Source organism: Streptomyces sp. A5-4 (assembly GCF_051131715.1).
Classification (GTDB): domain Bacteria; phylum Actinomycetota; class Actinomycetes; order Streptomycetales; family Streptomycetaceae; genus Streptomyces.
Genome location: NZ_CP178591.1, coordinates 113956 through 225572, shown reverse-complemented (window position 1 = coordinate 225572; position 111617 = coordinate 113956). Strand labels below are relative to the sequence as shown.

Genomic DNA, 111617 nt, shown 5'->3' with positions numbered 1-111617 from the left:
TGTATCCACGGCTGTTCTCCCACCCGCTCGGCAGACGCCTGGCCGGTACGCTCGCCGCTTCGCTACTGGCTCTGGGGCTGGCGTCCCCCGTAGCTTCCGGCGCCCCGGAAGCCGCTCCCCTTCCCCCGCAGGAGCCCGGCGTCACCCTGCGCGTCTTCGACGTGCAGATGCCGCTCGACACGATCTGCGACCTGAAGCCCGGACAGACGCCGAACGTCGACAAGTTGATGCCGGTGATCGACTGGTCCACGGACGGCGACTTCGGGCTGGCCTCCAACTTCGTCTCGCAGGCCATCGGCAACCTCAACGCCTCCGCCGCCGGGAGCTACACCTTCCGGCTCACCAGCGACGACGGCTCCCGGCTGTGGATCGACGACAAACTCGTCATCAGCCACGACGGCCTCCACGGGCCCGAGCCCAAGGACGGCACGATCGACCTGACGGCTGGTCACCATGGACTGCGCATCGAGCACTTCGAGCGTGCCGGCGGACAGCAGGTCACCTTGGCCTGGCAACCGCCTGGCACCTCCGGCTTCACCGTCGTGCCCAACACCGCCCTGAGTACGGACGCCGATGTCGTGCGGGTCACCTCACCCGGCCGCAAGGAGTGCGAAGGCATCGCCGACTCGCCGGGCGACGGGCTGCCGCTGACCGGAGTCCACCCGAACTACACCCTGACCGACCTCAGGCCCAGCGGCTTCGAGCCGCAGGTCTCCGCCATGGACTGGCTGCCCGACGGCCGCCTCGCCGTGACCACCTGGGGCGGGACCGACAACAGCACGGGCGAGGTGTACCTGCTGAGCAACGTCACGGGGGCCACCGGGCCCGACAAGGTGACGTATAAGAAGATCGCGAGCGGCCTGAAGGAGCCGATGGGTGTCAAGTACGTGGACGGCAAGCTCTACGTGTCGCAGAAGCACGAGTTGACCGAACTCAACGACACCAACGGCGACGGGGTCACCGACCAGTACAAGCGGATCGCGACGTGGCCCTTCGGTAACAACTTCCATGAGTTCGCCTTCGGCCTGCTGTACAAGGACGGGTTCTTCTACTTGAATCTGTCGGTCTCGATCAACTACGGCGGCGCGACGACGGACCCGCAGCCCGCCGCGAACCGTGGCAGCACCATCAAGGTGAACAAGGAGACCGGCGCGGTCAGTTACGTGGCCGGTGGGCTGCGCACCCCCAACGGAATCGGGTGGGGTCCGGACGGCGACATGTTCGTCACCGACAATCAGGGTGGCTGGCTGCCCTCCTCGAAGTTGGTGCACATCAAGCAGGATCGATTTTTCAACCACTACACCAACCCGGACGGGCCGTTCGACTCCAAGCCGGTGACCAAACCGGTGCTGTGGCTGCCGCAGAACGAGATAGCCAACTCGCCGAGCACCCCTCTCCAGCTGAAGGACGGCCCCTTCGCCGGCCAGATGCTGTTCGGCGACGTGACCTATGGCGGCATCCAGCGCGGGTTCCTGGAGAAGGTCGGCGGTGAGTACCAAGGAGCGGTCTTCCGCCTCACCCAAGGGCTGGAGGCCGGAATCACCCGGATCAGCGTCGGCCCCGACGGTGCCCTCTACGCCGGCGGACTGGGCGCGGGCGGCAACTGGGGCCAGGAAGGGAAACTCAAGCACGGGTTGCAGAAGCTGACGCCGAACGGCACCAACGCCTTCGACATCCGCACCATGCGCGCCGTGCCGGGCGGATTCGCGCTGGAGTACACCCAGCCGGTGTCGACGGACACCGCGGCCAACCTGGCCGCACGCTACAAGATCAAGCAGTGGCGCTACGCGCCGACCGCCGCGTACGGCGGCCCCAAGGTCGATGAGGAGACGCTCACGGCCCAGTCGGCCACCCTCTCCGCCGACCGCAAGACGGTCACGCTGGCCATCCCCGGGCTCAAGGCCGACCGGGTGATCCACATACGCTCGGCCCGCCCGTTCAGCGCGACCGACGGTAAGCAGCTGTGGAGCACCGAGGCCTGGTACACGATGAACCAGCTGCCCGGAACGACGTCCCGCACCGGTGAGGTGAAGGGGGTCAACGGCAAGTGCCTGGACGTGGACAACAGCGGCACCGCCAACGGTACGAAGATCCAGGTGTGGACCTGCAACAGCACCGGCGCCCAGACCTGGACGCTGCCCGGCGACGGAACCGTGCGCGCCCTGAACAAGTGCCTGGACATCGACAACGCCGGCACTGCCGACGGCACGAAGATCCAGCTGTACGGCTGTAACGGCACCGCGGCCCAGACCTGGCAGCCGCAGCCCGACGGCACCGTACGCAACCCGCAGTCCGGCAAGTGCCTCGAAGCGTCCGGGAGCGTCTGGAACGACGGCGCCCCCGTTCATCTGTGGGCCTGCCACAACGGTGCCAACCAGAAATGGGCCATGCCGTGAAACGTCGGGTGACACGCGGGACATGACGCGCCACATCTGAGGGGCGAGGGCCGGGAGGTGCGCTCCCGGTCCTCGCACGGCAGGTGGCCGGCGCTGTCGTGGTTCGGTTTTGATGGGCGAACAGCAGGGCCCCCCGACCAGGGCTGACGGTGCGGTGCGTGGGACACCGTCCTCGGCTTCCACCGGCCGGCCCAGGGCTGCCAGATCGGCACCACAGGTCAAGTCGTTTCGGTAACTGCGGCATGATCGCAGGTATGTTGATTGAACACGAAGGCTGCTCCCCGACCGTGCACCCCACGGCCTACGTCGCACCGACCGCGACACTGAGTGGGGACGTACGGGTAGGAGCAGGGTGTCGGGTGCTGTTCGGCGCCGTCCTCACTGCCGAAGGCGGCCCAGTAGAACTGGGCGAGGGCTGCAGCGTGATGGAAAACGCCGTCCTGCGCGCCACACGCCGCGATCCCCTGACCTTGGGGCGGCAAGTCCTGGTCGGCCCCACCTCCTACCTGACCGGGTGCTCAGTGGAGGACGAGGTGTTCCTGGCCACCGGCAGCCGGGTATTCAACGGCGCGCACATCGGCACGCGCTCGGAGGTGCGGATCAACGCGATCGTGCACCTGCGTACCGTGCTGCCCGCCGACTCCTTGGTGCCGATCGGCTGGGTAGCCGTGGGCAACCCGGCACGCATCCTTCCGGCACAGGAACACGAGGCGATCTGGGCAGTGCAAAAGGAATTGGACTTCCCCGGCTACGTCTTCGGCCTCGACCGGCCCGCTGACGGTGAGAGCCTGATGCCCAAGATCTCAGCGCGTTTCGGCCGAGCCCTCGGCCGTCACCGGGACGACCGTCAGATCTGAGCCCCGTCCTTGACCCGGTGCCTGACGCGGTGAGACGTGTACGCGGCAGGTCCAGGAAGACGGTGGCCGCAGGCGTAGAGGGTCCGTCCGTCCGCCAGGTCAGGGCGACCCGGCCGCGTAGCTGCGGGTAAGCGATCTCCAGTGTCCGCAGTCCGATGGCGGCCGCCACCTCGTGCAACATGGCTCAAACCAGTTCGAGTTGTGGTTGTGGTCGCTGCACTGGCACGGCTTTCGGATCCGACAGCTCGGCAGTCCGCGCGTAGCCGTAGATCACTGAGGCCATCGCCAGAAGGAGAAGAGGTCCGGACACCCACGGATATTGGGCCATCTCCATCGGCAGATAGCGATATGACACCAGGAGCCCAGCGAAGACCGTTGCGCCGTAGGTGACCAGCCGGATTCCTGGCCAGTCCCAGCCACGGTCGAGCAAACGCAGGCCCGCCTCGATCGTCAGCGCGAACACCACACCGGCAACGAGATCCACGCCGTAGTGGTAGCCGAAACCCAGCGTCGCGCCGAGCGTGGCGATCAGCCAGAGGGTGCCCGCGAAGCGCAGAAGCCGCGGGCCGTTGCGGGAATGAATGAAGATCGCGGTGGCCCACGCTGTGTGCAGGCTGGGCATGCAGTTGCGCGGGGTGATCTCGTCGTACGGCATCACGTGCGGAGTGTTGATCGGCAGCGGCACGTCCGGCCACAAATCGGCCGCTGCCCAGTACTCGCCGCCGGTGCCGAAGGCACCGTTGCCGTAGGCGAAGACCGGCCCGACGACCGGGTAGATCATGTAGATGGCCGGCCCGAGGAGACCGATGACCAGAAAGGTGCGCACCAGATGATGGCCCGGGAAGCGCCGCTCGACCGCCACGTTACGCAGCTGGTACAGCGCGACAACGACCGCGGCCACCGCGAGCTGGGCGTAGATGAAGCCGAGAACGTGGTCGCCGATCGTGCCGGTGGCCGCGACGATCCGGCCTGCCAGCCACGACGGATTGCCGAGCGCGTGATCGGCGGTCGCCACGTACTGGTCGAGCACCATCGGGCGGGTCTTCGAGGTGATGAGTAGCCAGGTGTCGCCAGTCTTACGGCCGGCCACCAGCAGCAGGCCCAGGCCGACGCCCTTCAGGAGCAGGACACGTTCCCGGCCGGTACGGCGCGTGACTGCTATGACCCCGTAGCCCAGAATCACCCACAACGCGCCGCTGCCGTAAGGGTGGCCTTCGGTCACGTTGGCGTCGACCGCCGACCGCACCAGCCAGAAGGCGACGTCGATGCCGATCGCGGCACCAGCCGCGATGAACCGTTGCCGCCAGGTCAGAACCACCGTCATCAAGGCCATGCAGGCGTACAACAGGGGCCCCGATGTGGGGGCGGCTATCAGCTCTTGCGCCTGATTGGTGATCGGCCCCGGCAGGCCGTAACGACGCGCGGCAATCTCCAGCGTGATGAGGAAGCCAAGGGCCGCCACACCAGCCATGCCCCACAGGATCGCCCGCGGTTGACGCCACGCTGCGAACGAAAATCTCTGGTTTATGCGCGAAATCAACCGCGATGCTATAGGTATCAATTGTTTGGCCGATTTCTTAGATATTCGCTAATATAAGTTAGTTTTCATGCTGAATGGCATGGGTTGCCGGTGAAAGGCGGGCGGTCAGGGCATACGTCGTGAGGTCGAACATGCTAGCGGAGCGGTGCGGGTGGGTTCCGTTGGTCACGGGTGGTGCGAGAACGCCGCCGGGTTCTGCGCTCGATGATCCACCGTCTCGGGAATGAACATGAAACTGGCGACGGCGCCTCGGGTCGTTGTGGTCCCGTTTCCAGCCAGACCGTTCCAGCCGCGTGTGGGCCCACCCGGAAGCGGGACGTGGCGCCGGGACGGCCCGCGCGGGTGACCGCTCAACGGGCCGCTCGCGCAGGCCGGTTCATGAGCCCGTCTGCAGACAACCGACGTCAACCGCCCAGCACGACGCTTCTGTACCGCACTTGGTCGGCGGGTTCTCGGCCCACGCCCCTGGCAGCTCCGGCGGACGGCCGCGAATCGTCATGATTTCGTAGCCGCCACCGGCTGACGTCGATGCGGGCCACGACCTCGAACTGGGCGCTGTCGCCGACGTTTCGTGCGGTGGCCGTGAAGACCGGCGCTCGACCCTGCCCGTCACAGCCCCGATGGATCTTCGGTGTCGGCCCGCCGCGGGGCGTCCTTGAGGCGGCCCGTCATCACCAGGTCGCCGTCCGGGGCGCGTCGCGCGAGGTCGCCGGTGCGGAAGTAGCCGTCGGTGGTGAAGGAACATGCGTTGTGGTCGGGCGCCCGGTAATATCCCCGCGGGGTGTACGGACCGCGGGCGATGAGCTCGCCGGCCTCGCCGCCGTGCACGTCCTTGCCGTCGACGTCGACCATGCGGATCTCATCGTCGGGCGAGAGCGGGCGGCCCTGCCCGGCGAGCACGGTCTCATCCGAACCGGTGGGCCGGCTGAAGGTGAGCAGCCCCTCGGCCATGCCGAAGACCTGCTGCAGGTGACAGCCCAATTCGGGGCCAATACGTGCGGCGCTCGCCCGGTGCAGGGGCGTGTCGCCGATCTGCACGAGCCGCAGACTGCTCAAATCGGTCTGGACGGTGGGAAGTGCGTCGAGCCAGCGCTGCGCGATGCCCGGCAGCACCGACGTGATGGTGACCCGCTCCCGCCCGATGACCGGAATGCATTCGGCGGGTCCCGAGGTCTCGACCAGGACGACGGTGCCGCCGACGGAGAGGGTGCCGACGATGCCGGGGCAGCCGAAGGTGAAGTTGAACTCGGCGGGCAGCGCGGCGAGATACACGTCGTTCTCGGTGAGCGACACGAGCTCGGCGGCGGCCCGCGCCTGGTAGGCGTAGTCGTTGTGAGTGCGCGGGACGAGCTGCGGCGCCGCGGTGGTACGGGCGGAGAGCAGGAAGAAAGCCACTTGGTCGGCGTTCTGCGCAAGCGCCGGCTGGGGCGGGGCGTCGACGGAGCCCAGCGGGCTGTAGTGGCAGCCCGATGGGTCTGTCGTCAGGCCGCCGCACGGGGACGAGCCGCCCGGCGCCTCCAGGGTGAACACCTGCCGCAGGAAGGGCTGTCGGGCCGCGATGTCCGCGGCCATCGCCGTGTGGTCGAAGCCCTGGTAGGTCGAGGGGCCAGCGTAACCGACGGCCCGGGCGACTCGCACGAGATGGGACACTTCGGACGCGCGGTGCGAGACCGGGCAGAATACGGGGATCGCGCCGGCGCGCATCAGCGCGAATACGGTGATGACGAACTCGGGAACGTTCGGCAGCTGCACGACGACTCGTTGCCCGGGGCGGAGGCCGCGCAGCCGGAAGCCGGCCGCCATGCGGTCCACCCGCCGGTTCAGCGCCGCGTACGTGATACGAGTGTCCCCGTGCACCAGCGCGGTCCGTGGCCCGTACTGCAGGGCCCAGCCGCGCAGCAAGTTGTCCAGCGTAACGCCACGCCAGTGCCCGGCCGCCCAATAGCGGTCGACGAACTCCTCGGGCCAGGGCGTGCATCCGTCGAGCATGGATGTCATTGGCTTCCTTCTGTACCAGTTGAGGGCCGGTCGAGCACGACGGCGACCCCCAGGAGGAGCCGTCCTCCCGCCGACAGTCCGGCCGGCCGGTGTTCAGCCAGGCCCATGTGCAACGCGCCCCATACCGCCCCTTCTCGGCACCGGAAAGCAACCCTGCTGCCATGACTTTGGCAATCCAATGGGGCAGCGCCTCTTTGGGCAATGTGCTGTCCAGACCATGGTTGTTGAACTCCGTCGGCAGAAAGACCAAGAAGCGCCGCTGACCAGGAGGAACGGCCGGATGGCCCCGCTGTGGCTGTGTTCCTCCGAGATCGGCGCCGGCCACGACACCGGCAAGGCCGTGGAACGCGCGCGCCATTCGTCGCTCTACGTGACGGCCCAAGATGAAGAGCAAGCTCAACTCGATCAGACGGGCCGCGCATTCACACTCACAGGCACTTGAGCGAGGCCAACGGCTGCCCGGGTGGGCGCCGGTGGTCGTGGGCTGGAAGAGGCCGCCCCGGATGTGGTGCGTGAGGTTTTCGAAGATCTCGCGCAACCAGGGGCTTCGGACGGCCGGCAGCCGGGCCAGAGTGTGCTGGAGTGCTCCCTTGTCGGCCCGGAACAGGTAACGGGGGCGCGGCGAGGGCGGGTCGTCGCGTAAGACGCCGTCGGGCATGCTGCCCGACGCGGGGACGGGCAGGTACGGCTCGGGGGAGGCCAGCCACAGCCACACCCCGAACGGCAGTGGCACCAGGTGCGCCGAAGCGGTTGGCCCGGCCGGGGCCCAGACCTCCCCCGTCTGCGGATGGACCGGCACGAGGAGGATGTCGGCGCTCGCCTCGGGGACGGGCCGCCCCGGCCCGCCCATGACAGCGCGCCGCGCCGGTGGGCCCGCGGGCGGCAGCGCGTCGAGGGCGCGTTGGAGCACTTCCGCGCTCAAGCCGTCCGGGACCGTCACCGACCCACCCTCCGAGGCGGCCAGCAGGTGGGCGAGGGCCCGGCCGGCCGCGGCCTCCCACCGCGGGCTCCAGGACCACCAGCGGTTCGACCCCCGCGGCGATCCCCACGCGGTTATCGGCTCGAACGGGGGCGTGCCCTTTCCTTCGGCCATCAGCTCCGTCCACGAGAGCGGTGCGGTGTCGGCGCCGTCGACGGGGACGCGGCGCACCGCGTCAGGGGCGAACCACACCGCCTGCCAGAGTGGGCAGTCGTCGATCCGGCTCGCCACGGGCAGGCCGCATGCCGCGCAGGCCATGTTGGGGCCGTCGGCCCCGTCGAGGCCGCAGCAGTAACCGCCGCCCTTCTCCGGGATCGGCAACGTGCCGCGGGGGTCGCCGGGTGCGATGACGATCGCGCCGGGCGCGCCGTCGGACAGGGCGTAGACCGGCGCGTAGACACCGCGGACGGCTGCCTCGTCCGGATGGATCTCCGCCCACGTCCGCCACGGCGGTCCCCCGGGCTCCGGGTCCACTGCGAACGTGCCCGGTTCCATGAGTACCGGGAGCTGAAGTCCGTTCCCCGTACTTCTGATGGGCCTGGGCCGGCAGGACGACTTGGGACAGCGGGGCGGTCAACTCTGCACCTCACCCCGCACACATGAAAACGAACAAATGTCCTCCGCCTGGGGAAAGAGAGGCATCATCGCAGCTCGGCAGAGGGCCGGCCAATCAGTTTCGGGCAGGTTCCCACAGGGCGTTCATGCATCACTCGGCGTGGATGTCCAGAAGTTCAGACGGCCCCCTCCTCACACGGACAGCAACGGATGCGTACCACGAGCACCGGGCATCACACGGGTTGCATCGGGTACGCATCGCCCGGTTCGCAGACATGGACGTCGGCGATGCAGCCCGTGCCCGGACGCGAAGTCGGCCATGCCCTCGGTCGGCCCGAGCCGCTTCCCCACTCGTGGGGGGATTGCTGCGGCTTACGGCTACGCGGACTCTCGTTCACACAGCCAGAACACCGTCTGTTCTTCGGATAAACCTGATGCGGACCAAGATCGCTGCATCGAGGTAACTACGCGGCTCTCACGGGCGAGTCGGGTGCGTCGGCCGTTAGCGTTCTTCTGGATCTCGACGGATTCCCTGTAGATATCCGCGCCCTACCTCTCGACCCTTTCCTTTTAGCCCTCTTGTCCCCACCTCGCTCTCATCGGTTGGCACGCGTACGCCGATCGCTGTTGCCACATCTGATCACTGCCGTCACAAGGAGAGCTCTCCCGATGACCGTCGACAACAGCGCGGAAGCACAACTGGAGTTGCCTCCGCAGTCCAGTCTGGGCACCGCGGCTGCCCGCAAGCTCGCCACCACGACCAAGTCCGCCCCACAGATGCAGGAGATCACCTCTCGGTGGCTGCTGCGGATGCTGCCCTGGGTGGAGGCTCAGGGCGGGACCTACCGGGTGAACCGTCGACTGGGCTACACCGTCGGCGATGGATGCATCGAGTTCGTCCAGGACGGTGCCGCTGTCCGGGTGGTTCCTCGCGAGCTCGGCGAACTGGCTCTGCTGCGCGGCTTCGAAGACGTCGAGGTACTGACGGCGCTCGCCGACCGCTGCGTCCAGCGCGACTTCCGCGCCGGTGAGGTGCTGGCCGAGCGTGGCAGCCGCGCCGAGCAGATCAACCTGATCGCCCACGGTCGCATCAGCCAGGTGTCCGTCGGCAAGTACGGCGACGAGGCCGCCGTCGCCGTACTCGCCGACGGAGGCCAGTTCGGTGAGAACGCCCTCCTGGACCCCGACGCGAGATGGGACTGCACTGCGACCGCCGAGACCGCCGGCACCCTGCTCACGCTGTCGCGCGCCGACTTCTCCGCCGTGCTGTCCGCCGCACCCGGGCTCCAGGCCCACCTTGAGGAGTTCAGTTCGCTTTCCCGCCGCCGGCAGAACCGCCACGGCGAGGCCGAGATCGCGATGTCGGCCGGCCACACCGGCGAAGCCGAGCTGCCGGGTGCCTTCGTCGACTACGAACTCCGCCCGCGTGAATACGAACTCTCCGTCGCTCAGACGGTTCTGCGGGTCCACACGAGGGTCACTGACCTCTACAACGGGCCCATGAATCAGACCGATGAGCAACTCAGGCTCACCATTGAGGCGTTGCGGGAGCGCCAGGAGCACGAGCTCATCAACAACCGCGAGTTCGGGCTACTCCACAACGTCGACTACAAGCAGCGGGTCCAGACCCACTCCGGCGCGCCCACACCGGAAGACCTGGACGAACTGCTGTGCCGCCGTCGCGGCACCAAGTTCTTCCTCGCCCACCCCACGATGATCGCGGCCATCGGACGCGGGCTCAACGCCTACGGGCTTTACCCGGACCCCGTCGACCTCGACGGCCAGCAGGTCGCGGCCTGGCGTGGCGTCCCGATCCTGCCCTGCGACAAGATCCCGATCAGCAAGGAGCACACCAGCTCGATCCTCGCCATGCGAACCGGCGAGGACAACCAGGGCGTCATTGGCCTGCGTCAAACCGGCCTGCCGGAGGAGTACGAGCCGGGCCTGTCGGTGCGTTTCATGGGCATCGGCGAGCAGGCGATCATCTCCTACCTGGTCACCACCTACTTCTCCGCCGCCGTCCTCGTGCCCAACGCACTGGGCATGCTGGAGAACGTGCCGATCGCCCGCAGCCACGGCTAGAAGCCCCGACGGCCCGCACGCCGTCGCGGTGTGAGGCACCCGGCCCGGACCGCTCGCAGGTGCGGTGAGCCGCCCCGTACAACAGCCCTGGCAGTTCAGCCTCGTCCCTTCCTGCCCCGGACAGGGCGTGTCCGTGCCCAGGACCGGCTGCCCGTGCCCCGTCGCAGCCGGGCCACCTACTTCACCATGGAGCTAAGGAGTTACGGATGTCTGACCCCGTGCCTTCACCTCTGCCGTCGAGCCCGCCGCCCAGCCCGGCTGCCTCTTCGGCCGTCTTGGGGGTGGACACCCACGCCGTCGGCTTTGTGCCCGGGAGCAGACCGGGTGGCGACCTGGCCGTTCCGCATCTGCGGGAGAAGGCCGCCGAGGTGCGGCAGCCGAGCCCCGACCTGGAACGGATCCTGGGCGGCCCCACCGGACTGGGCACGGCGAGCCTGCGCCTGGGCCGCCGCGCGGAACCACCGGTTCCTTCGGAGTCCGCGCTGCCGCCGGAGACACCGGTGGAGGGCACACCGGTTCCGGGCCTCTACCACCACCCGGTGGCGCCGCCCGACCCGGCGCGGGTGGCGGAGGTGAGCCAGAGGATCAAGTCATGGGCGGTGGACGAGGTCCAGGCGTTCCCGCCGGAGTGGGATGACCAGTTCGACGGTTTCTCCGTCGGCCGCTACATGGTGGCCTGCCATCCGGACGCCCCCACCGTCGACCACCTGATGATCGCCACTCGCCTGATGGTCGCGGAGAACGTGCTCGACGACTGCTACTGCGAGGACCACGGCGGCTCGCCCATCGGACTGGGCAGCCGCCTCCTGCTGGCGCACACCGCTCTCGACCCGCTCCACACGACGAAGGAGTACGAGCCGCACTGGGCGGAATCGCTCCAGTCGGACGGGCCCCGACGCGCCTACAGCTCCGCCATGTCGTACTTCTCCCAGCAGGCCAGCGCCTCCCAGTCCGATCGGTACCGGCATGACATGGCCCGTCTGCACCTGGGCTATCTCGCCGAGGCCGCGTGGGCCGAGACGGACTACGTGCCCGAGGTGTGGGAGTACCTGGCGATGCGCCAGTTCAACAACTTCCGCCCGTGCCCCACGATCACCGACACCGTCGGCGGTTATGAGGTGCCTGCCGACCTGCACGCCCAGCCGGCCATGCAGCGGGTCATCGCGCTCGCGGGGAACGCCACCACCCTCGTGAACGACCTGTACTCCTACACCAAGGAGCTCAACAGCCCCGGGCGGCACCTGAATCTGCCCGTGGTGATCGCTGAACGGGAGGGCGTCTCCGACCGGGACGCCTATCTGAAGGCGGTCGAGGTCCACAACGACCTCATGCACGACTTCGAAACCGAGGCAGCCGCCCTGGCGGCCGCCTGCCCTGTGCCTGCCGTGCAGCGCTTCCTGAGGGGAGTGGCCATGTGGGTCGACGGCAACCACTACTGGCACCGGACCAATACCTATCGATACAGCCTGCCCGACTTCTGGTAAGGAGCACACTTCACAGTGACCAGTACCGAACTCGCCAACGAAACTTCCGTAACCATCCCCTCCCCGGCGTCCCCGTATCAAGGCGACATCGCCCGCTACTGGGACCAGGAAGCCAGGCCCGTAAACCTGCGTCTCGGCGATGTCGACGGGCTCTACCACCACCACTACGGCATCGGTGACGTCGACCGCGCAGCTCTTGGGCCCGCGGACGACATCGCGTACGAGAAGAAGCTGGTCGCCGAGCTCCACCGCCTGGAGTCGGCGCAAACCGGAGTCCTCCTGGATCAGCTCGGCTCCATCGGGCGTGACGACACGCTCGTGGACGCGGGCTGCGGGCGGGGCGGTTCGATGGTCATGGCCCACCAGCGGTTCGGCTGCAAAACCGAGGGTGTCACCCTGTCGGCCAAGCAGGCCGACTTCGCCAACCGCCGTGCTCGAGAACTCGGCATCGACGAACACGTCCACGCCCGCGTGTGCAACATGCTCGATACGCCCTTCGAGACCGGCCGGGCGGCGGCCTCGTGGAACAACGAGTCCAGCATGTACGTCGACCTGGGCGACCTCTTCGCCGAGCACTCCCGCATCCTCGGGCGCGGTGGCCGCTACGTGACCATCACCGGTTGCTGGAACCCGCGCTACGGGCAGCCCTCGAAGTGGGTCTCCCAGATCAACGCGCACTTCGAATGCAACATCCACTCTCGCCGCGAGTACCTGAAAGCCATGGCGGACAACCGACTGGTACCGCAGGCCATCGTCGACCTGACGCCCGCGACCCTGCCCTACTGGGAGCTGCGGGCCACGTCGTCCTTGGTCACCGGCATCGAAGAGGCGTTCATCAACTCTTATAAGGACGGCTCCTTCCAGTACCTCATGATCGCAGCCGACCGCGTCTGACCTGCGGAAGACGGAACGGTCCGGGGCCTGTCATCCGACAGACCCCGGACATCCCGAATGGGCCCTGTTGGGGAGAGAGACTCCGAGACTGCGGGAGGCGGAGCCTTCGCGGGCGCGCACACGTTGCCGGCCCTCATTCGGGAGGCGCACAAGCCCACACCCCGCTGCGAACGACTCAGACCAGTTCGGGCTGCGGCTCAGGCTGCCGCTCGCGTCGCGGTTCCGGCAGATGCGCCAACGCGGCCTTCCGTTCCCACCCCTTGGTGGTGCGCACGTATCCGTAGAGCACTGAGGCCATCGCCAGAATGAGCAGCGGCCCGAACACCCACGGATGTTCGGCCATCTCCATCGAAAGATAGCGATACGACGCCAAGAGCGCCCCGAAGACCACTGTGCCGTAGCCGACCAGCTGGATTCCCGACCGGTCCCAGCCGCGGTCGAGCGACCGCAGCGCCGCCTCGATCGTGAGCGTGAACACCACACCGGCGATGATGTCCGCACCGTAGTGGTAGCCGAAGCCCAGCGTCGCGCCGAGCGTGGCGATCAGCCAGAACGCGCCCGCGAAGCGCAGAGCCAGTGGGCCCTTGAGGGAATGAATGAAGATCGCGGTAGCCCACGCCGTGTGCAGACTGGGCATGCAATTGCGCGGGGTGACCCCGTCGAAGGGCATCGGGTGCGGAGTGCTGAGCGTCGGCGGCGTGTCCGGCCACAGGTTGGCCACCGCCCAGTGCCCCCCGTCGGCGCCGTAGGCGAAGATCGGCCCGACCACCGGGAAGAGCATGTAGAAGGCGGGCCCGAGCAGGCCGATGACCAGGAAAGTGCGCACCAGATGGTGGCCAGGGAAGCGGCGCTCGACCGCCACGTGGCGCAGCTGGTACAGCGCGACGGCGACCGCGGCCACTGGGAGCTGAATGTAGACATATTCGAGAACGTGGGCGCCGACCGTGCCGGTGGCCTCCACGATCCGGCCCACCAGCCACGACGGGTTGCCCAACGCGTGATCGGCGGTCGCCACGTACTGGTCGAGCACCATGGGCCGGGTCTGTGACGTGATCTGCAGCCAGGTGTAGCCGGTCTTGCGGCCGGCCACCAGCAGCAGGGCCAGTCCGACGCCCTTCAGCAGCAGGACGCGCTCCGCGCCGGTGCGGCGCGTGACGGCGATGACGGCACAGCTCAAAGTCACCCACAACGCGCCGTTGCCGAACATCGACTCGGCGCCGACAGTCCACCGTACGAGCCAGAAGATGACGTCGATGCCGATCGCGGCGCCGACCGCGATGAACCGCTGCCGCCAGGTGAGCACCACCATCATCAACGCCATGCTGACGTACAGCACCGTCCCCGACTTGGGGGCGAATATTACCTCTCGCGCCTGGTCGGTGATCGGCCCCGGCTCGCCGAACCGACGCGCGGCGATCTCCAGCGCAATGAGGAACCCGAGGCCCACCACACCGACCGCGGCCCACAGCAAGGCGCGTGGTTGACGCCAGGCAGCCAACCGAAGGCTGCCGTCTTTACGCGAAAAACCTCGCGTTACCCTAGATGTCAATTTTTCAGCCGATGTGTCATATTTCAACATGATCGTTGCGAGCCTGAACATTTTAGCGGAGCGGATGGGTTTCGCCGATCACGGGTACGTCGCAAACAGCGATCGGCTCCCAGCTTCGGGCGGCGCGGGCTGCTCAGTGGTCGAACATCCCCACTCGCGCGGGGCACCCCGCCGATCGCTGTGACATCGCCGGACGCCGCTTTCGGCAGCACGAACAGGGTCGCCGCCCACGTCGTGGGCGGGCCGTACGTCAGTAGGCGCCGAACGACCAGAAGACGCCCACCTCGTCGTCCGTCACCGCGATCAGGCCCAGGTCCTCAAGTAGGTCGAGGCCGTTGATGTACGCGGAGGTGAGGAACGAATGCGAGCCGGTGCCCGCCAGGCCAGCCGCGAGGAAGTCCGGGGCCGGATCCGAGGCGGCGGCCGTCGCATTGGTCCAGTAGCCGGCGGTAGGTCCGTACCGGTCGAGCAAGGTTCGGGCGTCGGCCACCATGGCGTCCCGGTCCGGACGTGAGCGAACGGGGGCGGGCTCCGACTGCCATTCCTCGCTCATGACGGCGACCGCGCCAACCGCCGCCGCAGCCTCCACGGGGTACAAGCGGTCCGGGAACCGAGATATGGGCGGCGGGTCGAACGGGTACGCGGGCACGCTGTCACGGGCACTGTTCCTACGGTACCCGTCCAGCCTGAGCCAACCGCGCGGGTCGCCAACCGAGCGGTGCAGCACGGCGAGGACATCGTGCCCCCAGTCCTCATGTCGGCGGGGACCGGCGGCTACGAAGGGGGAGGCATCGTCGAACAGCCGCAGCGCCGCCGCATTCCAAGGACATCTACGGCTGCGGAACTCTTCCAGCAGGCTCCCGACTTGGCGGACGAAAGCGTCCTTCGGTTCCCGGGGGATACTCCGGAGCCGGTCAAGAGCCCAGCAGGCAAGCCTGCCCGCTTCGCGCGCGGACGGCCCGACGAGTCCCTCCGGGAGTGGCAGGTCCGCCCCGTCGCACAGGGCCTCCAGATGCGCGTCGAGCAGGTCGAGGGCGAGCCGGTCGGCGGGGAGGGGCATCCAGCCACTCTAGGTCGTCTGCTGGGATTGCATGGGGCAGCGCAGTGATCCGAAAAGCTCCCCCTGGGCGAGCGACCTGGAGAAACGAAGAGCACCGTGCCCCCGGCAGCCCGGCCTGGTCCGCCGTCGCTCCTGCGGCGCGCTGTTGTCGAGACGTACGTCGAGGGCTCCGGGCGGGGAGGTGCCGGCTCGTCGCCCGGCGGGCAGCCGCGCGCCGGGCGGGGCGTCGCGCCGGGCGATCAGCCGGCCCGGAGGTCGGAAGCCAAGGGCGCACCCGGTAGGCGAACCGTGCTGCCGACCCCGTTGCCGCCGAGGGGCACCAGGATGCGAAGATCAGGAGGGTGAACAGCGATGTCGACGTGCTTGAGAATCCCGTGGCCCAGTCGCTGCTCGGACACCACGCACATCTGGCCCGACGGCTCGGGCAGGCAGTCACGTACCTGCCGGATGTCGCGACCTTCTGTGCGGTGCCGGCCGAGCCCGACGCGGTGGACTGGTCCGAGCTGGCGAGGCTGCTCGGCCCCGGCGGTTTCGCCGACATGTTCAGCAGCCCGGCGCTCCCGCCGCCCGACTGGGAGCCGGTCTTCGAACTCGAGGGACGGCTCATGCTCTGGCCTGGCAAGGACCGGCTCGGTGAACCGCTTCCAGGGGCCGACGTCTCGATCGTGGAGTTGGGCCCGAACAACGTGCCGGAGATGCTCGACCTCGTCACGCGAGCCGAACCAGGTCCGTTCTGGCCCCGTACCTGTGAGCTCGGCACCTATCTCGGAATCCGCGCGCGGGGCCGCCTGGTAGCGATGGCGGGCGAGCGGCTACGCCCGCCGGGCTGGACCGAGATCAGTGCCGTGTGCACGGCCCCCGAAGCACGCGGCCAGGGCCACGCCGGCCGCCTGGTGCGCGCTCTGGTCGAGCGCATTCTGTCGCGGGGCGAGCAACCGTTCCTGTACGTGGCCGAGGCGAACTCCGGCGCAATCGCCCTGTACGAACGGCTTGGGTTCGAGAGCCGCAAGCCCGTGACCTTCCGCGGCTTCCGCACCCCCGGCTGACCAACCCCCTCCACCGGGGCGCACCGGACGCCTCGCCGGCGGCAACAGCTCTGGAAAAACCACGGAGGCGGCCAAGGCCCGAGGCGCACCGATGTCGCACGAGAAGCCGTGAGTTTCCACGGAGGTTGCTTCAGACCCCCGTCGACACCGACCTCTCGAAGAACGTTTCCAGGACCACCGTCGCGTGGGTACCGCTGACCCCCTCGATCCCGTACAACCGGCGCAGTACATCCTGCAGTTGCTCGGTTGTCCCGGCCCTGACCTTGACCAGGACCGATGCGCTGCCCGCGATGACGTGGGCCTCCTGCAGCTCGGGGATCGCGGCGAAGCGCTCGGCGGAGTCGCCCATCCAGGTCGACGAGTCGACCATGATGAAGGCCAGCACCCCGCCGCCGACTGTCGCGGGATCCACCTCGACCGTCGTGCGGCGGATCACCCCCGACTCCCGCAGCTTGCGCACCCGTTCGTGGGCCGCGCCCGCGGAGAGCCCGACCGCCTTGCCCAGAACGGCGTACGCCTGCGTGGCGTCCTCCTGCAGCAGGTTCAGCAACTTCCGGTCCACGTCGTCCATGGCGCTCTCCTCGAACCAGATCCATTCAATGCTTGCGCTCACCATACGGTGCCCTGCGATACTCGCCTTCAGCAGGATGGTGTTCACATCTTGGAATCCAGAACGACTGAAGGAGAACGGACATGGCCACCGGCCGCCCCGCTCTGTACGAAGTGCTCGACGACAGGTTCCGTACGGAGAAGTGCACCGCGGGTGATCTGCAACTGGAGACGCTCCACGTGGGCTCCCGCTGGGCAGAGGGGCCGCTGTACATACCGGCCTGGCGCCAGCTGATCTGGAGTGACATCCCGAACGACCGGATGCTGCGCTGGGACGAGACGACCGGGGCGGTCAGCGTCTTCCGCTCGCCCGCTGGGCACTCCAACGGCAACACCTTGGATCGTGAGGGTCGTCTGATCACGTGTGAGCAGGGCAATCGCCGGGTCACCCGCACCGAGCACGACGGCTCGATCACTGTGCTCGCCGACCGGTACCGGGGCAAGCGGCTCAACAGCCCGAACGACGCGGCCGTGAAGTCCGACGGTTCGATCTGGTTCTCGGACCCGGACTTCGGGATCACCAGCGACTACGAGGGGCACCGCGCCGAGGGCGAGATCGGCGCCAACAACGTCTACCGAATCGCCCCGGACACCCACGAGGTGCGGCTCGTGGCCGACGGCTTCGGCGCCCCAAACGGCCTGGTCTTCGCAGCCGACGAGAGCGAGCTGTACGTCTCCGACACGCGGGCCAACCGGATCCGCGTCTTCGAGGTGCGCGCGGACGGCACCCTCTCCGAGGGCAAGGTCTTCGCCGAAGGGACCAAGGAGGGCCGCTTCGACAACATCCGCTTTGACGACCGTGGCCACCTCTGGGCCGCGGCCATGGACGACGGAGTGCACTGTTACGCCCCGGACGGGACCCTGCTCGGCCGCATCCTGATACCCGGCACGGTTTCCAACATCCGCTTCGGCGGCCCGAAGAGGAACCGCCTCTTCATCACGGCGAACGACACGCTCTATTCGCTGGTCACGGGGGTCACGGCGGCACCGATCGCGGTGTGAACCCCTTCCCCGGGCCCCTTCCGAGAGCGAGAGGATCACCGTACGGAGCAGCGCGTATTGGGCAAGGCGGGCTGCCAGGTGTCCGTTGTCGGACTTGGGGCCTGGCAGTTGGGAGGGGGTAGGGCGATGTGCGCGAGGAGGACGCCGCCGGTCAACGGTGTACGAGCACGCGTCGGAGATCCAGGAGCGGTTCAAGTACCGGGACTTCACTGACCGGCGGTGGGGCCGGGAGTTCCGCGGCTTCCTGTACGGGCGGGCGTGGACGCACGCCGAGGGGCCGGTGGCGCTGCTCAACCACGCGGTGACGTGGCTGCGGAAGAGCCGGGTGCTGCTGCCGGGTGTCTCGGTACTGGCCCGGCAGGTGTCGGAGGCTCGCGCCGTGGCCGAGCGCGGCTTGTACGAGGCGGTGACCCGCGCCGCGCATAGGGCCGATCCCGCGCTCGCGCCGGCGCTGGCTGAGCTGCTGGTGGTGCCGTAGGGCAAACGGGTCTCGGAGCTGGAGCGGCTGCGTACGCCGCCGACGAAGTCGACGGGGACCGCGATGGTGCGGGCCATGGAGCGGGTGGAGGGGATCTCCGCGTTCGCGCTGGGGCGGGTGAACCTGTCGCGGGTGCCGGTGAACCGGCTGTCCACACTGGCCCGGTACGGGCAGCTGAGCAAGGCGCAGACGATTCTGCGGGCGCCGGAGCCGCCGCGGACCAAGTCATGCGGGCGGGCCTCCGAATAGGGTGCTCAACGAGTCCGGGTTGTAGCCGGGCGCGAACGGAGCGGGCTGGGGATCCGCGCGGCGTCGGGCCTGGCGGGCGTGGTGGGCGAGCGCGCTCTCGATCACCTCGTCGGCGCTGGGGGTGGTGTAGATCTGCGTGGTCGTCAGCCGGGCGTGAGCGAGGATCCACTGCACGTGGGTCAGCGGCATCTCGGGGTCCTCGGCCATGCGGAAGGCAGCGGTGTGCCGCAGGTCGTGGAGGGTCCAGTTGGAGCCCAGCAGCTGGTTGGCCCGGTTGAACATCTGCCGGGCCGCGGGGTAGTTCAACGGGCGCCAGGGTCGCCGCAGCGTCCACCACAGCGGCTCATCGCGCCCGTGCGGTGCCCCCTTGGCCCAGATCTCATGCTGGTAGATCCGCAGCCAGACGAACGAGTCGGTGGAGGCGGGCAGCATCTGAACGTCCTCGGTGCCCCTGCGTGTCACCGAGATCAGCTGCTGCCCCGGCAGGACGTCGCGCTCCACCGAGTCGAGCAGTTCGTCTGCCCGGGCGCCGGTGGAGACCCGGGATGCGAGCAGGGCCCGGTCGCGGTTCGAGCGCAGGCCGGCGAAGATCTCGTTGAACTTGTCGTCCGGGATCCGCTTCGGGACCCGTCTGGGCACCTTGGGACGGTAGCGGCCGGTGTGGGTGGGCGCGAAGGCGTCCATCGGGTTGTGGTGCTGGCGGGCACGGCTGCCCCGGCGTGAGCGGTCCAGCGGGAACGGGTTGACCAGCACGGTGTCCGTGCCGCGGTCGAGGTGGAAGGCGTAGAAGCCGCGCAGGACCGTCTCGCTGTGCGCGCGGGTGGTGGCCGCGTACTTCCGTCCGGGTGTCGGCTTGCCGGTCACCGGGTTCGGTGTGCCGGGCGCCGGGCGCGGCGGGAGTGGCCGCTCGGGCTCCCGGCCCGCCTGTCGGTGGCGCCAGTGCACCCGCACCGGCTGCAGACAACGCTTCGTACTCCGACATGGCGTTCGGCCTGTACAAGATGCTCGGCTTCCGCTTCGCCCCGCGCTTCCGCGACCTGAACGATCAGCGGTTCTGGCGGGCCGACCTGCCCGACGACGGCGGGGAGCCGGCCGACGGGTACGGGCCGCTGGAGGCAGTGGCCTGCAACAAGGTCAACCTGAAGAAGATCGCCACGCACTGGCCGGACATGCTCCGCGTGACCGGGTCACTCATCACCAACCAGGTCCGGGTCTACGACCTGCTGCGGATGTTCGGCCGCGAGGGCCCCCCACCCCGCTCGGTGCCGCGTTCGCCGAGTACGGACGTATCGACAAGACCATGCACCTGCTCGCCCTGGTCGACCCGACGGACGACACCTACCGCCGTCTGATGAACCGGCAGCTCACCGTCCAGGAATCCCGCCACCGGCTCGCCCGTGCGATCTGCCACGGCGGCCGGGGCCAGATCCGCCAGGCGTACCGCGAGGGCCAGGAGGACCAGCCCGCGGCCCTCGGCCTGGTCCTCAACGCCGTCGTGCTCTGGAACACCCGCTACCTGGACGCCGCCGTGACCCGACTCCGGGCCGAGGGCCACGACATCAAGGACGAGGACATCGCCCGTCTCTCCCGCTCAAGGACCGGCACATCAACTTCCTGGGCCGCTACTTGTTCAACATCAAAGCCAGCGGCCCCGGTCAGGGCCAGCGGCCCTTCCGCGACCCGGACGCGTCCGAGGACGCCGACGAGGAGGAGTAGCCGGGTCAGTCCGTCTCGAAGGCGTCTCCCGCAGGTGCGTGGTGAGGACTTCCGCGATGATGTCGAGGGCGTTCTTGATGGCGACGTGGTCGGCGCCGCAGCACCGCGACCTGCCGCTACAGCTTCACCGTCTCCACCCCGGCTGCAGGCGCCCTGCGTCTGCTGCGCGACCCGGACGGGCCGGAGCTGGACGAGGACGACGACGGGAGCGGGCAGGACTGAAGGAGGCCGACCGAGGCGGGGGGAGGCGCGCGCCCGGGCATACCGTAGGTTACTTGGATTCGAGGTGTCCCAGCGGGTGCCCGTCTGTGAGAACCATCTGCGCATTGTTCCAGTCGCTGTGGTCGATGCCGGTGACATGGCGCAGGTAAGCGAGGGTGACCTGCTGGACGAGAGCGACGCGGTCGGGGTCCTCATCTGTGGTCTCCGCCGCCTGATAGCCGGAGATGCCGCCGAGGAAGTGCTCGGCGCCGTGGACACTGAGAAGGCTCTTGTTGCCGCGACTGAGAGTGTAGGGGTCGGTCGTCCAGGCCGGGCCTCGGGTGGAGAGCGGGAGGTCGTCCTTGTCTCCGGCGACGACGAGGCCGGGGGCAGCGATGTGGGAGAAGTCCTGATCGCGCAGCCAGGGAAGGTTTTCGTGGGCGAAGGGGGTCAGCTCGTCGCCGCCCTTGCCGGCGGTGGCCAACTGGATGCTGGCCATGACCCGCGAGTCGGACAGGTCCTCGGCGATCCCAGACTGCGGGTCCCTGACGCGCAGGCCCACCAGGATACCTGCGGTCTGGCCACCGAAGGAGTGCCCGACCGCGACGACGCGGCGGTGGTCCACCCGGCCTGCCAGTCCCGGCACGGCGGCCTCCAGCGTTGCGAGTTCGTCCAGGATGCGCTGCATGTCCTGGACCCGGTGGCGCCACATCTGGGTCCTGCGGGGATCACCTGCAGCGATGTTGAGCCGCTTGGAGTCCAGGTGGGTGGCCTGGACGACGACAAAGCCGCCGGATGCCCAGTGGTCGACCAGTGGTGCGTAGCCGTCCAAGTTGGAGCCGAACCCATGGGCGAACAGCACGACGGGCAGGCCCGCGCCGGTGATGGGGGCGGTGACGCGTACGTGCAGGTCCTCCCCGCGCTGCGGTGCGCTCAGCACGAGTGGCTTGATCGACACGGTCGGGGTGGGGGTGGGGCCTGTGAGGCCGGTCGTCCGGTAAGTGGTCATGCGTGTGTCTGCCTTTCAATGGCGGCGGGCGTTGAGGTGGCCGAGCTTGTCCTGTCCCGACCCCCAGTCCGTTCGTTCGATTCACGCCTATACGTGACCCAACTGGATGGATCACCCAGCACCGAGTGCATCGACTACGCTAAAACTTGACGTTGACGTGAAGGGCAAGAACTTGTGACTCAGGTCACAAGAAGTGGAGCCGAGCATGCGCATCGGGGAACTCGCCCGCCGCACGGGCGTCACCACCCGGGCTCTGCGGTACTACGAGGAGCAGGACCTACTCACCTCTGAGCGCAGCAGCAGCGGCCAGCGCCACTATGCGGAAGCCGCCGTCGACCGGATCCGTGTGATCCGTCAGCTATACGCCGCCGGCCTGTCCAGCAAGGCCATCGCCGAGCTCACGCCCTGCGTCATCGACGGTAAGGCCACACCCGAGCTGCTCCAGCGTCTGGCCGTGGAACGCGACCACCTCGACCGGCACATCGCGGACCTCGCCCACACCCGGGACCGACTCGAATCCGTCATCGCCGGCGCCTCTTCCAACATGCACACCGGCACCCCCTGCCGACGGGATACGACCACCTAGATCGGCACGGGGTGTCTGTCGGCAAACGGTCGTTTGCCGACGGGCGGCCGAGGCGTCCAATGAACCCGTGCAATCCGGGGGTTCGCGGCGGCTTGAACCCAATCAGATCCGATGGCGATTACTGACAGCGTTTGACGACAGATAGGGTGCATCCTCCGTACGGAAGGCGCCCTTCGGTGGCGAACCTGGTCTACAAGCGGGTCTCGACCGACCAGCAGTCCACCGCCCGGCAGACTCTGCGCGTCAGCGCCGTCACCGCCGTGCACCGCCAGCTCCTCGCCCGCTGCCAGCCGCTCGACGGCGACCACGGCGTTCCCGCGGTCCCGGCCCGGCGCAAGGCCCGCCGCGAGTACGAGAACCGCGTCAGCGCTCTCACAACGCCCGGACCATGATCGTTCTCACCGGGATTTCCTGCACCTCAACTACTCACACCCGGTCTCGGAGGGAGTGACGTTCTTCGATACGGTGGATGGGTACGGCGACGGTCGCAGTGAGCGGTTGATCGGCGGCCACCTGCGGGAACGTCCGGACGCCGGGGCGTTCATGGCGACGAAGATGGGTCGGTCGCAGAGGGGCGGATCTCGGCGTGCGCAGTCGCAGGCCGTGCACGACCTGTACGACCGGCGGATCCGGAGGTAGGTCCACCACCGCCGGTGGCCGGGGTGAAGCCGACCCTCGGAAGCCCGGCCAGGGCGGGCCGCGCGGCCGATTTGGATCTGTGCGGATCGGGGCCGAGGACCCCGATCCGCACGTGGAAAAGCCGGAGGTCTCCACTGATGTGCCTCGATGGTTGCCCATCACCTCGCGGGCAGCCGCAGGTCCGGCCACGCACGGGCGGCCCGGTGCGGAGCGCCGGATGTCGCGGGTGCCGCGCCGTGGCCCACTCCTAGTCGATCCACTGGCGGGTCGCACGCGCGAGCACTGTTGGGAGGCATCGCGGGGGAGCGGGCGCACCGGCCATGGGGTGGGTTCAAGCGCAGGGCGTGCAGGCCGGTTCGCAGCTGACCCGGATGCGTGATCAGCGACCCACGACGAGTCAGCGTTGTCAGTCGAAGAATCCGTAGACCTTGCTGATCTGGCCGCGCGTCAGGACGACGGCGTCCCAGCCGCTGGCCACTGGCGATCCAATCGACGGACCAAAGCTCCAGCGGAAGTGGGCGAGGTCGTGGTGACTGCGTACCTCCGTGAGGTTGAACACCATGCCTGGCGCCTGGTTCTGCCATCCTTCGACGTGGGTGTCGATGGCGGTCCGGCCCTCAGCGGCGATGGTGGGATCTATGTACACGGCGTCCGGAGTGAACACCTCGGCAAGGATCGCGCGCCGGGCTTGTTGGTCCCGCTCATTCCAGATCGAGATGTACGCGGCCAGTAGTTGGCTGACGGCGTCGGCATTGGCATTGGCATTGCTCATGGGGATGTGTGCTCCTTGCTGAGTTTGACGACCGCTCGGCTCGCCGCGAGGCGCTGGCGACGGCACAGCGAACAGTAAAGCCCGTGGGGGCCGGGGCCGGGCAGCCCTCCGTGGTTGACCAGTTGATCAGCCACGGTCAGCACCGTGGGCCTTGCTGAACTCCTCGATCAGCGCCGCGTAGCTCTCCCCGCCGTGTCCGGCCGCGATCGACCGATCGGCCAGTGCTTTGATCAATTTCGGAAGCTCCGCGCTGACACCGTGGGTTTCTGACTCCTCGATGAGGTGGCTCATCGCAGCGGTGTGAATATCGAGGGTCGCGTCGTCCGCCGGATAGGAGCCACGGTCGAGCTGCTCGGCGTACCCGGGCAGCCACTGGGCCACACTCGTGACCATCTGCTGTGCGAACGGCGTATATACCGCCGCGTCGATATCGGCGGCTCTCAGCAGAGCGGCGCCCTGGAGCCAGGCGTTCAGGACGCTCCACATGATGCCGAGGCCGGCGGCGTCGTACAGCGACGCGAGACCAAGATCAGCACCTAGGTGGGTGACGGTGCCGAGCGCGTCGAGCGTTGTCCGGTGAGACTCGAAGTCCGACTGCGGCCCGCTGTGCAGCAGGACCGCTTCGGCGGTGCCTATCGCCGGCGGGATGGCCATGATGGCGCCATCGAGGTAGTGGGCGCCTTGCCGGCGGGCCCAACTGCCGGCTTCCCGCGCCTGGGCCGAGGTGCCCGAGGTCAGATTGATCAGTGTCCGACCGTGCAGTTCTGCGCTGATGGGATCGAGCAGATGGTGCATGGCCTGGTAGTCCGTGACGCAGATGATGGCGAGCGGGCCGGCCCGGAGCGCGTCTGCGACTGTCGGTGCGAGTTGCGCACCCTGCGCCACCAGTTGGTCGGCCCTGGCCGGCGTACGGTTGAAGACCGTGGTCGGATGCCCGGCTCGCAGGAACGCGGCGGCCAGTGCCCGCCCCATGAGGCCGAGTCCGATGACCGTGACGGGAGCCGCTTGAGAGGTGAAGTCGTTGTCCATGGCACGATGGTGAGGGTTCATACCGGTGTGAAGGTCAAGCGTGTTGGGTCAGGAGTCTGCATGCTCATTGGTGAGCTGAGCCGCCGAACTGGTGTCGGTAGCCACCAGTTGCGCTACTACGAAGCGCAGGGACTGCTTGAACCGGTGCGTGGCGCGAACGGATATCGCGAGTACGCCTCCGACGCCGTGGTGAAGGTGCGACAGATCAGGAACCTTCTGGGCGCCGGTCTGTCGACCCAGGAGATCGCCTACCTGATGCCCTGCGTGCTCGGTGAAGCCCCCGACTTCGTCGAATGCCCGGAGATGGTGACGATGATGAAGGCACGCGAGCAGCGGTTGGATGCCCAGATCGAGACGCTCGCACACTCCCGTGAGGTGCTGCGCGACTACATGGACCGGGCCAGGAGTCAGGGGCCGAGCGGCCGGCCCTGGGACGAAGCCGGCGTGCCGCAGCCCAGCTGCTGAAACCCGGACGGCGTCTGCACGAGCCACTCGCCGCGAAGAGGCGGGCGGGGCGGGGCGGCGCAAGTACTGGGCTTGAGGACTCCGACGGACCAGCCGACCCCGCGCGGGGCCCTCGTACGGGTTGATCACGTTGCTGTCGGCGAGAACCATCGGCGCGACGTGGTGGACGCGATGCGCAAGCCGAGCAGGCGGCCGAGCTCCCTGCCGCATGACGACGTCGTCATCTTTTACATCTCCCCCGGTCCTCCGGGGTCAGCTCTCTCTGATCTCGTCGAGTGAGACCTGCAACGTGGCCCGTGCGCGGACGAACCAGTCGGCGAGGACGGCTGTCTCGTTGGGGGTGTAGTCGGCGAAGAGGGTGCCGAGCCGCTCGTAGTGCGGGCCGTACACGGCGAAGACTCGGGTGGCCGCCGTTGTGTCGAGGACGACGCGGACGCGTCGGCGGTCGTTGGGGTCGGGCTGCCGGTGGACGTATCCGGCGCGTTCGAGTCGGTTGAGTACGCCGGTGACGGCGCCAGTGGTGATGTTGGCGTGCGCGGCCAGGTCGCCCGCGTTCAGATGCTGCTCTCCGGCGCCGATGATGTGGCCGAGGCAGGTCAGGTCGGTGACGTTCAGTCCCAGCCGCTGGCGATGTCGTGCTGCGAGACGAGCGCGAGCGCGATCATCTGGTCCATCGCGTCCAGCGCCTGCTTCGGTGTCGCCTCGGGGCGGGGCTTGCCCTTCACCGGATTACTCCTTAGTTCTAAGGTACTTAGCTTGTGAGGTAAAACTTCTCGCTTCCGTTGCGAAGATACAGACAGAGTCGGCCGAAGGAGATCCACGAGCGCGCATGCACGGCGACCACGACCTCGGTCACACGGTCGCCGGATGGGCAGGCACCTTCCTCACCGTTGTCGGATTCTGTCTCTCCGGCGCCGCAATGATCGCCGCGCCGACCGCCGGTTCCTGGCTCGGCCTCGGCGTAATCGCTCTCGCAGCCCTCGTCACCCGGGCGCTCCATCTGAGCGGTTGGGGGAAGCCAAGTGGCCCGCGTCCGCCCGCCGAACAGCACTGGCGTACCAAGGACCGGGCGGCCTCGCACGGCCACCCGGCCTGCGTGGGCTGCCGGATGGCAGGACGCGCGCGTCGTCGGCTCCGGCACGCGGCCGAGCCGAGGAAGCAACCGGTTGCCGAAGCCGCCTGAGCGAGGCCGGCAGCTGTGCGTTGCGCTGGATCACGGCGAAAGATGCGTAGGCGTCTGTCAGCGCCACGTGGGGGAGGAGCTGGGCGGTTTCGGCAGTGGTCGATCAGCTCTCGGCCGGATGCGGCTCGCTGACGTGCGTGGGGATTTGGCGGTGGATGTCCTGGAGCATTTTCCGCATCGCCAGGTGGAAGATCTCGGCCTGGTGGTTGCCGACGGCGGCGGTGTGTCCGAACACCTCCAGGACGACCAGGCCGTGCATGTGCCCCCACGCGCTCATGAGGAGAGCCGCCGCGGGAGGTGGCAGAGGCTCCGGATTTCCCGACGACTGGTGTTCCAGGCGTGCCCGAAGTGGCGGTGAGAGCATGGGGACTTGGGCTGCGGTGAGTTGGGCCTGGGTGAACTCACCGAACAGCTCGCGCTCGAAGATTGTGCCCATGCGGCGCATCGCCCGGGTGGTGGAGCCGTCGGCGGGTGCGGCGTAGTCCCGCAGCGGTGTTCCGTAGAGGAGTTGGAAGCGCTCGGGGTGGGCGATGGCCCAGTGGCGGTAGCCCTCGGCCGCGACCACCAGGCGCGGCACGGCTGAGTCGTCCGCCGTGTTGTCGACGGCGGCCTGTACGGCATCGGCCAAGTCGTCGTAGGCCTTGGCGATGAGCTCGGCGACGAGAGCGTCGCGGCGCGGGAAGTAGTGGTAGAGCGCCTGGACGGTCATGCCGAGGCTGCGGGCGACTGCGCGCAGGGACAGGGCGGAGGGCCCGTGTTCGGTGATGTGCCGCTCGGCGGCGTCCAGGATCTCTTGGGTGGCGACGGCCCGACGTCGCTCGCGCAGCGAGGGCGGGGCGGTTATGTGTTCGTCTGCTGCTGGCATGCGGTGATCGTACGACGCCGAATCCGTCGGGGTTTCAAGAGACTTGACACTGTTAGGTAAACCGAGCACTGCCAAACCCTCTGCCGTCTCACTAACGTCGTTGTTGCGACGAAGAGTGCGACACCGCACATGCCTCGGGTGAGGTGAAGAGACCCGCCGAGCACCGCTCCGGTTCCCCCATGCCCTGGCTTCTCCACGTCGTTTTCACCGGAAAAGATACAAAGGAGATCGTGCGTGTTTGAACGCATAGCCGAACTGGCGATTCGCCGGTCCCGGCTGGTACTCGTCGTCGCCGTCGTGGTCGTGGCCCTCATGGGTGCCCTGGGTGCCGGCGCATTCGGCAAGTTGCTGGGGGGCGGCTTCGACGACCCAGCCTCCCAGTCCACCCGGGCCGGGGAGGCCATTGACGAGAAGTTCGGCGGAGAGACGAACCTGGTTCTGCTGGTCCGTGCTCCCGACGGCCGCATCGATGCCCCGGCTGCGAGGCGGAGCGGTCAGAGTTTGGTGGCCGACCTCAGGAAGGAGAAGGACCTCGCGAACGTCGTCTCCTACTGGGACGCGGACAGTCCCGGCCTGCGCTCCCGGGACGGCCGTGCGGCCATGGTGCTCGCCCATGTGAAGGGCGACGAAACACAGCAGCGGAAAAGCGTCCAGGACATCCTCGATGTCTACACCGGAAAATCCAGGGGCGGTCTCACGGTCCAGGCCGGAGGCGGGGCCGCCGTGGGTGGCGACATGTCACAACAGGTCGTCGACGATCTCGTGTTGGCCGAGGTCATCGCCATACCGCTGACCCTGCTCCTGCTCCTGTTCGTCTTCGGCAGTGTGGTGGCGGCCCTGCTGCCGCTGGTCATCGCGACCATCGCCATCCTGGGCTCGTTCGCCCAGCTCTCCCTCCTCGGCAGCGTCACCGACGTCTCCGTCTCCGCCACCAACCTCACCACAGCCCTGGGCCTGGGACTGGGCATCGACTACGCCCTGCTGATGATCAGCCGCTTCAGGGAGCAGCTCGCGGCGAGGGCAGCCGTGGACGACGCGGTCCGGCAGACCGTGAGCACCGCGGGCCGCACAGTCGCGTTCTCCGCCGCGACGGTGGCCGCCGCGCTCGGGTCGCTCCTGGTGTTCCCGCAGTACTTCCTGCGCTCGTTCGGCTATGCCGGGGTCGGTGTTGTCGCCATCGCGGCCATCAGCACCCTGTTGGTGATGCCGGCACTCTTCGTCGTCCTGGGGCACCGCGTCAACAGCGGGCGGCTGCCGTGGGCGAAGCGGGGGCCGGTTGGCGCTCGGGCGTCCATGTGGGGCCGGCTGGCCCGCACCGTGATGCGACGGCCCGCGCTCACCGCGCTGCCGGTGCTGGCGATCCTCCTGCTGGCGGCGAGTCCGCTGCTGGGTATCACCTTCGGTACGCCGGATGAACGTGTGCTGCCCGAGGGCGCCGACAGCCGTCAAGTCGCCGTGGCACTGCGGGAGAACTTCAACGGCAACGACGAAGCGGCCCTGCATGTCGTCATCGACCAGCCGGTGAGCAAGGCCCCGTTGGAGGCGTACGCGCTCGAACTGTCCAGGCTCAAGGGCGTCGACCGGGTCGAGACCGGCGCGGGCACCTATGCCGGCAGCGGATCCACGGCGGCCGGCCCCGGCAACACCGCTCTCGGCCGGCCCGACGCGCAGCGGATCAGTGTGGTGAGCTCCTTGTCGCCGCGTTCGGACGAGGCGCAGAGCCTGGTCGGTGAGGTACGGGGGATCACCCCGCCCGTCGGATCACAGCCTCTGGTGGGCGGAGTCGACGCCGAACTGGTCGACTCCAAGGACTCCATCAGCAGCCGGCTCCCGATCGCCGTGGCCCTGGTCGCCCTCACCACATTCCTTCTGCTCTTCCTGTTCACCGGCAGTGTCGTGCAACCACTGCGCGCCCTGGTCCTCAACGTGATCAGCCTGGCAGCGTCCCTCGGCGTCATGACATGGATCTTCCAGGACGGCCATCTCTCCTCCCTGCTGGGCTTCTCGGCGCAGCCGATGGAGGTGTCGATGACGGTGCTGATGTTCTGCATCGCCTTCGGTCTGTCGATGGACTACGAGGTGTTCGTCACCAGCCGCATCAAGGAACTCCACGACCTGGGCGAGGACACCGAGTCCGCAGTGGCGAACGGTCTCGGGCACACCGGACGCATCGTCACCGCGGCGGCCTGCCTGCTCGCCGTGAGCTTCTTCGCCTTCGGCACAGCCAAGATCAGCTTCATGCAGATGTTCGGCCTCGGCAGCGGACTTGCCATCCTCATCGACGCCATCGCGGTACGCGGCGTCCTCGTCCCCGCCGCGATGCGCCTGCTCGGCCGCTCGGCCTGGTACGCGCCCGGCTTCCTGCGCAAGCTCCATGCGCGGTTCGGCCTCAGCGAAGGCGGCCCCACGCTCCGGATCGCGGCTGCGGAGGAGCCTGCAGCTGAGTCTCCGTACGTGAAGGACCCGACGGGAGTCTGACCACGCGAGACCGCATTGTGTGCCCGCCTCCATCACCCGGAGGCGGGCACGGTCGCGGGAAAGGGCCCTGCCTCGCCCCGGTTGGATCCGCACAGTTGAAAGGCGAAGAGGGCAGGTGCGCGGCAGCTCGCTATAACTGGACCATGATCTATCACCTGGTGCCGCTCGACGAGTGGCTTGCCGCCCCCGATCGCCCGTACGCGCCCTGACCTTCCTGGAACGTGCCCTCGCCGCCCTGCGGCCCACCGGGCTCGACGGCGCGGCGAGGCTGGAGGTCTTTGCCCAGCTCACCGCCTTTGTCGCCGGGCACGTCAGTCATGAGGTCACTCAGGCCGCAGCCGCGCGGTCCCCCGACCGGGCCGCAGCCGAAGCCCGCTATCTCGCCGCCGTCGCCGCCGATGGCCGCCACCCCGAACTCGCCGAAGCTCTCGGCGCCCCCAGGCGCACCCTCACCCCCGAAGTCACCTTCACCCGATTCCTCAACCGTCTGATCGACGGCCTCGACACCGGCTGAACCCGCCGCGCCCGCGCGGGAGGTGCGCGGTGAGCGAAAGGCGCTTGAACCGCGCGTCCATCTGATGCCCTGTAACGCGATGGCCGTTCCGAGCGGAATCCGGGGAGTTGTCACCATGGGTCTGGACATAGTGTTGAAGCGGGTGGAGCAGCCAGGTACGAGCCCGAGGAGGCGTCGCCTGGCTCAAGTTGACGCGGTACTGGACGGCTCCGATCTGTTCGCGCACATCTGTGCAAGCAGCAATCTGCCCATGCTGAGCCGGGCGGACCCGTACAGAACTCTTGTCCTGACCATGCAGGACATGCCGCAGTTCCTCGCCGAGGTTGATGCGGTGCGACGGTCGGCCGATGGGGATCCGGCACGCGTGATCTTGGTTGCTGTCCGAAGACTGGCCGAGCGGTGTGCAGATGAGGCCTCGATGGAAATTCACCTTGAGGGAGACTGACCCGGCATCCCGCAGGGCGGGCGAATCCGGCCTCGCGATGCGCCCAGTTCGCTGAGCCGGGCAAGCGTTCGGCCTGCCTGTACGCCGCGTAGGCCCCGGGTGGCCGCCGACCTGTGGCCCGGTCGGCCGTCAGCGGCCGGGCCCGATGCCGTCCTGCAGCAAACCGGGGGCGGTTTCGATCGGACAGCCACGATGGCGAGGCGCATGTCCTGCTCGCCCGCGACGTTCTCGGGGCTGCGATTCGAGTGTGCGTATCGCCCATCTCCGGTGCTGCCGAACCCCTGCTCGTTCTGGACCGGAAGAGAGCGGAGAATCCTCTCCGTCCGGGGTGGATGCCTGCCCCAAACGGCCCAACCAGGCGTGCGCGCCGGGCCAGCCGCAGGTCTCCTGACGGGCATGACCACCCACATGGACCGGCCGCCCGAAACGGGCACCACACGACGTGACGCTCTCGGCATCGCCATGGCACTTCTGGGCGGCGCCTTCTCCGTGGGGATGGCGCCGAGCGCCGACCCCCGCACCGACGACTCCTGCCTGATCGGCTACGACGCCGAGTTCGAGGACGCACTCGCCGAGGCGGACGAACAGATACCGCCCGACGAAGGCCGCCTGGGGCAGGGCGGACTTCCCGGAGTGTTCGCGCTGCCACTGCGGCGCGGCTACCGGGTCACCGCGCGCTACGGGGTACGCGGCAACTGGCAGGCCGGACACCACACAGGCATCGACCTGGCAGTGCCCCGGGGAACTCCCGTCTACGCCGTCAGCGCGGGCACCGTGGTCCTCGCCCAGTGGTCGGGGGACTACGGCAACGCGGTGACCGTGCGCATGCCGGACGGCCACTACGCGGTCTACGGACACCTCAACCGGATCCGCACCCGCAACGGTGCCCGTATATCCGCAGGCGCGCGCATCGCGGACAGCGGCAGCACCGGGCGCGCCACCGGCCCGCACCTGCACCTCGAGATCCGGGCCAGACGCCCGTACGGCACGGACGTGAACCCCGTCTCCTACCTGGCCCGAAGGGGTGTCAGGCTCCTGTGACGTTGGACGGAAGCCCGTCTTCCCCGCGCCCGGCGAACGGGGCTGTCCGGGTCGGCTCCGCTCGGCCACGGATACGGACGCCGGCGGTCGGGGGTCTCATGCCGGAAGTGCGCCATGAGGCCCCCGACGTCCGCCAGAGGCCGCTTCACCGCCCCTCGCACGCGGAAGCCGACTACGGGACTCGGCCCCACGGGATGTGGGCCCTGCCCCGGGCGGCGGAGTGCACATATCGATCAGCCATCGACTAAATCATCGTCGAGGCGCAGGCGTCCCACGGCCTGCGGTCTGGCCGCGCATACCGAGCGAGTGGCCGTCGCCGACGCGAGCCAGGGCGCTCTCCGTCCCGCCCTCGCAGCACGCCGCGGACCCCGACACGGCCCACCCTGGCTCATCCGCGAGAGCAAAAAGAAATTTGGACGCCGATGTCGAGAACCCGGAACTGGCTCCGTCCCCGCAGTGAACGCGACCACAATGGGCCGCACCAGCACACAGGAGACACACGATGGCCAAGTACTTGCTGCTCAAGCACTACCGTGGCGCCCCGGCTCCCGTCAACAACGTCCCCATGGACCAGTGGACGCAGGAGGAAATCTCCGCCCACGTGCAGTACATGCGCGACTTCGCGGCCCGGCTCGAAGAATCCGGCGAGTTCGTCGACAGCCAGGCGCTCGCCCCCGAGGGGACGTTCGTCCAGTACGACGGCGAAGGCCGCCCGCCGGTCACCGACGGCCCGTTCGCCGAGACCAAGGACCTCATCGCCGGCTGGATGGTGATCGACGTCGACAGCTACGAGCGCGCCATGGAGCTGGCCGGGGACCTGTCGGCGGCCCCCGGGGCCGGTGGGAAGCCGATCCACGAGTGGCTTGAAGTACGCCCGTTCCTGGCCGCGCCGCCCACGATCACGGAGTGACCTCGGAGGTGAACGAGGTCCTGCTTCGAAGCCTCACGCCGAGCGTGCTCGGAATCCTCGTCCGCCGCGGAGCCGACTTCGCGGCGGCCGAGGACGCCGTGCAGGACGCGCTGATCGAGGCCGTCCGCGTCTGGCCGGCCGACCCGCCGCGGGACCCGAAGGGCTGGCTGATCACCGTGGCCTGGCGGCGGTTCCTCGACGCGACCCGAGCGGACGCGGCCCGCCGCCGTCGCGAGGATCTCATCGACGAGGGGCGCGCGCCCGGGCCCGTGCCCGCGGCGGACGACACACTCCAGCTCTACTTCCTGTGCGCCCACCCGTCGCTGACGTCGCCGTCCGCGGTCGCGCTCACGCTGCGCGCCGTCGGAGGGCTGACCACCCGCCAGATCGCCCAGGCCTACCTGGTACCCGAGGCGACGATGGCGCAGCGCATCAGCCGAGCCAAGCGCACCATCTCCGACGTGCGCTTCGACCGGCCCGGCGACGTCGCCACCGTGCTGCGCGTTCTCTACCTGGTATTCAACGAGGGTTACTCCGGTGACATCGACCTGGCCACCGAGGCCATCCGGCTCACCCGGCAGCTCGCGGGCGCGATCGACCATCCCGAGGTGGCGGGGCTGCTCGCCCTCATGCTGCTCCACCATGCCCGGCGCGCCGCCCGGACCGCGCCCGACGGCAGCCTGGTGCCGCTCGCCGAGCAGGACCGCGGCCGGTGGGACACCAAGTCGATCGCCGAGGGCGTCGGGATCCTGCAGGCGGCCCTCGCCCGCGACCGGCTGGGTGAGTTCCAGGCCCAGGCCGCCGTCGCAGCACTCCACGCCGATGCGCCCACGGCCGAGAAGACCGACTGGGTGCAGATCGTCGAGTGGTACGACGAGCTCACGCGCCTGACCGACAGCCCGGTCGTTCGGCTCAACCGCGCGGTGGCCGTCGGCGAGGCCGATGGGCCACGCGCCGGCCTGGCGGCGCTCGCCGCGCTGGAGAACTCACTGCCACGCCACGCCGCTGTGGCGGCGTACCTGCACGAACGCGACGGCGACCTGGCGGCGGCGGCCCGGCTGTACGCCGAGGCGGCCCACAAGGCACCCAACCTCGCCGAGCGCGACCACCTGACGCGCCAGGCCGCCCGGCTCAACGCCCGCCGGAGTCGCTGACGGGGCGCGCTCGGATCCCTGGCTAAGCGGAGCAGAGCCGCGCGGCACAGACGCACCCACGCACGTCGGGAGGCGGGACCGGACCACCCCGCCCTCGGTGCGAGGCGCTGCGGACGACGTACGCGCAGGCTGGACGGCGCACGAACAGGAGGGACGGCGTGCTGTGCTGGGCTAGCGGGCCCAGGAACGCAGGCGGGCCGCGATGGCGTAGACGTCCACACGCGCCGCGCGGATGTCCTGGATGAGGCCGCGCCAGGGCCCGTTGGCGGTGTCCACCTGCTCGCCGGAGGCTGCCAGGTAGGCGATGGCGACGCCGGCGCCGTAGGCCTCGTTTCGAGCGGGCAGCGGACGCAACAGGACGCATTCCTGCAGGAAGACCGCAGCGCGCCAGAACGCGTCCGGGTCGGCCTGGTCGAGGCGCGGGGTGTTGACCCGGTGCCGGGCCGCCATCCCGACGAGTACGGAAAGGTCATTCACGGTGAGATCGGTGCGCAGGATGTCTTCCTGGCGGGCCAGGAGCCACCGGTAGTCGATGTGCGGCTCCACCGGGTCAGGCCGCCCGCGGGCTCTGGTCGGCGACCGGCGGCAGCCCGCCGAAGTCGGCGTCGAACGCCTCCAGGAAGCCCGGCTGGCCGATGACGCGGCGGAAGGCCGCGGTCGCGGTGTCGAGCAGCTGCTCGTGCTTCTTCTCCGCGGCCACCTTCGCCAGGTACTCCTTCATGGACATGCCCGCGCCCTCGGCCAGGTCCTTGAACGTGTCGCGGGTCTCGTCGTCGATCTTGACACTGGTATCTGCCATACCTCCGAGTATGCCGCCGAGCATGCCCGATCCGCCACCCGCTCGCGGATCGGGCGCTGACCTGCACGTTAACCCCCCCATTGCGCGCATCATGACCCGCTCAACACGATCGCTGGCGCAGGGGCGGAAACCATCACCCGGCGGCCGCATTCCTTGCCCACGGAATCGCGTCGTTTCATGGACCCGCGTCGGTTGCCGGGTCGGTCAGGGCGCCGGCCTGGGCGACTGCGAGCACGATGCGCACTGCTTGGTCGGCCGCCGCATCGTCAACCGGTTCGCCGGTGACCAGTAGCCGGAAGTGGATCGGTGCGGCCAGAAGCTTGAACAACTCGGCCGGATCGGTCGCCTCCGGTAGTTCTCCTCGTTCAATGGCGCGGGAGACCACTGGCTCGGCCCGACGGATCCGGTTCGCGAAGATGGCTCGCCGGGCCTCGGCGATCTCCGGCAGACGCCCCGCGTCGGAGTACATCGCTGTCTGTACGGCGGCGCCGACCGGGTCGGTCATGCTGGCGGCGAGAGCTCGGGCGAGTGCGCGCAGGTCGGTTTCCACGGCGCCGGTGTCCGGGGTGGGGATTTCGGCGGCGAAGTGCTCAGCGAGCGTGTCGACCACCAGACTCTCGCGGTCCTTCCAGTGTCGGTAGACCGTCGTCTTGTGCACACCTGCCCGTTTGGCCACCGCATCGACGGTCAGCTCCGCGTATCCCTTCCGCGCGAGCTCGTCGAGCGTCGCGGCATGTACTGCGGCCCGGACCTTTGGGCCGCGTCCGAAGGGGCGCATGCGGTTGGGCGGGACCGAGTCCGACGGCATTGCAACTCCTAGTTGCGTTGTTGTGGTGGTTGTGGCACGCTCCAGCCTATCGCAACCAGAAGTTGCAATAATTGTCCTTCCGGTGCCCGGAGGAAGATCATGCGCAGTGCCGCCCGCACAGCCTCCGTAACCGCCCCCATCCCGCATCTCCCCGACCAGTCCGGGCGCTTGGCCGTCGTCACCGGAGCCAACAGCGGCATCGGCTATGTCACCGCCCGCGAACTCGCCCGGCTGGGAGCCCATGTCGTCCTGGCGTGCAGGAGCCCGGAGCGTGGCAGATCCGCGTTGCGGCGGCTGCTCACCGAAGTGCCCGGCGCCCAGGCGGACCTGCGGCGCCTCGACCTCGCCTCGCTGTCATCCATCCGCTCCTTCGCCGAGAGCCTGGATCACGACCGCCTCGACCTGCTGGTCAACAACGCCGGTGTCGCGATGGTGCCGCTGGCCTGGACCGCGGACGGCTTCGAATCCCAATTCGGAATCAACCATCTCGGCGCCTTTGCCCTCACCGGCCTGCTGCTGCCCCGGCTGCTTGCTGCACCTGACCCGCGCGTGGTCACCGTCAGCAGCGAGGGTCAGCGCTTCGCTCGGTTCGACCTGGACAACCTCAATGCCGAACGCCGCTACCGCACGGCGTTCGCCTACGTGCAGTCCAAGCGGGCGAACCTGTACTTCTCCACCGAACTGCAGCGCCGCGTCGACGCGGCCGGCCTGCGATTGCGCAGCATGGCTGTCGCGCCGGGACTCACCCGTACGAACGTGCTCACCGGCGGCGCCCACAGTGAGCGCGGACGCTTGTACGCGACCTTGACGCGACTGCTCACGCGTCTTGCTTTCCGCCCCACCCCGGAGGGAGCGAAGACCTCCCTGTATGCCGCGGCCTCTCCGCACCTTCCCGGAGGAAGCTATGTCGTGCCCGACGGAATCCTGCAACTACGAGGGGAGCCCGTCCTGCGCCGCCGTGAGCGCGCGATGCGGGACACCGTCACTGCCCGCCGACTGTGGCAGCTCTCGGAACAACTCACCGAAGTCCACTACGACTTGCACCCAGTGATGGCCCACTCGACGCGTCGGCACGCTGTCCGACGACCACTGCCTCATAGAGGGCCCGCGTGATCAAAGTACTGCCCAGTGCGAACGACAGGGCGCGTTGCGCGTTCGGTGTCAGGAGGACGCCGACAACAACGCGCCGTGGTCCGGGACGGCGACTTCCGGAGAGGGCGCATACGCGGGGAGCGCCGCTGTGCGAACCGGCGAGCGAGAGCCCCGCTGCCGAGTCTTGGGCGGCGTGAACGGCGGCCCGCGCAGCCTCGGCCTGTACCTGGTGGCACACCCGGCCGAGTGGGACCGTCGCACGATCGTTCGGCGAGGGATGAACCTCTGGCATCCTTTGGGCGTCTGATACGTCGAAGTCCTCGTTCGTGGCTCGTAGCGCAAACAGCAGGCGTGGACCATCGTCAGTGAGATCTAGCGAGAGGACACGGAACGCATGGTGACGTCCGATCCGATCACCCGTCGGCTGCAGCGCCTCTTCGCGGTCCTTGACGCCACCGAAGAAGGCTTCGTGACCTGGGGCAACTACCAGCAGATCGTGGACAGGTACGCGACCGGCTATGCGTTGGCGAAGAGCGACGTCAGGGTCACTCACCTGGAGAGGGCGTACTGGGCGCAGTGGCTGGGACTCCTGTCACAGGCGACACCCGGGCAAAGCCGGCTGTCCCAGGGCGAGTTCGTCGCAGCGCACCGCGCCATCGACTACGGCACGAGCGCCGCGCAACTGCTGGAGGACCTAGCGCAGGCCGTTTTCAATGTCCTCGATGTCGACGCCGACAAGCGGATCAACAGGGACGAGTTCGCCAAGTATCTCGATTTCTGCGAGATGTCCAGCTCTGACGCCGCGCTCATTTTCCGCCGATTGGACCTGGACGGCGACGCCTTCATCTCCCAGCGAGAGGTTGCCAGGTCCATTCGCGCCTTCCATCTCTACAACGACGACCTCAATACACCGGGCGGCATCTTCCTCGGACTCTGCCACTGACCCGAAAACGAGGCCCGAGCGCCGACCTGGGTGCGTCGAGGCCAAGAGGGACGACAGCACAGGTACGGATACTGCGCCGTTGGTATGGTGTCTCACCAGGCAGGGCCGCAGATCAAGGTCTCCACGGTCGCCGACAGAGGCCTGCGGGCGCCCCGCCCAGTCCGTTGGTGAACGGGGCGTCCCGGCCACTTGACGGGGCGGGGCGCATGAATGGGCTCAGCCATGCAGAGTGGGCCGGTAAATGAGCTCTTGGGTGTGGCCGTCGAGCGTCCGGTGCTCGATCAGCTCGAGGTCGAAGTCGGCCGAACCCTGGAAGATCGGGTCGAGACCGGTATGACCGGTGATCACAGGGAAGAGCGTCACCTGCACGCGGTCGACCAGGCCGGCGGCCATCAGCGCCCGATTCATCGACAGGCTGCCGTGCGAGCGCAACGGTACCCCGGACTCCTCCTTGAGCCGGGCGACGACGTCGACGGCATCGCCGCTCTCGACGTTCGCATCCGGCCAGTCGAGGGATCCTTCCAGCGTGGTCGACACCACCGTTGCCGGCAGGTGCGTCATCCGGGTGACCCATGGGTCACGCACCTCGGAGTCCTCGGTGCTCGATTCCAGCATCCGCGCGAATGCCCTGTACGTGTTGGCGCCAAAGACCATCCGCTGCTCCCCGCCGTACTGGGCGAGGCGGTGGTCGAGGAGCTCGGGGCCTTGCTTGCCCCAGTAGCCGGTCCAGTCGCCGCTGGCGGAGCCGAAGCCGTCGAGGCTGGAAAAGACGTCGAATGTGTAGGTAGCAGACATGATGCTCTCCTCAAGTGCGGTCGATCGTGTACGTGCGTGTTGATCGTGTGTGTAGGTACAGACCGGAAACCACGGCGAAACTCATCGCCCTTGGACGCCGGGAGTCCGGCCACCCCGGAAGTGGTCTGTGGCGCTGGACCACACCATGGGCAGTCGCGTAAATCTGATGGTGTCGTGTGAGCCCTTCGGACCGGTCTCGTACAGCAGGCCGAGCCCCGAGATCCCTGTCCGCACCAAGTCCGAGTACCCGGCCGGGTCCTGCGACGCGGACCACACCGGCCGCCACGATTCCCCGCCGTCGTAGCTCGCACGCACCTGCATCCGACGCCGTCTGTCCGGGTCCGAGGGGCCGGAGAACAGGAGCGGGCCACGCCACGGCAGACCGGACACCTGCAGGACGCTGCCCTGCACCATGGGCCCGGTCAGCTGCGGCTGAGGCCGGAACGGGACGGACAGGGTCCGCCCGCCGTCGGCGCTGTACGCGTCCGCGCGGGTCCCGGTGGCCGTCAAGTCGTGGTCGCGGGCATTGATGTAGACCGTGCCGCCGGGCAGCTCCGCCAGCGTGCTCTCGTTGAGGGCGAGCGGGCCGCCGACCGAACCGCTCACATACCCGACGCGCCAGTTGTGCCCGCCGTCGTCGCTGTAGAGGGAGTGTGCGCCGCTGCGTCCGGTCGTACCCGAACTATGGTTCGCGGGCACCAGCAGCCGGCCTCGGTGACTGCTGTGCCGCAGAGCGACCGCATGGCCGGGGCCGACCGCGTACCAACGCCAGTCGGTGGCTTTGACGGTGGCGGTGATGTCGCGTTGCGGCGACCACGTCCTCCCGCTGTCCGTACTGCGCTGGAGGTACACGCGGCGGACCGACGCGGCGATCCGCCCCGATGTGACCTGCCGCCGCGTGGCGCCGCCGATCGTCCGGCAGGTCACCAACACGACGTCACCGGTGCGGGGATCGACCACGGGCACGGGGTTGCCCACAGTGTCGGTCCCGGCGTCCGCCACCAACTGGATCGGCTGCCAGGTGCATCCGCTGTCCAGGGAGCGCCGCAGAACCAGATCGATGTCGCCGTTGTCCGCCGAGGAATTCCACCGGCCCTCGGCGAAGGCGAGCAGCGTGCCGTCGGGCGTTCGCACAGCGGCCGGGATGCGGAAGGTGTGGTACCCGGAGTCGCCCGACCGGTACGGCACGGATGCCCCGCACCGTGCGGGGCGGTCGTACGCCGTGGAGGCAGGGGGCTGAGCCACTCCCAACCCGGCTGCCAGTGCCAGCAGGAAGGCGACTCGCCGAAAGGGTGCGGCACGAAGTCTCATCGCGTCTCTCGTCCGGTGGAGCGTGAGCAGGGGCGCGCGCGGGAACACCCGGACGGTTGGAGCGGGCCGCCTCCGTCTGTCCGAAAGGAATCTAGCGACAGAGGCTTCCGACGCCCGCGAGCGCCACGCCGCAGCGGGAGTCGGTGGGCCGAGGCGACTCCGACTTCCCCGCACCCGGTCCACGAGCGTCCAAGCCGACAGTCACACGCCCGACGGCTTCTGTTGGGACCGCTCAGCCTCAGTGGGCGCCGACCCCTCGGTGTCGATGACGGCGAACCAGTCCTGTGGCCTGGACGATGCCGGCCTCCGCTGCGGCCACCCGGATCGCGCGGGGGGTCGACGGCTGGGCGCCGGAGCCCACCTTGCTGATCACGGACGCCGATATCACGCCTGCTCTGAGGCGTACGTCGCCTGAGGAGCGTCCCACTCCATGAAACTGCTGATCAGGGGCATGTTGATCGCTTCGAGAAGGAGGCGTCGGCGGAAGTTGGCCTCCTCGGGCGGGCACCGCCCAGGAGCGGACCGATGAGCTTTGAACCCGACAGCTGTCTGCCGTGGGTAACCGCGCCGCGCGACCGAGGAGCACCCATGATCGACCTGAAGCCCGCCTGTCGCCAGATGATCGACGTACTGGCTGGCGTGGGCGACGAGCAACATGCCAACCGCACCCCCTGCGCCGAATACACCGTCCGTGACCTGATTGCCCACGTCGATGAGGTGTCCTCCGGATTCGCCGCCCTTGCCCACGGAGAATCCGGCGAGGGCGGGGACGTAGATCCCGCCACTGAGCCTGCTGCCCCGGACGTGAGTCCCGACTGGCGAGAGAGCGTGACCAAGAATGTGCGGGCGCTCGGTGACGCCTGGGACGACCCGGCGGCCTGGCACGGCAGGACAGTCGCGGCGGGCGTTGAACTGGCGAACGAGTTGTGGGGCAAGATCGCGTTTACCGAGATGGTCGTGCACGGCTGGGACATCGCCAAGGCCACTGGCCAACCCTTTGATCTCCCCCAAGCAACGCTCCAGGCATGCTTCGACCATGTGGCCGGGTTCGTCCCGAACGCACCCGTTGAAGGGCTGTGGGGCCCCGCCGTCGAAGTCCCCGCCGACGCGCCGCTGCTGGACCGGGTGGTGGCCGTCACCGGCCGACACCCGTAGGAATCACCCCGCCTCGACTAGGACGTGTGTCATGTCGTGATCAGTTACCGTGTTTCGCCTCTTTGTGGGAGCGGGATCCGGTAGGACCTTGGTCGTGACGCGTAGGCAACTCACCCATGATCAGTGGAAGTTCATCGAGCCGTATCTGCCGATCGGTAGGTACGGTCCGTATCCGGAGCGGTTGCGGGAGCAGTTCGAGGGTGTGATCTGGCGGTTTAGGTCCAGCGGTCAGTGGCGGGAGATGCCTGCAGAGTTCGGCCCCTGGGCCACCGTCTACGGACGCTTCCGCGTCTGGCGGAACGCCGGCGTGTTCTCCGCCCTGCTGGAAGGCCTGATCGCCGAAGGCGCCCGCGCCGGACGAACAGACTTGTCGCTGGTCAGCGTGGATTCCACAACGGTCCGCGCCCACCACGACGCCGCAGGCATGCGTGTCAGCAAGCACCTCATGGACGCCCTGGAAGAAGCCGCGCAGGAGCAGGAGACCGCACGGCAAAAAGGGGCGGACCGGAGGAACAGAACGGACAGGACGAGCGCCGGCGGACCCGGCGCAGGCGCAAGCTCCGCCTGAAAGAAGCTGTGGGGTGTTACCCCTTGATCGTGGACACCCTGATCATTGGATCGTGAAGATCCGAAGGACAGGAGTTCCCGTTGGGGACGTCGAAGTACTCGTCTGAGTTCCGGGCCGATGCCGTCGCGTTGTACCGCTCCAGCCCGGGGCGGACGTACGCGTCGGTGGCCAAGGATCTCGGGGTGAACCACGAGACGCTCCGCACCTGGGTGCGGGATGCTGAGCAGGCCGCCGTGCCCGGCGCGGTGGAGGCCAGCGCGTTGGAGAAGGAGAACAAGCGGCTGCGGGCCCAGGTGAAGGAGCTCGAGCTGGAACGCGAGATCCTGCGGAGGGCCGCGAAGTATTTTGCGGGCGAGACCAGCTGGTGAGCCGTTTCCAGTTCGTTGCCGACCACAATGACGCCTTCGGCGTGAAGCGGCTGTGCCGGATCCTGGGGCTCTCCCGTTCCGGGTTTTACCGGCACCTGGCCGGTTCGGATGCGCGGGCCGGGCGGGCACGTGCGGACGCCGAGCTTGCCGAGCGGATCACGTCGGTCCACACCGAGTCCGACGGCACCTACGGGGCTCCGCGCGTCACCGCCGAGCTCCAGGGCGCCGGGCTGCGGGTCGATCACAAGCGGGTGGAACGCGTCATGCGGAAGTTCGACATCGTCGGGCTGCACCTGCGCAAGAAGGTCCGCACCACAGTCCCCGCGGCCGACGCCGTCCCGGTGCCGGACCTGATCCAGCGGGACTTCACCGCCTCCGCGCCAAACAAGAAGTACGTCGGCGACATAACCTATCTCCCGGTCGGCGACGGCCAATTCCTTTATCTGGCAACGGTGTTGGACCTGTACTCCAAGCGTCTGGTGGGCTGGTCGATCGCCGACCACATGCGGACCGAACTGGTCACCGACGCCCTCAAGGCCGCAGCCGGCGCGCGGGGAGGGAACCTGCGCGGAGCGATCTTCCACAGCGACAACGGAGCCCAATACGCCTCCAAGGAGTTCGCCCAGGTCTGCAAGGACCTCGGCGTGATCCGATCACGCGGGGCCGTCGGCACCAGCGCGGACAACGCCGCCGCGGAGTCGTTCAACGCCAGCATGAAAAGGGAGACCCTCAAGGGCGCGAAACGCTGGCCCGGAGCCCGCGCCGCCCGCCTCGCGGTCTTCCGCTGGGTCACCCGCTACAACACCTGGCGACGGCACTCAGCCCTCGGCCAGCAGAGCCCGATCAACTACGAACAGCGATCAACTACGCTGGCCTCCGCCGCATAACAACCGGTGTCCACGATCAAGGGTGAAGGCCCGTGCTCGGCAGGTCCCGGGGCGGGCTGACCAGCAAACTTCATCTCGCCGCAGACCGCAGGTGCCGTCCGCTCGCGCTGGTCCTGACCGCCGGGCAGGCCGGGGACAGCCCCCAGTTCATCCCCGTACTCGCGCGGGTCCGAGTCCGCCTGCCCGTCGGCCGCCCTCGCAGCAGACCCGGCGCGGTCGCCGCGGACAAGGCCTACTCATCCCGCGGCAACCGCTCCTACCTGCGTAAACGCGGCATCAAAGCGGTCATCCCCGAGAAGAAGGACCAGGCCGCCCACCGGAAGAAGAAGGGCGCACGAGGTGGCCGACCCGTCACCTATGACGCGGACCTTTACAAGGAGCGGAACACCGTCGAGCGCCTGATCAACAAGCTGAAGGCCTGGCGAGGAATCGCCACCCGATATGACAAATCGCCCGAGAGCTACCTCGCCGGCGTCCACCTCCGCGCCGCGATGATCTGGATCGACGACCTATCAAAGACCGCCGACTGATCACGACATCACACAGGCCCTAGCCGCTCAGCTGCTCGCCAATCAGGCCAGGCGGTGGCCGTATCGCTTCAGTGGACTGGTCCCGCAGCAGCATGGGACTGAGCTGTGCCTCCTCCTGGTGCTTGAAGGAACTATTGCCCGCCGCTGGCGTGAGGTCGCAGGGCCTTCAGAGGGAAACCACCCCAGCGTTACTCATGCGCCTGTGCAGCCGCAGTCAGTGAGGGGCCATCGGTTTGATGTCGGTCTGGCCGCATACCCAGGCCAGGGCGTCGTGGGCGCCGTGGATGTAATCGCGTGGCACGGTGCGTTGCGTGGAGTCCTCCATCTGCAGGGTGGCGGCCTCCGTCTCGGCGGTCATCGCCTCCAGCCCTGGTGCACCACCTGTTGGCCGTGCGGTGATGGGCGCGGGCTCGCCGCGCCCCAGGGCCCAGAGATATCCGGCCAGAGCTCCACGGGCGTACTGCGTCTGCTGATTCGGCCCGGCGGCCCCGGCTTCCAAGTGCTGGAAGGCCTGTTCGACCTGGTCTGGGTTCCGGACACCGACCTTTGCCGGCGTCGTACTGAGCGGATCCGTCGTCATACGGGTACGAGTAACCGCATTCGCTCGTGTCATGTCTGCCCTGGCTCTCACGTCGCGAGCGGTAGCCGTCCCGGGCGCACTGAGTCCGCCGCGCCAACCTTGACCAGCAGGCCGACCGGACAGCGATCACCTCGATACGGTTGGCCGACAGGTGGACCGTCACCAGGCGCAGATCGCCCACCCGCTCACGCACCCCACCGGCAACCTCCCGGACGCCGGCGCGGGCACGTGCGGTGCCCCTACCAGCGGGCTTTCGCCGAACTCACTGATGCGTACCTGGCTGACACACGCCGAGTCCGGCCCGTCGTGGAGATCCTGGACCGGCTGGCACGCGAGCCGGGCCAGGGCCTGTCCGGCAAGATTCGCCGGACAGGCCCTGGCCCGGAGGTGGGTTCAGGGCTTGAGCGTGAAGGTGAAGTCGTCGGAGAGCTTGCCGCTCAGCCGGATTGCCGAGACGAGTTTCCCCTCCGTGACCAGTCTCTCGACCTCGGCCCGCGAAAGACCGCAACCCTCAGCGATCAGTCGCACCGGCCGGACAGGGATCCGCGCCGCAAAGCGGACCGAGATGTCGATCACCTCGCGGTCCAGGTGATCCGATCCGCCGGTGTCGAGGCGCCAGGCGTTGTCCCAGTCGAGGGCGATGCGATTACGACGCCGTACCCCCGGGTCCTGGAGCAGCTCAGCTGCCAGGCCGGGGTCGTTGTCATGCAGCCGGTCGAGCAGCTCGGGTCGTACGGAGCGCACATGCATCCGCTCCAGGACCGTGAGCTTCGCGGTGTCCCCGCACGTGGTGCAGAGCACGAGGAGCCAGGCGTCGAGGAGCTTGTGGTTCGCGTTGACACGGAATTTGCCATTTGCCCGGAAGCGCTCGGACGCGCACGTGTGGCAGCGGCGGAGAACGAGCGGCAGACAGGTGGGCATGACCAGCCAGTTATTGAGCACAGAAGTACACCGGTTCCATTGAGAAATCCGCAGCAAGAAGGAGCACGGCGCACAGGTGCGACGCGCGACGATTCAGCGCTCGGGAAGACTCAAACGGTGTACAACGGGACGTCCTTTGGCTGGGCGACTTGGTTCGACAGCACGGTAGTGGCGCGCAGCGGCGCTGTTCCACCGGTTTTTGAGCGCCTCACCACCAGGTACTGCCGGTCGTGCACCAGCAGGAAAGCAGCGCCGGGTCATTACCTCCGGGGTAATCGACCGTTCTCTCTCCTACCCGCAGGATCAAGCACATCGACGGGAACACCTCCCGCCGGGATCCGGTCGCAGCCGCGAGGAGAGCACCATGTCTGTCACATCCCCTGCCATTACGGCGAGGTCAGCGACCGCCGCGAGTTCCGTCGCCGAGGAGACCCGGGCTGTCGTACGGGAGTTCCTGGCCGCCCGGCTGGCCGGGGACACCGAGCGGCTCGTCGGGCTCTTCGCGGACGAGGTCGACTGGCTGCTCGCCGAGAACCCCGCCGTTCCGTGGATCCGCCCGCGGTCCACCGCCGCCGAATGCGCAGCGCAGTTCACGGAGTTGATGGAGCACACCGTGCCCGAAGACGCGCGCGCTCGCGTCGACACCTTCCTCGTCGATGGCGCCGACGCCGTCCTGATGGGGCAGGTGTCGGGGACCGTACGCGCGACGGGAAGGTCCTTCGAGGGCCCGTTCGCTCTGCACCTCACCGTCGAGGACGGCCGGATCACCCGGCACCACCTCTACGAGAACAGCCTGTCGATCGCAGAGGCATGCGCTCCGTAAGGGCAACTACGACGCTCAGGCCTGGCCGACTGTGGGGTTGTGACCGTTCGTCCGTACCAGCTAAAGATGCATGCGGGTCGCGTTCCCGAAGGGGCGTACGACCTCACGGAAGCGCGGTCACACCCACGCGGGTTGACAGAAGACGGGGGACTGTAGCCGAACGGCTCCGGGGTGTGGAGGGAGGCCGGTGGATCGGCCTTGGGGACCTGCGGACGGATACCTGAAGCCTGGCAGCCCGGCGAACGGATAATCGTTTGCCTGTGGGCGAGGACGATGGATGCAATGTCCGGCATGGTCGCCCTGGTACGCATGCCACGCTGGGACGCGATGAACACCTACTGCCGGGCCTTGCCACTCTGCGATCCGGGCAACCTTCAACCGAATCGCCACACGGGAGACATCGACGTATGAATACGCCACCATCGCTGCCAGGAACGGAGCGGGCTGACGGATCAGCCGTCCGGATCGGCGCTCTCGTCCCGCTGTCCCGGCCCGGCTGGGTCGAGGCAGGCCAACACTTGCTCGCCGGACTTGAGCTGGCCGTTCGCGAAGTCAACGAAACCGGCGGGATTGCCGGAAAGCCACTTGAGCTGGTGGTCCGAGACACCGCGGCTGATCCACAGAGGGCCGCGGCGGCCGTAGACGAACTGGCTCGCCTGGGCGTGGCTGCCCTGGCGGGGGAGTATCACAGTGTCGTCGCTCGCGCCGCTGCCGTCAGGGCCGACGCCCTCGGTGTGCCGTTCCTCTGCTCGTCAGCGGTTCTTGACACGCTCACCGAACAGCCGACCCCATGGGTGGCGCGCCTCGCCCCGGCGCAGTCCCACGGCTGGCAGGTCTACGCAGACTTCCTCCTCGGCGCGGGCCACAGCCGAATCGCGGTAGCAGCCGCGCCGAGTGCCTATTGGGCATCCGGAGCCCGTATTCTGCGGGACTACCTCGCGCCCCGCGGCGGCGCCGTCATCGAACTCGACATGAGCACGCTCGACCCCACTGCTGTGTGCGACGAACTCGTCGACAATCGAGCGACGGCCCTCCTTCTCCTGGTCGGCCACCCGGAGCCGGCCGTGTCGATCGTCAAGTCCGTCCGCCGTGACCAGCGCCTCGCCGAGATCATGATCGGTGCTCCGGCCGGGCAACCGGAGTTCGCCGAATGGGCGACGTTGCTGGGCGACGACAGCACCGCGATCCCGTTCTTGCGCTACCTGCCCGCGCGCCTCGGCCCACTCGGTGCACGAGTCGAGACGGCCCTGTGCGAGCGGCTGGCCGAAGCGCCCTCCTTCGTCGCCTTCGAGGGCTACGACACGGTCACCGTCCTCGCCCATGTGCTGCGCTCTCACGGCGTGGACCGGGCGCGCACTGCCGAAGCCTGGCCGCGCGTGGCAGTTGAAGGCACCCGCGGGCAGATCCAGTTCTCCCGGACACCGGACATCAGCGTGTGGCAATGGGCTTGGGCACCAATCCAGGTCGTTGATCGAGATCCGGCGGCACCTGATCGCTTTCGGATCCTTCACACCGGCTGAAGCGCGCGGAGGCCCGACCGCCCATGATCTGTCGCAATGGTTCCTCGTCTGCTTCGGTGTGGCGGCGGCCCCACCAGGCGCGGGTCGCGGGCCTGGAACATCCGCACTGGAGGAAGCGGCCCCTGGGCGGTCTCCTCGAACCCGGCGACGAGGATTCTGCCGCGTGTGGCGGACATGACCGGCTCCCGGACGGTGCGCACCGCCGAGGCTGCACCGTATTTCTGTTGTGCCCGGTCCCGCGGCCCGCGCAGCGCTAGCGTGGGGTCCCATGATCGTATGGCTCAACGGAACCCATGGGGCAGGCAAGACAACGACCAGTGCACTTGTGCAGCGGCTGATCCCGGATTCCCGGGTGTTCGACGCCGAGAAGGTCGGCGAAACACTCATGGACATCAAGCCGGGGCTGCCCCCGACGGACAACTTCCAGCACTGGCCGCCTTGGCGGCCACTCGTGGTCGAGACCGCCCGCCGCGTACTCGACTACACCGGCGGCGCTCTGGTGATGCCCATGACTGTCCTGGTCGAGGAATACTGGCGCGAGATCAGCACGGGACTCACTCAACATGCCATTCCGGTAAGGCACTTCGTCCTCCACGCCGACCAAGACACTCTCCGCGAGCGCATCGAGGGGGACACTCTTCTCGGGCCCTCCCCCTTCCGTCTCAAATACCTTGAGCCCTACGCCGAGGCGGCCCGTACGTGGCTGCACGCCGAAGCCGAGGTCGTCGACACCACGCACCTCACGCCCGCCCAGGCCGCTCTGCAGATCGCGGAGGCCGTCAAGAGTCATCCCGACACGCGAATCCCGCGGTGACGAAATGAAGGCGTGGTCGTCGGGCGACTCGCCATCGGCGCAAACTCCGCCATTGGTGAGTCGCCCCGAACGGGTGACGCTCCCGATGTGAGCTCTTCTCAGCTGCTATGCATAAGCGTCCGGTGTTCATCAAGAGCACCAGCAGTCGAGGAGTTGCCGGTGGAAGCCTCACGACGAGATATCCTGCAGAATGCCGCCGCGGCCGGACTCGCGCTGGTAGCAGTCGGATGCATTGACTGCCCTGCGGCTGCCGCCGCCACTCGTGAAGTCGGTGGCGCCGAGAATCCCCTCGCGAAGACCTCGGAAATCCCAGTCGGTGGTGGGAAAATCTTTGCGAACCATGGCGTTGTGATCACGCAGCCCGTCGCAGGGAAATTCAAGGCGTTCAGCTCATCCTGCACCCACCAGGGATGTGCCCTCTCCACCGTCTCGGGCGGCACGGCCAACTGCCCCTGTCATGGGAGCCAGTTCCGCATTGAGGATGGTTCAGTGGCCACTGGGCCGGCACCATCGCCTCTGCGCCCGAAGGCAATCAGAGTCGTCTGCGACTCGATCCACCTTGCCTGAGAGGGCCTTGCCCCGGCCACGATGCGCGCCATCAGGCCTGCCATTCCGCTGGCTCTTCAGGGCGTCGGGGACCGTGAGGGCGTCAATGCTCTCGGGCCGGTAGCGGTGCATCAGCGGAGTTGCCGGGCCGACGTAGTGGCGTACGTCAATGAAGCGGGGGCGTCGGATCCTTCCCGGAGGTCGCGCCGTGTTTTCCCCGCCGAATCCGGTGGGGAAAACACGGCGTCACACACGGCCGCCGAGTTGTCGTGCGTCTGGCCGAAGACCTCAGGCGCGGGTTGCCGCAGCGGCGATGATCCAGTTCCTGAACTCGACGGCGTAGTGCCGGAGGTGGTGTTCCAGGACGTCCTGCGGACACGTGGTGGGCACGTAGACGGTCAGGTTCGCGGTGAAACCGTCAGCGGCGTCACCAAACTGGGTCAGTGCCCGCCCGACAACCGTGCCGTCGGCCAGAAAGAGGTTCGAGGACATCTTGTGCGGAAACTCGGACTCCGAGAGGAGTTCGGCCGCGTCCGTGGCCCAGGCCATCGCGTCCGTTCCCCAGCCGCCCATGTAGAAGGAGCAGACGTGTGGGCCGATGTTCTCCACCACGTTGAACGATCCGTCGGCCCCGGGGGCCATTACATAATGCTCGGGGTGCGCCGCGAGGAGTGCGTTCTCGTCGCCCGCGAAGGCTTTTTCCATCCAGGCCAGGAACTCGCCCGAGGTGAGGCCCCGCGTCGCGAGAACCGTCGTGCCGGCCTTGAAGTCGCCGTCGGAGGCGCGCGCGCTCTCTCGCAGGAAGGCGTTGCCTTCCTCGATGTCTGCGGCCAGGAGGTCGAGCAGGCCCTGGCGGCCCAGCCGGGTCCTGAAGCGGTCCAGGGCACGGCGGGCGTAGAACAGCTCGAAGTCGTCGATGCTCCCGGCACCGGTGGGTCCTGACTCGAGCGTCACAGTGACGGGCAGAGATGTCTGGTTGACGGTCATGGGCGAACCTCCAGTAGTATGCGAATGTAAATTCACATTCGCATAGTGAGAGTACGCGGAGTGCACGACTTGTCGAAAGGGCCTGGTGAGACCGCCGCCGATACCATGTGCGGCATGACTGAGGAGCCAGATCGCCCAGCGCTCTACCGGGAGCCCCGGCAGGCGCGTAGCGCCGCGACGCTGGCCCGCGTGCTGCAGGCCGCCGAGGAGATCGCCTCTTCGTCCGGCCTGGAGGAGATGACGATCACCGGCGTCGCAGCACGCGCCGGCGTCTCGGTCGGCACGATCTACCGTCGCTTCGAAGACAAGGAACAGCTGATCACCGCACTGACCGAGCGAATGCTGGAACGGCGCGAGAAGTACGTGGCCGAGCAACTGCGCTCGGCCGAGCCGTCACTCGCCGGCGTCATGGACGCCTACGCGCACGCCCTGCTGCAGTCCTTCGCCGACAGCAGCAACCTCTTCCCCGAGCTACTGCGCACGCGGGGAACCAAGTCGCTGGACCGCGGGGCCCGCACCATCACCGAGATCCACCGCCTCCTCCTCGAAGCCGCGACCCCCTACGCCGACGAGATCCGGCGCTCGGACCCGGAGATGGCGCTGGACACCGTGGCCCGCTCCGTCCTGGGCGCCTGCTTCCACAACTCCGTACGCCCCGACCCCGCCACCGGCGAAGCGTCCAGGCATCGGTACGCGGAGGAACTCAGCGACATGGCGATCGCCTACCTGCTCACCCCGGGCCGCCGCCGCACCGGCCGTAGCTGAGCCGCTGGCGAAGACAACCGCTCTGCCCCGGCAGGGCGGGAAGCGTGGGGTGGGCGTCAGTCGCGGGGTGCGACCCGGCGGGTGTAGCGGTCCGGGGAGGTGCCCACGGTTGCGGTGAAATCGCGGACGAGATGTGCCTGGTCGCTGTAGCCGAGCTCGGCGGCCAAATCCGCCCAGTCGATGGATGCCCGCCGGGTGGCGGCCTCCGCGGCCTCGTGGATCCGGCTGCGGTTGATGACCCACTTCGGCCCGAGTCCGATGTGGTCGGCGAACAGTCTCTGCAGTTTCCGCGTGGTGATTCCCAGCCGCTCGGCGAGATCGGTGACCCGGCTGAGGGACGTGTCGGCGACGATGAGGTCGACCACGGAGTTCACGGGCTCGGTCATGGGCAGCGGCAGTGTGCCCAGGGAGCGCAGGAAGGCCTCGACGGCGGTTGCCGACCTGCTCGTGCTGTCGTCTCCGCGCAGGACGTCGCAGAGGTCGTCGACGCCGGTGCCGAACACCTCCGAGGCCGCCAACTGCCGCCCGGCGACGGCGGACACCGCGCCACCCAGGAACGGCCGGAAACCGGCAGGCCGGAATTTCACGCCGAAGGCCCGGCCGCGGCCCTCCAGACGTCGTACGAAGTCGTGCGGCGAAATGGTCTGGACCGTGGCGGCACCGGGCTCGAAGACAAGGTGCACGGCGGGGTGCTGGATGACTCGCTGCTCGTAGCACTCGCCAGCTGGCATGTCCCAGCGCACGATCCAGTAGCGGTCCACGGCCCAGGCCAGGCCGGGCGAGGGCTCGTGCCGGGTCAGGGTGAAGTGCTCGAACCCGGCTCGGGGGTCGATGATGCCGCGGGTGTCCTGATCGGTGGGCCGAGTCACCCGACCAAACTAGCCGGGTGTCGCGTTTCTTCAAGACGGTTTCCCTGGCCGTTCCCATACTGGGGTCATGGCTGAAGTCGAACTTCTTGCAGGTGTCCTGTCCAAGACCGGTGATGTCATGGAGGGCGTCGGAGCGGACCAGATGAGTCTCCCGACACCATGTGACGACTACGACGTCGAGGCTCTGATCCAACACATCGTCGGGTGGCTCCGCGTGTTCGAGGCCAACTGTCACGGCCGCACCTACGAGGCCGACCTTGCGGACCATCCGTGCGGCGCCGACCCGGCCGGCGAGTTCCGCACCGCCGCGGCGGGCGTGATCGCCGGGTGGGAGAAGTACGGCTTCGACCGCCAGGTCGCCGTTACGGGCAGTCAGCTGCCCGGCGAAGCGGTGTTCGGCATGACAGTCATGGAGTACCTCACCCATGGCTGGGACCTGGCGGTCGCCACCGGGCAGCCGATTCCCTTCACCGAGCAGGAGGCGGCAGAGGCCCTGAGCCGGGCAGAGGGCATGCTCCTGCCGGAGTACCGGGGCGTGGGCATGGCCTTCGGCGAGATTGTTCCCGTCGCCGCGGACGCGCCGGCCGTGGACCGGTTCGTGGCGTTCCTCGGGCGCGACCCGGTACCGACCTCGGCGCGGTAGCCCGCAACCCGGTGGACCAACGTCGGCCGGCCGATGCCGACTTCCGCACCAACGCGTGGCACCCAGGGGCAGAAGCCCAGCCGAGCGCCCCGTGCCGCCGACCCGCACCCACCCGACATAGGACCGGACGACGCCGTGGTCGGGCTGCGCATCGCCGAGGAAGGGCAGTTGCCGGAGATCGCGGAGTGGACGTCGTGGAGCATGGCGGTCATACGGGGTGAGCACAGGGCGGCGGCGACGGCGGTCTCTACCGGGTGCTGAGCGTCCTGGGCGTCTCCGGTGGAGTTCCGCTGCGCGCCCGCTGGGCCAAGGGGCCGTGTGGATGAACCCGGCCGGGTGCGGGCGGGGACGCTGAGGTCAACATCGTGGCGGGGGGTACCGTGCCGCCGTACGCCGTCGGACCCGACACAGGAGAGACGCATGCTTGGTACCGACTTCCGCACTGGATCGCCCAACTGGCTCGACCTCGGCAGCCCCGACATCCCCGTGGCCAGTGCCTTCTACAGCGCCGTCTTCGGCTGGCGGTTCGTTCCGGCCGGACCCGACACCGGCGGCTACGGATTCTTCCAACGTGAGGGCAGGACCGTCGCCGCGATCGGGCAACTGACCGAGGAGGCTGCGAGCTCGGCTTGGATGCTGCACTTTCACACCCCCGACCTCCAAGCGACCACCGCCGCCGTGCGCGAGGGCGGCGGGAGCGTGCGGATGGAGCCGATGGACGTGATGGGTGAGGGCTGGCTCGGGCAGTTCACGGACCCGCAAGGCGCCGAGTTCGCCTGCTGGCAGCCCGGCCGCACGGCCGGGTTCGAGATGGCCTCCGCGGAGAACGCGCTGGTCTGGGCCGAATTGCACGTGCCCGACCCGGTTGCCGCCATCGGGTTCTACGCGGGTCTGTTCGGCTGGCGCTCGGCCGAGATGCAGGCGCCCGGGATGACCTACCGGGTGCTGAGCATCGCGGACGGCGACCAGGAGGACGGCTCCTTCGGCGGGGTCGTCCCGCTGACGGGCGACGGGGAGCAGGCCCGCTGGGTGCCGTACTTCCATGTCCTCGACGCCGACGCGATCACCGCGGAGGTCACGGCGAACGGCGGCTCCGTGCTGATGCCCGCCGCCGACGTACCCGACGTCGGCCGGATCGCCTGGGTCAGCGACCCGGCGGGCGCGGTGTTCGCGCTGCTCACGCCGGACCCGCGAACTGACGGACGCTGACGCCTGACCGGCGCTGACAGGGGCCCCAGGCGCACCACCGGCCGGTTCTCGCAGGCCGGCCGGTCAGGTGTCCGATATTGGGGACCACGGCAACGCACACGTCGGTTCAATGGGGGACGGGCTCGGCCAGCCGGGGGAGGCCGGCCCCTCTCCGGGGTCTTCGCAGTGAAGTCGGTTGCCGCGGGCGGGCGCGAACCTGCTTCTACCAACTGAGTTGGCGCCCATGTGCTCAAGCCTCGGGGTGTCGCCGAGGGCCCGTGTCAGCGCGCGGTGAGGACGCAGAACTCGTTGCCCTCCGGGTCGGCGAGGCACGTCCACGGGACGTCGCCCTGGCCGAGGTCGAGGTCGGTGGCGCCGAGGGCCCGCAGCCGGGCCGCCTCCGCGGCTTGATCGTCTCCGGGGTATGGGCGCAGGTCGAGATGGGTGCGGTTCTTCACGGTTTTCGCGTCGGGCGTGCGGATGAACTCGAGATACGGACCAACACCCTTGGCGGAGCGCAGCACCGCCTGCTCGTCGGTCACCTCGTGCAGGGTCCAGTCCATCGCCTCGTCCCAGAACCGGGCCGTGGCCCGGGGATCCACGCAGTCGACCACCACCGCGGCGATCGGCCCGGTGTCCCGGTAGATCGATCGCGGCTCCAGCACGCAGAACTCGTTGCCATCCGGGTCGGCCAGGACCGTCCACGGCACGTTGCCCTGGCCCACGTCGGCGGGCGTCGCACCGAGGGCCTGGAGGCGCGCCACCAGCTCTGCCTGATGGGCCACAGAGGTGGTGGCAAGGTCGATGTGTACGCGGTTCTTCACGGTCTTGGGGTCCGGGACGCGAAGGATGTCGACGCAGAGGGCGGCGGGGTCGGGATAGACGAGGCCCACGGGTTCGAGGTTGGTCACGCCGGGTTCCTCGCTGTCGATGCTCCAGCCGAGCACCTCCGCCCAGAACCGGCCGAGCGCCGAGTCATCCCGAGCATTCATCACAATTTGCACCAGCCGTGTCGCCATGCCGTCGATCCTAGGAACATCGCCCCCCATCGACAAACGCATTCCCGTCACCGAACAGAGAGCGACTCGCTCGCCCACCGCAGTGCTCAGCGCGCCAACTGTCGTCAGTCACAGTGATGTACGGCGTCGACCCTCCGCAGGGCGAAGTTGCCCCTTGCCATCGGCTCCGGCCGGACCGCCCGGCGGCGGGCGTTTCCGTACAGCGGCAGGGGTGGCGTACAGGACTCGCCGCATGACGTGGCGATTGCCGGCGGCCTGGTTCACATGGGTGTCGATGTGCTCCGCCAGGGCCTTCCACAGGGTCCACCCGCGGGCCCATACGCGCGTCCGCCGAGATGCAGGCCGCGGGCGTCGACTGGCGCCTCGTGGTCTACGGCGGAGCCCTGCACGCCTTCCACCACCCGCCGGTAGACCAGATCGTGCTCCCCGGCATCGGCTACCACCCGCAGCACGCGCGGCGAGCCTGGCGCGACATCGTCGACCTGCTCGCCGAGTGCCTGCCCGTAAGGGAGTGAGCCAGAGCGTCGGGACGGCAGTCCTCATGACACGACAGGCCGGGTTCGTAGCTGGTTACGCGCGCTCGGCGACCTTGGCTGCGACGTCTACGGCGATCTCGATCGCCCGCGCCGCGAGGGGGGAGTGAGTGCGATCGGCCCGCCACAGCAGGAAGATCTCGCGTGGCGGGAGCGCCGGCCGAAGCTCGTGGACGCACAGCGCCTCGTCGGAGCCGACGTCGGCGCCGCGGACGGCGAGTTGTGGCAGCACCGCCGCGCCCATACCGGCGCGCACCATCGACAGCACGGTTTCGTTGCCCGCGGTGCGGAACACGATCCGCGGCCGAATGCCGCGGCGTGCGAGCGCCTGCTCCATCCGGGCCTGGTCGCACATCGGTGGGTGCGCCACCATCGGTGCGGCGTCGAGTCGGGCCGGATCGACCGGTCCGTCGGGGAAGGCGCCGCGGCGGGCCACCAGCAGGTAAGGATCGTCGAGCAATTTGAGGTGTTCGACGTCGCCGTCGACGCGGCCGTCGAAGAACATCAGGTCGTGCTCACCGACTTGGGGCAGGTCGGTCTCCTCCTCGAACAGCCTGATGTCGCAGCCGGGGTGCTCGTCCCGGAGCCTGCGTACGACCAGCGGCAGTATCACGTTGGACACGCTTTGGAAGGTACCGATATCGACCCGGCCGTCACCGGCCTTGAACCGGTCCACGGCCGCTGCCATCGCCTGGGCCTTCGCCAGCAGATCGCGTCCGTGCGCCAGCACCACCGCGCCGAGCGGGGTGATCCGCGCCGGTTTGGGCCCGCCCGGCCGGTCGAACACGGCACCGCCGACGGTTTTCTCCAGAGCCGCGATCTGCTGGCTCACCGTCGACTGGGTGTACCCGAGCCGCGCGGCGGCCCGCCCGAACTACCCGAGCCGCGCGGCGGCCCGCCCGAACGAGCCCTCGTCAGCGACTGCGGCGAGCGTGGTGAGATGCCGCAGCTCGAATTCCGGCATGCGCCCCCCTGGCAGCTGATAAGCATCGACCATCATGATTGAGTTGATCGGAACCTATCGCTTTTCGCGATGAGCGTCCTGGCCTAGCGTGGTGTCCATGACGGATCACCTTTCACACGGCGAGAGGTTCGTCGAGATCCGCGACGCCGAGCTGTGCGTCGAGACCTTCGGAAACCCCGCGAACCCGGCAGTCCTGCTCATCGACGGTGCGGCCGCCTCCATGCTGTGGTGGGAAGCCGAACTGTGTGAACAAATCGCGCGGGGCGACCGGTTCGTGATCCGCTACGACAACCGGGACACCGGCAGGTCCACGAGCTACCCGCCCGGGCGTCCGGGCTACACGTTCACCGACTTGGCCGGGGACGCGCTCGGCATCCTGGACACCCTGAACATCGAGCGCGCACACATCGTGTGCCGGTCCATGTCCGGCGGACTCGGGCTCATTCTCGGGGTGGGACACCCCGGCCGGATCGCGTCACTGACGTTCGTCTCCACCTCCACGGGCGAGGACGATCTCCCACCGTCGTCGGACCGGCTCACCAGCGACACCCCCGCCGACCCGGACCTCGCCGATTCGGCCGCGGTGGTGGATTTCGTCGTCGCGTCGGCAAAGGCGTACTCGGGTGGCTCGCCCTACTTCGACGCGACCGCCACGCGTGCGCTGGTCGAGCGGGACGTGGCCCGCACACGCAACATCGCGTCCACCCTGGCCAACCACTACGCGATGAACTTCGACGGGCCGTCCCGCGGCTTTGCCGACATCACGGCGCCCACTCTGGTGGTGCACGGCGACCACGACCCGCTTTTCCCGCCGCCCCACGGGCAGGCGCTGCGCGACGCGATTCCCGGCGCTCAGCTGCTGATCCTGGAAGGCGCGGGGCACGACCTGCCGAAACCGCTGTGGGACGTTTTCGTACCCGCTCTGATCCAGCACACCGGAGGCGGCCGACCATGACCCGGTTGCGTTTGCGCTCTGGCTTCCGATCTTCGACGAGCTCGCCGAACCTGCGGCGGTCGCACGTCTCGCCGCCGAGGCGGAGGAAGCTGGATGGCTCGGCGTGTTCGTATGGGACCACCTGCGCTGGCGGGCGCCGATCCGCCGGGTGGCCGACCCCTGGATTACCCTGGCGGCGATCGCCACCGCCACCGACAGCCTTCGGCTCGGCCCCATGGTCACACTCTTGCCCGCCGCAGGCCGCCCAAGGTCGCCAAGGAAACCGCGACGCTGGACCGGCTCAGCAACGGCCGCCCCACCCTCGGCGTCGGTCTCGGCAGCGACCGCTCCGCCGACGAGCTGAGCGCGACCGGTGAGGAACTCGACGACCGTCGGCGGGGGCAGATGGTCGGCGAGTCCCTGGAGATCCTCACCGCCGCATGGTCCGGCAGGCCGGTGCACCACCACAGCCCGCACTACACCGTCGACGGCGTCTCCTTCCTCCCCCCGACCGGTTCAGCGGCCCGGCATGCCGGTCTGGGCCGCCGGGCTTCCCGGCAATATCAAACCGCTGCGGCGCGCGGCCCGGCACAACGGCTTCTTCCCGGTCGATCTCGAACACCCGGACCAGCTCGCCGATATCGTCGCCACCGTCACCGATCTCCGTAGGCGGAAGACCACCCCGTACGACATCGCTGTCGCCCTGCCGGCCGGCGCCGATCCGACGCCCTACGCTGAGGCGGGCGCCACCTGGTGGCTGACGGAGTTCCCGCCGGAAACGGTGTCGCTGGACCAGGTGCGAGGCGTAATCCGCGACGGTCCGATAGAGCCTTGAGGACATCCACATGAGCAACAGGCATGTCGAAACCGATATCGAGAGGATCCGGTGACCGTGATGCCCGAGCAGCAGGGAACCCCGACGCGGCCGAACTCCGAGCCGACCGCAGGTGAGCACGGGACGACACGTGCCGAACTGTTCGACTACGACGCGGAGTTGCGGCTGCACAACGCACACTTCCGCGCCGCCGGCCGCGTCGGCCCCCGCGACCGCGACCGCGTGCTCGACATAGGCTGTGGCACGGGCCAGACCACGCGCGAGGCCGCCCGCGCCTCCGCCACCGGCAGCGCGTTAGGAGTCGACCTCCCCGCGCCGATGCTCGAACGTGCCCGTCGGCTCACCGACGGCCAGGGGCCACCCAACGTCACCTACCAACAGGCGGACGCCCAGGTTCACCGCTTCCCACCGGCGCACTTCGACCTCTGTATCAGCAGGTTCGGAACGATGTTTTTCGCCGACCCGGTCGCCGCGTTCACCAATATCGGGCGCGCTCTGCGGCCCGCGGCGCGCCTGGTGCTGCTGGTCTGGCAAGAGCGCGACCGCAATGAATGGGCGTCCGCGATCCGCCAGAGTCTCACTGCCGCGACAGCCACACCCGCCCCGCCCCTCTCCGGTCCGGACGCCTTCTCACTCGCCGACCCGACCACCACGGAAGGCATCCTGACGGCGGCAGGCTTCACGGACGTCAGCTTCACCGACGTGCACGAGCCCGTCTACTACGGCCCGGACAGTGCCCACCGCCTTCGACGACGTGCTCCGCCTTCTGAGATTCCAAGACCTGCTGGCCGACCTCGACGCCGCGGCGGCCGAGCAAGCACGCACCCGGCTTCGCGCCACCCTCGCAGCCCACGACACCGGCGGAGGCGTGTACTTCGACTCGGGCCTGGATCATCACAGCCCGCCGCCACTGACCACCACGCCCGAACGCGAAGACCCGCAGCCGGCGACCAAGATCAAGTATTGGGGAACCGACGCGGGACTTCGACCTTTGTGGCGGTTCGTCTCACCTCAGCCGAATGGCGAGGGGCGCCGGCTCTTGGCACCCAGATCACTGTGTGCGACGTATGACACCCCCGCCAATCCGTGCCGCTTTCACCGCGCCCCGTGCGTCCAGCTCGGGCGCGAGGCGCGACTCTCCGAGTCGCACGCGATCGCGAACTGAAATCAGCCAATATTCGGCGGCATCGGCAATTCTCGCCCGGATCAGCACGATCTACGGTCTGCTCCCCTCAGGCAGTACGTGACTCACGGGGGTGGGGCTGTGACAAAGGCGACCAAGGACGACATCGGTCGGCGCAGACGCTTGTGGTGGCTGTTCAACTGCATCATCGCGTGGGCGCTGTGCTATCCGTTCGTCGGTCCCTGGGCCGCCCTCGCCGGTCTGGTTGTGCCCGCGGCGGCCTTCGTCCGCTGTATCCCCCTGCGGATGTACCGGCTGCCGCGAGGAGTCGCCACCTCCGAGCAGCGCGTGCTCTGGTCGTGGCGGGCTCTGGCAGATCCCGAGCGCATCCTGTTCATGGTGTGCGCGGGATCGCTGTGCACCGGCGCCTTGTGGCTCGCCCAACCCATGGTGCCCACATCGGTGTACTGGATCGCCCAATTCATCATCGCGCAGCAGCTGCTGCTGTGGGTGGGGGCACTCACCGTGGTGCCCGCAGGGCGTCTATGGGATCCCGCCCAGGACGCGGTCACGCCCGCCCGCCGCCCAGAGCTGTTCATCGTCTTGTGCGCACTGGCAGGCGCCACCGTGTATGGCACGGCAGCCTGGTGCGCACGGCAGTGGGCATTGCCGATCGGGCGGCGCACCGGGTCGCTCCGGCCGGAACTCCACCGCCTGGAGGAGGGTGTTCGGTGGCTGGACCAACAGATCGCCGACAGCCTGTTCGCAGTGTCGTTGCCGCACGCGTACTGGCCGCTTCTGGCCGCCGGCGCCGGCTTGATCGCCGGCGGCGCGGCTGCCGCCGCCCGGGAGCATGCGCTGCGCGCGGCGAGCGCCGGCCGGCTCTTCGAGGAACTCGCCGAGGCCCAGGAGGAGGGGCCCACGGCTGTCAGGATCGGGAAGGTGTTCGTCAGCTACTCCCGACGTGACAGTGCCTTCGCCGAGCAGCTCCGCGGGCGACTGGCCACTCGGGTCCGCGAGGTGTGGGTGGACTGGCTGAGCATCGAACCGTCGACCCAGTGGCGGGAGAGTATCGACGACGCCATTCAAGGCTCCGACGCCGTGGTGGTGCTGCTCAGCAGGGACGCGCTCCGGTCGAAGTACTGCTGGTCCGAATGCGAGCGCGCCATCGAGCTGGGTAAGCGAATACTGCCCGTGGTCATTGACGCGGAGCTGGAGCAGGGTGCCAGCGCGGCGCTCCGGGCCGAGGGGTGGGACGCACTGACCGGCTATCACTTTCTGCGGATGAGCCGCCCGGACCAGTTCGATTCCGGCGTGGAGCGCATCCACTCCTTCGTCGAGAGCCGCTACCGCTGGACCGCCTTCCACACCCGGATCGGTGTACGTGCCCATGAATGGCACAGCAGCGGCCGTAGTGGAGGTCTGCTGCTGCGCGGGCACGAGCTGGTCGTCGCGCAGGCGTGGCGGCGTCGCGCACCGGCGGCCGACGAGCAGTACCACGCGGCAATGACCGACATTCAGACGGACTTCTTGGAGGCGAGCCGGGCAGCGGCACGCCGACGCGGTGCCCGCCTGCGTATTGGGGCCACAGCCACCAGCCTTGCCCTTGCGGCCCTCGCCTCCTTGGTGGTCGCCGGCGAGGAGGCAACCATGGCCCAGCGGCGCGAGGCCGATTCGCGTCGGCTGGCCGCGGCTGCCAACGAGCGTGCGGCCGGCGACGTGCGTCAAGCAGCCTTGCTGAGCGCCGCTGCTTTCCACCAGTCGGACTCGGCAGAAGCGCGCGAGTCGATGTTTCGCCAGCTCACCAGGTTCAACGAGACGCGCGGTGTAATTCCAGCAAGGAAATCGCCGATTTCGGACATGGTGCTGAGCCAGGACGAGAAGGTGCTCGTTATGTGGCGCACCGACGAAACGGTCGAAGTCTGGGACACCACTGCCATGCGCTCGCGGGGAACGGTCCCCGGCAAACGGATGTCCAGCGCCGCCGGCGGCGACCTCAGCGCCAATGGCCGCACGCTCGGCATACTGCGCAAGGGCATCGCAGTCCTCATCGACACCCGCACAATGAAAGAACTCCATCGGGCCGACCTTCGGCCTTTCGGAACCACCGGAGTCTTCAGCACCGCCGACCTGAGCAGAGACGGTAAGACGCTCATGCTCAATCCCGCCCCCGTCCACGATGCGGAGAACTTCGTCCACCTGTGGGATGTGGCCTCGGGGAAGGTAACCAGAGAGGTGCCGGGGGACGACCTGGTGGGCGGTGCGTACGGCAGGGCGGTTCAAACCATGGGCGGCGACGACGCACCCAGCACGATCCGGGACATGGCCGACCCGAAACGCATGACGACATTGCCACGCGGTGTGAAGCTAGTCGGCATGGCGGAGTCCGGCGCCCCCGTCGTGATCCAAAGCGGGACTGTCAAAGTCCTTGCCGCCGCGCGCAAGCCGCCCTGGACTGTGGGAAGCGGCCTCAGATCCGAAGTGATGACGCCCGACGGCCGCTTCCTCGCTGTCGCGCGAACCGCCGAACCGGGCCAGTACGACATGTGGGACCTGCGTGCCCGCAAACGGATCGGCCGAGTCAACTCCCCTGAATACGTAGGCGAGTACGGCCCACGGCTCATCCTCAGCGACGACGGAAGCCGACTGGCCCTGGGCGGCACATCCTTCGACATCTACCAAGAGACCTCCCAATACACCGTCTACAACACACGCACCGGACGGAAGGAAGCCGACCTGCCAGGGCATGTGACCGCGCTCGGCCCACACGGACGCCTCATGGCCGGAGCAACCTCCAGCGGCACAGTGACGCTGTGGGACCGCGGACCGGCAAGAAGCCTCCTCTCCCGGTACAAGACCCCCGTCCCGGTCGCCCCACGCATCGCAGTCGCCGCCCACGCCGGTACGGCGGCCGTCCTCGGCACCGACGGCACGGCACGGCTGTTACGACGGTCGGACGGTCGACTCATGCAGACGATGCGCCTGAGCGCACCGGCAGCCGAGCCGGCTCTCTCTCCCGACGGGACGCTGCTTGCGGTGGCGGAAGCCAGCGGGCAGATGTATGAACGCCAGGCGTACGTCGAGGTGTTCGACACAGCGAGTGGGCGCCGCGTGAAGCGCCTGACAGGCGGGGGGATCGGCTCGCCTCGCATTCTCCCCACCGCCCTCCAGTTCTCCCCGGACGGAACGCGGCTGTACCTGGGCGAACAGAACGGTGTGTCTGTCTACGAATGGCACACTGACACCTGGCGGCCCGGCCACCGCTTCGGCCCTGACTTCGCCACCGGGTACGTGTCGTACACCGCGGTGAGCCCAGATGGTTCGATGCTCGCGGTCGGCGGCGGCCAGAAGAAAGTCCAACTCTGGGACACGGCCACCGGAAAGAGGTTTGGCAAGGCCATCCCGGGCGCAGTGGCGGTGGGCTTCCGCCCTGACGGCCTGCTCGTCACGGGAGGCGTCGGCAGAGGTGACCCCGCCCTACGCCTGTGGGAGCCACGAGGCCAACGCCTCCTCTCGTCCGGTCCCGATGCCGGCGAGCGAACGTTGGGACTCGCTGTCAGCCCCGACGGCCAGACAGTGGCGTCCGTAACGGGCGACCGCCGCGTTCTGCTCTGGGGCCCGGACCTCGAACGGAACATCCCCATCAAGAACGTGCAGGTCCCGGACGGCGGCGCCATGGCGTTCACCGGGCAGGGAGACAAACTGGTCATCACGCAGCCCGGTGAGTTCCTCTCGCTGCTCGTGGGTCCGCGCCGCTGGCTGTCGGCACTGTGCCGGATCGCCGGCGGGCCGATGACAGCAGCCCAATGGCAGACTGCGGCACCGGGCGAGCGCTACCAGCGGATCTGCTGAAGGGCGTTGCACTGCGAATCATGCGCTCTGCACAATTTACATATGAGTCAACTCAGGTCTGTGTCAGCAGAGATGGCCGTCTGGGACGAGCAGAACATCTGGTCCCAGGCGGCCAACAATCTCAAAAAGAAAATCGGCCGGGCACGCACGGCATCACTGCTGCTGGGAATCTTAGCGGCCACTCTTGGCACCGCAGCCGCCCAGACCATGAACTGGAACGACACGGTCGGCAAAGGCGCCGCCTTCGCGTCCGCAGTCGCGACAGGAATGATTCCTGTCCTCGCCGCCCGCCTGGGAACGGCCTCCGTCGAGTGCTGGACCCGGCTGCGCTCGGTGAGCGAAGCCATGAAGAACGAGGTCTATGCCTTTCTCGCCGGAGTGACCCCCTACCGCACGCCGGAGGCCCGATCCGTGCTGACCGGAAGGATCGACCGGCTGAGGGACGACGCCTCCGACCTCCTGCCGTACACCGTCGGAATCGACCCGCTCCGCCGCGAACTCCCGGCAGTCACGGACGTCGCGTCCTATGCGGAAATCCGCGTGAAAGGGCAGATATCCGGCTACTACAGACCGAAGGCGGCTTGGCTGTGTCGCCGTGTGACGAACGCGCGCCAAGTACAGCTCGCGCTGGGCATCCTGGGCACCATCCTTGGCGCACTGGCGGGAACCTTCAGTCTGGAGCAGGCTGCGGCCTGGGTGGCCGTCGTGGCCACCGTGGGCGCAGCGATCAGCGTGCACGCTCTGGCAGCGAAGTACGAGTACCAGTACATCGAGTTCACCCGCACGGCTGCCGAGCTGCAACGCCTACTCACTCAGCGCGGCCCGTCACCCGAAGGGCGCCAGGGGGAAGACGACTTCGTCAACCAATGTGAGCAGGTCATCTCGATCCTCAACGACACGTGGATGGCGAAATGGGGCACCGAATAAGCCGCATCGCGGGCGACGGTCCCGCAGGTGCTCGGGGTGCGGCATCGACCGTAGCTGCGGGAGCCGGCACGGGAAGCGACCCGTCTCGTAGAGATGGATCCGAACGGGAGCGGGACGGCCTGAGAGACGAGACGCGCCGAGGCCGTCGGGTTCACTCGGTCGGCGCCAGCGTCACAAGCAGTCGGGGGAGCCCGGGCCGTTCTTCCCTCCACGCAGCTGTGGCTGGAAGGGCCCCACCCGCCGGCTGTTGCCTCTGTGTGCCGGTCGGCGGGCAACGAGGACTACGACCTGTCGGCCCGCCGTGTCTTCTTCTGGGCGGTCGCCCGTTGTCAGGGTCTGGGAGGGCGAACGACCTGTCCGACTGCGGGGTTGAGGCAGACGACTGTCGCAAACTGTAGCGACTGGGCGCCGCTCCTGAACAGACCGTAACTAGCCCGGTGGGGGCGCGGGTTCATTCTCACCGAAGGAGATCACATGTTGCCGGCGGGATCCCTGCTGGCGATGAGGGCGTATCGGCCCAGGACCAGCTTCCCTGCGATGAGGCGGGGGAGGGGCATGGTGTCGGCGGTGCGACCGCGGGCTGGGCCTGGGGCAACGCTGGCGATGTGGCGGTCGGCCGTAGCTGGTGGAAGTGGCCGTACTGCATTGGCAGTTCACTGAAGCAAGGGCGCTGCATGGGAGGCCTCCTGCTGGGCGGACCCTGGAGGCGCGCGCGGAGTTCAGCCAGATTCCTCATCAGTGCGGCGCCGGGGCGCGGGATGTGGGCTGGGCAAGTGCTCTCCGGGGCGCGCCGGAGGGGAGAGTCTCGGCCCCGTCCAGTCATACCGGGGCTTTCTCCCGACGAAGGGAGGAAGCTTTCCTCACGGGCCGGTTCGGGCCCCGTGGCTCTTCGGGAGTCTCTATGAGGGCTTCGGATGGCCAGCGCAGAGAGATTGATGCCATCGTGCAGGCCGTCCAGGACGGGCACGAGTGGCGCGTCGATCTGTTGCTGGACCGGTTTGTCCTGGGTGCCGACCTCCCCGCGCTGCTTGCCCTGCGGGAGGCATTGGAAAAGGCCGCGCCGGGTCGGCAGTGCCACTGACCGACCGGCGCCGGGACTTCGGGCGAGGCGCCGAGCACCCGGCTGTCGAGGTGAGTCATTTGCCCTGCTCCTGGCCCTGGTTGGCGAGGTTGATCACGGTTGGCCGAGACGACCAGAGCAGCGGCAGGGGGTGGCCGAACTGCTCGACGTATTGGGCGGGGTTGTGGTGAGCTGCTCTCTCCTGTGGCTGGATGTTGCATCATGCGCGGGCAGCCGTCATCTGATCAGCTTGGGGACTGCAATGCGGAAGCGGCCCGGAAGGACGCCGCCGCACCCTGGAAGGTGAAGCAGTGACGTTTCCCAAAGGCGCGTACGTCGTTGACAGGCGCTCCGGTCGCATCGGTATGGTCACGGGCCATGTCGGGGCCAACATGCAACTCTGTCCGCCCGACGGAGGCTGTGAGTGGGACTGTCCGCCGAATGAAGTCCGGAACGTGACACCGGACGAGAGGCTGCGCGCAAGAGTCGCAGGAGTCAATGCCCGTAGCAGCCGACCGAGATGAGCGAAAAACTGGCCAACGGGTTGCTGAATCGGGTGATTGAGCCGGATTGCGAGCGAACGCCCGGGAGTCCGGCCTGGCCGGGGAGGGCTTCCCTGATGGGGATCGTTGATTCTGGCTCTGCCCGGAGTTTCGTGAGTCTCGTGGAAGGTTGAGTAATTAGGGTGCTGAGGAGTTGGACGGACGTTCGGCCATGGATGGCCAGGTGAGGGTGAGTTCTGCGGTGACCGTGTGGAGGTCTCGGCAGAGGAAGTCGGCGAACCCGCTCACGCGCTTGGGTGCGTTCTGCTCGGCCTGGCAGATCCACTCGCGCGGAAGTGCCCGCGCTGGTTGCGGGAAGGGTGGGTGAAGGTGCGAGCGAGGTCTCAGGCCGGGGCGACGTCGGGCGCCGGTGAGTCGGCCTCTGAGGAGTCGCTCCTGCCGACTGTCGATCAGGGCTTCGCGGGGCCGCATGATCCAGTAGGTGATTTCGCGGGGCCCGGTTGTCCCGGCCGGGACAGGCCCGGACAGCCCGGACAGGTTCGGCCGTGTGGCCCGCAGAGCCGCGGGGTGCAGGCGGTGGGTCTGGAGGCTGCCCTGGAAGCCGCGCTCGCGGATCTCCAGGAGCGGTCGGCTGTCGGCAGCCTGGCCGGAGGCGCTGCCCAGGCGGGAGCTGGGACAGGGCTCGAACGACTCAGAGGGCCCTTCGGTCCCTGGTCGTGGGCGGAGGCCAGTAGTTGGTCGAGTCCGGTGTCACGACACCGTCGCACGCCTCGTAATCCAAGTTCGGCCTCCGGCAAATGGTGCGACCCGCGCTCTGCACCGGTCAGCCCCTCCCGCGCGCCCGAGGACGCCGGTGCCTGTGGAGGAGCGTTCGCGGTTCGATCCGTTCTTGGCGCTGCTGTCTGGGCAATCCTTGATGGAACCGGTGGCGCCGCCGGACGGAGCCACCGGTCCCTCCCAGGATGCCGACGCATTCCCGCGGCCCCGGCCTTCTGGTTGAGGCGGGGCCGACCGTGGAGGGGAGATCGAACGCGGCCGGAACCGCCTACTCCAAGAGTCCTCCGGTACCGGCACCGAATCGGATCCCGCCCAGGCGCATTTTCTCTACGCCCCGAACCGTCTGTATGTGGCCAGTCCTGCAGAAGGGACTGAACACTCGGCGCCCGCACCGGAGTCCTGGCAGAGCCGTTCTTCATACAGCTCCCATTGCGTTCGTGCGGTGTGGGGCGCCCCTGGCGCTCCCTCTGCCGCATGGTTGAGCACGCTCGCCAGAGAGTGTTTCGCGGTGACTCCAGGAGTCGCGATCCGACTGGGATTGCGGTGTCGGTTGTCTTGCTGCCGGTAGGGGGTCGGCGATGAAAATGAGGAGAGTGCTCTGCCCATTGGAGGCGCTGATGGATGACAGCCGCCGATATTGACGCATTCCTGCACCTGTGTCGGAGGCTGCTACCAGCAGGAGCCTTCAGCGTGGGGTCAAGCTTCAGTTGTCGGGGGCGCCGGGCTTCCGGCCCGGGCGTCCTTGGCGCTCGCGTATCGCGGAAATCGCAGCGTTGCGTCGTGGAAGGCCAGTAGTCGGCCGATCGAGGGCTGGTCGTAGACCAGGCGCAGCCCGCAGCCGGCCTGCTCGTACCGGTCCTGCGCGGTACAGAGCTCACGCACCGCGGTGCTGTCCATGAAGAGCACCTGGCTCAAATCGACGATGAGCCAGGCATCCCCCGCCTGGCGGCAGGTTCCACTCTGCTGCGGAAAGGAACCTCGGGATGGGAACGCCTGACTGGCCCGGAGAGGTAGTCGCAAGATAAGGGCAATCGGATGATGGGTGTACGTAATTGCCCAAATTTGCATGATCGGCAGTTTTCGATCACTCGACTCCCACAGGTGCTGCGGCAGTCAGCCGGAGGATCAGCAGCAACGAAGGAGATGTCGCTTCGCGGCCGCGCGGTATGCGCCTTGCGGGTTCTCTGGAGTTGCCCGGGTGACGGAATTATCACGAGCCATTGGGTGGCCGTTGCCTGCACGTGGCACGCGCGTTGGTCTCACCGTGGATGCTGTGGATGCTGTGGATGCTGTGGATGCTGTGGACGACAGGGCGCCTGTGATCTTCCCCCGACAGGCAGGCGCGTTTTGGTCGGGCCTTGAGGGCGATGACTGCCCATGGTGCTGCGCGCTCCTGACCTCGGGTAAGGCGGGGGCCGTGCCGACGCGCAGCGTCGCTCGTACGGCTGGGGGCATCGCGGCAGCTGCCATGCAGCGGGCCAGGGCGGTGATGCTGCTGATTGCGGGGATCACCGTGGGGTCCGCCCTGCTCGCCGTCGTCTTCACCTGACGGGGGGGCTCTCTCCTCAGATGTCGATGCCGGCAGACTCCCGCCGCTGTCCCGGACCGTTCGGCCCGCAATCGCCTTCATCAAGAGACGGTGGCGGCTGGCGGAGTCCAAGGATGGATGCGGGGCCCCGCGTCGGAGATGCCGTAGTCCTTCTTCAGCGTGTCGGGGATGGCGTAGTGCATGACGCGTCCGCGTGTGAGGGAGGACAGCTCGAAGATGGTGGTGAGGTGGCCGATACGGTCCAGGGCCCAAGCGCCGAGAGGGGAGCGGTCCTCGATGGTCTCCAGGACGCCGAGGAGGTGCGGGACGGCCTTGACGACGGTGTCCCACGGGGTGCGGGGCACGTCGAGCCAGGTGGCGCAGGTGTCGCCGATGAGATGGCGGATGAGGGCGGAAACAATCGGGTCGAAGAAGGTGCCGGGCACCAACTCCTCGTAAAGGTCGATGAGTTGTCGGGTCAGGTGCGCGCCCTCCTTTGAAGGCCCCATGTGCCGGACCAAGTACAGGTCGAGGTATTGGCGGGCTTCGTCGAGGGTCTTGGGGGCGGAGTTCTGGTCGACGCCGAGCATGGCACCGACAACGCGCCAGACGTAGTAGTAGGCTTCCGCGCCTTCCGTCGACATGTGGATGCCGAGGCGGTGCAGACTGTCCAGCACGAGCAGCGAGAAGAACATCTGCCCACCGATCAAGTCCTCCTGGCAGATCGGCGTTCCGTGGGCCTCGACGTCCCAGCGGTTCTCGCGGGTGAGGTGGTGGCGGATGGAGGCGTGCAGGAGACGGACCTTCTGGGCGGCGGGGATGAAGCGGCTGCCGGCCTCGAAGGCGTCGGGCTGCATCAGGTAGACGGTGAACTGGCCGGTCTCCGCCATTCGTTTGGAGGGGTACTTCAGCCCGTGCGTGGTCGACAGAAGTTTCGCCACGTGTGGCACGACGTAGCACGCGGGCATGGAGGCGAAGGACAGCGCCGTGGAGATGTGCACGTTGTTGTCGATGAAGAACAGCCGGGCCTTCTCCATCTCCGCCCAGTCGACCCACGCCGGCGGGACGCGTGTCGCGTCGAGGTACTCGCGCGCGACGTCGGGCAGCCCCTCCGGCAGAGGAGCGCCGGCGGTGGAGACGTAACGCATCAGGGCGTTGAATTTTGCCACCTCGCCGCGTTCGAAGAGTGTGGCGACGGTGGCGTCGGCGAGTTCGTCACCGGACTGTCGCAGGGCGTCCATCGATGCCTCGGTGTAGGTCATGGCAGGGCTCCTTCTTCCATCGGGGTGTCTGGGGCAGGGGGCGGCCGGGCAGGGCACGCTGCTGTGTCGCCCCGGCGCGCGAGTCAGGACCGGCGGACCGTCACTGAATGTGTCAGCGCGGTCAGCGCGCCGACGGCGTGCGCCGGTACATCCAGCTCGTGGAGGGCCTGGAGACTTTCCTCGACGCGGGCGCCGATCATGTCCTCGATGCGGTCGGGTGTCCCCAGTCGGCGCATCAACTCGCGGACAGCATCCAGGCCCTGTCCGTCCGGGTCGTCCCGGCCCAGCAGGGCGCTCAGCGACTCTCGCTCGCCGTCGTCGGCGAGCCGCCACGTCTCTGCCAGCAGAGCCGTGGGCCGCCGGCCGCGCACGTCGTCAGTGTTCGCCTTGCCGGTGTGTTCCGGATCTCCGAACAGGCCGAGCAGGTCGTCCCGAAGCTGGAACGCCTCGCCCAGTGGCAGCCCGTACGCGGAATAACCCTCGCGCAGCCGCGCGCCCGCCCCGGCCAGGGCGCCCCCGATCAGCAGGGGTTGCTCGACGGTGTACTTGGCGGTCTTGTAGCGGATCACCTTCAGCGAGGCCGTGGTGTCCGGACGGTCTCCGGTACGGAGGAGCTCCAGGCATTCGCCGGCGATCAGCTCCCGGGCCATCACCGACCACAACGGGCGGGCCCGGGCGAGGTACGCGGCGGGAAGACCGCTGGCGGCGAACAGCTGCCCGGCCAGCGCCATCAGCAGGTCTCCTACCAGCATGGCCAACGACCGCGCGGTGGCGTCGGCGTCCGGGCGCCGCGCCACAGCACCACGCAGATCGACGTGGGCTGTCGGCCGCCCGTGCCGCAGCGGGCTGTCGTCGATGAGGTCGTCGTGCACGACCGCGGCGGCGTGCACCAGTTCCATGGAGGCCGCCGCCCGCACCAACGCGTCGCTGTCCGGCTGCCCCACCGCCCGCCACCCCCAGTAGCAGAACGCCGCCCGCAGCCGCTTGCCCTCCGCGACCGCGGCCTCCAACTGCTCGGCCACCGCGCCCAGAATCGGATCGATCGCCGTGAACTCGTCGGCCTCCTGAGCGACGAACCGGTGCAGTACCTCGTCGACGCGGGCCTTGAACGCTGCCGGCTCCCACCGGTCAGCCGTCACTGATGGCCTTTCGAGCCAGGGTGTGCTGGGCAAGGATCTCCAAGTGGGCCGATGGCACGGCCGCGTACCGGTCCAGCACCAGGCGCCCACGTGCCATGAGGTCGTGCTCGGTCTCCGCTGCCAGCTCCGCGGCATCGGAGCGGCGCAACAACCCGCGCACCGCCCCCAGAGCCGAGCCGATCGTGCTCACCGTCAGATCGGCCAGCCCGGCCGCCAGCAGCAGTGCCTGCCCGTCCAGGCCCCCGCGTCGTCCCGCTTCTTGCGTCATGCCATCTCCCCGCCCGCCGCATATCCGGACGGCGTCGGTCACACACCGTCCTTCTGAGCATCGCTTCACACCGGGGGCGAGAGCGGCGGAACTCACGATGGAGTGATCACATAGCTCGTCCGTGCGAATCGCGACTGTCGCGTCCTGTACGACCGTTCCTCGTTACTGCCCCGTGTCGGGTGCCCTGCGGGCTTGGGGGCGCGGTAGGCTTGGAGCAGCGCCCACTCTGGCGAGGGCGGGCGTCAGCGGCTCTGCCGGGACCGCCGGAGAGAAGAAGTACGGGGGACGGGCCGGCCACCGCCCTGGGCCCGGACGACACCGCGGCCTCGCGCCGCGGGCTACTTCACAGCGCCCGCCGTCAGCCCCGACTTCCACAAGCGCTGCAGCAAGACGAACGCGATGACCAGCGGCAGGAGTGCCAGCAGGGAACCGATCACCATCAGCGGGTAGTAGTCCGGAACAATGGGTGCGGCCGCGTTGTAGCCGGCCGAGACGCTGACGATCGCGCCAAGGGCGGCGCCCCCCACCGCGTACAGGAGGCTGTTGCCGTACCAGCGCAGGAAGATTCCGTCCCCTTCCGCCATCAGTGCCCGGATGTTGTCCAGCAGGGCGAAGTTCGACGGGTCGAAGAAGTCGGAGGCGAACAGCGCCTGTTGGTCGGCGGTCGAGGCCATGAGCAGCCACACCAGCGGCAGCAGCGCGTACAGGACGCTGACGGCCACGAGCAGGTTCGCCGCGGTCCGGCTCGACCAACGGCCGCCAACCACCGGGCTCGTCGACGCCGACGGACGGCGCCGCGCGGAACGGTTGGCCTGCGAGCGGATCGTCGTCACGCTCTCACCTTCTTCGGACGTTCCGCCGTCAGTCGGGTGACGGCGAAGGACAGCAGGCAGCACACGATCAGCAGCAGAACGGAGGCGGCCGACGCGAGGCCGTAGTTGTTGCGGGTGAACGCTGCGTCGTAGATGTACATGTTCGGTGTGAACCGCGGGCCCACGAGCGGACTTGTCTTGCTCAGCAGTATCGGCTCGGTGAACAGCTGAAGCGCCCCGATCGTCGTGAAGATGACCACCGTGGTGACGGTGCCGCGGATCATCGGCACCTTGATCCGCAGCGCGGTGCGTACGGCCCCCGCGCCGTCCACGGCCGGTGCCTCGATCACGTCACCGGGTATCGCCCGCAACGCGGCGGAGAAGATCACCGTCGTGTAGCCGAGGCCGCTCCACATCGCGATGTTCACCAGCGAGGGCACCAGCATGTTCAGCGACAGGAAGTCGACCTTGATGGAGATGTCCTCCAGCGTCCCGAGCAAGAGGGAGATGCCGGGGTGTAGAGGTACAGCCAAATCACCGTGGCGATGATCCCGGGGACGGCGTGCGGCACGAAAGTACCGTCTGGTTGAACTGCCGGGCGCGAATCCACCCGAGTCGAACAGCAGGGCAAGGACCAGGGCGCCGACGACCACGGCCGGGACGAAGACCAGCGCGTACAGCAGCGTGATGAGCACGCCGCGGACGAATGACGGATCGTCCAGCACGGCCGCGTAGTTGCGCAGTCCGGCCCACGCCGTGTGCGCGTTGCCGAAGCCGAGCCCCGCGTGGGTGGTGGAGGAGAAGCTCAGGTAGATGGCGTACAGCGTCGGGAGGACGAAAACGACGAGCAGCAGGGCCAGGAAAGGGCCGAGCAGGACACCCACCGCGGTGCGCTGGGAGGAGCGTCCGGCCCGTCCGTTCCGGGTTCCCGTGTCGCGTCCAGTACGGGGGGTGGCGGCCGTCCTCGGCTGTGTGATCGCGCTCATGCCGTCCTCACCGAAAGTCCCAGGCTGCGCATGTCCGGCAGCGTCTCCGCCTGCGCCTGGCGCAGCGCGTCCGTGACGGTGGTTCCGTACTTCAGCCGGGCGAGCCCCTGGTGCAGGGAGGCCGCGGTCGCCTGCATGCGTGGGCCCCAGACCCAGCCGGTGCGCAGGATGTCCGACTGCTCGGTGAACAGCCCGTAGACGTCCTGACCCGAGTAGAAGTCCGGCTTGAACTGCTCCGAGGCGGGCCTGGTGAGGTCTGTGGCGGGCGGGGAAGAGGCTGGACTTGCCGCCGGAGAGGCGGGCGACGATGGCCTCGGGGGACGTGGTCAGCCACTCGATGAATTTCATCGCTCGTTACGCCGGCCGGGCAGCAGCGCCGAGCGGCCGGTACGGCAGGCCGGCCAGTGCGTCGATGACGGGCCTCAGCGGCGCCGGGTCCATCACGTCGGGACAGGCTCCGCGCAGGTGCGTCCACCCGGCACACTCTGCGGCGCCGAGTACCTCGTCCACCAGCCGGGACACGCCGGTGCCGGGTTCCCCTCGCACGACCACGAGGACCGACCCCTGCCGGAGCGCATTCCGTAGCCGCTGCGCCTCTTCGACCCGTCCGACGAAACCGGCTCCGTCGGTCACTTCCGCGCCGCATCGCGCACCGACAAATCGTCTCTCCACGGTTCTGCCTCCAGCCGACCACTCATTCCCGCAGCGCGCACCGGGATCCCGTCGACCGGGTCCTTTCCGCCGGTCGGACCGTGGCATCCGTTGGGCAGGTGGTCTACCTGCTGAACGCCCCAGTACGCAATAGGCGTCCATCACCTACCTAATGTCGGCCGTCACTTCACCCCCTGGCCATTTCCCGTAGCGACCCGTGTGGGCATCGCGCTACTCGTCGCGCTCGCCCTGGACAGCGGACGGCTGTACGGCAAGGACTTCTTCCGGATCGCGATCTTTCTCCCCTATGCGGTGCCCGCGCTGGTAGCCACCTTGATGTGGGGCTTCATGTACGGCACCCGCTTCGGTCTCGTGGACGACATCAACGACGCCTTCGGCGTCTCGCTGCCCGACCCACTCTCGCCCGACCTGGCCCTGGCGTCGATCGGCAACATCGTCACCTGGGAGTTCGTCGGCTACAACATGCTGATCTTCTACTCCGCGCTACGGGTGATTCCCAGCTCCCTGTACGAGGCCGCGCAGATCGACGGCGCCGGGCAGATCCGCGTAGTCACCGCCATCAAGCTCCCCGCGATCAGGGGCGCCCTCGTCATCGCGACGATCTTCTCCATCATCGGCAGCTTCCAGCTGTTCAACGAGCCGAGCATCCTGCAGAACCTGACGCCCAACGCCATCACCACCGACCACACCCCCAACTACTACACGTACTCCCTGTCCTTCTCCGGCAAGCAGCACAACTACTCCGCGACGGTCGCCATCGTCATGGGCCTGATCACCATGGTGATCGCCTATGGACGAGACCAACCCCAGCACCTTCGCGCAGAACTGGAACAGCTACCCGCAGGACGTGCGTGACCTCGTCGCCCGGATGAACGTCCATACCTACGGCACCACGGGCCGCACCACCGTGTGCGACCTGGCCAAGGCCGCGGGCAAACCGCTGTGGATGAGCGAGGTCGAAGGAGACTGGGGCGACGGCCAGGACTTCGAGGACATGTCGCCCGGCCTGGGACTCGCCCAGCTCATGGTCGACGACCTTCGTGAACTTGAGCCCCGGGCCTGGGTGTTCTGGCAGCCCGTCGAGGACTACGACAACATGAAGCCCGGCGGAGAGTCGGCCACGGGCGGCAACTGGGGCAGCATCCAGCTCCCGTTCAGCTGCACCTCCAAGGACACCCTCGCCAGCTGCCCCATCCGCACCAACACCAAGTTCGACACGGCCCGCAACTTCACCCACTACATCAAGCCCGGAGACCGGCTGATCAAGGTCGACGACACCTCAAGTGCCGCCGCGGTCTCTGGGAAGGGCGACGCGGCGACAGTCGTACACGTCAACAGCGCCACTGATGCCCGTAGGGTCACGGTGGACCTGTCCAAGTTCGGCCATGTCTCCCGCGACGCGACCATTACCCCCGTCGTGACCAGCGCCGAAGGCAAGCTCGAACGACACGCACCCATCGCGGTCACCGACCGCAGGGCCACATACGCGGTGCCCGCCGAGTCGGTCACCTCCTTCCTCGTGAAGGGAGTCTCCGGCGTGGCCAAGGACGCCGCCCTGCTGAAGAAGGGCCACACCTTCCGGCTGACCGGCGTCCAGAGTGGCAAGGCACTCACCACCGCCGACAACGGAACCAGCCTCATCATCAAGACGGCCGGCCCGGACGCAGCCGAGCCCGACCAGCAGTGGCGACTGCGGCAGATCAGCGGTGACACCGGTAACCGGAAGCGGTACGTGTTGACCAACCCGGCACAAGGGAAACGTCTGGCCGTCCGTGCCGGAACCCCGGTCCTTGAGCCCGACAATGGCCGCCGTGACGAGGCCACCCAGTGGGTCATGTCGACGACCGGTGACGGCACCTGGACCCTGGTCCATGCCGCGACCGGAAAGCTGCTGGAGGTCGGTGGCCAGGCCACGCAGGACGGTTCCGCAGTCACCCTGTGGAGCCCGAACTCAGGCCCCAACCAGCGCTGGAGGGTGTGTGTAGCGAACGGTGGAACTCGGTTGGTTGATTTCTATCGGCGTCCGGCGGTGAGCCGGCCGTCGAAGGTGATGTCGAAGGCGTTGAGTGCGGCCTTCCAGCGCATGGTCCAGCGTTTGCGGCCGGTGCCCTTGGGGTCCAGGCTCATCACCGCGAGGTAGACGCACTTGAGCGCGGCCTGCTCAGTAGGGAAGTGCCCGCGGGCCCTCACGGCCTTGCGGATGCGGGCGTTGACGGACTCGATCGCGTTGGTGGTGCACACGATCTTCCGGATCTCCACGTCGAACTGGAGGAAGGGGACGAACTCCGCCCAGGCGTTTTCCCACAGCCGCACGATCGCCGGGTACTTCTCGCCCAAGGTCTCGCTGAACTCTACGAACTGTTCCAGGGCGGCGTCCTCGGTCGGCGCGGTGTAGACCGGCTTGAGCGCTTTCGCGATCTTGTCCCAGTCCTGGCGCCCGGCGTAACGGAAGCTGTTCCGCAGCAGGTGCACGACGCACGTTTGGACGATCGTCGCAGGCCAGACGGCATTGACGGCGTCGGGCAGACCCGTCAGGCCGTCGCAGACCAGCATCAGCACATCACGGGCTCCGCGGTTCTTGATCTCGGTGAGGACCTGGAGCCAGTACTTCGCCCCCTCACCACCGTCCCCGACCCACAGGCCCAGGATGTCCCGGTGCCCCTCCGCCGTCACGGCCAAGGCCATATAGACAGGCCGGTTGGCGACCTGTCCGTCCCTGATTTTCACGTTCACGCAGTCGATGAAGACGACCGGGTAGACGCTGTCCAAGGGGCGGTTCTGCCATTCGGCCATGCCGGCCATCACACTGTCGGTGATCGTAGAGATGGTGCTCTTGGACACCTCCGTGCCGTAGACCTCGGCCAGGTGCGCGGAGATCTCACCATGGGTGAGGCCCTTCGCGGACAGCGACAGAATCATCTCGTCGACCCCGCCCAGGCGCCGCTGGCGCTTCTTGACCAGCTGCGGCTCGAACGTGGCCGCCCGGTCTCGCGGCACCGTGATCTCGACTGGCCCGACCTCGGTGGCCACCGTCTTGCTCCGGTGCCCGTTGCGGTAATTCTCCCGCCCGCCCGCGGCCCGTTCGCCAGGCTCGTGTCCGAGGTGGTCGGTCAGCTCGCCTTCCAGTGCCGACTCCAGGATCTTGCGCGTCAGCTCCGCCAGCAGGCCACCCTCACCCGTCAGCTTCACCCCGTCGGCCTCGGCCCGGGCCACCAGCTCGGCGACCAGGCCGTCATCCACGGCTTCCACGGCGGCCTCCCCGGCCTCGATGTCACTCATCACGTCAGTCATCAACTGTCGCTTCCAGCTCGGGAGTTACACCAATCACCGTACAGACCCGCGCTGGAGGGTGTCCGACACTGGACGCCACTGAAAGTCGCATTGGCACGCTGACCCGTGAGGTCAACTACCCACCCTGTGCAGGGCCGTTCGTCGGATCTTTGGAACGGAGGCGCGGGGGAGGGGATGGCCATGACATGCCCTTGTCGGCGCGGCCTGAGCTGCCCTGAGCATCCGCTCGAATGGGCCGCCCAGGCCTCAGCGGCGAAGCGGGTGTGCGGTGTGGTCCACGGGCCATGCCGTTCCGGGCACGTCCCGCCAGACCGTGCCCGGAGCGGAAATCCCACTGCGTCCCGTTGGGCACGGTGCGGTCATCCGTTGGCTCTGGGGGAGTAGCGGCCGGATCAACTCCCCGTCAGCATGAGGCAGTTCATGGCGGCTATCACCCCGCCATGATCCACCACCTACGATCTTTCGAAGACCTGACCCAGGTCAAATGCAACGCCAAGCCGCATGCGCCTCAGGAGCCGTTGTCGTACCGAGCATCGGGGCTGCGGATCGAACAGGGTTGCTGATCGGATGATCTTGAAGTGGTCGCCGCATCAGGGGAAGGCCTCCTGAGCAACTCGGGGTTACGACACCATCCGAGCGCCGGGAGGCCCTGTTGTAATGCCAGGTGAGCTGAGAACGTGGGCCGGTCCCGATAACTCTGCATTTGGACCGAGGCCAACCGCATCTCGTCGCCGCGCCACCGGTCGAGACTGGTTGTGCACCTGGCGGGTCCCGTGGTCGGACACCTGCCTGACTCCCCGGGGGGATCCCGGTGGCCGAGGTCGCCGGGAGGAACCGGCGAGGGCCGATGAGTTTCTCCGTGATCCGCAGTCATAGATCATGATTGGTGCACCGCAGCCACGAGCGTGGTCAGAGCGTGCACCGGCCGAACCTGCTGAGAACCAGACACGAGATACTGAGGAACCTTAGATGCGTACCCTGATCAGTACCGCTTTCATCTCCCTCGACGGCGTCGTGGAGGGCCCGGGCGGTGAGCCCGGTTACCGAAACTCTGGATGGACCTTCAAGGACGTCGAGTTCCTTCCCGAGGCATTCGACATCAAGGGCCGGGAGCAGAAGGAAGCCACCGCGATATTGATGGGCCGGACCAGCTACGAGGCGTTCAGCCCGGTGTGGCCCGACATGGAGGACTTCGCCGACTACAAAGTGATGCCGAAGTACGTCGTCTCCACCACCCTCACCAAGGATGACCTGGTGTCGAACTGGGGTGAGACCGCGATCCTGCGCTCGCTCGACGAGGTCGCCGCATTGAAGGAGACCGAGGGCGGCCCGATCATCGTCCACGGCAGCGCCTCCCTGAACCAGGCTCTTTCGGACGCCGGCCTGATCGACCGTTACCACCTGCTCGTCTTTCCGCTCCTGCTCGGCGCGGGCAAGCGGCTGTTCAGCGCCACGGACAAGGACACCCAGAAGCTGAAGCTGGTCGAGCACGAGGTCTATGCCAACGGTCTGCAGAAGAACGTCTTCGATGTCGTCCGCTGACAGCACAGCGTGCCCGTGCCCGACTCCGGCCGCGGTCGGGCACAGGGAGGCCGGTTCTGATCGAACAGGGTGCCTGACCGGGTGATCTTGGCTGGGAGGACGCATGAAGGCAGGGTCTCCGGTGCAGCACGAGGGTTGTTGAAGCCAGCTCGTGAGACCGGAGGCCTGCTGATGCTGTTCTACGTGGTTTCGCCCTCGGGGTTCAACTCGATCCGCCCGGTGTGTGATTGTCTCGCTCACCGGTTCGGGAACGCGGCCGACCGTCCGGGGCGGGTGCGGCGGTATCCCTCGGACATGACGGACGCGCAGTGGGCGGTGATGCGTGACGCGCTGCCGGTGCCGGCGTGGATGGAGGGCCGGGGCGGACAGCCGGAGGGTTACTGTCACCGGCAGATGCTGGATGCGGTCTTCTACGTCACCGACAACGGCATCAAGTGGCGCTCGATGCCCGTCGACTTCCCTGCCTGGGACCGGGTGTACGCGTTCTTCCGCAGGTGGCGGCAGTCGGGTCTGGCCGGGGAACTCCATGACCGGTTGCGCGGCACGGTCCGCGAGGCCGAGGGGCGTGAGCGTGAGCCGACTGCGGCCATCATCGACTCGCAGTCGGTCAAGGCGGCCGCCTCGGTGCCCGCGGTCTCACGCGGCTATGACGGCGGAAAGAAGATCAACGGCAGGCGCCGGCACATCATCACCGACAGCCTCGGCATGGTGCTGATGGTGCTGGTGACCGCCGCGAATATCACCGACCGCCAGGCCGCCCGGGGCATGCTGCCCCGGCTGCGGACACGGTTCCGTAAGGTCACCTTGATGTGGGCCGATGGCGGCTACACCGGCCGCCTCGTCCCCTGGGCGCAGGAGAAACTCCAGCTCACCCTGCAGATCGTCAAGCGAAGCGACGACATGACCGGCTTCGTGGTGTTGCCGAGACGGTGGGTGGTGGAGCGCACGTTGGGATGGCTGATGCGCTCGCGCCGCCTGGTGCGGGACTTCGAGACGCTGCCCACCAGCAGCGAGGCGTTCATCTACTTCTCGCAGGCCATGCTCATGAGCCGCCGCCTCGCCCGCCCGGCTGGCCGGACAGACCCAGAACAGGCGCGGTGGGCTGCCGCGGCGTGAACCGCCCGGTTGGTGACGCCAGCAGCCACTCCCGCTCAACCAGCCGTTTCGCCCGCGACCGCACCCCCTCGATCTTCGCTGGCACCAGCGGCAGCTCCAGCCGGGCCGCCAGTTCCTTCGCCGACACCCCCTCATCACCGCCAGCTCCGGACTCCACCAGCTCAATGATCCGCCGATAGTCCGGCGCGAGCGCCTCCAGCGTCACTCCCTGGCGCCACCGCGGCACGATCGACCCCGCGAGGGGGACCTTCTGCACCTCCACCTGGACCTCCCGGGGACCGGGAACGACAGCATCCGCCTCCTCGGCCGGAGCGGCCAGGGCCTCGGCGAGCTCCACCCGCGCGATCACCCGACGCTCCAACACCGCCTCAGCCTCGCCGAGTTCATCCGTGACCCGCTCCACCTCCGCACGAAGCTCCTCCGCCCGCACCCGGGCAGCCGTCTCCCGCTCCTCCAACAACCCCATCACCGATGTCACCGGTCATCTCCGCATCGCCGAGAACGAAATGATCACCCGAACCCTCCCGCAACGACACGAGAACCATGCCTGAGCAGCGGAAACTCAACGATCACATCCGGAAAGACAACAGCTTCTCAGTGAGGCGTGTGTGCGCTGTGCTTTCCGATCGGACACCCGGCACCGCCGATGTAGTAGGCGTTGAGGTAGTTCGGACCTGCACCTGGCAGCTGAGTGTTGTTGGGGCCGACGCACAGATGATAGTCGTTCGTGCTGCCATGCCCTCGGACGTCGACATGGACCAGCACCGTCGTCGGACCACAGTGGTTGTACGCGGCGAACTGAGACTCTCGGACGCGGTACCGGTAGAAGCCGCACTGGGCCGCGGAACTCGCGCCGGCCTGTCGCACTTCCGGACCACGGGCGGATTCGGCGAAGGCCGGACCCGGGGACGTCACCATCGCAGTCGCGATGAGCGCGCTCGACGCTACCGCGCGCGCGACTCGACGGTAATGGGAGAGGGAGAGCTTCATGAACACTCCTTGCGGCGAGCCATCACGGTGGACGACCAGCTGATTGCCTCTGCTTGGCGCCACGACACTCACCGCGCGCTCACTGACGCGAAGATCCTAACTCGACGTGTATGGAATGTGGCGTTATGTCACCGAAATGAGTGGTGGGGCGATACGAAACGTCCTGGGCCGAAGTGCTGCGGCGTCATCGAACGACGAGCACTAACCCCTAGTCGTTGTGGGGCATGACGTTGGTTTCACCAGCTGGTGCCTTTGAAACCCACGTGCTTCGGCGGACATGGTTCAGGTAACGTGCGGGCCATGTCGAGCCCCGAGTCGGACAAGTTGGGGGCTTTCGGTCACGCCGTCAGCCCCCTGAACCACTGAGTTCGTAGCCCCGCCGTCCCGCAGTGTTCTGCGGGGACGAGTGTGCCCATGGGTGCTGACCGCGGTGACGAGACGCCTTTTGCCGCGCTTCTCCTCATCCCGGAGTCACTCGATGCCTCTTCCGCTGTACCTTCTCGCCCTGGCGGTCTTCGCCATGGGCACTTCCGAATTCATGCTCGCCGGCCTCGTACCGGACATCGCCTCCGACCTTCACGTGAGCGTCGGAACGGCGGGCACGCTCACCTCGGCCTTCGCGACAGGCATGGTTCTCGGCGCCCCGCTCATGGCTGCGCTCGCGCGCGACTGGCCGAGGCGCCCTCGCGGTCTGTGCGGGAAGACACTGCCGACGGGCCGTCCCTGCGGTCGGAGCTCACACAGCTGAGGAGAGCACCACTGCTCCTGGTGATGCTGCTCGGCGCCCTGGTGAACGCGGCGACCTTCGCGAGCTTCACCTTCCTCGCCCCCGTCGTGACCGTCGCCGCCGGGCTGGACAAGCTGTGGATCCCGGTCGTCCTGGTGCTCTTCGGAACCGGATCCCTCGTCGGCGTCACCCTCGCCGGACGCCTGTCCGACCAGCGCCCAGGTCTGGTCGTCGCAGCGTGCGGTCCGGCGCTGCTCATCGGCTGGCCACTCCTGGCTCTGCTGGCCGACAAGCCGGTTGCTCTGCTCGTCCTGGTGTTCGTGCAGGGTGCGCTGTCGTTCGCGCTGGGCAGCACACTGATCGCGCGGGTTCTCTACGAGGCGGCCGGAGCTCCCACCATGGCCGGCTCCTACGCGACGGCGGCGCTCAACGTCGGCGCCACCGTCGGACCACTCATAGCCGCTACGACGCTCGGCACCTCATCCGGTGATCTCGGGCCGCTGTGGGCAAGCGGATGCCTCGTCCTGATCGCCCTGTTCGTCGCGGTCCCCTCGCGTGGTCTCATCACAACTGGCCCGAGCAGTGAGGTAATCCGGTGACGCATGCGAACGGTCCGTGAGCCGGCGTCTCCCGCACCCGAAGGCCGCCCGCACGGAGGCGGACCGGTATCCAACTTGTCCATCACCGCGGACGCAGGTGCTCGATCGTGACGCGATGTCGCTCGGCCAATCGCTGGGCGATCAACGAGCGGTGGCAGGCCTCCGGGTCGCGCTCTACGCAGAACAGCGCTGCGACCCCACCACTCGACAGCGCCGATACAACCGGCGTGAGGTCGGCGCTGTCGAGGATCTCGGCGGTGTAACGGCGGGTGTACTCGGTAGCGAGTTCGCGGCGCGAGCGCTTGCCGACCCCTTGGCGATCATCCTCGGCGTACTGGAGCCGGCGTAGCCCGGTGGTTGGGGCGAGTTCGAGATGGTGCTGGTAGGCGATCCGGGCATCCGCGAGCGCCGCCTGCAGCCGGAGTGAGTTCGCCCAGGCGTACTCGGGTCCACGGACACCGCGGCGCTGACGTACATCGAGCAGCAGGCGGACGTTAGCGTGCCGCAGTTGTTGCAGAAAGGACTCGGCGTCGAAGCCGTAGACGCCGATTGTCACTATTCTGAGCACCGGGATCACCCATCTGTCTGCTACTCGTGCCGGTTGCCCCGGCACGAGTAGCGCAAGAGTCGCGGTCGAACTACTCGACGGCGGTCCCCTCGACCTCGACCATCTGGCCGGGGATCGCCAGCCGCGTCACCCCGAGCATGGTGGTGGTCGGCGCCACCCTGGCGGCGCCGAGCCGCGCCGCCAGCACGCCGTAGTGCTGGAAAAGCAGATCGACGTCGGTCGTGTAGACGTTGAGCCGGACGAGGTTCGCGAGAGACATGCCGGCCTCGCCGAGCACGGCTTCCAGGTTGTCGATGCTCAGGGTCAACTGCGCCGGCATGTCACCGTCATGCTGGGGTTTGCCGTCGCCGTTCATCGCAGTCTGCCCCGAGATGTACAGGGTCCGGGCGTGCCCGGAGACGAGTTCCCCCTGGTTGAACCCCATCTCCACCGACCACGCAACCGGGTTGACCGCTGTTCGTTCCATTGCCACGTCAGCTCCACTTGTTTCATTGGGGGTACGTACGGCCATCGGCTCGGGAGCCGCGGGCTTCGACGTTGTGTTGACAAGCCTCGCAATAAATCACGACACCCTTGGTCATGTATTTTGATAAAGTTCCCGGATGCGCGCTGATCGGTTGGTCTCGCTGGTGCTGCTGCTGCGTCAGCGCGGTCGGCTGACCGCGGACACACTGGCCTGCGAGCTGGAGGTATCCACCCGCACCGTGCTGCGCGACATCGAGGCGCTGTCCACGGCCGGCGTGCCGGTCTACGCCGAACGCGGCCGGCACGGCGGGTTCGCGTTGGCGCCCGGTTTCCGGACCGAGCTCACCGGACTGAACCACGACGAGGCCCTTGCCTTGCTGACCGCCGGATCAGGGCGCGGTGAGCAGACATTCGGCCTCGGCTCGGCGCTCGCTTCGGCCATGCGGAAGGTGGTCGACGCGCTGCCCGACAGCCATCGGGCCACCGCGAGTGACGCGGCCCAGCGATTTCTCGTCGAGCCGGAGACGGACCTGCTCTCACGTCGGCTGGTCACTGAGGAGGTGCCCGAAACGATAATGATCGAGCTGCGGCGCGCGGTGCTCGCCGGGCACAAGCTGCGTATCCACTACGCGGCCACAGGCCAGACACCGCAGTGGCGCACGGTGGACCCGATCGGCCTGGTCACCGCGCGCGACCGGGGCTACTTGCTGGCCACGAGGTCCGGCGAGGACCGCACCTACCGGCTGTCGCGGATGCTGGACGCCGAAGAACTCCCCGAACCGGCAGAGCGACCGAACCGGGTCGACCTGGAACGGGTCTGGAGGGAACGCTGCGCGCAGTTCCTGTCCCACGGCCATATCACCGTGCTGGTGCGCGTGAATCCGGCGCGGCGCGACGACCTGCTGAATACCGCGGTGGCCGTCCGCGCCGGAAAACCCGACGCGGACGGCTGGCTGCGGCTGGAGGTGACCTACCAGGATTCATGGCACGCCGAATGGGCGCTGTGGCAGTTCAGCACGGACGCGGAAGCCCTGGCCCCACAGTCGTTGCGCACCTCTTTGCGCAACCGCGCCGCCGCGATCGCCGCCCGCTATGGAGACTCGTCCTGAGGCTGGCGCCCGCCATATGTGTTCGTCCCGTCAGCCCCTGTTTGGGCTTTGCGGGCGAGCAGTTGAATCTCCTGGAACTGCCGCCGGTCGGTGGGCTGAGGCTCGCGAACCATCCGGGCGACCTCGGCCAACCCGGAGGTGCGCAGCAGCGCGGCGAGGTGATCAGGCCACCACCGGTAGGCCGGGGCGACTGTGTGATCGAAGGCCTGCGTCGGGTGAGAAGGGTCCTCGCTTGCCGAAAAGCAGATCAAGAGGTGGCCGCCAGGTGCGAGCACGCGATGGAACTCCGCCAGGATGACGGGGAGTTCCTGCGGCGGAGTGTGGATGATGGACCAACGTGAGAGTGCGCCGCCCAGCACGCCGTCAGCGATGTTCAACGTGGCCATCGAACCCACGTCGAACCGAAGGCCCGGATAGGCCTGTCGAGCCAACTCGACCATCGCAGGAGAGACATCAACACCAAAGGCCGCCAGCTCCAACTCGCCCAAATGGGCGGTGATATGACCAGGACCGCACCCCAGGTCCGCGACCGGACCACCCCCATCCGCGCTGACGGCCTCGGCGAAGACCCGCAAGATCGCGCGGTCCAGGGGACTGTCGCGCAGCGTGTCGCGGAACAGCTGCGCATAGGCGGGGGCGGCAGCGTCGTAAGCCTCGCTGGTGGCGCTGAGGGCATCGTGTTCGACCATGCTCGCGACAGTAGTCCCTGGCTCTGAGACGAGCCGCGAGAATCACGACCTTTCCGGCGGCCCGCGCTGTCGCCAGTTCGTCCTAACTCCACCACCTGGTACGCGAAGCGGTGGAGCCCCGCATTGACCGTGGGCGGCTCACCGGCATACGTCGAAGGGCTGCGTCGGCGGGGTGATTGGCCCCGCCGTGCGGAGGATGCCTACTGGCGCGTCAGTTTGTGGCGGTCGGCCCAGGTGCTGATCGCCGCGGCCAGCTCCTCGGGCCGGTCCTCCGGGGAGTGGTGGCCGGCGACGCCGTGGCGGGAGACCTCCAGGCCCGCGATGTGTTCCTCGCACCAGGCCACGGTTCCTTGGTCGGTCATCGCGCCGGGGCCCGGCTCGAACGCGGCGAGCAGCTTGGGGACTTCGGGGCTGGCAGCCAGCCAGGCGTCGTACTGCTCGATGCGGGCCACGACGTCGGCCGGCTCGGCGTCCAGCGGCATCATGCGCGTCCAGGCCAGTATCGGGCGGCGGCTGTGCGGGGTGGGGAAGGGCCGCCGGTAGACCTCGAGATCGGCAGGGTCGAGCGAGGTGGCGAGCGTGTCCGGAAGCCCGTCGATGAACAGTGACTTCTCCAGGATCATCTCCTCGCCCACCCCGGAAGTGCGCAGGAGGGTGAACAACTCCCGTCCTGCTGCGGGGAATTCATCACCGACGAGAGGTTTGATGATGGTCTCGGTGAAAGCGAGGCCGCGGACGCGGTGCGGGAAACGGGCGGCGCGGTCGAAGGCGAGAGCCCCACCCCAGTCGTGGCCGATGAGGACGGCCTCGGCAAGATCGAGGGCGTCGAACCAGGCATCGAGGTAGCGGGCGTGGTCGTCGAAGGAGTAGGCGAGGTCGGGCTTGCCGGAGTCGCCCATGCCGATGAGATCGGGGGCCAGAAGGCGGCGGCCTGGCGCTGCCACACCCGGCAGGACGTTCCGCCACAAGTGGGAAGAGGTGGGGTTGCCGTGGAGGAAGACGAACGGCAGCCCGTCGGGTTCGCCGGACTCGCGGTAGTGAAGGGTGGAGCCGAGGACGGGAATGGTGGGCATGGTGGAGTCGCATCGCTTTCAGTACGGCTGATCGGAGATCAGAGGTTGAGGCTCAGGAGGCGGTCGACGGCGATCTCGATGACGACCAGGCCCGGCAGGGCGGGCGGGGCCGCGCGGTAGCGGGCGGTGTAGCGACGAATCGCCTCGGCCAGGCGCTCGGGGTCGTCGGTGACGGTGGCCCGGCCTTCGAGAGTGACCCAGCGAAAGCCGTCCGCCTGGCAGAGCGCGACACGGGCCCCTGGGCCGCCCGCCACCACGTGCCGGGCTTCGCGTGCCTTGGCCAGGGTGGTCACCCGGGCCAAGCCGGTGGCCGTGTCGAGAGTGAAGCGAACGGGGGTGATGTGCGGGGTGCCGTCGCGGCGGAGGGTGGTGAGGGCGGCCGTGTCGGGGCGAGCGAGGAACGCCTTTGTGGTGGACGGGAGTTCGGTGGTCGCCCGGCTCACTTCTTCTTCACGCCCTCGTTCCAGATCAGCTTGGCGACGTTCGGTTTCACGGCCGTGGTGATGACGCCCATGGCCGTGCGGACGTACCGCCGCCCCTCCAGCTCGCGCAGCATGCTCGCGGCGAGGTCCACGCGGGCGGTGAAGACGCCGTCGGCGCTGGTCTCGGCGGTGTGGTAATCCGTAACGGCGGAGTGCTCGAAGAGGCCCGATGGCCGGACGAGCGTCCAGTCGAGATCCGTCTCCTGGATCACGGCCTCCATGCGGCGCATGTCCTCGTGGAGGGTGCGGCCGAGGCGTCGGTTCACCAGAGGGTCGAGCAAGTGGTTGAAGAAGTGCGCGCCGGTGGGCCGCCAGTTCGGGTCGGCGACGCTGGAGCTGACGGCGAGCAGTCTCTTGATGCCGTGGCGGGCCATGGCCCCGATGATGGCCGTGGCGCTCCACGAATACGTGGTGATGGCCGCCTTGGCGAAGCGCGCGCCCAGCGCGGAGAGGACAGCGTCCGTCCCGCCGAGTGCGGCAGTGACGGCCGCCGGGTCGGTGGCGTCGGCGAAAGCCACGGTGAGGCCGGGCCGCGAGGCAAGGGAGCCGGGACGGCGGGTCACGGCGACAACCTCGTGGCCGGCTGCGAGGGCCTGGTCGGTGAGGTGGCGGCCGGTCGGCCCGTTGGCGCCGAAGACTGCGATACGCATGATGTCGGGGCGTCCCTTCGAGTGGTGTGCGGAACGCCCTTGACTGTGCCGATCGTGCACCGCAGGCTCAACGCTGATGAATAACGCCGCCCCTGCCCCCGCCCGCCCCCGAGGCCGCCCGCGAGGCAACCCGCCGACCCGCGAGTCGATCGTCTCGGCGGCCCGTACGTTGTTCCTGGAGCGCGGCTACCGGCGTACCACTCTGCGCGCGGTGGCCGGGGCAGCCGGGGTGGACCCGGCGCTCATCGCGTACCACTTCGGCTCCAAGAAGGGCCTGTTCGCCGACGTGATGCAGTTCCAGTGCGCGAATGCGCTGGCGGTGGACGAAGTCCTCGGCGGCGACCCGGCCATGCTCCCCGACCGCCTGATCACCGCGGTGACAGACCTGTGGGAAGACGCCGACTTCCTGCAGCTCACAACCCAGGGCGCCGAGGCCACCGAGGTGATCCGCGAGTACCTGGAACGCGAGTTGCTGGCCCGGCTTGTTGAATTTCTCGGCGGTCGGGACGCGACCGCCCGAGCCACGGCCGTGGTCACGATCCTCGGCGGCCTCATCTACACCCGCTACCTCAACCCCCTCCCCACCCCCGCCGCCCTCACCCCGTCCGAGACCCGCCACACCCTCACCCCGGCGCTGCGCGCGGCACTGGCCCCGAGGCCGCGCACCGCAGTGGCCGCCAGGGTGGGCCGTCATGGCTCGCTGGTCTCCGGTGGAGGCGCCGTCGGGCCTTGACCACCTCAACGGCCTCCGGTGCGGCTACGGCCCCTGCGGGTAGCGGCGCAAGGAGGGGGGTCGGCTTACCGGTCCAGTTCGCGAAGTACGTCCACCAGTCGTGCTCCTCGGCCGCCTCGAAAACCCAGCCGCCCATCAGGCCGGGGCATGGTACTCCGCCGGCTGATGGCCGAAGTCGCCCCCTGTGAGTCCGCGGCTCCTGAGCGGCATGTTTGCATGGGTCCATGATCGTTAACGCACAGCAGGCATCCGAGTCGCGGACGTACGTGGACCACATCCTGGAGCACTGGCACGAGGACGAGGACGCCGAGGCGCTCGTCCAGGGCGCCCAGCGGCTGACCCGGGGGGAGGCCAGGCGGCGGCTGTTCAGGTTGGGGCACGCGCTGCGCGGGCAAGGGCTCGCGCCCGGCGACGGCGTGGGGCTGTTCCTGGCCAACCGTGTGGACTCCGTCCTGGTGCAGCTCGCGGTCCATCTCATCGGCTGCCGTGTCGTGTTCCTGCCGCCGGAGCCGGGGCCCGGCGAGCTCGCAGCGCTGGTCGAACAGTCCCGGGCGCGCGTCGTGGTCACCGACCCGCTCTTCGCCCAGCGGGCCGCTGACGCGGCCGGCCGCAGCGTCCACGCCCCCGTGCTGCTCAGCCTTGGGCCCTGTGAGCAGCGGTGCGCGGACCTGCTGGCCCTGGAAACCGAATGCCCGGCGGTGCGCCCCGACGGCGTGCCCGCCCCGGGAGCGGACGAAGCCGTCACCGTCCTCTACACCGGCGGCACCCTCGGCCGTCCCAAGCTCGCCGCGCACAGCCGCCGACTCTACGACGCGCTGGTGGACCTGGTGAAGGACGCCCCGCAGGGCTCGCGTCCCTCGGTCTTCTCGACCAGGAGCCCGGGCACGGACAGGGTGCTCGCCTCCACGCTGCTCACTCACGGCAGCGGCCACCTCACCTCGGTCCAGGCCCTGGTGACGGGGTCCGTCCTCGTCGTGCTGCCCGAGTTCGAAGCGAGCGCGGCTATGGCGGTGCTGCGCGAGGAGCGGATCACCGCCACCATGTTCGTACCGCCGATGCTGTACGCGCTTCTCGACCACCCGGAGTGCGTGCCGGGCGCCCTCCCCGCGCTGCGGCGGATCGTCGTCGGCGGCGCGGCCTCGTCGCCCAGCCGACTGCAGCAGGCGGTCGAGGTCTTCGGGCCGGTGCTCAGCCAGGGCTACGGGCAGTCGGAGGCGCTCGGCATCGCCGCGTTCGGTGCGGAGGACCTCGCCTCGGAGGGGGCCCGGCGGCCCGAACTCTGGCGCAGCTGCGGTCGCGCGATATCCGACACCGAGATCGAGATCCGTGGCGAAGACAGCGCGGAGGCGCTGCCCGTCAGGCGGGTCGGCGAGGTGTGTGTTCGGGGCGAGACGGTGATGCTCGGCTACTACGAGGACCGGGAGCGTACCGCGGAGGCGCTGCACGACGGCTGGCTGCGCACCGGGGACATGGGCTATCTCGACGCCGAGGGTTACCTCTATCTCGTGGACCGGGCCAAGGACATCATCGTCACCGGCAGCACCAGCGACAACGTCTACTCCAGGGTCCTGGAGGATTTCCTGCTCACACTGCCCGGTGTGCGCAACGCGGCGGCACTGGGCGTGCCGGACAAGGAGTACGGGGAGGCCGTGCAGATCTTCCTGGCCACGGCCGAGGGCGCCGACATCGACCCGGACGCGGTCGGCGCTGCGGTGACCGCCGAGTTGGGAGAGCTGTACACGCCCCGGAAGACGGTGCTGCTGAGCCGGTTGCCGACGACCAAGGTCGGCAAGGTGGACAAGAAGGCGCTGCGCGCCGCGTGGACGAGCGCGGCTCCGGACGCGCCGTAGGAGCCGCTGTCGCCGAAGGCGCGGATCCCCGCTGGCAGGAGATGTCGGCGGTCCCCGCGCCATCGAGTCGGACCGTGAATCCGTCCGGCGGCGCGGCTTCGGCGGCGCCGAACACTCACGTCTCGCGTCGGAGGGGCTCAGAACTGACCGGTACGGGGACCGGCCGATCCGTCATTCGTGAGGTGGGCTCCGCCGAGCAGAGTTCGTGAGCCGTTCGGGGAGAGCTTCGACGAGGCCGCGGAGATCATCCGGGCGTTCGATGACGAAGGGCCGGTCCAGCGAGGCGAGTACAGCAGGCAACCAGTCGAGCCGCTCCACCCGCAGTTTGACGCGGGACCAGCTCCCGGTCCCAGGCCCCGGGGCGCCCCACACTGACGGCCGACGCACTCCCGCGCGGCAAGTCGCGGGATGGCTATGGCTGCGGGCACGGCGGAGGGTCGAACCATCGCGCCTGTTCCCCGGCGCTGGAGCGTCCGGCGGTGATGCCGGCCGCCCGGGCCCGGAGCCCGCCTGCCCCACGCCCTGGCGGCTGGGTTGCATAGGTCCACGCTGCGGCGGGCAATCGGCGCTTTCCAGGGCCGGAGACCTGGGGATCACCCGTAACCGACGGGGCGTCCATGGGTTAGCAGCGCGGAAGATGAGAGAGTTTTCATGGCGCAGCGGCACACGACGTCCTTACGGCTGGCGCCGAACTCGATTTGGGCAATGGCCCGTTGGTCCGCGCGCGCGGCCCCGGACGTCTCGTGCTCGTTCCGGGGGAGGCGCGGGTACACCCGGCGCCACGACTTGAGCCGGGCCGGCGGGACGTCGACCGATGATCCCTCCGGTATTGGGTACTCGGAGCCCATGACTGTCTATGGGTTCCACGCCTCCCACGAACAGGTGCCTCCCGCCGACCTGCTGGCAGCCGTCGTACGCGCTGAGCGCGCGGGGTTCACCGCCGCGATGTGCTCGGATCATTTCTCGCCCTGGAGTGTCCGGCAGGGTGAGTCCGGCTTCGCCTGGTCCTGGCTCGGCGCGGCGCTCCAGGCCACCGACCAAGTCCCGTTCGGAGTGGTCAACGCGCCGGGCCAGCGCTACCACCCGGCGATCGTCGCGCAGGCGATAGGCAGCATCGCCGCAATGAGAGGTGTGCAAGCTGAAGTTGCTGGTCATGGGGCTGGTGTGCGTGGGCATCGGGATGCTCGTGCTGGTCGGTGGCAGGTGACTTTGGTGAAGATCGTCGGTCATCGGGCGACTTCGCGGTTCGTGAGGACCAGCAAGGCCCGGACCAGGGCGGTCGCCCAGGCGGGGTCGGTGCGTACCTTGCTCAGGACGCGCCAGTTCTTGAGGTGGGCGAAGCCGTGCTCGACGGGTGCCCGGACGGCCGCCAGTGCCGTGTTGGACAGCTTCTGGCCTCGCGTCAGGGGCCGGTTCCGGGCGGCCTTGTAGCCGGTGATCACCGCTGGGCCGGCGTCGGGGCCGCCGTCGTCGAGGCCGACGAAACCCAGGTCGGCGATGGCTCCGAGCCCGGCTTCCCGCAGTTTCCCGGTGAGCTTGTCGTGCCGGCAGGCGGTGATCTCCGAGGTGCGCCCGGGGCGGGCCGCCGAGATCCACAGCAGTCGGCCCCGGTCGTCGGTGAGGGCGATCACGAGCAGGCCGTGGCATTTGTTCTTGCCGGAGTAGTTCTTCCGGTTTTCCTTCCCGGTTCTGCGCCGGGTACGGATCACCGATCCGTCCAGCAGTACGATGCCGCCGCCCATTCGGGTGATCTTCTTCAGGGCCCGGTCCAGGCGTGGGGCGCGGGCTGCGAGCAGGCCGATGACCTCCCTCACCCATCGGGTCACGGTGGTGCGGTGTACTCCGTTGCCGCCGGCCAGGTCGCCGGGCCGCTGGTCACAGCGCAGCACTGCCAGCACGATGGTGGCGATCTTCCCCGGAGGCAGGGCGCGCCACCTAGAGCCGATCTTCTTGAGGTGGCCGCGTATCAAGTCGGCGAGCCAGTTCAGGGTGGCGCTCGACAGCGGCAGGCGGGCGGTGTAGACAAGGCCGTCAGGGCCCTCGACGGGACTGTTGTTTTTCGTCACACAAACTCAACTGCCGTCGGGGGCCCGTCAGTTACGGGCATGCCCCGTGCGACTACGGACGTGCCGTGAACCGACCGTCGCCCCGCTTGTGCAGCCAGCCGCGGTCGGCGAGCTTGGTCATCTTCGCTCGCAGAGGTTCCAGCTTGCCGCGCACCGAGGCGTCCAGACCCAGCCGCTCGCCGACCGCCCTGACCTGCACCGGGCCGTCGGCCTCCCGCACGATGGCCAGGATCTTGCGGTAGTCGCCGGGCAGCGCGCCCGCGTCGGCCGCGTCGCTGCGGTGCGGGATGAGCAGGACTGCCCGCCCGGCCACCTTCGCCGATACCGGAGCGACAGCCCCGGCGTCGGCCCGGGCCTGCTCGGCCAGGCGGTTCAGCACCCGCTCCGCGATCGCCAGTTCATCCCGCTCGGCCTGGACCTCCTGGAGTTGCTTGGCCAACTCCTCGGCGAGGGCGTCCAGTTCGCTCCGGCGGGTGGTGATCCACTGCCGCTCCTGCATCCCCGCGCCCTCCCGCGTTCTCACGGTGTGCCGACCTGCTGACGGATCGTAGGCGGGGGCCGGTCGTGGGCGCAGCCGAACCCGGCATCCCGCCGGAGCCCGACCTGCCCGATGATCTACGCCATGGTCATCGGCCGCCGACCGGCACGAGTACCCAACTCGCCATTCACACCAGACCCGTGACCTGCGACTTCACGATGCACACCGCCCAATGTACCCGGGCCGCTTCTGGGCGGCGCTGGGAAGCGGTGAGGCGTCCAACGAGCACATCACCGGCGACCGTTGGCCGCGTAAGGAAGTCCGGAACGCGCGGCTGCGCGAGTGCGTCGACATCATCCGGGCGATGCTGCGAGGCGAGGAGGTGAGCCACGACGGGCTGGTGACCGTGGACCGGGCCCGGCTGTGGACCCGCCCACAGACGGTGCCGCCGCTCGTGGGGGCCGCGTGCAGCGAGGCGACCGCTCGGTGGTGTGCGGAGTGGGCGGACGGCCTGATCACGGTCAACGCGCCGCGCGAGACGCTGCGCCGGATCGTGGACGCCTACCGTTCGGCGGGCGGCGCCGGCCGGCTGCACCTCCAGATGCACCTCAGCTGGGCCCCCGACCTGGGGACCGCCCAGGAAATCGCCCACGATCAGTGGCGCACCAATGTGCACGGGCCGCCGGCGAGCTGGGACCTGGACTCGGCCGAGCTGTTCGACAATGTCAGCGAGCACGTGTCGCCGGACAGGGTCGCGGAGTCCGTCAACATCTCCGACGATCTCGGCCGGCACGCGGCCTGGCTCCAGGAGTGTGCCGACCTCGGCTTCGACGCCATCATGCTGCACCATGTCGGCAAGGAACAGAGCGCTTTTATCGACGCGTTCGGCGCCGAGGTGCTGCCGCAGCTGGACGTCACCCGCCCTCCGGCGGCCGTCGCGGAGGGTGTCCGATGAGGCTGACCCGTACCTCCGACCTGTGGTGGAAGAACGCGGTCGTCTACTGCCTCGACGTGGAGACGTACCAGGACTCCGACGGCGACGGTACCGGCGACTTCGCGGGCCTGACGCAGCGGATCGACCACCTGGTGCGCCTCGGTGTCACCTGCGTATGGCTGATGCCGTTCTATCCGACGCGGGAGCGCGACGACGGCTACGACATCACCGACTTCTACGCCGTCGATCCCCGACTCGGCACGCTGGGCGACTTCACCGAGTTCGTGCGAACCGCCCGCGACCGGGGCATCCGGGTCATCGCCGACCTGGTCGTCAACCACACCTCCGACCACCACCCGTGGTTCCGGGACGCCCGCTCCAGCCGCACGTCAAAGCACCGCGACTGGTACGTCTGGTGCGACAGCCCGCCCAAGGACGACCCCATGGGTGTGGTCTTCCCGGACGTCGAGAAAAGCGTGTGGGAGTACGACGAAGCCACCGAGCAGTACTACCTGCACCGGTTCTACAAGCAGCAGCCCGACCTCAACGTCGCCAACCCGGCGGTCCGCGACGAGATCGCGCGCATCATGGGCTTCTGGACGCAGCTGGGGCTGTCGGGCTTCCGAGTCGACGCGGTGCCGTTCCTGCTGGAGACCGACGGCCAAAAGGACGCGGACCAGTTGCCCGACCCGCACGAATACCTCGCCGACCTGCGGGCCTTCCTCGGACGTCGCAGCGGTGACGCGGTGCTGCTGGGCGAGGTCAACCTGCCCTACCCGGACACCGCCAAATTTTTCGGCGACCCGGAGTCCTCCCGTGGTGACGAGCTGACCATGTGCTTCGACTTCATCGGCATGCAGCGGATGTACCTGTCGATGGCGCGGGGCGAGGCAGCCCCGCTGGCAGCCGCCCTGCGAGAGCGCCCCACTGCGCCTCGCGACGCGCAGTGGGCGACGTTCGTCCGCAACCACGACGAGCTGACGCTCGACAAGCTTGACGACGACGAGCGCGCCGAGGTGTTTGCCGCGTTCGGCCCCGACAAAAACATGCAGCTCTACGACCGAGGCCTGCGCCGCCGGCTACCGCCCATGGTCGACGGCGACCGGCGCCGCCTCGAGCTGGCGTACAGCCTGCTCTTCGCCCTGCCCGGAACACCGGTGCTGTTCTACGGTGAGGAGATCGGCATGGGCGACAACCTCGCCGCCGAGGGCCGGCAGGCCGTTCGCACCCCGATGCAGTGGACGCCCGACAAGCGCGGCGGCTTCACCGCGGCCCGGGGGGTGGATCTGCCCAACCCTGTGGTGACGGGCGCGTTCGGCCCGAAGAAGGTCAACGCGCACGACCAGGCGCACGACCCGGCTTCGCCGCTGGGTCGGATGCGGACGCTGATCGAGCGCTACCGGGAGACCCCCGAGCTGGCCTGGGGCGAATACCGGATCATTGACACGGATGACCCGGGCGTGCTGGCCCACCTCAGCTCACTCGAGGGTGGCGCGGTGCTCGTGCTGCACAACTTCTCCGACCGGTCCGTCACCGTTCCTGTCGAGGTCCCGGGGCTGAAAGGCGGCCGACTGCTCACCGATGTATTCACCGGTGACACCCTCAAGGCGGCGGCCGGCGGCCTCGTCGAGGTCGCGCTGGACCCTTACGGCTATCGGTGGCTCAGGGTCAACACCCCCGTGGACGACCCGGATCGCATCACGGCGGTGTGAGCTCCGCGCTGGGTGGCCGCGTCGTCGGTGCCGGGCGGGGGAGTCGACCAGGGTACGGGTGGGGGCGTCACCCGTCAGGTCGAGCGGCGCCACCGCTCCGGTCGCGGTCGCAGCGGTGGTCGTCGGATCGGTGCAGGTCATGACGATAGGCGGTCGGCCGACAACATGATGGGACTTCGCAGGGTGGGCGTCTCCCCGGGCATGGCCTCTGCCCGGGGCAGTGCCTGCTGCCACAGGCCCGATTTTTGATCTTTGGGCGTGCGCAGGCGTACACCGTGCGTTCATCTTGGATGGAATCGGCCGCGCGGACAGGGCCACCACCCCCCGCTCAAGACCGTAGGCCAATGGAGCAAGACCGCTATCCGACTCACAGCCCCCGGCGGTGAACTCGCCACCGGCTAGCAGGAACCGGACCGAGAGCTCATGCCCGCACACCACGATGTGCGACAGTGTGTCCGCACCGCCGGAACCGGTACCGACCAACCGCCGACGGCAGACCCGGCTGATCCGGCCGACCCTCGTACGAACCGCGCCCCGGCGCCGAGGCCTTCTTCTTGCAACTCGTGGCCCGTCATGAGGCGCAACGCCTGGTACGAAGTCGAGCGGCTGAAAAGCCGGTTGAAGAACTCCCCGGTTGTGGCCACGCGCTCCGGCGACGGTGCGTACGTCTCGCGGCACAGTGACCGTTGCTGCCGTACGTCTCCAGGTCGGCTCCTGACGCGTCGAAGAGACCCTAGCCCTCGGTCAACGCGGCCACCAGGCGCTTCATAGGGGGCCGTGGGTCGGGCGCGCCCGGCCAGCTTGTCATCAAAAGATGGTGGGCTGTGCCGACGATGGCGAGGGCCACGGTGGGCGGGTCAACGCTCTCCGCCACCCGGCCGAGCTTGTGTTCGTCCTCCAGATAGCCGGTGATGGCCTCCTGGATCGCGGTGAAGCCGGGCGCCCCGCCTTCCAGGGCCTGCCGGATGTGCAGGGCAGCCGCGGGGCGGGTCATGGCGAGACCCGATATGGCAGGGCCCCCGGAGTCGAACAGGGCGAGGGCGACGGCCTCGAGGTTTTGTGCCACTGTGCGCCGGCCGGCGAGCCCCGACAACGCCTGCGACTTCGCCGCCGTCCGCGCGAACCGGTCGAGACAGAGCTCGGCCACGAACTCGTCGAACCCCGTGAAGTGTGCGTGCAACAGCCCCTTGGCGCAGCCCGCTTCGGTGGTGACGGACCGGCTGGTGAGCGCGCCGGGCCCGCCCCTCTCCACGACGCGCTCGGCGGCCGCGAACAGCCGCTCGCGTACATCCGGCGTCGCCACTCCGCGCGGTGACATGGGCCGTTCTCCCGTTCGCTTCAAGGGACACAACTCCTCGGATGGTAGCCGGGATTGAAAGTGTGGGCACACGCCCATACTATTTGGGCACACGCCCATTCTTCGTCATCCATCGCAGGAGGCACCCGTGTCAGACGTCGCCAACACCGACCAGGCGCAGGCGTGGAACGGCCCCGAAGGCGCCCACTGGGCCCGCAATCAAGACCGCTGGAACGCCGTCAATGAGGGCTTCAACGAGCCGCTGCTCGACGCCGCCGGAATCATGGGGGGCCACTGTGTCCTCGACCTCGGCTGCGGCTCCGGGCAGACCACCCGCATGGCCGCGCTACGAGCACCCCAAGGGCGCGTGCTGGGCCTCGACCTTTCCGCCCCGATGCTGGCCGAGGCGAGGTCCTGTACGGCGCGGGAGGGCATCACCAACGCCTCTTTCACCCAGGGTGATGCACAGGTGCACCTTTTCGAGGCGGAGGCGTTCGACGTGGCGATCAGTCGCTACGGGGTGATGTTCTTCGCCGACCCCGTAGCGGCCTTCAACAACGTCGGCCGGGCGCTGCGACCCGGCGGGCGCCTGGCGTTCGTATGCCCGGCCGATGCCACGCTCAACGGCTGGGTGACGGCGGTGGAGTCACTGCGCGACTTTCTGCCGGTCGGCGACTTCGGGAGGCCAGGGCTGCCCGGCATGTTCTCCCTGGCCGCTCCGGACCGCATTCGTGACACCCTCGCCTCGGCCGGCTACACCGGCATCACCATCAATCAGGCGCAGGCCTACGGGGCATGGGGACGCGGAGCCGAGGACGCGGCGGAGTTCCTGCTGGAAACGGGCCCCGGTCGCCACCTGCTGGAGCAGGCCGACGCGACTGCGCGGGCCCGCGCGCACCGCACCCTGACGCACCACCTGAGCAACCACGTGGCAGCGAATGGCACGGTGCGGCTGTGCAGCACGTCGTGGCTGGTCACAGCGGACCGTCCGGCTGCCCCATCGGACGGGCTCTAGGGGCGCGTTGCCCACTGCGCGTCAGGCGGGCTGTTCGGTCAGGAGGGCGGGGGCGGCAAAGATGGTGCGGTGAGCATCGGCCAGTGCCTTGACCGGACCGGACCGGCTCGCACGGGTGCCAACACAGCCACACGGCCAGGCGCGGCAAGCGGGCTGGGCTCAGCCTCAGGCCTGGTCGGCCGGTTCCTGGCCGACGAGCCGGGGCCCGGGGGAGCAGGAGGGCGTCGACGGCTGAGCTGGTTGCGCCGGCTCAAGTTGTCCTCAGCAAGAGGGAGTTCTTCTGCCGTATCGGTCAGGAACATGATGATGTGGCCCATGCGCCTGTTCCGAGGAGGGAGGGGCGGGAAGGCGCCCCGTGTTCTTGGTCCTCTGTGTGGCGTTTCGGGCGGTGGCGTGCGGAGCGGCCGGCCGCCGTTGGCGCGGGTTCCGGAGGTCGCCGTCGGGGGCGGGGCCCGGTGGGCTGTGTGGGGGCGGGACAGGGGGAGAGCGTGAGGGAGTGCGAGGAAGGCAGGTCGAGACATGGCGGCTCTCCATTGAGCTACCAGGTGCAGTTCGATGTGCTCGCCGCCTCCTGGCCACCGTCTACATGCTGCTTGCCGCCGCGGCCGATCGTTACCAATCTCTGCGGAGGTCCAGTTTCGGCGTCGGCAGTTCTTGGCTGGCCATCAGGTAGTGTCGGTGGAGACGGGTGAAAGCGGTGGGGTTGGAACGCTGCGCGAGGAACTCTTTGATCCGCTGTGCGCATTCGCGTGGGCTCGCCGTACTGGTGTCGCACTCCAGGTCATAGTCGCCGTGGGCGTGGACCAGGTCGAATTGGTGCGCCGCGAGGCCTGCAGGGCGGTCACCTCGGGCCAGCTCGCGGCGGGCCAGCTCGTCCAGGGGGCATTGCACGCCGACAAACAGTACGTCTTCGGGCGGCAGTATCGTCAGGCAGTCGAGCAGCCGCCACGGCTCACTCAGCACATGGTCGACCACGATGTCGTTGCCCACCTCGGCCATCGCCGCAATCGAGCGGTGGAAGCCCATCCTGGTCCGCCGCAGCGCGGCGTCGAGTTCCTCCGCACCGAGATCCCGCTTGCTGCGCATGGCATTGAAGCTGTCGACCGACAAATGGAAGAAAACGCCGTCGTCAAGCATGTCCAGAAGCTCCCTGGCGATGCTCGATTTCCCCGAACTGGACGTGCCGTTGAGGAAGATGATTCGGCTGGATGTCATGTCGGCATGGTCACACGGTGTCACTGCGCCTCCGCGTTGGGGGACGTCCAATTGATCTCGGCACCCCTCCGCCGACACGCAGCGAAGTTTCGCCAACGAGCGTGCTGATTTGCGACTGTGCTGCGTCGTCGCACGTTCGCACGTTCGGCTATGTGCCTGAAATCGTCAGACCCTATTCACAGGTCCGGGCGTCTACGGTCGCTCGCCGTTGGCTTCCGGGAGTGAGGTGCCGGGACGCGAACCGAAAGGGCAGGGGCCACGGCGCATACGGAGTTCGACAAGTAGGTGGAAGGGAACGCTGAGTCCCTCACGCTCGGGATCGGCCGTGCCCCGGACCGGGCGGACGAACCTCTCCACCCAGCCGGTGAAGCGTGCCTGCTCGGCCGCGTCGACGCGGCCGTCAATGGGCTCGGTGATTTCGTCGAGCCAGGCCTCGCGAAGAAGGTGTGCCACACGCTCGCGTAGGTGCCCTGGCACCCCGGCTCCACCGCGGGCAAACGGACAGCGCAAGCCCCCGGGTCCACGTCCCAGAGGTCATGTCGGCATGCCGTCGCGCCCCGGCTGATCGCTTCGGGATCCAAGATCGGCCACGTGTCGAGGGCGAACACCGGTCCAATCGAGTGAACTCGCAGGGACGCCTGGCGCAGGAGGACCTCCCACCAGACGCCGGATGGTTCCTTTGCCCCTCAGCCCCGATCCGGAAGAAGTGGCCCGACATGCGACGTACTTCCTCCCGACGTCTGTTCGCAGCTGCGATTTTGGTGGCGTCCGTACTGGCCCCGGTGGCGGCGGTTCCCGCTACCGCCGACACTGCGGCCCGCCTCGCGCGCGTCGATCAGCAGGACCAGGGCGAGCGCCAGCCGGGCGGCCTCGGCCGCGACATGACCGCTCGGCTGGACAAGGCCATCGAGGACGTCCGCCGGGAGGCCGGCATCCCTGGCATCGCCGTCGGGCTTTGGATGCCGGGCAAGGGACACTACGGACGCGCGACCGGGCTCGCCGACACCGCCACTCGCGAGCCGATGACCACCGGCCTGTACACGCGGATCGGCAGCGAGACCAAGACCTTCACGGTCACCGCGCTGCTCAAGCTCGTCGACGACCGGCGGATCCGGCTTGACGACCCGATCTCCCGCTACGTCCACGGCGTGCCGAACGGCCGCCGGATCACGCTGCGCCACCTCGCCGAGATGCGCAGCGGCCTGTTCCCGTACACCAACGACCCGGACTTCGTGCACGATCTGCTGAGCGACCCGGGCCGTTCGTTCACCCCGCGGGAGGTGCTCGCGTACGGCTTCAAGCACAAAAATACCTTCGCGCCTGGCAAGCAGTTCCAGTACTCCAACAGCAACCTGGTCCTTCTCGGTCTGGTGATCGAGAAGGTCAGCGGCCACCGGGTCGCCGACTTCATCCACAAGCGGGTGCTCCGCCCGGCCCACCTCGACCACACGCTGTTCCCCAGCGGCGGCGAGTTCCCCGAGCCGCACGCGCGCGGTTACACCAACCAGACGCTGAGCGGCGAGATCGAGGACTCCACCGACTGGAACCCCAGTTGGGCCGGATCGGCTGGGGCGATGATCTCGAACCTGCACGACCTGCGCCGCTGGGCCAAAACGGTCGCCACCGGGACGCTGCTCAGCCCGGAGACCCAGAAGCAGCGGCTGCGGATGCTGCCGACCGGCTACCCCGGTACGAGCTACGGCCTCGGCATCTTCAAGAGCGGCGGCTGGATCGGGCACAACGGCTCCATCCCGGGCTACGAGAGCGTGACGGTCTACCTTCCCTCGCAAAAGGCGACTTTGGTGCTGCTGCTCAATACAGACATCCCACATGACGGCCAGGAGCCGTCGTCGCTGGTCGCCCGAGCGATCACTCAGATCGTTACCCCCAAGAACGTCTACGACCGTCCTGTCCCCCCGCGCTAGAAGTTCCCCACCCGCGCCAATGGCTGCCCTGAACGACACACCCCCGGGCAGTCACTCACCGGCTTCGTAGCGAGTGAGCGAGCGTGTAGCGGACGTGGTAGCCCTTCATGCCTGCCTCGGTACCCAGGGCGATGAGCATGCTGCTGGTCCGCCTGGTCGACCATCTGGTTCGGCTCGGCGAGCGAGTGGGCTTCCGGGACCGGTGTGAAGTGGTTGCGGCGGAAGTAGCCGATCATCCCTTCGCCCCGCCCTTCTCGTGGGCGCCTTCGGTGCCAGGGCGGCAGTAGAAGAGTTCTCGATGTTGAAGTGCGAGCGGAAGCCGGCCCATCGGTCGGCCTCCACCCCGAACTCGTACCGCCCGCGCTGCAGCGGATCGAACAGGCGGGCTCGGAGGCACTGACCTCGATGCGGCACATGGTGGGGATGCTGCGCGACGCCGACGGCGAAGTGACACTGACACCGCTGGCGGGCATCGGTGAAGTGCGTACGCTCGTCGAGGAGTTCTCGGCCGTCGGCGGCGCCAGGGCCCGGCTCGAGCTGGAAGGGACCCTCGACGACCTGCCGGTCGAGGTGTCCACCACCGCGCACCGGGTGGTGATGGAGGCCCTCACCAACGTACGCAAACACGCCCACGGGTGCACCGAGGCGCGGGTGTGTGTGGACCGCTCGGCAGACGGGGTCACCGTGCGGGTCAGCGACGACGGACGGCCGCGCCACGTTTCCCAGAGCGGCTTCGGGCTGAAGGGCCTGGCCGAGCGGGTGGGCCTGATCGGCGGGGACGTCCAGGCGGGCCCGGTGACGGCCGGCGGTTGGGGCGTCGAGGCCACGCTCCCGGTGTCCCCGGCCGCCTCCCCGGCGAAGGCGGTGGCGTCATGACGATCCGTGTGCTGATCGCCGACGACCAGGCCATGGTCCGTGCCGGGTTCGCGATGATCCTTGCCGCTGAGGACGACATCGAGGTCGTCGGGGAGGCGAAGGAAGGGGTGCACGCGGTGGAACTCGCCGAGCGCCACCGGCCCGACGTGGTGCTGATGGACATCCGCATGCCCCGCATGGACGGGTTGGAGGCGCTGCGCAGACTGCCCCTCCCCGGCACGGTGATTCCGCCGAAGGTCGTCGCGGTCACGACGGTCGACGACGACGAGTACGTCCAGCGCGCTCTGAGCGAAGGCGCCTCCGGGGTTTTGATCAAGGACTCGGGCCCCGCCCTCCTCGTCGAGGCCATCAGGGCGGCCGCCTCCGGCGAGGCGCTGGTGAGCCCGGCCATCACGGTCCGGCTGCTACGGCGCCTCAACAGCGCCGTGCCCGCCCCCCGGGAACCGCACACCGCACTCTCCGCGCGGGAGAACGAGCTGGTGCGCCTGGTGGCCAGAGGACTGACCAACGCCGAGATCGCCACCCGACTGACCATCTCGGTCAGCACGGTGAAGACTCATCTCGCCAACGTGCAGCTCAAGCTCTCCGCCCGCAACCGTGTGGAGATCGCCGCCTGGGCCTGGGAATCCGGGGCCGTCGACGGGCGAGGACGAGAGGGTGGGCCCACTTCGGGGACCGGGCCGGCGCACGAGATCACGCCGTTGACCGCGGGCGGCCTCGTGTTCTGACGGCCAGGCAGATCTCCGCAGGGATACCGCCACGCCCGCGGCAGCGCCGTCGCCTCAATTTCCGGGAGCGTAGGAGGTCTTCGTACTCCGCTCTGCCGTCGCCGTGGTACGCCCTCGTGCTTCACCGGGCCGGGTCTGCCGCCTTTGCTACTGAAGGCGGCAGACCCGGCCGGGACGGCGAGTTGAGATCCGTCGTCCCGGCCGGGAGAGGGTGCAGGCGAGGTAGAGGGCTTGGACGGAGTCGGGGCGGGTGATCAGGGCGGGGGTGCCGTAGCCACTGGCCTGGAGGTCGGTGGGGGCGGACCAGGTGCTGCCGTTCTGCGTGCTGACGCGCAGGGTGCGGGTCACGGTGCGCCAGCCGAGGTACAGCTTTCCGACGGCGGGGTCCGGTGCGGGGGCGGACCCGGTGAACGTGGACCGGCGCACCGGGTCGTCCAGGGCGATGGCGACGCGATACAGGGTGCCGTTGTGCGTGGCGAGGGCGGGGCTGTCGGTGGTAGCCCAGCCCCGGATGGGCGTGGTCTCGCTCCAGCCGCCGCTGGTGCGCTTGTGTCAGTACACGACCTTGTCGAATCCCAGGTGCATGCAGTAGAGCGCACCGTCGTGCACGGCGACACCGGGCGGAACCGGGTGCCGATGCCGTGGGTCGGGCTGCCGGCCTGGGCGAAGTCGGTTGACCAGTACAGACGGTGGGCGGCGACGTCCGTGCAGAAGAGGCCGGGAACGCCATTGGAGGCGGCTCCGGTGGCCGTGGTGGGGCGGCGGGCCGAAAAGCGAGCCCGATCCGTGCTCTCGTTCGTGCCCGGGGTGCCTCCGGGTTCATGTTCGGCGGAGGCCGGCAGCTGCGATGGCCAGCGCGAGTCCTGCCGCGGACACCGGGACGACGTACCCCGTCACCGTCCCCATGTGCTCCACCATCCAGCCGGCGGTCGCTGAGCCGGCGGCTATCCCGCCTAGCAGTGCGGTAACGCTGAGCGTCATGCCCTCGTTCAACTGGCCCTTGGGGGCAACCCGTTGAACCAGCGTCATCCCGGTTACCATCGTCGGTGCCGTGGCCGCGCCCGCCAGAAGCAGACCGCCCGCCAGCGCGAGCAGCGAATCGGTCGAGGAGGCGGCGAGCAGCGGCAAGGACATCAGTGCCGTCATCCCGGCCAAGCACCAGAGCAGTCGGCGCCGGACGTTGAGGGCCGGGCGCAGCGATCCGTACAGCAGCCCCGCCACGCATGAGCCGCCCGCCTGGAGCGCCAGGACCGCGCCCCCGGCGTGGGCGATCGTGATGACTTCCATGGCTCCGAAGACCGCGCCGGTGGCGAGGAAAGTGGCAAGCAGCGCGGGAGTGCCGCGGGTGCGCAGCAGGGAGCGCGCCCGGGTGCGGGGCGCTACTGGGGGTTCCGTGGCGCGCTGGGCGGTGAAGATCAGCACGCCGGTCATCAGCAGGATCGCGCCGATCAGCGTTCCGGCTTCGGGGAAGAGTGCCGCGCACAGGAGTGCGGCGAGTGCGGGGCCCAGCATGAAGCACATCTCGTCGGCGGCTTGTTCGAAGGAGTTCGCGGTGTGCAGGGCTGCCGGGTCGCCGCGGTGCAGATGGGCCCAGCGGGCACGGGACATGCCGCCGGTGTTGGGCGTGGTGGCGGTGGCGGCGTAGGCGGCGAAGAGCGTCCAGGTCGGGGCGTGGTAGTGCACGCAGAGCAGCAGCGTGAGCGACCCGAGTGTGGCGATCGCCGTGGCAGGCACGGCAATCCTGGCCTGGCCGTAGCGGTCGACGAGCCGAGCCGTCCAGGGTGCCACGATGGCGGTCGCGGCGAGTCCGGTCGCGGTGACTGCCCCGGCCAGGGTGTACGAGCCGCGCGACCCGGCGATCATGAGGATGGCGCTGACGCTGAACATCCCCATCGGCAGACGGGCGATCAGATTGCCGGCAGTGAAAGCGCGGGCGCCGGGGGTGGCAAGCAGACGGCGGTACGGGTTGGCGGAGGTCTGTCGGGCCGGGGCGTCGGCGGTGCGCGGGGCGATTACCAGCAGTTCTCCGGAGACGGCGTACAGGGGCGTGGTGGGAGTCTCGTACGGCATGGGGCAACCCTCGCGGCGCCGGGCCGGGTCAGTCCAACACCTACTTCGCCCTTATTCACGCACATACGTTGTAAGTTCGAGCTGTGACCTCATCCGATACGGATCCTCGTCTGTTGCGCGCATTCGTAACCGTCGCCGAGGAACTGCACTTCACTCGCGCTGCCGCCCGGCTTTTCCTCGCCCAGCAGGCACTCAGCCGCGACATCCGGCGGCTGGAGCGCGAGCTCGGAGCGGAGCTGTTCGTACGGACCACCCGGCAGGTCTCGCTCACGTCCGACGGCGAACGGCTGCTGCCGCACGCCCGCCGGGTCATCGCCGCCCACAACGATCTCGGCGCCGCCTGGGCGGTCCAGACGCGCCCGCTGCTGGTCGACGTCAGCGCCCCGATCGGGACGGGCCACCGGCTGCTCGGACTGGCCCGTAGGGAGACGCCGGGGGTGGAATACGTGGCGCGTTATCTGAGTGGGCTCACAGGGGCGGCGGCGGAGATCCTGGCGGGGCGGCTCGATGTGTCCTTCGGTCGGGTGGCGGGGCTCGATCCGGCGGTACGAGCGGGGCTGGCACATCAGCCGGTCTGCTTCGAGCGGCTGGCTGTCCTGCTGCGCGACGACCATCGCCTGGCTTCGCTCGCTGAGGTCCCGGTGGCGGCGCTGGCCGGGGAGCGGCTTTACGCGGCTGCGGGCAACCCGGCCACGGCGGAGTGGACCGACCTCGCGGCGCGGCTGTTCGCGGGGCGGGGAATCGAACTGGTGGCGCCCTTCCCGGAGATCGTGGGTGAAGAGGAGTTCGTACGAGTGGTGCGGAAGCAGGGCTGGTCGGTGTTGGCGAGCACGGAGTTCATCGAGGTGCCGGGCATGGTCGTACGGCCGCTGATCGCTCCCGTGCCTCTGTCGCCGGTGTCGCTGGTATGGCGCAAGGGACTGAGGCACCCGGGGGTGGACGCGCTCCGGCAGGTCGCGGCGGGGGTAACGGCGGCGGAACGAGGGCTGGAGGTGCCCGCCGGGAGCTGGCTTCCCGAGGGGGATCTGGCGCTCATGTCGCAGGCGGGCTGACGATGCGGCAATAGCACGGCCCCATTTCGAGTGAGACGTCTCGTGCCGCCGGTGCCCGGCAAGGTTCAGAGTCGGATTCTCATGCAGCAGGCAGACACCGGGTGGCGGCCGACCCTGGGCACGCACCGGAGTGTCAGAGGTGGCTGCCAGGATGTCGGGATGACCACCGGCCACCTCACTCTGCAGCAGCTCGCCTCGCCCGGCGACGCCACTAGCCAGATCCACCACGCCCTCGCCGAGTGCTGGGTCGAAGTCACTGACGGGAATGTCCTGCGAAGTCCTTCATGCGCCAGTCGCCCTCTGGGTGCTTCAGTTGGCGGGCGGTTGGGGCCGGTGGTGAGAGACGGCGGCCAGTTTCCCGAGTTCGGTGGTGATGATGCCCCAGGCGCACTCGGGAAGTTCATGGCCGACTCGAGGCAGAAGAACCATGCGGGAGTCGCGGATCCGGGATGCGATCGCCTTTGCCGCGCTGGGTTTGATGAGGGGGTCATCCTCTCCGTGGAGGACGAGCGTGGGCTGCGTGATGGCGCTGATCGGCGGGCCGTGCCATTGGGCGCTGATCTGGCGGCTCTGTGCCTGTGGGTCGTGGATGCCACTGTCGATGTTGTTCGCGGCGGATGCCCGGGCGGCTCTTTCGTCGAAGGGGCGGTTGGACGAGGCGAGGAGCGCGGAGACGGCGACGCCGGCCGCTACGGCGCCCTCGGGGGTGTCGGGGAATTTCAGCCGGGCGAACTTCGCCAGGGTCCCCATCCGTATGTTCCGCATGGTCCGCAGGCCCGCGATGTCTCCGGGAACCGAGGCCATGGTCGTGAGCGTACGAACGCGCCCCGGGTGTCTCAGCGCGACGCGCTGGGCGACTGCTCCGCCGAGGGAGACACCCCACAGGTGCGCCGACCGCCACCCCAGTGCGCGCATTACTGCAACGGCGTCGTCCGCCATGTCCTCGGCCGTGTAAGCCGCTCCGCGCTTGGTGAACAGTGCGGAGATGGGGTTGCGATTGGTGGTGGGCGGAAAGTGGGTCGATTCCCCGCCGTCGCGCTGGTCGTACCGGACCACCGCGAAGCCCTGCGCGGCCAGCATCCGGCACAGTCCGTCCGGGACCCAGTGCCGGTTGGCGCCCAGCCCGGTGACCAGCAGGAGCGGTTCACCGTCGGCCCCTTCGGCCAGCTGGTCGAATGCCAACCGCACCGAGCCGTTCTCGGCCCAGCGGGTCGGGCTCCACGGGTGTGCCGATGACGAGGACATGAGAACCTTCCGTTACTGGGATCAGCGTTCGCAGTTTTAGAATATGGGATGCGCTGTGAACTTGGGAAGGCAGGGGAACGAGTGGCCCAGGAACCCGTGAACGTATGGGAACGGCCGGAACGTGGTGCCCGCGGCCCCGCGGCGGTGCACAGCCGCGCACAGCTCACCGCTGTCGCTGTCGGCCTGGCGGACCGAAGCGGCCTGCCCGCGGTATCCATGCGTCAGGTCGCCAAGGAATTGGGCGCCGGACAGTCGTCTCTCTACCGCTACATCTCCGGCCGTGAGGACCTGCTCGACCTGATGGCGGACGCGGTGACGGGAGAGGTGGACCTCGACGTCCCGCTCAGCGCCCCCGTTGAGGATCTGCTCGCCTTGGCAGTCCGAACCAAGGCCGTCCATCTGCTGCACCCCTGGCTGGCCGAAATCCCGCCGGAACCTCTCCGGTTGGGCCCGCGAAGTCTGGACTACCTGGAATACGCGTTGCGGGCGATGGCACCAACCCGGCTGCTGGGCGGGACCAGGATGGAAATCGTCGCCCTGATGAGCGCCCTGATCGCACAGTTCGCCCGAGTGGAACTCCGGGGCAGCCGCGCGAACAGCGACCGCCAAGCGGCACAGGTCGCATATCTGGGCAAGACGGCCTCCCAAGGAGACCACCCGCATATAGCAGCCGCCCTCGCGGATCGTGCCGGTTCGGACCCGGCGGAGGACTCGCAGGCGCTGTTCGAGCAGACGATGCGTCGGGTACTCACCGGGCTCGTCCTGCCCAGATCCTCCCGCTGAGCGCGGCGCACCTCGGCCGCGTGCACCCGGCCACCCTTCGGCACCTCCTGCGGGACATTCGAAGGTGGCCATCGGGGTCGTCATCGGCCTGTTCGTGGGGGGTGGGATGGCGGGAACGCTGTCGGCCGGCCCCGTGGCCGAAGGGCTGTCCCGACACTGGATGTTCGCGCTGCCGACGATCGCGGTCATCGGCGCCACCATGCTGGTGAACCGGCTGATGCCGCATGATCCGCCGGGCAGGTCGGACAACGCCGGCATCGACTGGCCCGGCCTGGTCCTCCTGAGCGGGACGCTGGTCACGCTCGTGCTCGTGCTCGCGCTGGCGCCCGACATCGCCTCGCAGCCCCTCGTGCTCGGCGCCCTCCTCGTGGCTGTGGCCGCCTTCGTGACCGGATGGACAGCCGTTGAGCGTCGCGCGGCTTCTCCGATGGTCGATCTGCGCATGCTGGCACGGCCGGCAATGTGGAAGTCGTGCGTGCTGACGTTCGTGATCTGCGTCGGTGCCTCGGTGGCGGTCTACCTCGTCCCGCAGCTGTTGGCGGTGCCCGCCGATGAGCACGGTTTCGGCGCCAGCGCCACCGAGATCGGCTTCTTCCTGCTGCCCGGCGCCGTGGCCGCGTCACTGGCCGGGCCGATCGGCGGGATCGGGGCGCGGCGTTTCGGCTCGCGTGCCGTGGTCACCGCCGGGATCGTCATCATGGCCGCTGCCCTTGTCGCCCTGGCAGCCACGCACTCCGAGACCTGGCATCTCGTCATCGGCAAGATGATGATCGCGCTCGCCAACGGCCTGTGCGTCACGGCGTTGGTGACCAGCACCGCCACATCCGTCGATCAAGGTGACACCGGCATCGCGACCAGTTTGGTCCTGGTGACGCGCGTGATCGGCTTCGCCGTGGGTGGGCAGGTCAGTGGCGCGATCCTCACCGCCGGGACCCCTGCCGGGTCGGATATCCCGGCCGAATCGGCCTTCGTCACCGGCTTCGTCATAGCCGGCGCCGTCACGGCACTGTCTCTGCTTGTCGCCGGCACCATGAGTAAAGGAGCCAAGGAATGACCCGCACAGATCCGTTGAGCGATACCCGTACCACGCCGAGGCGCACGGTCCTGATATCCGGGGCCGCCATCGCGGGGCCCGCACTCGCATTCCGGCTGCACCGCCACGGATTCGCGGTCACGGTGGTCGAGAAGGCGGCCGCGATTCGTGACGGTGGTTACCCCATCGACATAAGCGGCACCGCACTTGAGGTCGTCCGGAGGATGGGAATCCTGCCGGAACTGCGGGACGCGCACATCGACCTGCGCCGACTGACCTTCCTCAACGGGGACGGCAGCGAGGTGGCGTCGGTCGACCCGCGCACCGTCACCGGCGGTGTCGCGGGCCAGGACCTGGAGGTGCGGCGCGGGGACCTGACCGGTGCGTTTTACACGGCGGTCCGTGACGACGTGGAGTTCCTGTTCAACGACTCCATCGACATCCTCGACCAGTCCGGCCACGGCGTCGATGTCACCTTCCGCGGCGGCAGCAGGCGTACGTTCGACATGGTGGTCGGTGCGGACGGTCTGCACTCACGTACCCGCGAGTTCCTGTTCGGCCCCGAAGAGCAGTTCCACCGATACCTCGGCTACTGCTTTGGGTTCACCATGCGCAACACCTTCGGGCTCTCCGACGAGCTCATGATGTGGAACACCCCGGGCAGGGCCGCGGCGCTCTACGCCGTGGGGGACAGCGACGACGGCGAGCACGCCTTGCTGAACTTCGCCCACCCGAGGGCGCCGTTCAGGGCGTTGCGGAACCCGGAAGCCCAACGGGGCCTGGCGGCCTCGGTCTTCGCCGACGCGGGATGGGAGGTCCCGGGCATGCTTGCCGCCATGCACGACGCGGATGACCTGTTCTTCGATGCGGTCAGCCAGATCCGTATGCCCCGCTGGTCCAGCGGCCGGGTCGCGCTGGTGGGCGACGCCGCGTACGCACCCTCGTTCCTTACCGGACAAGGCTCCAGCCTCGCGCTCGTCGGCGCGTACATGCTCGCCGGTTCCCTGGACGACCGGGACCACCCTGCGGGCTTCGCCGCCTACGAACACAACACCCGAGAATTTGTGACCGTAAACCAGGATCAGGTCGGCGAGGGCGATGCCACGCTTTTCCCGACTACCGCTCGGGCCCTGGAGCAGCGCAACGACATGCTGCGCAACCTCAGCGCCATGCCTCCCGCGGAGGGACGACCGGCCCATTCGGCCCTCACTCTGCCCGAGTTCATGCCCATGACGACGTGAGCCCGGGTACGCGTGCCAGCGCCGATGGGGGGCGTCACCGGCGCTCGGGGCCGGGTTTCATGTCTCCGTTCGTCGGGTGGATCCATGGTGATCGCAGCGACGCTGGAACATCGCACGGTACTCGCTCGGCCGCCGGCCCGTGTGTCTGGCGAAGATGCCGCTGAACGTTCCAGGGTCGCGGTACCCGACGTCGGCGGCGATGCCGGCAATCGTCCTGTCGGTCGACTCCAGCAGGTGTCTGGCCCTGCGCACCCGGGCCCTCTGCAGGTACGCAAGCGGGGTCTCGCCGGCTTCGCCGCCGAAGCGACGGAGCATGGTTCTCGTGCTGACGTGGAACTCCTGGGCGAGGGTGGACAGGTCATAGCGAGCATCGAGGTTCTGATCGAGCCACCGCTTGACCCTGAGCGAGAACTCCCTGCCCAGAGTGGGTATGAGACCCGAGTCGACGTAGGGAGCCTGAGTGGAACGCGCATCGTCGACAAGCGCGATACGCGCGGTGCTACGGGCTACGCGGGGGCCGTCGTGCTCACGGATGAACTGCAGCGCGAAGTCGTACATGGCACTGAAGGCCGCTGTGGTCGTCACCCCGCGGTCGGTCACCACCAAGCTCTCCGGGCGGAGGCGAACATCGGTGTACCTGCGGGCGAACCGATCCGCGAACAACCAGGACGTGGTTGCCTCACGCCCGCCGAGCAGCCCGGCTTCAGCGACAAGGAAGGCGCCCACGCAGATCGATACGACAGCGGCCCCCGAGGCCGCTTGCGAGCGAATCGAGGCCACTTCCGGTCCCAGATTGGTGAGAGTCGCGTCGAGATCGAGCGTGGGCGAAAGCTCGAAACCCGGCACGATCAGGACGTCCACGGGGCGAAGTGCCGAGACGTCGAGGGCCGAGCCGCCGGACGCGATCACCCGCCGACGGGGCGAGATGACCGACGTCTCGTAGCCCGGCTGGTCCGACCCGTGCGCCGCGGCGACGTGCGTGGCCATCGTCAGGAGGTCGGGGACTCCGAATACCTCCGATGCGAAGCAGCCGGGGTAGGCCAATACACCAACTCGCAGTAGACTCATGCGATCCCTCCGACGCCGTTGGAGGGTGGCGATATTACCGGGGTACATGGCGATGCCGCCGATTCTCAGAAGGTCGGCCGCTCAGCATCATCTCGGGCATGACAATCATGCGAGGACAGAGCGACCCCCTGGACGACTTCTCCCGGAGAGCCGTTAGCGTTGATGGCGTCGACAAGACCGTATACGTCGTCGGGTCGGGACCGGCAGTCATCCTCATGCCTGAGATGCCGGGTATCAGCCCCGACGTCGCACGGTTCGCGCGTTGGGTGCGTGATGCCGGTTTCTCCGTGTACCTGCCCTCTCTTTTCGGCGTCGACGGCGCCTATCCGCTCGCCGAGGCACGCGAGACCGTCGTTCGACGCGCTTGTGTCAGCGCCGAGTTCCGGGCGTTCGCCGGTGGCGGCACAAGCCCCGTCGTCGCCTGGCTGCGCGGCCTCGCCCGCCTGGCGCACGCCGAGCGTGGCGGGCCTGGCGTCGGCGCCATCGGTCTGTGTTTTACCGGCAACTTCGCCTTGACCATGGCACTCGAACCCGCTGTCATCGCACCAGTGGTCAACCATCCGTCACTTCCGCTCGACGACCCCGCCGGGCTGGAGATGAGCAACGAAGATGCCGCTGCGGTGGCTGACCGCGTAGCGCGAGACGGATTGAAGGTTCTCGCCTACCGCTTCGACAAGGACAGTTGGTGCACTGGTCAGCGGTTCGCGGTGTACCGAGCGCTGCTCGGGGACGCATTCGACGGCCGTGTACTCAAAGCCGAGACGGCGAACACGGCCCCTCCGCCCTTCTTCCGTGACGTCGTCGGCTGCGCCCACAGCGTCGTCACGGCGCACCTCGTCGACCAGGAAGGTCACCCCACCGTGCAGGCCCGGGACGAGATCATCGACTTCCTGGCCGAGCGGCTCGGGACGCGGCCGGAATGAGCCCTTGGTGCTCTGTCGCCCGGCGATGACACACGCTCAATCTTCCCTACGTTGTTCGGCGAGACGCGGTGAGCCCCCTTTGTGTGGTTCATCCACCGAGGGGCGTCGGGTGTGGCATTCAATCTTCTGCCAGCGGAGGCTTCCGGCGATTGGCCGCCCGACGCTCCGCGACGACTGCGGGAGCCGGGTGCGAGCCTGCTGGGATGAACGATCTCGGCGACGCGCACCTGCGCAGCCGGACGCCGCGCTTCATGCCCCCTCGCAGCCGACACCCAGGATCGGCTTGCCCGGCTGGGCGAGCGCGAGGTGGAGACGCAGGACGTCGTGGAAGAAGTGGAGTTCCTCGGTCGCCTCTCCGAAGGACTGTAAACAGCCGCTACCGCAACACAAGCGGTGGTTCTTGATCCGACGCCAACAGACGAGTGCGCATGCGAGGGTGAGGAAGGCCCGGTGGATGTCATCGCAGATCTTCCAACGGATCCGCAGGCGGCGAAACCAGCGCAGATGGGCGAATGCGCGCTCCATGAATCGGCGTTGGGCGCCCGCGCCGGAGCCGGGTTCGGTGCTGCGGCGCGGGCGATCAGCGGCTTCACACCAGGAGCCCAGACCGGTCGGCGGCATTTGGCGTGGTCGTAGGCGCGGTCGCCCAGCAGCGTACCGGGCCGTCTTCATGGCCGTCCGACCGCGCCGGCAATCGCCTGGATCTTCTCCAGCTGTGGCATGAGGCCGCTGCGCGCGAGCCCGCCGGTGTGCCTGGCGGGGACGGCGACGGGCGGGCCGGGGGAGATAGCGCCCTGCGAGTCACAGATTTCTATCGTTGAAAATTCTGCGTGCACGACCGTTGTGCGGCGTTCGATGTTGTGGCTCAATGTTCGACTATGTGCAGTGCCTCACAGTTTCGAGGCACCCCCGGCTCATCGACGAGGACGACGCCTTGAGACGACAAAACTCGCGCCCCCGTGCCCTTTTCAGGGCCCTGACCTGCGCAGCCGCGCTGCTGATACCGGTCGGAGCCGCCGTGGTCCCGACGGCGGCCGCCGCACCCGCCGCGCCGGCCGGAGCCACCGCGAAAGCCTTCGCCGCCGACGATCCGGTCACCGACGTCCACGGGCTGAAGGGGGAGTACTTCCGTATGTCCGCCCCGGGCGCCCGTGACTTCGCCGAGCTCGGCGCCACGGCCCTGGACCCGGAGATCAACCTCCCCGGCCTGACCGGTACGTTCGAGTCCGCAACCGGCAGGACCGAGCACACGACGGCTCGTTGGACCGGACAGCTCGAAGCCCCCGAGACCGGCGACTACACCTTCTCGGCCATCGGGGACAACGGGTTCCGTCTCTTCCTCGACGGCATCGTTGTCATCGACCACTGGGTACCGGACTGGGACAAGGAGCAGCGCAGCAAGCCGATCGCCCTGAAGGCGGGCGAGAAGCACGAATTCAAGCTGGAGATGTTCCAGGACGTCGGCGGCGCCAGCATGTTCCTGCGCTGGCAGAGCGACTCGGTCAAGAAGCAGATCGTGCCCGAGTCCGCGTTCACCCCGCCCGCCGACTTCGAGGTCTACCCGGTTGCCCTGAGCGTCGCTGCCAACGGCAAGCGCCTCCAGGCCACCTTCAGGGACCGTGTCTCGGACTACTGGACGGTGAAGGACCACCTCAAGATCGAGGTCGACACCTCCCCGATGCCGGTGAAGTCGGTGACCCGGGCCTCGAACAACCCGCGCGCGCTGATCATCGATCTCGCCGCTCCGGTCCAGAAGGACCAGCGGGTCAAGGTCGTCTATGACGGCAAGGGCGGACTGAAGTCGGGTACCGAAACCGTCCCGGCGATCGGCCGCACAGCCAAGAACCTCTCCACGCACCGGCTCACCACCGCGTGGGGCGACAAGCTGGACGTCAACAACCCGCTGCCCGAGTACCCCCGGCCGCAGCAGGTCCGCGACCAGTGGAAGAACCTCAACGGGCCCTGGGAGTTCGCCGGAGCCACCGAGGGCGAGCAGCCGGTCTTCGGCAAGAAGCTCGACGAGCGGATCATCGTGCCGTTCCCGGTCGAGTCCCAGCTCTCCGGTCTGGAGCGCGACGAGGACCACATGTTCTACCGCAAGCTCATCACCGTGCCGAAGAACTGGTCGGTCGGCAAGGGCGGCAACGACGGCGCAAAGGGCAAGGGCTCCTCGGACAAGCG

At 68.4% G+C, this 111617-nt stretch carries 102 protein-coding genes and 17 pseudogenes (2 of these 119 only partly in view); 64 read left to right on the top strand and 55 right to left on the bottom strand.

Features of this window, described 5'->3' with window-relative positions; all coding sequences use genetic code 11:
• Together ACLLJJ_RS01120 and ACLLJJ_RS01115 are read left to right on the top strand one after the other, a co-directional pair.
• Positions 1-2396: the 3' portion of a ricin-type beta-trefoil lectin domain protein gene (locus ACLLJJ_RS01120; protein WP_434587369.1), read on the top strand. The gene continues 1 nt to the left of window position 1, outside the view; 2396 of the gene's 2397 nt are visible here — the last part of the coding sequence; only part of the start codon is in view: it crosses the left edge, with 2 bases visible at positions 1-2; its stop codon occupies positions 2394-2396.
• A gap of 359 nt (positions 2397-2755) precedes the next feature.
• The gene (locus ACLLJJ_RS01115; protein WP_434587368.1) at positions 2756-3253 is read left to right on the top strand and encodes a gamma carbonic anhydrase family protein; all 498 of its coding nucleotides are present in this window, start codon (positions 2756-2758) and stop codon (positions 3251-3253) included.
• Between the two features lie 184 nt (positions 3254-3437).
• Here ACLLJJ_RS01115 and ACLLJJ_RS01110 read toward each other — a convergent pair whose 3' ends face one another.
• Both ACLLJJ_RS01110 and ACLLJJ_RS01105 read right to left on the bottom strand, forming a co-directional pair.
• Entirely contained in the window at positions 3438-4724 is a 1287-nt protein-coding gene (locus tag ACLLJJ_RS01110; protein ID WP_434587367.1) for a phosphatase PAP2 family protein, read from the bottom strand.
• A gap of 678 nt (positions 4725-5402) precedes the next feature.
• Complete coding sequence (locus ACLLJJ_RS01105; protein WP_434587366.1) at positions 5403-6791, bottom strand: (2,3-dihydroxybenzoyl)adenylate synthase; 1389 nt, start codon at positions 6789-6791, stop codon at positions 5403-5405.
• A 217-nt stretch (positions 6792-7008) separates the two neighbouring features.
• Between ACLLJJ_RS01105 and ACLLJJ_RS01100 the strand changes: the two genes are divergently transcribed.
• Complete coding sequence (locus tag ACLLJJ_RS01100; protein WP_434587365.1) at positions 7009-7233, top strand: hypothetical protein; 225 nt, start codon at positions 7009-7011, stop codon at positions 7231-7233.
• Positions 7234-7278: 45 nt separating this feature from the next.
• On the opposite strand, the pseudogene ACLLJJ_RS01095 reads toward ACLLJJ_RS01100, so the two are convergent.
• Positions 7279-8347, bottom strand: a pseudogene (locus ACLLJJ_RS01095) (hypothetical protein); the annotation flags it as partial.
• A 647-nt stretch (positions 8348-8994) separates the two neighbouring features.
• Here ACLLJJ_RS01095 and ACLLJJ_RS01090 point away from each other — a divergent pair.
• The 3 genes from ACLLJJ_RS01090 to ACLLJJ_RS01080 all read left to right on the top strand — a co-directional run bounded on the left by ACLLJJ_RS01090 (position 8995) and on the right by ACLLJJ_RS01080 (position 12785).
• A complete protein-coding gene (locus ACLLJJ_RS01090) occupies positions 8995-10407 on the top strand; it encodes a family 2B encapsulin nanocompartment shell protein (RefSeq protein WP_434587364.1) in 1413 nt (470 codons plus the stop codon).
• A gap of 206 nt (positions 10408-10613) precedes the next feature.
• A complete protein-coding gene (locus ACLLJJ_RS01085; RefSeq protein ID WP_434587363.1) occupies positions 10614-11891 on the top strand; it encodes a family 2 encapsulin nanocompartment cargo protein terpene cyclase in 1278 nt (425 codons plus the stop codon).
• A 15-nt stretch (positions 11892-11906) separates the two neighbouring features.
• Positions 11907-12785, top strand: a complete 879-nt coding sequence (locus ACLLJJ_RS01080; protein ID WP_434587362.1) for a geranyl diphosphate 2-C-methyltransferase — start codon at positions 11907-11909, stop codon at positions 12783-12785.
• A 175-nt stretch (positions 12786-12960) separates the two neighbouring features.
• On the opposite strand, the gene ACLLJJ_RS01075 is transcribed toward ACLLJJ_RS01080, so the two are convergent.
• Together ACLLJJ_RS01075 and ACLLJJ_RS01070 are read right to left on the bottom strand one after the other, a co-directional pair.
• Complete coding sequence (locus ACLLJJ_RS01075) at positions 12961-14256, bottom strand: phosphatase PAP2 family protein (RefSeq protein WP_434600261.1); 1296 nt, start codon at positions 14254-14256, stop codon at positions 12961-12963.
• 328 nt (positions 14257-14584) lie between these two features.
• A complete protein-coding gene (locus ACLLJJ_RS01070; RefSeq protein WP_434587361.1) occupies positions 14585-15394 on the bottom strand; it encodes a hypothetical protein in 810 nt (269 codons plus the stop codon).
• Between the two features lie 341 nt (positions 15395-15735).
• On the opposite strand from ACLLJJ_RS01070, the gene ACLLJJ_RS01065 reads away from it, so the two are divergent.
• Positions 15736-16440, top strand: coding sequence for a GNAT family N-acetyltransferase (locus tag ACLLJJ_RS01065; RefSeq protein ID WP_434587360.1), 705 nt, complete (start codon positions 15736-15738; stop codon positions 16438-16440).
• Positions 16441-16570: 130 nt separating this feature from the next.
• Here the strand turns inward: ACLLJJ_RS01065 and ACLLJJ_RS01060 are convergent, their stop codons facing one another.
• Entirely contained in the window at positions 16571-17011 is a 441-nt protein-coding gene (locus ACLLJJ_RS01060) for an Lrp/AsnC family transcriptional regulator (RefSeq protein WP_434600260.1), read from the bottom strand.
• A gap of 122 nt (positions 17012-17133) precedes the next feature.
• On the opposite strand from ACLLJJ_RS01060, the gene ACLLJJ_RS01055 reads away from it, so the two are divergent.
• Entirely contained in the window at positions 17134-18051 is a 918-nt protein-coding gene (locus ACLLJJ_RS01055; RefSeq protein ID WP_434587359.1) for an SMP-30/gluconolactonase/LRE family protein, read from the top strand.
• 145 nt (positions 18052-18196) lie between these two features.
• Positions 18197-18751 (top strand): annotated as a pseudogene (locus tag ACLLJJ_RS01050) (DUF4158 domain-containing protein); the annotation flags it as partial.
• A 3-nt stretch (positions 18752-18754) separates the two neighbouring features.
• Here ACLLJJ_RS01050 and ACLLJJ_RS01045 read toward each other — a convergent pair.
• Positions 18755-19642, bottom strand: coding sequence for a tyrosine-type recombinase/integrase (locus ACLLJJ_RS01045; protein WP_434587358.1), 888 nt, complete (start codon positions 19640-19642; stop codon positions 18755-18757).
• A 65-nt stretch (positions 19643-19707) separates the two neighbouring features.
• Here ACLLJJ_RS01045 and ACLLJJ_RS01040 point away from each other — a divergent pair.
• Positions 19708-20494, top strand: a pseudogene (locus tag ACLLJJ_RS01040) (Tn3 family transposase); the annotation flags it as partial.
• A 271-nt stretch (positions 20495-20765) separates the two neighbouring features.
• Here the strand turns inward: ACLLJJ_RS01040 and ACLLJJ_RS01035 are convergent.
• Complete coding sequence (locus ACLLJJ_RS01035; RefSeq protein WP_434587357.1) at positions 20766-21704, bottom strand: alpha/beta hydrolase family protein; 939 nt, start codon at positions 21702-21704, stop codon at positions 20766-20768.
• Positions 21705-21909: 205 nt separating this feature from the next.
• Between ACLLJJ_RS01035 and ACLLJJ_RS01030 the strand changes: the two genes are divergently transcribed.
• Together ACLLJJ_RS01030 and ACLLJJ_RS01025 are read left to right on the top strand one after the other, a co-directional pair.
• Positions 21910-22290 carry a MerR family transcriptional regulator gene (locus tag ACLLJJ_RS01030; RefSeq protein WP_434587356.1) on the top strand — a complete coding sequence of 127 codons (381 nt, stop codon included), beginning with the start codon at positions 21910-21912 and terminating at the stop codon, positions 22288-22290.
• 176 nt (positions 22291-22466) lie between these two features.
• Positions 22467-22682 (top strand): hypothetical protein, encoded by a 216-nt coding sequence (locus tag ACLLJJ_RS01025; RefSeq protein ID WP_434587355.1) that lies wholly within the window; start codon positions 22467-22469, stop codon positions 22680-22682.
• Positions 22683-23335: 653 nt separating this feature from the next.
• On the opposite strand, the gene ACLLJJ_RS01020 is transcribed toward ACLLJJ_RS01025, so the two are convergent.
• Both ACLLJJ_RS01020 and ACLLJJ_RS01015 read right to left on the bottom strand, forming a co-directional pair.
• A complete protein-coding gene (locus ACLLJJ_RS01020) occupies positions 23336-23701 on the bottom strand; it encodes a YybH family protein (RefSeq protein ID WP_434587354.1) in 366 nt (121 codons plus the stop codon).
• Between the two features lie 126 nt (positions 23702-23827).
• Positions 23828-24730, bottom strand: coding sequence for an NAD(P)-dependent oxidoreductase (locus ACLLJJ_RS01015; protein ID WP_434587353.1), 903 nt, complete (start codon positions 24728-24730; stop codon positions 23828-23830).
• 60 nt (positions 24731-24790) lie between these two features.
• Between ACLLJJ_RS01015 and ACLLJJ_RS01010 the strand changes: the two genes are divergently transcribed.
• Positions 24791-25195, top strand: a complete 405-nt coding sequence (locus tag ACLLJJ_RS01010; RefSeq protein ID WP_434587352.1) for a MerR family transcriptional regulator — start codon at positions 24791-24793, stop codon at positions 25193-25195.
• 252 nt (positions 25196-25447) lie between these two features.
• Here ACLLJJ_RS01010 and ACLLJJ_RS01005 read toward each other — a convergent pair whose 3' ends face one another.
• Positions 25448-25585: a hypothetical protein gene (locus tag ACLLJJ_RS01005; protein WP_434587351.1), complete on the bottom strand. Its 138-nt coding sequence runs from the start codon at positions 25583-25585 to the stop codon at positions 25448-25450.
• A 90-nt stretch (positions 25586-25675) separates the two neighbouring features.
• Positions 25676-25774: pseudogene (locus ACLLJJ_RS01000) on the bottom strand (MarR family transcriptional regulator); the annotation flags it as partial.
• 250 nt (positions 25775-26024) lie between these two features.
• On the opposite strand from ACLLJJ_RS01000, the gene ACLLJJ_RS00995 reads away from it, so the two are divergent.
• Positions 26025-26378: an HGxxPAAW family protein gene (locus ACLLJJ_RS00995; RefSeq protein WP_434587350.1), complete on the top strand. Its 354-nt coding sequence runs from the start codon at positions 26025-26027 to the stop codon at positions 26376-26378.
• Between the two features lie 103 nt (positions 26379-26481).
• Here ACLLJJ_RS00995 and ACLLJJ_RS00990 read toward each other — a convergent pair whose 3' ends face one another.
• Positions 26482-27243, bottom strand: a complete 762-nt coding sequence (locus ACLLJJ_RS00990) for a TetR/AcrR family transcriptional regulator (protein WP_434587349.1) — start codon at positions 27241-27243, stop codon at positions 26482-26484.
• Positions 27244-27477: 234 nt separating this feature from the next.
• On the opposite strand from ACLLJJ_RS00990, the gene ACLLJJ_RS00985 reads away from it, so the two are divergent.
• From ACLLJJ_RS00985 to ACLLJJ_RS00960, 6 genes and pseudogenes are all read left to right on the top strand, one after another.
• Complete coding sequence (locus tag ACLLJJ_RS00985; protein ID WP_434587348.1) at positions 27478-29721, top strand: MMPL family transporter; 2244 nt, start codon at positions 27478-27480, stop codon at positions 29719-29721.
• 181 nt (positions 29722-29902) lie between these two features.
• A pseudogene (locus ACLLJJ_RS00980) lies at positions 29903-30235 on the top strand (TetR/AcrR family transcriptional regulator C-terminal domain-containing protein); the annotation flags it as partial.
• A gap of 115 nt (positions 30236-30350) precedes the next feature.
• The gene (locus tag ACLLJJ_RS00975) at positions 30351-30680 is read left to right on the top strand and encodes a hypothetical protein (protein ID WP_434587347.1); all 330 of its coding nucleotides are present in this window, start codon (positions 30351-30353) and stop codon (positions 30678-30680) included.
• A gap of 396 nt (positions 30681-31076) precedes the next feature.
• Positions 31077-31721 carry a M23 family metallopeptidase gene (locus ACLLJJ_RS00970; protein WP_434587346.1) on the top strand — a complete coding sequence of 215 codons (645 nt, stop codon included), beginning with the start codon at positions 31077-31079 and terminating at the stop codon, positions 31719-31721.
• 502 nt (positions 31722-32223) lie between these two features.
• On the top strand, positions 32224-32631 hold the full coding sequence (locus ACLLJJ_RS00965; RefSeq protein ID WP_434587345.1) for a YciI family protein: 408 nt from the start codon (positions 32224-32226) through the stop codon (positions 32629-32631).
• 8 nt (positions 32632-32639) lie between these two features.
• The gene (locus ACLLJJ_RS00960; protein ID WP_434600259.1) at positions 32640-33785 is read left to right on the top strand and encodes an RNA polymerase sigma factor; all 1146 of its coding nucleotides are present in this window, start codon (positions 32640-32642) and stop codon (positions 33783-33785) included.
• A gap of 171 nt (positions 33786-33956) precedes the next feature.
• On the opposite strand, the gene ACLLJJ_RS00955 is transcribed toward ACLLJJ_RS00960, so the two are convergent.
• From ACLLJJ_RS00955 to ACLLJJ_RS00945, 3 genes are all read right to left on the bottom strand, one after another.
• Positions 33957-34331: a toxin Doc gene (locus ACLLJJ_RS00955; RefSeq protein ID WP_434587344.1), complete on the bottom strand. Its 375-nt coding sequence runs from the start codon at positions 34329-34331 to the stop codon at positions 33957-33959.
• A 4-nt stretch (positions 34332-34335) separates the two neighbouring features.
• Positions 34336-34584 carry an antitoxin MazE7 gene (locus ACLLJJ_RS00950; protein ID WP_434587343.1) on the bottom strand — a complete coding sequence of 83 codons (249 nt, stop codon included), beginning with the start codon at positions 34582-34584 and terminating at the stop codon, positions 34336-34338.
• A gap of 175 nt (positions 34585-34759) precedes the next feature.
• Positions 34760-35392: a TetR/AcrR family transcriptional regulator gene (locus tag ACLLJJ_RS00945; RefSeq protein WP_434587342.1), complete on the bottom strand. Its 633-nt coding sequence runs from the start codon at positions 35390-35392 to the stop codon at positions 34760-34762.
• A 99-nt stretch (positions 35393-35491) separates the two neighbouring features.
• On the opposite strand from ACLLJJ_RS00945, the gene ACLLJJ_RS00940 reads away from it, so the two are divergent.
• Positions 35492-36505 carry an oxidoreductase gene (locus ACLLJJ_RS00940; protein ID WP_434587341.1) on the top strand — a complete coding sequence of 338 codons (1014 nt, stop codon included), beginning with the start codon at positions 35492-35494 and terminating at the stop codon, positions 36503-36505.
• Between the two features lie 373 nt (positions 36506-36878).
• Positions 36879-37427: an EF-hand domain-containing protein gene (locus ACLLJJ_RS00935; RefSeq protein WP_434587340.1), complete on the top strand. Its 549-nt coding sequence runs from the start codon at positions 36879-36881 to the stop codon at positions 37425-37427.
• Positions 37428-37643: 216 nt separating this feature from the next.
• Here the strand turns inward: ACLLJJ_RS00935 and ACLLJJ_RS00930 are convergent, their stop codons facing one another.
• Together ACLLJJ_RS00930 and ACLLJJ_RS00925 are read right to left on the bottom strand one after the other, a co-directional pair.
• On the bottom strand, positions 37644-38222 hold the full coding sequence (locus ACLLJJ_RS00930) for a dihydrofolate reductase family protein (protein ID WP_434587339.1): 579 nt from the start codon (positions 38220-38222) through the stop codon (positions 37644-37646).
• Positions 38223-38303: 81 nt separating this feature from the next.
• Complete coding sequence (locus ACLLJJ_RS00925; protein ID WP_434587338.1) at positions 38304-39410, bottom strand: sialidase family protein; 1107 nt, start codon at positions 39408-39410, stop codon at positions 38304-38306.
• A 711-nt stretch (positions 39411-40121) separates the two neighbouring features.
• Between ACLLJJ_RS00925 and ACLLJJ_RS00920 the strand changes: the two genes are divergently transcribed.
• From ACLLJJ_RS00920 to ACLLJJ_RS00905, 4 genes and pseudogenes are all read left to right on the top strand, one after another.
• Positions 40122-40688, top strand: coding sequence for a TIGR03086 family metal-binding protein (locus ACLLJJ_RS00920; RefSeq protein WP_434587337.1), 567 nt, complete (start codon positions 40122-40124; stop codon positions 40686-40688).
• A gap of 94 nt (positions 40689-40782) precedes the next feature.
• Positions 40783-41267, top strand: a pseudogene (locus ACLLJJ_RS00915) (transposase); the annotation flags it as partial.
• Positions 41268-41336: 69 nt separating this feature from the next.
• A protein-coding gene (locus tag ACLLJJ_RS00910; protein WP_434587336.1) for an IS3 family transposase occupies positions 41337-42511 on the top strand; the annotation gives its coding sequence in 2 pieces (ribosomal slippage) (positions 41337-41604 and positions 41604-42511; 1176 coding nt in all).
• Between the two features lie 32 nt (positions 42512-42543).
• Positions 42544-43041, top strand: a pseudogene (locus ACLLJJ_RS00905) (IS5 family transposase); the annotation flags it as partial.
• Between the two features lie 214 nt (positions 43042-43255).
• On the opposite strand, the gene ACLLJJ_RS00900 reads toward ACLLJJ_RS00905, so the two are convergent.
• Entirely contained in the window at positions 43256-43621 is a 366-nt protein-coding gene (locus ACLLJJ_RS00900) for a hypothetical protein (protein ID WP_434587335.1), read from the bottom strand.
• Between the two features lie 393 nt (positions 43622-44014).
• Positions 44015-44563 (bottom strand): DUF1062 domain-containing protein, encoded by a 549-nt coding sequence (locus ACLLJJ_RS00895; protein ID WP_434587334.1) that lies wholly within the window; start codon positions 44561-44563, stop codon positions 44015-44017.
• 343 nt (positions 44564-44906) lie between these two features.
• On the opposite strand from ACLLJJ_RS00895, the gene ACLLJJ_RS00890 reads away from it, so the two are divergent.
• The 3 genes from ACLLJJ_RS00890 (at position 44907) to ACLLJJ_RS00880 (ending at position 47699) form a co-directional block, all read left to right on the top strand.
• Positions 44907-45365, top strand: a complete 459-nt coding sequence (locus ACLLJJ_RS00890; protein ID WP_434587333.1) for a nuclear transport factor 2 family protein — start codon at positions 44907-44909, stop codon at positions 45363-45365.
• 407 nt (positions 45366-45772) lie between these two features.
• On the top strand, positions 45773-46885 hold the full coding sequence (locus ACLLJJ_RS00885) for an ABC transporter substrate-binding protein (RefSeq protein WP_434587332.1): 1113 nt from the start codon (positions 45773-45775) through the stop codon (positions 46883-46885).
• A 268-nt stretch (positions 46886-47153) separates the two neighbouring features.
• On the top strand, positions 47154-47699 hold the full coding sequence (locus tag ACLLJJ_RS00880) for an ATP-binding protein (protein ID WP_434587331.1): 546 nt from the start codon (positions 47154-47156) through the stop codon (positions 47697-47699).
• A 168-nt stretch (positions 47700-47867) separates the two neighbouring features.
• Here ACLLJJ_RS00880 and ACLLJJ_RS00875 read toward each other — a convergent pair whose 3' ends face one another.
• Positions 47868-48041 carry a hypothetical protein gene (locus tag ACLLJJ_RS00875; RefSeq protein WP_434600683.1) on the bottom strand — a complete coding sequence of 58 codons (174 nt, stop codon included), beginning with the start codon at positions 48039-48041 and terminating at the stop codon, positions 47868-47870.
• Between the two features lie 6 nt (positions 48042-48047).
• On the opposite strand from ACLLJJ_RS00875, the gene ACLLJJ_RS00870 reads away from it, so the two are divergent.
• Positions 48048-48266 (top strand): Rieske (2Fe-2S) protein, encoded by a 219-nt coding sequence (locus ACLLJJ_RS00870; protein WP_434600258.1) that lies wholly within the window; start codon positions 48048-48050, stop codon positions 48264-48266.
• Between the two features lie 267 nt (positions 48267-48533).
• Here the strand turns inward: ACLLJJ_RS00870 and ACLLJJ_RS00865 are convergent, their stop codons facing one another.
• Complete coding sequence (locus ACLLJJ_RS00865; RefSeq protein WP_434587330.1) at positions 48534-49232, bottom strand: hypothetical protein; 699 nt, start codon at positions 49230-49232, stop codon at positions 48534-48536.
• A gap of 114 nt (positions 49233-49346) precedes the next feature.
• On the opposite strand from ACLLJJ_RS00865, the gene ACLLJJ_RS00860 reads away from it, so the two are divergent.
• The gene (locus ACLLJJ_RS00860; protein WP_434587329.1) at positions 49347-49997 is read left to right on the top strand and encodes a TetR/AcrR family transcriptional regulator; all 651 of its coding nucleotides are present in this window, start codon (positions 49347-49349) and stop codon (positions 49995-49997) included.
• A gap of 56 nt (positions 49998-50053) precedes the next feature.
• Here ACLLJJ_RS00860 and ACLLJJ_RS00855 read toward each other — a convergent pair whose 3' ends face one another.
• Positions 50054-50866 (bottom strand): AraC family transcriptional regulator, encoded by an 813-nt coding sequence (locus tag ACLLJJ_RS00855; RefSeq protein ID WP_434587328.1) that lies wholly within the window; start codon positions 50864-50866, stop codon positions 50054-50056.
• Between the two features lie 67 nt (positions 50867-50933).
• On the opposite strand from ACLLJJ_RS00855, the gene ACLLJJ_RS00850 reads away from it, so the two are divergent.
• Both ACLLJJ_RS00850 and ACLLJJ_RS00845 read left to right on the top strand, forming a co-directional pair.
• Entirely contained in the window at positions 50934-51509 is a 576-nt protein-coding gene (locus ACLLJJ_RS00850) for a TIGR03086 family metal-binding protein (RefSeq protein ID WP_434587327.1), read from the top strand.
• Positions 51510-51929: 420 nt separating this feature from the next.
• Positions 51930-52718, top strand: a complete 789-nt coding sequence (locus tag ACLLJJ_RS00845; protein ID WP_434587326.1) for a VOC family protein — start codon at positions 51930-51932, stop codon at positions 52716-52718.
• Positions 52719-52978: 260 nt separating this feature from the next.
• Here the strand turns inward: ACLLJJ_RS00845 and ACLLJJ_RS00840 are convergent, their stop codons facing one another.
• Positions 52979-53716, bottom strand: coding sequence for a VOC family protein (locus ACLLJJ_RS00840; protein ID WP_434587325.1), 738 nt, complete (start codon positions 53714-53716; stop codon positions 52979-52981).
• A 326-nt stretch (positions 53717-54042) separates the two neighbouring features.
• Here ACLLJJ_RS00840 and ACLLJJ_RS00835 point away from each other — a divergent pair.
• Positions 54043-54231: pseudogene (locus ACLLJJ_RS00835) on the top strand (dienelactone hydrolase family protein); the annotation flags it as partial.
• Positions 54232-54286: 55 nt separating this feature from the next.
• Here the strand turns inward: ACLLJJ_RS00835 and ACLLJJ_RS00830 are convergent.
• The 3 genes and pseudogenes from ACLLJJ_RS00830 to ACLLJJ_RS00820 all read right to left on the bottom strand — a co-directional run bounded on the left by ACLLJJ_RS00830 (position 54287) and on the right by ACLLJJ_RS00820 (position 55213).
• Positions 54287-54937 carry a LysR family transcriptional regulator substrate-binding protein gene (locus ACLLJJ_RS00830; RefSeq protein ID WP_434600257.1) on the bottom strand — a complete coding sequence of 217 codons (651 nt, stop codon included), beginning with the start codon at positions 54935-54937 and terminating at the stop codon, positions 54287-54289.
• Between the two features lie 60 nt (positions 54938-54997).
• Positions 54998-55111: pseudogene (locus tag ACLLJJ_RS00825) on the bottom strand (helix-turn-helix domain-containing protein); the annotation flags it as partial.
• A 12-nt stretch (positions 55112-55123) separates the two neighbouring features.
• Positions 55124-55213: a LysR family transcriptional regulator gene (locus ACLLJJ_RS00820; protein ID WP_434587324.1), complete on the bottom strand. Its 90-nt coding sequence runs from the start codon at positions 55211-55213 to the stop codon at positions 55124-55126.
• A gap of 97 nt (positions 55214-55310) precedes the next feature.
• Between ACLLJJ_RS00820 and ACLLJJ_RS00815 the strand changes: the two genes are divergently transcribed.
• The 8 genes and pseudogenes from ACLLJJ_RS00815 (at position 55311) to ACLLJJ_RS00780 (ending at position 63965) form a co-directional block, all read left to right on the top strand.
• Positions 55311-56168 carry an alpha/beta fold hydrolase gene (locus ACLLJJ_RS00815; RefSeq protein ID WP_434587323.1) on the top strand — a complete coding sequence of 286 codons (858 nt, stop codon included), beginning with the start codon at positions 55311-55313 and terminating at the stop codon, positions 56166-56168.
• Positions 56169-56271: 103 nt separating this feature from the next.
• Positions 56272-56630, top strand: a pseudogene (locus ACLLJJ_RS00810) (LLM class flavin-dependent oxidoreductase); the annotation flags it as partial.
• Between the two features lie 46 nt (positions 56631-56676).
• Complete coding sequence (locus ACLLJJ_RS00805) at positions 56677-56982, top strand: hypothetical protein (protein WP_434600682.1); 306 nt, start codon at positions 56677-56679, stop codon at positions 56980-56982.
• Positions 56983-57042: 60 nt separating this feature from the next.
• Positions 57043-57612, top strand: a pseudogene (locus tag ACLLJJ_RS00800) (class I SAM-dependent methyltransferase); the annotation flags it as partial.
• Positions 57613-57715: 103 nt separating this feature from the next.
• Positions 57716-58147, top strand: a complete 432-nt coding sequence (locus ACLLJJ_RS00795; RefSeq protein WP_434600681.1) for a hypothetical protein — start codon at positions 57716-57718, stop codon at positions 58145-58147.
• 99 nt (positions 58148-58246) lie between these two features.
• Positions 58247-61957: a TIR domain-containing protein gene (locus ACLLJJ_RS00790; RefSeq protein WP_434587322.1), complete on the top strand. Its 3711-nt coding sequence runs from the start codon at positions 58247-58249 to the stop codon at positions 61955-61957.
• A 60-nt stretch (positions 61958-62017) separates the two neighbouring features.
• Positions 62018-62884: a DUF4231 domain-containing protein gene (locus ACLLJJ_RS00785; RefSeq protein ID WP_434587321.1), complete on the top strand. Its 867-nt coding sequence runs from the start codon at positions 62018-62020 to the stop codon at positions 62882-62884.
• A gap of 901 nt (positions 62885-63785) precedes the next feature.
• Entirely contained in the window at positions 63786-63965 is a 180-nt protein-coding gene (locus ACLLJJ_RS00780) for a hypothetical protein (protein WP_434587320.1), read from the top strand.
• 1955 nt (positions 63966-65920) lie between these two features.
• On the opposite strand, the gene ACLLJJ_RS00775 is transcribed toward ACLLJJ_RS00780, so the two are convergent.
• Complete coding sequence (locus ACLLJJ_RS00775; protein WP_434587319.1) at positions 65921-66292, bottom strand: STAS domain-containing protein; 372 nt, start codon at positions 66290-66292, stop codon at positions 65921-65923.
• Positions 66293-66641: 349 nt separating this feature from the next.
• Between ACLLJJ_RS00775 and ACLLJJ_RS00770 the strand changes: the two genes are divergently transcribed.
• Positions 66642-66773: a hypothetical protein gene (locus ACLLJJ_RS00770; protein ID WP_434587318.1), complete on the top strand. Its 132-nt coding sequence runs from the start codon at positions 66642-66644 to the stop codon at positions 66771-66773.
• An 80-nt stretch (positions 66774-66853) separates the two neighbouring features.
• Here ACLLJJ_RS00770 and ACLLJJ_RS00765 read toward each other — a convergent pair whose 3' ends face one another.
• The 7 genes and pseudogenes from ACLLJJ_RS00765 to ACLLJJ_RS00735 all read right to left on the bottom strand — a co-directional run bounded on the left by ACLLJJ_RS00765 (position 66854) and on the right by ACLLJJ_RS00735 (position 71852).
• Complete coding sequence (locus ACLLJJ_RS00765; RefSeq protein ID WP_434587316.1) at positions 66854-68014, bottom strand: oxygenase MpaB family protein; 1161 nt, start codon at positions 68012-68014, stop codon at positions 66854-66856.
• 83 nt (positions 68015-68097) lie between these two features.
• Positions 68098-69153 carry a polyprenyl synthetase family protein gene (locus ACLLJJ_RS00760; protein ID WP_434587314.1) on the bottom strand — a complete coding sequence of 352 codons (1056 nt, stop codon included), beginning with the start codon at positions 69151-69153 and terminating at the stop codon, positions 68098-68100.
• A complete protein-coding gene (locus ACLLJJ_RS00755) occupies positions 69143-69421 on the bottom strand; it encodes a polyprenyl synthetase (RefSeq protein ID WP_434587312.1) in 279 nt (92 codons plus the stop codon). The genes ACLLJJ_RS00760 and ACLLJJ_RS00755 overlap by 11 nt, the downstream gene beginning before the upstream one ends.
• Before the next feature lie 338 nt (positions 69422-69759).
• Positions 69760-69882 (bottom strand): annotated as a pseudogene (locus ACLLJJ_RS00750) (carbohydrate ABC transporter permease); the annotation flags it as partial.
• Positions 69883-70250: 368 nt separating this feature from the next.
• Positions 70251-71219, bottom strand: a complete 969-nt coding sequence (locus ACLLJJ_RS00745; RefSeq protein ID WP_434587310.1) for a carbohydrate ABC transporter permease — start codon at positions 71217-71219, stop codon at positions 70251-70253.
• The gene (locus ACLLJJ_RS00740; RefSeq protein WP_434587308.1) at positions 71216-71356 is read right to left on the bottom strand and encodes a hypothetical protein; all 141 of its coding nucleotides are present in this window, start codon (positions 71354-71356) and stop codon (positions 71216-71218) included. The genes ACLLJJ_RS00745 and ACLLJJ_RS00740 overlap by 4 nt, the downstream gene beginning before the upstream one ends.
• Before the next feature lie 217 nt (positions 71357-71573).
• Positions 71574-71852 (bottom strand): ATP-binding protein, encoded by a 279-nt coding sequence (locus tag ACLLJJ_RS00735; RefSeq protein ID WP_434587306.1) that lies wholly within the window; start codon positions 71850-71852, stop codon positions 71574-71576.
• Positions 71853-72077: 225 nt separating this feature from the next.
• On the opposite strand from ACLLJJ_RS00735, the pseudogene ACLLJJ_RS00730 reads away from it, so the two are divergent.
• Positions 72078-72746: pseudogene (locus ACLLJJ_RS00730) on the top strand (carbohydrate ABC transporter permease); the annotation flags it as partial.
• Positions 72676-73884, top strand: a pseudogene (locus ACLLJJ_RS00725) (RICIN domain-containing protein); the annotation flags it as partial. The pseudogenes ACLLJJ_RS00730 and ACLLJJ_RS00725, both read left to right, overlap by 71 nt.
• 20 nt (positions 73885-73904) lie before the next feature.
• On the opposite strand, the gene ACLLJJ_RS00720 reads toward ACLLJJ_RS00725, so the two are convergent.
• Entirely contained in the window at positions 73905-75170 is a 1266-nt protein-coding gene (locus ACLLJJ_RS00720; protein WP_434600256.1) for an IS256 family transposase, read from the bottom strand.
• A gap of 981 nt (positions 75171-76151) precedes the next feature.
• Here ACLLJJ_RS00720 and ACLLJJ_RS00715 point away from each other — a divergent pair.
• Positions 76152-76724 (top strand): dihydrofolate reductase family protein, encoded by a 573-nt coding sequence (locus ACLLJJ_RS00715; RefSeq protein WP_283521085.1) that lies wholly within the window; start codon positions 76152-76154, stop codon positions 76722-76724.
• Positions 76725-77018: 294 nt separating this feature from the next.
• Positions 77019-77840: an IS5 family transposase gene (locus ACLLJJ_RS00710; RefSeq protein WP_434587304.1), complete on the top strand. Its 822-nt coding sequence runs from the start codon at positions 77019-77021 to the stop codon at positions 77838-77840.
• Here ACLLJJ_RS00710 and ACLLJJ_RS00705 read toward each other — a convergent pair.
• Entirely contained in the window at positions 77767-78318 is a 552-nt protein-coding gene (locus ACLLJJ_RS00705; protein ID WP_434587302.1) for a hypothetical protein, read from the bottom strand. The genes ACLLJJ_RS00710 and ACLLJJ_RS00705 overlap by 74 nt on opposite strands.
• Positions 78319-78434: 116 nt before the next feature.
• Positions 78435-78830 carry a DUF6355 family natural product biosynthesis protein gene (locus ACLLJJ_RS00700; protein WP_434587300.1) on the bottom strand — a complete coding sequence of 132 codons (396 nt, stop codon included), beginning with the start codon at positions 78828-78830 and terminating at the stop codon, positions 78435-78437.
• Positions 78831-79308: 478 nt separating this feature from the next.
• Between ACLLJJ_RS00700 and ACLLJJ_RS00695 the strand changes: the two are divergent.
• Positions 79309-80156, top strand: a pseudogene (locus ACLLJJ_RS00695) (MFS transporter).
• A gap of 82 nt (positions 80157-80238) precedes the next feature.
• Here ACLLJJ_RS00695 and ACLLJJ_RS00690 read toward each other — a convergent pair.
• Positions 80239-80733 (bottom strand): DUF488 family protein, N3 subclade, encoded by a 495-nt coding sequence (locus ACLLJJ_RS00690; RefSeq protein WP_434587298.1) that lies wholly within the window; start codon positions 80731-80733, stop codon positions 80239-80241.
• Positions 80734-80794: 61 nt separating this feature from the next.
• Positions 80795-81190: a RidA family protein gene (locus ACLLJJ_RS00685; RefSeq protein WP_434600255.1), complete on the bottom strand. Its 396-nt coding sequence runs from the start codon at positions 81188-81190 to the stop codon at positions 80795-80797.
• Between the two features lie 136 nt (positions 81191-81326).
• Between ACLLJJ_RS00685 and ACLLJJ_RS00680 the strand changes: the two genes are divergently transcribed.
• The gene (locus ACLLJJ_RS00680; protein ID WP_434587296.1) at positions 81327-82298 is read left to right on the top strand and encodes a helix-turn-helix transcriptional regulator; all 972 of its coding nucleotides are present in this window, start codon (positions 81327-81329) and stop codon (positions 82296-82298) included.
• Here ACLLJJ_RS00680 and ACLLJJ_RS00675 read toward each other — a convergent pair.
• The 4 genes from ACLLJJ_RS00675 to ACLLJJ_RS00660 form a co-directional block, all read right to left on the bottom strand.
• Positions 82280-82987, bottom strand: coding sequence for a class I SAM-dependent methyltransferase (locus ACLLJJ_RS00675; protein WP_434587294.1), 708 nt, complete (start codon positions 82985-82987; stop codon positions 82280-82282). The genes ACLLJJ_RS00680 and ACLLJJ_RS00675 overlap by 19 nt on opposite strands.
• A gap of 200 nt (positions 82988-83187) precedes the next feature.
• Positions 83188-84060, bottom strand: coding sequence for a haloalkane dehalogenase (locus ACLLJJ_RS00670; protein ID WP_434587292.1), 873 nt, complete (start codon positions 84058-84060; stop codon positions 83188-83190).
• Between the two features lie 38 nt (positions 84061-84098).
• Entirely contained in the window at positions 84099-84503 is a 405-nt protein-coding gene (locus ACLLJJ_RS00665; RefSeq protein WP_434587290.1) for a pyridoxamine 5'-phosphate oxidase family protein, read from the bottom strand.
• The gene (locus ACLLJJ_RS00660) at positions 84500-85192 is read right to left on the bottom strand and encodes an NAD(P)-dependent oxidoreductase (RefSeq protein WP_434587288.1); all 693 of its coding nucleotides are present in this window, start codon (positions 85190-85192) and stop codon (positions 84500-84502) included. Before ACLLJJ_RS00660 ends, ACLLJJ_RS00665 begins: the two co-directional genes overlap by 4 nt.
• A 76-nt stretch (positions 85193-85268) precedes the next feature.
• Here ACLLJJ_RS00660 and ACLLJJ_RS00655 point away from each other — a divergent pair, with 76 nt between their 5' ends.
• The 3 genes and pseudogenes from ACLLJJ_RS00655 to ACLLJJ_RS00645 form a co-directional block, all read left to right on the top strand.
• Positions 85269-85925 carry a TetR/AcrR family transcriptional regulator gene (locus ACLLJJ_RS00655; protein WP_434587286.1) on the top strand — a complete coding sequence of 219 codons (657 nt, stop codon included), beginning with the start codon at positions 85269-85271 and terminating at the stop codon, positions 85923-85925.
• Positions 85926-86149: 224 nt separating this feature from the next.
• On the top strand, positions 86150-87775 hold the full coding sequence (locus ACLLJJ_RS00650; protein WP_434587284.1) for a class I adenylate-forming enzyme family protein: 1626 nt from the start codon (positions 86150-86152) through the stop codon (positions 87773-87775).
• Positions 87776-88426: 651 nt separating this feature from the next.
• Positions 88427-88837, top strand: a pseudogene (locus ACLLJJ_RS00645) (LLM class flavin-dependent oxidoreductase); the annotation flags it as partial.
• A gap of 164 nt (positions 88838-89001) precedes the next feature.
• Here the strand turns inward: ACLLJJ_RS00645 and ACLLJJ_RS00640 are convergent.
• Positions 89002-89841, bottom strand: coding sequence for a transposase family protein (locus ACLLJJ_RS00640; protein WP_434587282.1), 840 nt, complete (start codon positions 89839-89841; stop codon positions 89002-89004).
• 52 nt (positions 89842-89893) lie between these two features.
• On the bottom strand, positions 89894-90340 hold the full coding sequence (locus tag ACLLJJ_RS00635; protein ID WP_434600254.1) for a hypothetical protein: 447 nt from the start codon (positions 90338-90340) through the stop codon (positions 89894-89896).
• 211 nt (positions 90341-90551) lie between these two features.
• Here ACLLJJ_RS00635 and ACLLJJ_RS00630 point away from each other — a divergent pair, with 211 nt between their 5' ends.
• Together ACLLJJ_RS00630 and ACLLJJ_RS00625 are read left to right on the top strand one after the other, a co-directional pair.
• The gene (locus ACLLJJ_RS00630; protein ID WP_434587280.1) at positions 90552-91274 is read left to right on the top strand and encodes an LLM class flavin-dependent oxidoreductase; all 723 of its coding nucleotides are present in this window, start codon (positions 90552-90554) and stop codon (positions 91272-91274) included.
• Entirely contained in the window at positions 91271-92965 is a 1695-nt protein-coding gene (locus tag ACLLJJ_RS00625; protein WP_434587278.1) for an alpha-amylase family protein, read from the top strand. Before ACLLJJ_RS00630 ends, ACLLJJ_RS00625 begins: the two co-directional genes overlap by 4 nt.
• A gap of 733 nt (positions 92966-93698) precedes the next feature.
• On the opposite strand, the gene ACLLJJ_RS00620 is transcribed toward ACLLJJ_RS00625, so the two are convergent.
• Positions 93699-94283, bottom strand: coding sequence for a TetR/AcrR family transcriptional regulator (locus ACLLJJ_RS00620; protein WP_434587275.1), 585 nt, complete (start codon positions 94281-94283; stop codon positions 93699-93701).
• A gap of 127 nt (positions 94284-94410) precedes the next feature.
• Between ACLLJJ_RS00620 and ACLLJJ_RS00615 the strand changes: the two genes are divergently transcribed.
• Positions 94411-95277: a class I SAM-dependent methyltransferase gene (locus ACLLJJ_RS00615; protein ID WP_434587273.1), complete on the top strand. Its 867-nt coding sequence runs from the start codon at positions 94411-94413 to the stop codon at positions 95275-95277.
• 612 nt (positions 95278-95889) lie between these two features.
• Here the strand turns inward: ACLLJJ_RS00615 and ACLLJJ_RS00610 are convergent.
• Both ACLLJJ_RS00610 and ACLLJJ_RS00605 read right to left on the bottom strand, forming a co-directional pair.
• Positions 95890-96492, bottom strand: a complete 603-nt coding sequence (locus ACLLJJ_RS00610; protein ID WP_434587272.1) for a chloramphenicol phosphotransferase CPT family protein — start codon at positions 96490-96492, stop codon at positions 95890-95892.
• A 192-nt stretch (positions 96493-96684) separates the two neighbouring features.
• Positions 96685-96945 (bottom strand): hypothetical protein, encoded by a 261-nt coding sequence (locus tag ACLLJJ_RS00605; protein ID WP_434587271.1) that lies wholly within the window; start codon positions 96943-96945, stop codon positions 96685-96687.
• Between the two features lie 263 nt (positions 96946-97208).
• On the opposite strand from ACLLJJ_RS00605, the gene ACLLJJ_RS00600 reads away from it, so the two are divergent.
• The 3 genes from ACLLJJ_RS00600 (at position 97209) to ACLLJJ_RS00590 (ending at position 100021) form a co-directional block, all read left to right on the top strand.
• Positions 97209-98417, top strand: coding sequence for a serine hydrolase domain-containing protein (locus tag ACLLJJ_RS00600; protein ID WP_434587270.1), 1209 nt, complete (start codon positions 97209-97211; stop codon positions 98415-98417).
• A 306-nt stretch (positions 98418-98723) separates the two neighbouring features.
• The gene (locus ACLLJJ_RS00595) at positions 98724-99293 is read left to right on the top strand and encodes a sensor histidine kinase (RefSeq protein ID WP_434587269.1); all 570 of its coding nucleotides are present in this window, start codon (positions 98724-98726) and stop codon (positions 99291-99293) included.
• The gene (locus ACLLJJ_RS00590) at positions 99290-100021 is read left to right on the top strand and encodes a response regulator (protein ID WP_434587268.1); all 732 of its coding nucleotides are present in this window, start codon (positions 99290-99292) and stop codon (positions 100019-100021) included. The genes ACLLJJ_RS00595 and ACLLJJ_RS00590 overlap by 4 nt, the downstream gene beginning before the upstream one ends.
• A gap of 147 nt (positions 100022-100168) precedes the next feature.
• Here the strand turns inward: ACLLJJ_RS00590 and ACLLJJ_RS00585 are convergent, their stop codons facing one another.
• Together ACLLJJ_RS00585 and ACLLJJ_RS00580 are read right to left on the bottom strand one after the other, a co-directional pair.
• The gene (locus ACLLJJ_RS00585; RefSeq protein ID WP_434587267.1) at positions 100169-100447 is read right to left on the bottom strand and encodes a hypothetical protein; all 279 of its coding nucleotides are present in this window, start codon (positions 100445-100447) and stop codon (positions 100169-100171) included.
• A 393-nt stretch (positions 100448-100840) separates the two neighbouring features.
• Entirely contained in the window at positions 100841-102091 is a 1251-nt protein-coding gene (locus ACLLJJ_RS00580; RefSeq protein WP_434587266.1) for an MFS transporter, read from the bottom strand.
• A 113-nt stretch (positions 102092-102204) separates the two neighbouring features.
• Here ACLLJJ_RS00580 and ACLLJJ_RS00575 point away from each other — a divergent pair, with 113 nt between their 5' ends.
• The gene (locus ACLLJJ_RS00575; protein ID WP_434587265.1) at positions 102205-103143 is read left to right on the top strand and encodes a LysR family transcriptional regulator; all 939 of its coding nucleotides are present in this window, start codon (positions 102205-102207) and stop codon (positions 103141-103143) included.
• 309 nt (positions 103144-103452) lie between these two features.
• Here ACLLJJ_RS00575 and ACLLJJ_RS00570 read toward each other — a convergent pair whose 3' ends face one another.
• Positions 103453-104388 carry an alpha/beta fold hydrolase gene (locus tag ACLLJJ_RS00570; RefSeq protein ID WP_434587264.1) on the bottom strand — a complete coding sequence of 312 codons (936 nt, stop codon included), beginning with the start codon at positions 104386-104388 and terminating at the stop codon, positions 103453-103455.
• Between the two features lie 48 nt (positions 104389-104436).
• On the opposite strand from ACLLJJ_RS00570, the gene ACLLJJ_RS00565 reads away from it, so the two are divergent.
• The 3 genes and pseudogenes from ACLLJJ_RS00565 to ACLLJJ_RS00555 all read left to right on the top strand — a co-directional run bounded on the left by ACLLJJ_RS00565 (position 104437) and on the right by ACLLJJ_RS00555 (position 107445).
• Entirely contained in the window at positions 104437-105171 is a 735-nt protein-coding gene (locus ACLLJJ_RS00565; protein WP_434587262.1) for a TetR/AcrR family transcriptional regulator, read from the top strand.
• Between the two features lie 46 nt (positions 105172-105217).
• A pseudogene (locus ACLLJJ_RS00560) lies at positions 105218-106225 on the top strand (MFS transporter); the annotation flags it as partial.
• Positions 106222-107445 carry an FAD-dependent monooxygenase gene (locus ACLLJJ_RS00555; RefSeq protein WP_434587260.1) on the top strand — a complete coding sequence of 408 codons (1224 nt, stop codon included), beginning with the start codon at positions 106222-106224 and terminating at the stop codon, positions 107443-107445. The pseudogene ACLLJJ_RS00560 and the gene ACLLJJ_RS00555, both read left to right, overlap by 4 nt.
• 57 nt (positions 107446-107502) lie before the next feature.
• On the opposite strand, the gene ACLLJJ_RS00550 is transcribed toward ACLLJJ_RS00555, so the two are convergent.
• Positions 107503-108306 carry a GlxA family transcriptional regulator gene (locus ACLLJJ_RS00550; RefSeq protein ID WP_434587258.1) on the bottom strand — a complete coding sequence of 268 codons (804 nt, stop codon included), beginning with the start codon at positions 108304-108306 and terminating at the stop codon, positions 107503-107505.
• A 305-nt stretch (positions 108307-108611) separates the two neighbouring features.
• Between ACLLJJ_RS00550 and ACLLJJ_RS00545 the strand changes: the two genes are divergently transcribed.
• Positions 108612-109436: a dienelactone hydrolase family protein gene (locus ACLLJJ_RS00545; protein ID WP_434587256.1), complete on the top strand. Its 825-nt coding sequence runs from the start codon at positions 108612-108614 to the stop codon at positions 109434-109436.
• A 249-nt stretch (positions 109437-109685) separates the two neighbouring features.
• On the opposite strand, the gene ACLLJJ_RS00540 is transcribed toward ACLLJJ_RS00545, so the two are convergent.
• Positions 109686-109961, bottom strand: coding sequence for a hypothetical protein (locus tag ACLLJJ_RS00540; protein ID WP_434587254.1), 276 nt, complete (start codon positions 109959-109961; stop codon positions 109686-109688).
• Between the two features lie 143 nt (positions 109962-110104).
• Positions 110105-110305: a hypothetical protein gene (locus ACLLJJ_RS00535; RefSeq protein WP_434587252.1), complete on the bottom strand. Its 201-nt coding sequence runs from the start codon at positions 110303-110305 to the stop codon at positions 110105-110107.
• Here ACLLJJ_RS00535 and ACLLJJ_RS00530 point away from each other — a divergent pair.
• Positions 110305-111617, top strand: partial view of a LamG-like jellyroll fold domain-containing protein gene (locus ACLLJJ_RS00530; RefSeq protein ID WP_434587250.1) — the 5' portion only. The gene runs 2059 nt beyond the window's last position; only the first 1313 of its 3372 coding nucleotides appear in the window; the start codon lies at positions 110305-110307; the stop codon falls past the right edge of the window. The genes ACLLJJ_RS00535 and ACLLJJ_RS00530 overlap by 1 nt on opposite strands.

Bases quoted from the DNA above. Each gene is read 5' to 3' on its own strand.
- ACLLJJ_RS01085 (WP_434587363.1), top strand. From the start codon at position 10,614: ATGTCTGACCCCGTGCCTTCACCTCTGCCGTCGAGCCCGCCGCCCAGC.
- ACLLJJ_RS00970 (WP_434587346.1), top strand. From the start codon at position 31,077: ATGACCACCCACATGGACCGGCCGCCCGAAACGGGCACCACACGACGT.
- ACLLJJ_RS00815 (WP_434587323.1), top strand. From the start codon at position 55,311: ATGACGGATCACCTTTCACACGGCGAGAGGTTCGTCGAGATCCGCGAC.
- ACLLJJ_RS00580 (WP_434587266.1), bottom strand. From the start codon at position 102,091: ATGCCGTACGAGACTCCCACCACGCCCCTGTACGCCGTCTCCGGAGAA.
- ACLLJJ_RS01090 (WP_434587364.1), top strand. From the start codon at position 8,995: ATGACCGTCGACAACAGCGCGGAAGCACAACTGGAGTTGCCTCCGCAG.
- ACLLJJ_RS00720 (WP_434600256.1), bottom strand. From the start codon at position 75,170: ATGAGTGACATCGAGGCCGGGGAGGCCGCCGTGGAAGCCGTGGATGAC.
- ACLLJJ_RS00610 (WP_434587272.1), bottom strand. From the start codon at position 96,492: ATGACATCCAGCCGAATCATCTTCCTCAACGGCACGTCCAGTTCGGGG.
- ACLLJJ_RS00820 (WP_434587324.1), bottom strand. From the start codon at position 55,213: ATGCCGGAATTCGAGCTGCGGCATCTCACCACGCTCGCCGCAGTCGCT.
- ACLLJJ_RS00655 (WP_434587286.1), top strand. From the start codon at position 85,269: ATGAATAACGCCGCCCCTGCCCCCGCCCGCCCCCGAGGCCGCCCGCGA.
- ACLLJJ_RS00635 (WP_434600254.1), bottom strand. From the start codon at position 90,340: ATGCAGGAGCGGCAGTGGATCACCACCCGCCGGAGCGAACTGGACGCC.
- ACLLJJ_RS00765 (WP_434587316.1), bottom strand. From the start codon at position 68,014: ATGACCTACACCGAGGCATCGATGGACGCCCTGCGACAGTCCGGTGAC.
- ACLLJJ_RS00570 (WP_434587264.1), bottom strand. From the start codon at position 104,388: ATGTCCTCGTCATCGGCACACCCGTGGAGCCCGACCCGCTGGGCCGAG.
- ACLLJJ_RS00650 (WP_434587284.1), top strand. From the start codon at position 86,150: ATGATCGTTAACGCACAGCAGGCATCCGAGTCGCGGACGTACGTGGAC.
- ACLLJJ_RS01110 (WP_434587367.1), bottom strand. From the start codon at position 4,724: ATGGCTGGTGTGGCGGCCCTTGGCTTCCTCATCACGCTGGAGATTGCC.
- ACLLJJ_RS00600 (WP_434587270.1), top strand. From the start codon at position 97,209: ATGCGACGTACTTCCTCCCGACGTCTGTTCGCAGCTGCGATTTTGGTG.
- ACLLJJ_RS01010 (WP_434587352.1), top strand. From the start codon at position 24,791: ATGCTCATTGGTGAGCTGAGCCGCCGAACTGGTGTCGGTAGCCACCAG.
- ACLLJJ_RS00740 (WP_434587308.1), bottom strand. From the start codon at position 71,356: ATGCAGGCGACCGCGGCCTCCCTGCACCAGGGGCTCGCCCGGCTGAAG.
- ACLLJJ_RS00840 (WP_434587325.1), bottom strand. From the start codon at position 53,716: ATGGCGACACGGCTGGTGCAAATTGTGATGAATGCTCGGGATGACTCG.
- ACLLJJ_RS00950 (WP_434587343.1), bottom strand. From the start codon at position 34,584: ATGGCAGATACCAGTGTCAAGATCGACGACGAGACCCGCGACACGTTC.
- ACLLJJ_RS00900 (WP_434587335.1), bottom strand. From the start codon at position 43,621: ATGACGACGGATCCGCTCAGTACGACGCCGGCAAAGGTCGGTGTCCGG.
- ACLLJJ_RS00885 (WP_434587332.1), top strand. From the start codon at position 45,773: ATGAATACGCCACCATCGCTGCCAGGAACGGAGCGGGCTGACGGATCA.
- ACLLJJ_RS00775 (WP_434587319.1), bottom strand. From the start codon at position 66,292: ATGCAAATTTGGGCAATTACGTACACCCATCATCCGATTGCCCTTATC.
- ACLLJJ_RS00990 (WP_434587349.1), bottom strand. From the start codon at position 27,243: ATGCCAGCAGCAGACGAACACATAACCGCCCCGCCCTCGCTGCGCGAG.
- ACLLJJ_RS00675 (WP_434587294.1), bottom strand. From the start codon at position 82,987: ATGGTCGAACACGATGCCCTCAGCGCCACCAGCGAGGCTTACGACGCT.
- ACLLJJ_RS00830 (WP_434600257.1), bottom strand. From the start codon at position 54,937: ATGGCAGCGGCCGTGGACCGGTTCAAGGCCGGTGACGGCCGGGTCGAT.
- ACLLJJ_RS00620 (WP_434587275.1), bottom strand. From the start codon at position 94,283: ATGTCACCGCGCGGAGTGGCGACGCCGGATGTACGCGAGCGGCTGTTC.
- ACLLJJ_RS00660 (WP_434587288.1), bottom strand. From the start codon at position 85,192: ATGCGTATCGCAGTCTTCGGCGCCAACGGGCCGACCGGCCGCCACCTC.
- ACLLJJ_RS00625 (WP_434587278.1), top strand. From the start codon at position 91,271: ATGAGGCTGACCCGTACCTCCGACCTGTGGTGGAAGAACGCGGTCGTC.
- ACLLJJ_RS00630 (WP_434587280.1), top strand. From the start codon at position 90,552: ATGTACCCGGGCCGCTTCTGGGCGGCGCTGGGAAGCGGTGAGGCGTCC.
- ACLLJJ_RS01015 (WP_434587353.1), bottom strand. From the start codon at position 24,730: ATGGACAACGACTTCACCTCTCAAGCGGCTCCCGTCACGGTCATCGGA.
- ACLLJJ_RS00780 (WP_434587320.1), top strand. From the start codon at position 63,786: ATGAGGGCTTCGGATGGCCAGCGCAGAGAGATTGATGCCATCGTGCAG.
- ACLLJJ_RS00565 (WP_434587262.1), top strand. From the start codon at position 104,437: ATGCGCTGTGAACTTGGGAAGGCAGGGGAACGAGTGGCCCAGGAACCC.
- ACLLJJ_RS01105 (WP_434587366.1), bottom strand. From the start codon at position 6,791: ATGACATCCATGCTCGACGGATGCACGCCCTGGCCCGAGGAGTTCGTC.
- ACLLJJ_RS00755 (WP_434587312.1), bottom strand. From the start codon at position 69,421: ATGACGCAAGAAGCGGGACGACGCGGGGGCCTGGACGGGCAGGCACTG.
- ACLLJJ_RS00540 (WP_434587254.1), bottom strand. From the start codon at position 109,961: ATGGAGCGCGCATTCGCCCATCTGCGCTGGTTTCGCCGCCTGCGGATC.
- ACLLJJ_RS00920 (WP_434587337.1), top strand. From the start codon at position 40,122: ATGATCGACCTGAAGCCCGCCTGTCGCCAGATGATCGACGTACTGGCT.
- ACLLJJ_RS00930 (WP_434587339.1), bottom strand. From the start codon at position 38,222: ATGTCTGCTACCTACACATTCGACGTCTTTTCCAGCCTCGACGGCTTC.
- ACLLJJ_RS00945 (WP_434587342.1), bottom strand. From the start codon at position 35,392: ATGCCGTCGGACTCGGTCCCGCCCAACCGCATGCGCCCCTTCGGACGC.
- ACLLJJ_RS00715 (WP_283521085.1), top strand. From the start codon at position 76,152: ATGCGTACCCTGATCAGTACCGCTTTCATCTCCCTCGACGGCGTCGTG.
- ACLLJJ_RS01100 (WP_434587365.1), top strand. From the start codon at position 7,009: ATGGTTGTTGAACTCCGTCGGCAGAAAGACCAAGAAGCGCCGCTGACC.
- ACLLJJ_RS00995 (WP_434587350.1), top strand. From the start codon at position 26,025: ATGCACGGCGACCACGACCTCGGTCACACGGTCGCCGGATGGGCAGGC.
- ACLLJJ_RS00880 (WP_434587331.1), top strand. From the start codon at position 47,154: ATGATCGTATGGCTCAACGGAACCCATGGGGCAGGCAAGACAACGACC.
- ACLLJJ_RS00940 (WP_434587341.1), top strand. From the start codon at position 35,492: ATGCGCAGTGCCGCCCGCACAGCCTCCGTAACCGCCCCCATCCCGCAT.
- ACLLJJ_RS00545 (WP_434587256.1), top strand. From the start codon at position 108,612: ATGACAATCATGCGAGGACAGAGCGACCCCCTGGACGACTTCTCCCGG.
- ACLLJJ_RS00680 (WP_434587296.1), top strand. From the start codon at position 81,327: ATGCGCGCTGATCGGTTGGTCTCGCTGGTGCTGCTGCTGCGTCAGCGC.
- ACLLJJ_RS00875 (WP_434600683.1), bottom strand. From the start codon at position 48,041: ATGGTTCGCAAAGATTTTCCCACCACCGACTGGGATTTCCGAGGTCTT.
- ACLLJJ_RS00710 (WP_434587304.1), top strand. From the start codon at position 77,019: ATGACGGACGCGCAGTGGGCGGTGATGCGTGACGCGCTGCCGGTGCCG.
- ACLLJJ_RS01060 (WP_434600260.1), bottom strand. From the start codon at position 17,011: ATGGACGACGTGGACCGGAAGTTGCTGAACCTGCTGCAGGAGGACGCC.
- ACLLJJ_RS00850 (WP_434587327.1), top strand. From the start codon at position 50,934: ATGGCTGAAGTCGAACTTCTTGCAGGTGTCCTGTCCAAGACCGGTGAT.
- ACLLJJ_RS00590 (WP_434587268.1), top strand. From the start codon at position 99,290: ATGACGATCCGTGTGCTGATCGCCGACGACCAGGCCATGGTCCGTGCC.
- ACLLJJ_RS00670 (WP_434587292.1), bottom strand. From the start codon at position 84,060: ATGCCCACCATTCCCGTCCTCGGCTCCACCCTTCACTACCGCGAGTCC.
- ACLLJJ_RS01035 (WP_434587357.1), bottom strand. From the start codon at position 21,704: ATGACCACTTACCGGACGACCGGCCTCACAGGCCCCACCCCCACCCCG.
- ACLLJJ_RS00890 (WP_434587333.1), top strand. From the start codon at position 44,907: ATGTCTGTCACATCCCCTGCCATTACGGCGAGGTCAGCGACCGCCGCG.
- ACLLJJ_RS00975 (WP_434587347.1), top strand. From the start codon at position 30,351: ATGGGTCTGGACATAGTGTTGAAGCGGGTGGAGCAGCCAGGTACGAGC.
- ACLLJJ_RS01055 (WP_434587359.1), top strand. From the start codon at position 17,134: ATGGCCACCGGCCGCCCCGCTCTGTACGAAGTGCTCGACGACAGGTTC.
- ACLLJJ_RS01030 (WP_434587356.1), top strand. From the start codon at position 21,910: ATGCGCATCGGGGAACTCGCCCGCCGCACGGGCGTCACCACCCGGGCT.
- ACLLJJ_RS01070 (WP_434587361.1), bottom strand. From the start codon at position 15,394: ATGCCCCTCCCCGCCGACCGGCTCGCCCTCGACCTGCTCGACGCGCAT.
- ACLLJJ_RS00685 (WP_434600255.1), bottom strand. From the start codon at position 81,190: ATGGAACGAACAGCGGTCAACCCGGTTGCGTGGTCGGTGGAGATGGGG.
- ACLLJJ_RS00965 (WP_434587345.1), top strand. From the start codon at position 32,224: ATGGCCAAGTACTTGCTGCTCAAGCACTACCGTGGCGCCCCGGCTCCC.
- ACLLJJ_RS00805 (WP_434600682.1), top strand. From the start codon at position 56,677: ATGCCGGTCTGGGCCGCCGGGCTTCCCGGCAATATCAAACCGCTGCGG.
- ACLLJJ_RS00845 (WP_434587326.1), top strand. From the start codon at position 51,930: ATGCTTGGTACCGACTTCCGCACTGGATCGCCCAACTGGCTCGACCTC.
- ACLLJJ_RS00935 (WP_434587340.1), top strand. From the start codon at position 36,879: ATGGTGACGTCCGATCCGATCACCCGTCGGCTGCAGCGCCTCTTCGCG.
- ACLLJJ_RS00860 (WP_434587329.1), top strand. From the start codon at position 49,347: ATGACTGAGGAGCCAGATCGCCCAGCGCTCTACCGGGAGCCCCGGCAG.
- ACLLJJ_RS00700 (WP_434587300.1), bottom strand. From the start codon at position 78,830: ATGAAGCTCTCCCTCTCCCATTACCGTCGAGTCGCGCGCGCGGTAGCG.
- ACLLJJ_RS00865 (WP_434587330.1), bottom strand. From the start codon at position 49,232: ATGACCGTCAACCAGACATCTCTGCCCGTCACTGTGACGCTCGAGTCA.
- ACLLJJ_RS01020 (WP_434587354.1), bottom strand. From the start codon at position 23,701: ATGAGCAATGCCAATGCCAATGCCGACGCCGTCAGCCAACTACTGGCC.
- ACLLJJ_RS00555 (WP_434587260.1), top strand. From the start codon at position 106,222: ATGACCCGCACAGATCCGTTGAGCGATACCCGTACCACGCCGAGGCGC.
- ACLLJJ_RS00745 (WP_434587310.1), bottom strand. From the start codon at position 71,219: ATGAGCGCGATCACACAGCCGAGGACGGCCGCCACCCCCCGTACTGGA.